The sequence below is a fragment of the Streptomyces sp. ISL-87 genome (assembly GCF_018614095.1).
Lineage (GTDB): Bacteria > Actinomycetota > Actinomycetes > Streptomycetales > Streptomycetaceae > Streptomyces.
Genome location: NZ_JAGGOY010000001.1, coordinates 1 through 102476, shown reverse-complemented (window position 1 = coordinate 102476; position 102476 = coordinate 1). Strand labels below are relative to the sequence as shown.

Annotated in this window: 92 protein-coding genes, 1 tRNA gene and 3 pseudogenes; 42 read left to right on the top strand and 54 right to left on the bottom strand. The window is 71.2% G+C overall.

From position 1 onward, the window contains the following. Nucleotides 1-130: 130 nt before the first annotated feature. Nucleotides 131-226: pseudogene (locus J7I97_RS00480) on the top strand (GNAT family N-acetyltransferase); the annotation flags it as partial. A gap of 138 nt (nucleotides 227-364) precedes the next feature. Then, the gene (locus J7I97_RS00475) at nucleotides 365-619 is read left to right on the top strand and encodes a hypothetical protein (protein ID WP_214930297.1); all 255 of its coding nucleotides are present in this window, start codon (nucleotides 365-367) and stop codon (nucleotides 617-619) included. A gap of 137 nt (nucleotides 620-756) precedes the next feature. Here the strand turns inward: J7I97_RS00475 and dapD are convergent, their stop codons facing one another. Continuing rightward, the gene (gene dapD / locus J7I97_RS00470) at nucleotides 757-1737 is read right to left on the bottom strand and encodes a 2,3,4,5-tetrahydropyridine-2,6-dicarboxylate N-succinyltransferase (RefSeq protein ID WP_214930296.1); all 981 of its coding nucleotides are present in this window, start codon (nucleotides 1735-1737) and stop codon (nucleotides 757-759) included. A 9-nt stretch (nucleotides 1738-1746) separates the two neighbouring features. Further along, nucleotides 1747-3162, bottom strand: a complete 1416-nt coding sequence (locus tag J7I97_RS00465) for an MFS transporter (RefSeq protein WP_251058349.1) — start codon at nucleotides 3160-3162, stop codon at nucleotides 1747-1749. Nucleotides 3163-3243: 81 nt separating this feature from the next. Here J7I97_RS00465 and J7I97_RS00460 point away from each other — a divergent pair, with 81 nt between their 5' ends. Further along, nucleotides 3244-4119, top strand: coding sequence for a winged helix-turn-helix transcriptional regulator (locus tag J7I97_RS00460; RefSeq protein ID WP_214930295.1), 876 nt, complete (start codon nucleotides 3244-3246; stop codon nucleotides 4117-4119). Here the strand turns inward: J7I97_RS00460 and J7I97_RS00455 are convergent. From J7I97_RS00455 to J7I97_RS00405, 11 genes are all read right to left on the bottom strand, one after another. Continuing rightward, nucleotides 4116-4670: a TetR/AcrR family transcriptional regulator gene (locus tag J7I97_RS00455; protein ID WP_214930294.1), complete on the bottom strand. Its 555-nt coding sequence runs from the start codon at nucleotides 4668-4670 to the stop codon at nucleotides 4116-4118. The two genes, J7I97_RS00460 and J7I97_RS00455, sit on opposite strands and share 4 nt — an antisense overlap. Continuing rightward, the gene (locus tag J7I97_RS00450; protein WP_214930293.1) at nucleotides 4670-4990 is read right to left on the bottom strand and encodes a multidrug efflux SMR transporter; all 321 of its coding nucleotides are present in this window, start codon (nucleotides 4988-4990) and stop codon (nucleotides 4670-4672) included. Before J7I97_RS00450 ends, J7I97_RS00455 begins: the two co-directional genes overlap by 1 nt. A 63-nt stretch (nucleotides 4991-5053) precedes the next feature. Next, entirely contained in the window at nucleotides 5054-6361 is a 1308-nt protein-coding gene (locus J7I97_RS00445; RefSeq protein WP_374195425.1) for a DUF3616 domain-containing protein, read from the bottom strand. 303 nt (nucleotides 6362-6664) lie between these two features. Continuing rightward, nucleotides 6665-7009, bottom strand: coding sequence for a metal-sulfur cluster assembly factor (locus J7I97_RS00440; RefSeq protein ID WP_007263433.1), 345 nt, complete (start codon nucleotides 7007-7009; stop codon nucleotides 6665-6667). Continuing rightward, a complete protein-coding gene (gene sufU, locus J7I97_RS00435; RefSeq protein WP_030292254.1) occupies nucleotides 7006-7467 on the bottom strand; it encodes a Fe-S cluster assembly sulfur transfer protein SufU in 462 nt (153 codons plus the stop codon). The genes J7I97_RS00440 and sufU overlap by 4 nt, the downstream gene beginning before the upstream one ends. Nucleotides 7468-7493: 26 nt before the next feature. Next, nucleotides 7494-8750 carry a cysteine desulfurase gene (locus J7I97_RS00430; protein ID WP_214930292.1) on the bottom strand — a complete coding sequence of 419 codons (1257 nt, stop codon included), beginning with the start codon at nucleotides 8748-8750 and terminating at the stop codon, nucleotides 7494-7496. Then, complete coding sequence (sufC, locus tag J7I97_RS00425; protein WP_214930291.1) at nucleotides 8747-9511, bottom strand: Fe-S cluster assembly ATPase SufC; 765 nt, start codon at nucleotides 9509-9511, stop codon at nucleotides 8747-8749. Before sufC ends, J7I97_RS00430 begins: the two co-directional genes overlap by 4 nt. 7 nt (nucleotides 9512-9518) lie before the next feature. Beyond that, nucleotides 9519-9836 (bottom strand): bifunctional 3-phenylpropionate/cinnamic acid dioxygenase ferredoxin subunit, encoded by a 318-nt coding sequence (locus J7I97_RS00420; protein WP_214930290.1) that lies wholly within the window; start codon nucleotides 9834-9836, stop codon nucleotides 9519-9521. Next, nucleotides 9836-11014, bottom strand: coding sequence for a Fe-S cluster assembly protein SufD (sufD, locus tag J7I97_RS00415; RefSeq protein ID WP_214930289.1), 1179 nt, complete (start codon nucleotides 11012-11014; stop codon nucleotides 9836-9838). The genes J7I97_RS00420 and sufD overlap by 1 nt, the downstream gene beginning before the upstream one ends. A 75-nt stretch (nucleotides 11015-11089) precedes the next feature. Then, nucleotides 11090-12505: a Fe-S cluster assembly protein SufB gene (gene sufB, locus J7I97_RS00410; RefSeq protein WP_214930288.1), complete on the bottom strand. Its 1416-nt coding sequence runs from the start codon at nucleotides 12503-12505 to the stop codon at nucleotides 11090-11092. After that, on the bottom strand, nucleotides 12502-13263 hold the full coding sequence (locus J7I97_RS00405; RefSeq protein ID WP_308364231.1) for a MarR family transcriptional regulator: 762 nt from the start codon (nucleotides 13261-13263) through the stop codon (nucleotides 12502-12504). The genes sufB and J7I97_RS00405 overlap by 4 nt, the downstream gene beginning before the upstream one ends. A 211-nt stretch (nucleotides 13264-13474) precedes the next feature. On the opposite strand from J7I97_RS00405, the gene J7I97_RS00400 reads away from it, so the two are divergent. From J7I97_RS00400 to J7I97_RS00385, 4 genes are all read left to right on the top strand, one after another. After that, nucleotides 13475-14401, top strand: coding sequence for an ABC transporter ATP-binding protein (locus tag J7I97_RS00400; RefSeq protein WP_214930287.1), 927 nt, complete (start codon nucleotides 13475-13477; stop codon nucleotides 14399-14401). Further along, on the top strand, nucleotides 14398-15165 hold the full coding sequence (locus J7I97_RS00395) for an ABC transporter permease (RefSeq protein WP_214930286.1): 768 nt from the start codon (nucleotides 14398-14400) through the stop codon (nucleotides 15163-15165). Before J7I97_RS00400 ends, J7I97_RS00395 begins: the two co-directional genes overlap by 4 nt. A 192-nt stretch (nucleotides 15166-15357) precedes the next feature. Further along, nucleotides 15358-16494, top strand: a complete 1137-nt coding sequence (locus J7I97_RS00390; protein ID WP_214930285.1) for a hypothetical protein — start codon at nucleotides 15358-15360, stop codon at nucleotides 16492-16494. 4 nt (nucleotides 16495-16498) lie between these two features. Continuing rightward, on the top strand, nucleotides 16499-17488 hold the full coding sequence (locus J7I97_RS00385; RefSeq protein WP_214930284.1) for a COX15/CtaA family protein: 990 nt from the start codon (nucleotides 16499-16501) through the stop codon (nucleotides 17486-17488). A 53-nt stretch (nucleotides 17489-17541) separates the two neighbouring features. On the opposite strand, the gene J7I97_RS00380 is transcribed toward J7I97_RS00385, so the two are convergent. From J7I97_RS00380 to J7I97_RS00370, 3 genes are all read right to left on the bottom strand, one after another. Then, complete coding sequence (locus J7I97_RS00380; protein ID WP_214930283.1) at nucleotides 17542-18678, bottom strand: amidohydrolase family protein; 1137 nt, start codon at nucleotides 18676-18678, stop codon at nucleotides 17542-17544. A gap of 109 nt (nucleotides 18679-18787) precedes the next feature. Next, nucleotides 18788-19159, bottom strand: coding sequence for a hypothetical protein (locus tag J7I97_RS00375; RefSeq protein ID WP_214930282.1), 372 nt, complete (start codon nucleotides 19157-19159; stop codon nucleotides 18788-18790). Nucleotides 19160-19183: 24 nt separating this feature from the next. Then, nucleotides 19184-20125: a heme o synthase gene (locus J7I97_RS00370; RefSeq protein ID WP_214930281.1), complete on the bottom strand. Its 942-nt coding sequence runs from the start codon at nucleotides 20123-20125 to the stop codon at nucleotides 19184-19186. A 314-nt stretch (nucleotides 20126-20439) separates the two neighbouring features. Here J7I97_RS00370 and tkt point away from each other — a divergent pair, with 314 nt between their 5' ends. The 5 genes from tkt to pgl all read left to right on the top strand — a co-directional run bounded on the left by tkt (nucleotide 20440) and on the right by pgl (nucleotide 27144). Next, the gene (gene tkt / locus J7I97_RS00365; protein WP_214930280.1) at nucleotides 20440-22542 is read left to right on the top strand and encodes a transketolase; all 2103 of its coding nucleotides are present in this window, start codon (nucleotides 20440-20442) and stop codon (nucleotides 22540-22542) included. Nucleotides 22543-22577: 35 nt separating this feature from the next. Next, a complete protein-coding gene (gene tal, locus J7I97_RS00360) occupies nucleotides 22578-23696 on the top strand; it encodes a transaldolase (RefSeq protein ID WP_214930279.1) in 1119 nt (372 codons plus the stop codon). A 5-nt stretch (nucleotides 23697-23701) separates the two neighbouring features. Further along, a complete protein-coding gene (gene zwf / locus J7I97_RS00355) occupies nucleotides 23702-25228 on the top strand; it encodes a glucose-6-phosphate dehydrogenase (RefSeq protein ID WP_214930278.1) in 1527 nt (508 codons plus the stop codon). Then, on the top strand, nucleotides 25225-26247 hold the full coding sequence (opcA, locus tag J7I97_RS00350; RefSeq protein WP_214930277.1) for a glucose-6-phosphate dehydrogenase assembly protein OpcA: 1023 nt from the start codon (nucleotides 25225-25227) through the stop codon (nucleotides 26245-26247). Before zwf ends, opcA begins: the two co-directional genes overlap by 4 nt. 114 nt (nucleotides 26248-26361) lie before the next feature. Beyond that, nucleotides 26362-27144 (top strand): 6-phosphogluconolactonase, encoded by a 783-nt coding sequence (gene pgl, locus J7I97_RS00345; protein WP_214930276.1) that lies wholly within the window; start codon nucleotides 26362-26364, stop codon nucleotides 27142-27144. Nucleotides 27145-27222: 78 nt separating this feature from the next. On the opposite strand, the gene pgi is transcribed toward pgl, so the two are convergent. The 13 genes from pgi to J7I97_RS00280 form a co-directional block, all read right to left on the bottom strand. Then, nucleotides 27223-28875: a glucose-6-phosphate isomerase gene (pgi, locus tag J7I97_RS00340; RefSeq protein ID WP_214930303.1), complete on the bottom strand. Its 1653-nt coding sequence runs from the start codon at nucleotides 28873-28875 to the stop codon at nucleotides 27223-27225. 149 nt (nucleotides 28876-29024) lie between these two features. Further along, entirely contained in the window at nucleotides 29025-29360 is a 336-nt protein-coding gene (locus tag J7I97_RS00335; RefSeq protein WP_007263454.1) for an RNA polymerase-binding protein RbpA, read from the bottom strand. Nucleotides 29361-29566: 206 nt separating this feature from the next. After that, on the bottom strand, nucleotides 29567-29797 hold the full coding sequence (gene secG, locus J7I97_RS00330) for a preprotein translocase subunit SecG (RefSeq protein ID WP_214930302.1): 231 nt from the start codon (nucleotides 29795-29797) through the stop codon (nucleotides 29567-29569). 125 nt (nucleotides 29798-29922) lie between these two features. Further along, on the bottom strand, nucleotides 29923-30699 hold the full coding sequence (gene tpiA / locus J7I97_RS00325; RefSeq protein WP_214930275.1) for a triose-phosphate isomerase: 777 nt from the start codon (nucleotides 30697-30699) through the stop codon (nucleotides 29923-29925). 6 nt (nucleotides 30700-30705) lie between these two features. Further along, nucleotides 30706-31917, bottom strand: a complete 1212-nt coding sequence (gene pgk / locus J7I97_RS00320) for a phosphoglycerate kinase (protein ID WP_214930274.1) — start codon at nucleotides 31915-31917, stop codon at nucleotides 30706-30708. Between the two features lie 136 nt (nucleotides 31918-32053). Next, nucleotides 32054-33058 carry a type I glyceraldehyde-3-phosphate dehydrogenase gene (gene gap / locus J7I97_RS00315; RefSeq protein WP_214930273.1) on the bottom strand — a complete coding sequence of 335 codons (1005 nt, stop codon included), beginning with the start codon at nucleotides 33056-33058 and terminating at the stop codon, nucleotides 32054-32056. Nucleotides 33059-33267: 209 nt separating this feature from the next. Continuing rightward, entirely contained in the window at nucleotides 33268-36222 is a 2955-nt protein-coding gene (locus J7I97_RS00310) for a M14 family metallopeptidase (protein ID WP_214930272.1), read from the bottom strand. Between the two features lie 197 nt (nucleotides 36223-36419). Further along, complete coding sequence (gene whiA / locus J7I97_RS00305; RefSeq protein ID WP_037792880.1) at nucleotides 36420-37415, bottom strand: DNA-binding protein WhiA; 996 nt, start codon at nucleotides 37413-37415, stop codon at nucleotides 36420-36422. Continuing rightward, nucleotides 37406-38461 carry a uridine diphosphate-N-acetylglucosamine-binding protein YvcK gene (gene yvcK, locus J7I97_RS00300; protein WP_214930271.1) on the bottom strand — a complete coding sequence of 352 codons (1056 nt, stop codon included), beginning with the start codon at nucleotides 38459-38461 and terminating at the stop codon, nucleotides 37406-37408. Before yvcK ends, whiA begins: the two co-directional genes overlap by 10 nt. Then, on the bottom strand, nucleotides 38458-39405 hold the full coding sequence (gene rapZ / locus J7I97_RS00295; protein WP_214930270.1) for an RNase adapter RapZ: 948 nt from the start codon (nucleotides 39403-39405) through the stop codon (nucleotides 38458-38460). Before rapZ ends, yvcK begins: the two co-directional genes overlap by 4 nt. Continuing rightward, nucleotides 39402-41435 carry an excinuclease ABC subunit UvrC gene (uvrC, locus tag J7I97_RS00290; RefSeq protein WP_214930269.1) on the bottom strand — a complete coding sequence of 678 codons (2034 nt, stop codon included), beginning with the start codon at nucleotides 41433-41435 and terminating at the stop codon, nucleotides 39402-39404. The genes rapZ and uvrC overlap by 4 nt, the downstream gene beginning before the upstream one ends. A 202-nt stretch (nucleotides 41436-41637) precedes the next feature. Further along, nucleotides 41638-42423, bottom strand: a complete 786-nt coding sequence (locus tag J7I97_RS00285; protein WP_374103612.1) for a hypothetical protein — start codon at nucleotides 42421-42423, stop codon at nucleotides 41638-41640. Further along, nucleotides 42420-43013: a papain-like cysteine protease family protein gene (locus J7I97_RS00280; RefSeq protein ID WP_214930268.1), complete on the bottom strand. Its 594-nt coding sequence runs from the start codon at nucleotides 43011-43013 to the stop codon at nucleotides 42420-42422. The genes J7I97_RS00285 and J7I97_RS00280 overlap by 4 nt, the downstream gene beginning before the upstream one ends. A 252-nt stretch (nucleotides 43014-43265) precedes the next feature. Between J7I97_RS00280 and J7I97_RS00275 the strand changes: the two genes are divergently transcribed. Beyond that, nucleotides 43266-44204 carry a hypothetical protein gene (locus tag J7I97_RS00275; protein ID WP_214930267.1) on the top strand — a complete coding sequence of 313 codons (939 nt, stop codon included), beginning with the start codon at nucleotides 43266-43268 and terminating at the stop codon, nucleotides 44202-44204. 66 nt (nucleotides 44205-44270) lie between these two features. On the opposite strand, the gene J7I97_RS00270 is transcribed toward J7I97_RS00275, so the two are convergent. Continuing rightward, nucleotides 44271-44702 carry a Rieske (2Fe-2S) protein gene (locus J7I97_RS00270; RefSeq protein ID WP_214930266.1) on the bottom strand — a complete coding sequence of 144 codons (432 nt, stop codon included), beginning with the start codon at nucleotides 44700-44702 and terminating at the stop codon, nucleotides 44271-44273. A 117-nt stretch (nucleotides 44703-44819) separates the two neighbouring features. On the opposite strand from J7I97_RS00270, the gene J7I97_RS00265 reads away from it, so the two are divergent. Continuing rightward, a complete protein-coding gene (locus J7I97_RS00265) occupies nucleotides 44820-45698 on the top strand; it encodes a carbohydrate kinase (protein WP_214930265.1) in 879 nt (292 codons plus the stop codon). On the opposite strand, the gene J7I97_RS00260 is transcribed toward J7I97_RS00265, so the two are convergent. Then, nucleotides 45688-46293, bottom strand: a complete 606-nt coding sequence (locus J7I97_RS00260) for a TetR/AcrR family transcriptional regulator (protein ID WP_214930264.1) — start codon at nucleotides 46291-46293, stop codon at nucleotides 45688-45690. The two genes, J7I97_RS00265 and J7I97_RS00260, sit on opposite strands and share 11 nt — an antisense overlap. A gap of 66 nt (nucleotides 46294-46359) precedes the next feature. Here J7I97_RS00260 and J7I97_RS00255 point away from each other — a divergent pair, with 66 nt between their 5' ends. Next, nucleotides 46360-47010, top strand: coding sequence for an NAD(P)-dependent oxidoreductase (locus tag J7I97_RS00255; RefSeq protein WP_214930263.1), 651 nt, complete (start codon nucleotides 46360-46362; stop codon nucleotides 47008-47010). A gap of 158 nt (nucleotides 47011-47168) precedes the next feature. Here the strand turns inward: J7I97_RS00255 and uvrA are convergent, their stop codons facing one another. Further along, nucleotides 47169-50135 carry an excinuclease ABC subunit UvrA gene (gene uvrA, locus J7I97_RS00250; RefSeq protein ID WP_214930262.1) on the bottom strand — a complete coding sequence of 989 codons (2967 nt, stop codon included), beginning with the start codon at nucleotides 50133-50135 and terminating at the stop codon, nucleotides 47169-47171. A gap of 187 nt (nucleotides 50136-50322) precedes the next feature. Here uvrA and J7I97_RS00245 point away from each other — a divergent pair, with 187 nt between their 5' ends. From J7I97_RS00245 to J7I97_RS00235, 3 genes are all read left to right on the top strand, one after another. Continuing rightward, nucleotides 50323-51015, top strand: coding sequence for a maleylpyruvate isomerase family mycothiol-dependent enzyme (locus J7I97_RS00245; RefSeq protein ID WP_214930261.1), 693 nt, complete (start codon nucleotides 50323-50325; stop codon nucleotides 51013-51015). A gap of 9 nt (nucleotides 51016-51024) precedes the next feature. Next, complete coding sequence (locus J7I97_RS00240) at nucleotides 51025-51681, top strand: MBL fold metallo-hydrolase (RefSeq protein ID WP_214930260.1); 657 nt, start codon at nucleotides 51025-51027, stop codon at nucleotides 51679-51681. Nucleotides 51682-51840: 159 nt separating this feature from the next. Next, entirely contained in the window at nucleotides 51841-53166 is a 1326-nt protein-coding gene (locus J7I97_RS00235) for an MFS transporter (RefSeq protein ID WP_214930300.1), read from the top strand. 38 nt (nucleotides 53167-53204) lie between these two features. Here J7I97_RS00235 and J7I97_RS00230 read toward each other — a convergent pair whose 3' ends face one another. From J7I97_RS00230 to uvrB, 4 genes are all read right to left on the bottom strand, one after another. Further along, a complete protein-coding gene (locus tag J7I97_RS00230) occupies nucleotides 53205-54197 on the bottom strand; it encodes a TerC/Alx family metal homeostasis membrane protein (protein WP_214930259.1) in 993 nt (330 codons plus the stop codon). 272 nt (nucleotides 54198-54469) lie between these two features. Continuing rightward, nucleotides 54470-56470, bottom strand: a complete 2001-nt coding sequence (locus tag J7I97_RS00225; RefSeq protein WP_214930258.1) for a TerD family protein — start codon at nucleotides 56468-56470, stop codon at nucleotides 54470-54472. Nucleotides 56471-56550: 80 nt separating this feature from the next. After that, nucleotides 56551-57129 carry a TerD family protein gene (locus tag J7I97_RS00220; protein ID WP_030010820.1) on the bottom strand — a complete coding sequence of 193 codons (579 nt, stop codon included), beginning with the start codon at nucleotides 57127-57129 and terminating at the stop codon, nucleotides 56551-56553. 78 nt (nucleotides 57130-57207) lie between these two features. Continuing rightward, entirely contained in the window at nucleotides 57208-59394 is a 2187-nt protein-coding gene (gene uvrB / locus J7I97_RS00215; RefSeq protein ID WP_214930257.1) for an excinuclease ABC subunit UvrB, read from the bottom strand. Between the two features lie 256 nt (nucleotides 59395-59650). Here uvrB and J7I97_RS00210 point away from each other — a divergent pair, with 256 nt between their 5' ends. From J7I97_RS00210 to J7I97_RS00200, 3 genes are all read left to right on the top strand, one after another. Next, a complete protein-coding gene (locus J7I97_RS00210; RefSeq protein ID WP_214930256.1) occupies nucleotides 59651-60580 on the top strand; it encodes a glycerophosphodiester phosphodiesterase family protein in 930 nt (309 codons plus the stop codon). A gap of 56 nt (nucleotides 60581-60636) precedes the next feature. Continuing rightward, complete coding sequence (locus tag J7I97_RS00205; RefSeq protein ID WP_214930255.1) at nucleotides 60637-61200, top strand: methylated-DNA--[protein]-cysteine S-methyltransferase; 564 nt, start codon at nucleotides 60637-60639, stop codon at nucleotides 61198-61200. A gap of 243 nt (nucleotides 61201-61443) precedes the next feature. After that, nucleotides 61444-62751, top strand: coding sequence for an MFS transporter (locus tag J7I97_RS00200; protein WP_214930254.1), 1308 nt, complete (start codon nucleotides 61444-61446; stop codon nucleotides 62749-62751). 1 nt (nucleotide 62752) lies between these two features. Here J7I97_RS00200 and J7I97_RS00195 read toward each other — a convergent pair whose 3' ends face one another. After that, nucleotides 62753-63130: a cupin domain-containing protein gene (locus J7I97_RS00195; protein ID WP_214930253.1), complete on the bottom strand. Its 378-nt coding sequence runs from the start codon at nucleotides 63128-63130 to the stop codon at nucleotides 62753-62755. Nucleotides 63131-63389: 259 nt separating this feature from the next. On the opposite strand from J7I97_RS00195, the gene J7I97_RS00190 reads away from it, so the two are divergent. Then, nucleotides 63390-64358: a pseudouridine-5'-phosphate glycosidase gene (locus J7I97_RS00190; RefSeq protein ID WP_214930252.1), complete on the top strand. Its 969-nt coding sequence runs from the start codon at nucleotides 63390-63392 to the stop codon at nucleotides 64356-64358. Further along, nucleotides 64355-65257, top strand: a complete 903-nt coding sequence (locus tag J7I97_RS00185; protein ID WP_214930251.1) for a PfkB family carbohydrate kinase — start codon at nucleotides 64355-64357, stop codon at nucleotides 65255-65257. The genes J7I97_RS00190 and J7I97_RS00185 overlap by 4 nt, the downstream gene beginning before the upstream one ends. Here the strand turns inward: J7I97_RS00185 and J7I97_RS00180 are convergent, their stop codons facing one another. Further along, nucleotides 65258-65917 carry a hypothetical protein gene (locus J7I97_RS00180; RefSeq protein WP_214930250.1) on the bottom strand — a complete coding sequence of 220 codons (660 nt, stop codon included), beginning with the start codon at nucleotides 65915-65917 and terminating at the stop codon, nucleotides 65258-65260. It abuts the gene before it with no gap. Nucleotides 65918-66090: 173 nt separating this feature from the next. After that, entirely contained in the window at nucleotides 66091-66729 is a 639-nt protein-coding gene (locus tag J7I97_RS00175) for a uridine kinase (RefSeq protein WP_214930249.1), read from the bottom strand. A gap of 354 nt (nucleotides 66730-67083) precedes the next feature. On the opposite strand from J7I97_RS00175, the pseudogene J7I97_RS00170 reads away from it, so the two are divergent. Beyond that, nucleotides 67084-67653 (top strand): annotated as a pseudogene (locus J7I97_RS00170) (PQQ-binding-like beta-propeller repeat protein); the annotation flags it as partial. A gap of 16 nt (nucleotides 67654-67669) precedes the next feature. Here J7I97_RS00170 and J7I97_RS00165 read toward each other — a convergent pair. Next, entirely contained in the window at nucleotides 67670-68041 is a 372-nt protein-coding gene (locus J7I97_RS00165) for a cupin domain-containing protein (protein ID WP_214930248.1), read from the bottom strand. Between the two features lie 138 nt (nucleotides 68042-68179). On the opposite strand from J7I97_RS00165, the gene J7I97_RS00160 reads away from it, so the two are divergent. Beyond that, nucleotides 68180-68968 carry a DUF2293 domain-containing protein gene (locus tag J7I97_RS00160; RefSeq protein WP_215076615.1) on the top strand — a complete coding sequence of 263 codons (789 nt, stop codon included), beginning with the start codon at nucleotides 68180-68182 and terminating at the stop codon, nucleotides 68966-68968. Here J7I97_RS00160 and J7I97_RS00155 read toward each other — a convergent pair. Then, complete coding sequence (locus J7I97_RS00155; RefSeq protein ID WP_308369140.1) at nucleotides 68961-69656, bottom strand: chaplin; 696 nt, start codon at nucleotides 69654-69656, stop codon at nucleotides 68961-68963. The two genes, J7I97_RS00160 and J7I97_RS00155, sit on opposite strands and share 8 nt — an antisense overlap. Nucleotides 69657-69819: 163 nt before the next feature. Between J7I97_RS00155 and J7I97_RS00150 the strand changes: the two genes are divergently transcribed. Beyond that, nucleotides 69820-70353 (top strand): hypothetical protein, encoded by a 534-nt coding sequence (locus tag J7I97_RS00150; protein ID WP_214930246.1) that lies wholly within the window; start codon nucleotides 69820-69822, stop codon nucleotides 70351-70353. Nucleotides 70354-70389: 36 nt separating this feature from the next. Here the strand turns inward: J7I97_RS00150 and J7I97_RS00145 are convergent, their stop codons facing one another. Then, entirely contained in the window at nucleotides 70390-71598 is a 1209-nt protein-coding gene (locus J7I97_RS00145) for an SWIM zinc finger family protein (RefSeq protein WP_214930245.1), read from the bottom strand. Continuing rightward, complete coding sequence (locus J7I97_RS00140; protein WP_214930244.1) at nucleotides 71595-74444, bottom strand: DEAD/DEAH box helicase; 2850 nt, start codon at nucleotides 74442-74444, stop codon at nucleotides 71595-71597. Before J7I97_RS00140 ends, J7I97_RS00145 begins: the two co-directional genes overlap by 4 nt. A 234-nt stretch (nucleotides 74445-74678) precedes the next feature. Here J7I97_RS00140 and J7I97_RS00135 point away from each other — a divergent pair, with 234 nt between their 5' ends. After that, entirely contained in the window at nucleotides 74679-74939 is a 261-nt protein-coding gene (locus J7I97_RS00135) for a DUF6343 family protein (protein WP_214930243.1), read from the top strand. A 3-nt stretch (nucleotides 74940-74942) separates the two neighbouring features. On the opposite strand, the gene J7I97_RS00130 is transcribed toward J7I97_RS00135, so the two are convergent. The 4 genes from J7I97_RS00130 to rpsA all read right to left on the bottom strand — a co-directional run bounded on the left by J7I97_RS00130 (nucleotide 74943) and on the right by rpsA (nucleotide 78784). After that, a complete protein-coding gene (locus J7I97_RS00130) occupies nucleotides 74943-75350 on the bottom strand; it encodes a tetratricopeptide repeat protein (RefSeq protein WP_214930242.1) in 408 nt (135 codons plus the stop codon). Nucleotides 75351-75416: 66 nt separating this feature from the next. Then, a complete protein-coding gene (gene coaE, locus J7I97_RS00125) occupies nucleotides 75417-76025 on the bottom strand; it encodes a dephospho-CoA kinase (RefSeq protein ID WP_214930241.1) in 609 nt (202 codons plus the stop codon). A gap of 132 nt (nucleotides 76026-76157) precedes the next feature. Further along, nucleotides 76158-77096 (bottom strand): PAC2 family protein, encoded by a 939-nt coding sequence (locus J7I97_RS00120; RefSeq protein ID WP_214930240.1) that lies wholly within the window; start codon nucleotides 77094-77096, stop codon nucleotides 76158-76160. 179 nt (nucleotides 77097-77275) lie between these two features. After that, a complete protein-coding gene (gene rpsA / locus J7I97_RS00115) occupies nucleotides 77276-78784 on the bottom strand; it encodes a 30S ribosomal protein S1 (RefSeq protein WP_214930239.1) in 1509 nt (502 codons plus the stop codon). A 373-nt stretch (nucleotides 78785-79157) separates the two neighbouring features. On the opposite strand from rpsA, the gene J7I97_RS00110 reads away from it, so the two are divergent. Continuing rightward, nucleotides 79158-80027 carry a class I SAM-dependent methyltransferase gene (locus J7I97_RS00110; RefSeq protein WP_214930238.1) on the top strand — a complete coding sequence of 290 codons (870 nt, stop codon included), beginning with the start codon at nucleotides 79158-79160 and terminating at the stop codon, nucleotides 80025-80027. Nucleotides 80028-80030: 3 nt separating this feature from the next. Then, entirely contained in the window at nucleotides 80031-82736 is a 2706-nt protein-coding gene (locus tag J7I97_RS00105; RefSeq protein WP_251058340.1) for an ATP-dependent RNA helicase, read from the top strand. Here J7I97_RS00105 and J7I97_RS00100 read toward each other — a convergent pair. The 3 genes and pseudogenes from J7I97_RS00100 to J7I97_RS00090 all read right to left on the bottom strand — a co-directional run. Then, nucleotides 82726-83709 (bottom strand): DUF3068 domain-containing protein, encoded by a 984-nt coding sequence (locus J7I97_RS00100; protein ID WP_214930237.1) that lies wholly within the window; start codon nucleotides 83707-83709, stop codon nucleotides 82726-82728. The two genes, J7I97_RS00105 and J7I97_RS00100, sit on opposite strands and share 11 nt — an antisense overlap. A gap of 13 nt (nucleotides 83710-83722) precedes the next feature. Beyond that, nucleotides 83723-83863, bottom strand: a complete 141-nt coding sequence (locus tag J7I97_RS00095; RefSeq protein WP_214930236.1) for an SPW_0924 family protein — start codon at nucleotides 83861-83863, stop codon at nucleotides 83723-83725. 88 nt (nucleotides 83864-83951) lie between these two features. Beyond that, nucleotides 83952-85016, bottom strand: a pseudogene (locus J7I97_RS00090) (lytic transglycosylase domain-containing protein); the annotation flags it as partial. A 196-nt stretch (nucleotides 85017-85212) separates the two neighbouring features. Here J7I97_RS00090 and J7I97_RS00085 point away from each other — a divergent pair. Next, nucleotides 85213-86103, top strand: a complete 891-nt coding sequence (locus J7I97_RS00085) for a DUF4184 family protein (RefSeq protein ID WP_214930234.1) — start codon at nucleotides 85213-85215, stop codon at nucleotides 86101-86103. Nucleotides 86104-86130: 27 nt separating this feature from the next. Here the strand turns inward: J7I97_RS00085 and polA are convergent, their stop codons facing one another. Continuing rightward, entirely contained in the window at nucleotides 86131-88851 is a 2721-nt protein-coding gene (gene polA / locus J7I97_RS00080; protein ID WP_214930233.1) for a DNA polymerase I, read from the bottom strand. Nucleotides 88852-89028: 177 nt separating this feature from the next. Here polA and J7I97_RS00075 point away from each other — a divergent pair, with 177 nt between their 5' ends. The 8 genes from J7I97_RS00075 (at nucleotide 89029) to J7I97_RS00040 (ending at nucleotide 98916) form a co-directional block, all read left to right on the top strand. Beyond that, nucleotides 89029-91317: an FdhF/YdeP family oxidoreductase gene (locus J7I97_RS00075; protein ID WP_214930298.1), complete on the top strand. Its 2289-nt coding sequence runs from the start codon at nucleotides 89029-89031 to the stop codon at nucleotides 91315-91317. Between the two features lie 54 nt (nucleotides 91318-91371). Beyond that, nucleotides 91372-91854, top strand: a complete 483-nt coding sequence (locus J7I97_RS00070; RefSeq protein WP_214930232.1) for a PaaI family thioesterase — start codon at nucleotides 91372-91374, stop codon at nucleotides 91852-91854. A 316-nt stretch (nucleotides 91855-92170) separates the two neighbouring features. Continuing rightward, a complete protein-coding gene (locus tag J7I97_RS00065; RefSeq protein ID WP_251058339.1) occupies nucleotides 92171-92572 on the top strand; it encodes a hypothetical protein in 402 nt (133 codons plus the stop codon). Nucleotides 92573-93114: 542 nt separating this feature from the next. Then, nucleotides 93115-94350, top strand: coding sequence for a branched-chain amino acid ABC transporter substrate-binding protein (locus tag J7I97_RS00060; protein ID WP_214930230.1), 1236 nt, complete (start codon nucleotides 93115-93117; stop codon nucleotides 94348-94350). Between the two features lie 105 nt (nucleotides 94351-94455). Continuing rightward, entirely contained in the window at nucleotides 94456-95388 is a 933-nt protein-coding gene (locus J7I97_RS00055; protein ID WP_214930229.1) for a branched-chain amino acid ABC transporter permease, read from the top strand. A 5-nt stretch (nucleotides 95389-95393) separates the two neighbouring features. Further along, nucleotides 95394-97124, top strand: a complete 1731-nt coding sequence (locus J7I97_RS00050) for a branched-chain amino acid ABC transporter permease (RefSeq protein WP_214930228.1) — start codon at nucleotides 95394-95396, stop codon at nucleotides 97122-97124. Nucleotides 97125-97129: 5 nt separating this feature from the next. Then, nucleotides 97130-98203, top strand: coding sequence for an ABC transporter ATP-binding protein (locus J7I97_RS00045; RefSeq protein ID WP_214930227.1), 1074 nt, complete (start codon nucleotides 97130-97132; stop codon nucleotides 98201-98203). Continuing rightward, entirely contained in the window at nucleotides 98200-98916 is a 717-nt protein-coding gene (locus J7I97_RS00040) for an ABC transporter ATP-binding protein (protein WP_214930226.1), read from the top strand. The genes J7I97_RS00045 and J7I97_RS00040 overlap by 4 nt, the downstream gene beginning before the upstream one ends. Nucleotides 98917-98976: 60 nt before the next feature. On the opposite strand, the gene J7I97_RS00035 is transcribed toward J7I97_RS00040, so the two are convergent. Next, nucleotides 98977-99630, bottom strand: a complete 654-nt coding sequence (locus tag J7I97_RS00035; protein WP_214930225.1) for an ANTAR domain-containing response regulator — start codon at nucleotides 99628-99630, stop codon at nucleotides 98977-98979. 93 nt (nucleotides 99631-99723) lie between these two features. Here J7I97_RS00035 and J7I97_RS00030 point away from each other — a divergent pair. The 3 genes from J7I97_RS00030 (at nucleotide 99724) to J7I97_RS00020 (ending at nucleotide 100999) form a co-directional block, all read left to right on the top strand. Then, nucleotides 99724-99806, top strand: a tRNA-Leu gene (locus J7I97_RS00030). 84 nt (nucleotides 99807-99890) lie between these two features. Beyond that, nucleotides 99891-100667, top strand: coding sequence for a helix-turn-helix domain-containing protein (locus tag J7I97_RS00025; RefSeq protein ID WP_214930224.1), 777 nt, complete (start codon nucleotides 99891-99893; stop codon nucleotides 100665-100667). Between the two features lie 80 nt (nucleotides 100668-100747). Next, nucleotides 100748-100999, top strand: a complete 252-nt coding sequence (locus J7I97_RS00020; RefSeq protein ID WP_214930223.1) for an EF-hand domain-containing protein — start codon at nucleotides 100748-100750, stop codon at nucleotides 100997-100999. Between the two features lie 4 nt (nucleotides 101000-101003). Here J7I97_RS00020 and J7I97_RS00015 read toward each other — a convergent pair whose 3' ends face one another. Further along, nucleotides 101004-101588 (bottom strand): TetR/AcrR family transcriptional regulator, encoded by a 585-nt coding sequence (locus J7I97_RS00015; RefSeq protein WP_214930222.1) that lies wholly within the window; start codon nucleotides 101586-101588, stop codon nucleotides 101004-101006. Here J7I97_RS00015 and J7I97_RS00010 point away from each other — a divergent pair. Next, nucleotides 101571-102110: an alpha/beta hydrolase gene (locus tag J7I97_RS00010; RefSeq protein WP_214930221.1), complete on the top strand. Its 540-nt coding sequence runs from the start codon at nucleotides 101571-101573 to the stop codon at nucleotides 102108-102110. The genes J7I97_RS00015 and J7I97_RS00010 overlap by 18 nt on opposite strands. Nucleotides 102111-102284: 174 nt before the next feature. On the opposite strand, the gene J7I97_RS00005 is transcribed toward J7I97_RS00010, so the two are convergent. Further along, the coding region (locus J7I97_RS00005) for a transposase (protein WP_214930220.1) at nucleotides 102285-102476 on the bottom strand (192 nt) is incomplete at its 5' end.

The following is a 102476-nucleotide window of genomic DNA, read 5'->3' as shown; positions in this document are numbered from 1 at the left end:
ATCTACAGCTGGAGTATTAGAGCCTCCCCCCACAGGGCGGCTCTGAAGGGCCACAAAACCTTCATCTCCCACACAGCATCACTTCCAGAAGTTGCCTACAACCAACTCCCTTTCATGTTCAGGACACAAGACCAGCAACAAGCGGCGGACGGACGCGCACCGCTTCTACGAGCGGCTGGGCTTCGCCCGCAGCCACCAGGGCTTCAAGCTGGCGCTGCGGGACTGACTCGGAGCGCCGTCTCGGCGACTTGGGGACTTTCGGCCCTGGCGTGATGCTGGACACATCACCGCCAAATCGGGCGTTTGTGGTGTTGAGTATCTGCCACGCCCGATCTTGTACCGCCCGCGTCCCCTGGAGGACCGCGTGTTCCCCTCCGTCTCCCTGGCCCAGGAAATCGGCCTCGCCGTCCTGCTCGTGGCGGCTCTCGTCTGGGTGATCGGCCTCGGCCACATGCTGTGGGACAGCCGCTTCCACCAGCCGGAGCCCGGCGCGTTCGAGGGCCTCCCGGCCATCCCGGCCCAGCGTGGCGTGGCCTCGCACCCGATGGAGTCGGTGGAGCTGACCGAGGCGGAACAGCAGGCCTTCGCCGGCCTGATCCGCACGATCGCCCTGCACTGACCCGCCGGCCGGGCCCACCGCTCCCGGGCCCGCCGCCGCTGAACAAGGGCACAGAACGCAGGCACAGAACGCAGAACGCCCTCCCGCCCCGAGACCCGGGGTGGGAGGGCGTTTCGGCTGCCGGCGCCCGCGAGGGCTCAGTTGTGGCTGTGCAGGATCTCGTTCAGGCCGCCCCAGACCGCGTTGTTCGGGCGGGCCTCGACGGCGCCGGTGACCGAGTTACGGCGGAAGAGGATGTTGTCGGCGCCCGAGAGCTCCAGGGCCTTGACGATCTCGCCGTCCGGCAGGGTGACGCGGGTGCCCGCGGTCACGTAGAGGCCGGCCTCGACGATGCACTCGTCGCCGAGCGCGATGCCGACGCCCGCCTCGGCGCCGATCAGGGTGCGCTCGCCGATCGAGATGATCTGCTTGCCGCCGCCCGACAGGGTGCCCATGGTGGACGCGCCGCCGCCGATGTCGGAGCCGTCGCCGATCACGACACCCGCGGAGATGCGGCCCTCGATCATCGAGGTGCCGAGGGTGCCGGCATTGAAGTTGACGAAGCCCTCGTGCATGACGGTGGTGCCCTCGGCGAGGTGCGCGCCGAGGCGTACGCGGTCCGCGTCGGCCACGCGGACGCCCTTGGGGGCGACGTAGTCCGTCATCCGGGGGAACTTGTCGATCGAGGTCACCTGGAGGTACAGGCCCTCGGCGCGGGCGTTCAGGCGGACGGTCTCGACCTGGTCGACGGCGACCGGGCCCAGGGAGGTCCAGGCGACGTTGGCCAGCAGGCCGAAGAGGCCGTCAAGGCTCTGGCCGTGCGGCTTGACCAGGCGGTGGCTGAGCAGGTGCAGGCGCAGGTACGCGTCGTGCGCGTCCAGCGGCTTGTCCTCCAGGGAGGAGATCACCGTACGGACGGCCACGACCTCGACGCCGCGGACCGCGTCCTGGCGGATCGCCTTCGCCGCGGCGGCGCCCAGCAGCTCCACGGCCTGTTCGGCGCTGAGGCGCTCGGAGCCGGCCGGGCCGGGCTCGGCGACCAGCTCGGGGGCGGGGAACCAGGTGTCGAGGACGGTGCCGTCGGCGGCGATGGTGGCAAGTCCGGCGGCGACGGCGCCGGTGGTACGCGTAGCAGTCATGTCTGAAACCTAACCGGCGACGACCCGCGGTTGCGAACCGGTCTCATGTGCCGGGCGCGGCTCGTGCAGCGACCCCGGCCCCAGCTCGGCTCCCGGCCCCTGCAGCGACCCCGGCCCCAGCTCGGCTCCCGGCCCCTGCCGCGACCCCGGCCCCAGCTCGGCTCCCGGCCCCTGCCGCGACCCCGGCCCCAGCTCGGCTCCCGGCCCCGGCCGCGGCGCCGGCTCGGCCCCCGGCGCATGTCCCGCCGCGTGTCGCCGCCCGCCTGCGGATACGTAGAGCACCGCCCCGCCCGCGCCCGCCGCGAGCACCGCGCACAGCGGCCACAGCAGCCCGGGGGCGGCCGAGTACAGCGCTCCGCCCAGCGGCGGGCCGAGCACGACCCCGCTGACCGAGATCCCCGCGTACAGGCTCTGGAACCGCCCGATCGCGTGCTCGGGCGCCTGGTCGGCGACGTATGCGGTGGCGGTGGTCTTGTAGAGGATCTCCCCGAGGCTCAGCAGCACCATCATCAGCACGGCGCTCACCACCCCGACCCCGAGCAGCAGGGCCGCGTACCCGGCGCCGACCAGCACCAGCCCGGTCCCGATCACCGGCAGCGGCGGCCGGGCGCGCAGGGCGACGGCCGCCGGGAGCTCCAGCAGCAGGATGACGGCCCCGTTGAGGGCGATCACGAAACCGAAGATCCGGGTGTCGAGCCAGTGGTCGGCGAGGAACACCGGGAAGGCGGAGTACTGCTGGCGGTAGACGACGTCGGTCACCAGGATCGCGCCGAGCAGGACGAGTACGGCGGGACGCGCGCGCAGTTCGCCCCATACGCCGCGGCCCCGACCCCCGTGCAGGGCCGCGGCGGGCTTGCGGGAGGCGCCGCGGGCCGGGACGACCCGGGCGGTCCAGAGGGCGAAGAAGAGGGTGCCGAAGCCGTCGGCGAGGAAGAGCCAGTCGTACGAGAGCCCGGTCGCGACCAGGGCCCCGATCGGCGGGCCGAGGGTGAAGCCCCCGTTGGAGACGCAGCGCACGACGGCGAAGGCCTGGCGGCGGGCCCCTTCGGGGACGGTGACGGCGACCAGCGCGGAGTTGGCGGCGCGGACCACGCCGGAGGCGTACTGAGCCAGCGGCAGGCCTGCGTACAGCAGCGGGGTGGGCAGGAGCGGGAAGGTCATCAGGACGAGGCCGCCGAGGGTCGAGGCGGCGAGCAGCACGCGGCGGTGGCCGAATCGGTCGCCGTACCAGCCGCCGGTGAAGTTCCCGGCGACCAGGCCGATGCCGCCGATGCCGGTGACCAGGCCCGCCTGGGCGGCGTCGAGGCCGCGCGGGCCGGTCAGGTACAGGAAGGTGAAGACGAAGGTGAAGCTGACGACGGCGTTGACGAACACGCCCGCCGCCAGCAGCCACACCACTCGCGGTACGTCCTTGAACCCTTGCAGCACGCCGCCCCCAAGTCAGTTCCTTTTGGGAACGGACTATGTCAGCATGACAGCCTTGGGTCAACGGACAAAGGAGCTCCCATGGCCCAGCGCACACACCTCGGCGATGCGGACTGTGCCATCGCCCAGGCCCTCGACGTGGTGGGCGACTGGTGGACGCTGCTGATCGTGCGCGACTGCGCGCGTGGGCTGCACCGCTTCGACGAGCTCCAGCGCGAGCTGGGCATGTCCCGGAAGGTGCTGGCCGAGCGGCTGAAGCTGCTGGTCGAAGCCGGGGTGCTGACGCGCGAGCCGTACCAGGAACGCCCTGTGCGGCACGAGTACCGGCTGACCCCGCGCGGGCGGGCGCTGCTGCCGGTCCTGGTGGCCCTTCAGGACTGGGGGGACGCCTGGATCCTGGGAGAGGGAGAGATGACGGCGACGACCGACGAGGCCTCGCGGGAGGCGGCCCGCGTGCACGCGCTGCGGGGCACCCGGCTGCCGGAGCTGCTGCTGCCGGACCGTTTCGGGGAACTCCGCGACCCGGTCGCGGACACGGCGTTCACGGTGCTGTACTGCTTCCCGGGCGCGTACGCACGGGCCGAGTCGTACCCGCCCGGCTGGGCCGGAATCCCCGGCGCCAAGGGCTGTACGTTCGAGTCGTGCACGTACCGCGACCAGCTGGCGGAGTTCACGGCGGCGGGGGCGACGGTGCACGGGGTCTCCACGCAGCGGCCCGACGAGCAGCGGGAGTTCGCGGAGCAGGAACGTCTCCGCTTCCCCCTGCTCTCGGACGCGGACCTGTCCCTGACGGCCGCCCTGCGCCTGCCCACGTTCCGTGCGGCGGGGGTGAGCCGGATCAAGCGGCTGACCCTGGTGCTGGACCGGGACCGCACGGTGCGCGAGGTGATCTACCCGATCCAGGACATCGAGGCCGGCGTGGCGACGGCCCTGGCGGCGGTGCGCTCCGCCGGCTAGTGCCGTGACCGAAAAGGTTCACCGGGTCGCAGCACCCGGCCCAGGATGTCGCGGGCGTACGGCTCGTCGTACTCCGTGTCCGTCAGCAGGACTTGCAGGCAGATGCCGTCCATGACGGCGACCAGCGCCCGCGCCGTCACCGGGTCCACCCGCTGCGCCAGCGCCGCCGTCACCGACTCGCACCACTGCGCCGCCACAGGACGCAGCGCCGGGCGGCGCAGGGCCTCCAGGTAGAGCTCGTACTCCAGCTCCGCCCGCCCCCGGTCCGCGGACAGCAGCTCCCCCAGCAGGCGGGCGAGGGACCGCGCGAGGTCGTCCCCCGGGGCGGGCGGCGGCACGGTGAACGCCTCGTTCGCCTGCCGCAGCGCCGCCACCAGCAGGTCGTCCAGCGTCTTGAAGTGGTAAGTGGTCGACCCCAGCGGGACATCCGCCTCCGCCGCCACACTGCGATGGCTCAGCCCCGCGATCCCCTTGGCGCCCACCACCCGGATCGCCGCGTCGATGATCCGCTGCCGCCGCTCGGGGTCGTACCTGCGCACACCCGCCGGCATCAGTGCGCCCCGCCCAGATTCAGCAGGACCACCCCGCCGATCACCAGCGCGATCCCGGCGATCTTCGCGGCGGTGGCCGCCTCCCCCATGAACACCATGCCGATGGCGGCGATGGCGGCGGTGCCGACCCCGGCCCATATCGCGTACGCCATGCCGACGGACATCGACTTCAGGGTCTGCGCGAGCAGCGTGAAGGCGATGACGTATCCCACCAGCGTGATCAGCGAGGGCCACAGCCTCGTGAAGCCCTCGCTGTACTTCATCGCGGTGGTTCCGGCGACCTCGGCGGCGATGGCCGCGGCAAGCAGTACGTAGGGCATGCGTACAACTGTACACAGCGTTGCGTACGACCGTACACATGCCCACCCGGCGACTCCCAGGGGTCAGTTCAGCGTGAACCAGGCCGCCCGGGCCTTCTTCCACTCCGGGTGCGTCAGGTCCTTGGCCGCGATCCCGTCCCCGTACAGGTCGGCGGAACCGCTGTCGGTGACCACCTGCACCCGCGCTCCCGCCTCCGTCAGGTCCGGCACGTCCACGATGGCCTCCCAGCCGCCGGGGTCGGCGGTCGGCAGGTCGGCCCGCTTCACGGGGGCGTGCCCGGCGAACCCGTCCCACTGGTAGAGCGCGTACGGGTCGGAGTTGTCGTCGGCGGCCCAGGAGCCGGCCAGGATCAGGTACTGGTCGGCCGCGTTCTTGCGGATGTCCCGGATCGACAGCCCGCCGAGGTCGAGCTCGATGCCCGCCCCGAAGGTCGCCTTCGCACCGGTGGACAGCACCTTGTCGAAGTTCGTCACCGGCACGATCAGCGCCTTGCCACCCGGCACTGCGGGCGCCAGCGGAGCCCGGAAGCCCAGGTAGGCCGTGGTCGTGGAGCCGGGCGCGAACTCCAGCCCCTCCACGTTGAACCCGTCGATCTGCTTCGGCGCCTCGCCGGCCGCCGTCCCGGCCGCGAAGCCGTAGCGGTTCCCGTTCGCCGTGTCCCAGGCCACCAGGTCGTCGCGGAGCTGCTTGTACGAGCGCCCGTACGCGAGCTGCGTACCCGAGCCGGAACCGCTCACCGTGGTCGTGAACACCGTGTTCCGCGGCACCTTGTACTCACCGTCCTTGTTGTTGCCGAGCGAGCCCGTCCAGAAGATGGTGTCGCCGATCCGGGTCGCCCCCTCGATGTCCACCTCCTTGGTGACCCCGAGCTGCGCGCTGAAGTCCCAGGTCCGCACCGGCGCGGCCGCGCGGGAACGGTCGTACAGGCGCAGCACGTTGTTCTCGTCGTCGGCGACCACGGTGTAGCCGCCGCCGACGTCCACGGCGGCGGAGGTGTCGGAGGCTCCGGTGAAGTACCGCGCGTCGGCGGGGTTCTGCACGGCGGCGGAAGCCGCGTAGTACAGGGTCTTGCTGGCGGTCTTGCCGCCCAGTCCGGTCACCTTGACGGTGAGGTCGGTGTAGCCGCGGCCCCGCGCGGTGACGGCCAGCTGGCGTACCGCAGCGGCGCCGGTGACGCTCACGTCCCCGGTACCGGCGACCGAGGCCTTGCTGGACGCCGAGGCGCTGACGGTCAGCGCCGAGACGTCCGCCCCGCTCTGACCCACGGTCACGTTCACCACCGGGTCCCCGACCGCGCCCACGGCCCCGGTCAGGTACGAGGCCGACAGCGTGATGGTCGGCGTCCCGTACGTGACCGCCTGCGCGGGCATGCTCACGCCGGCGACGACTACCGCCGCGATCCCTGCGATGCCGAGCTGCTTCTTCATCGGTGTCCCCCACGCGTCGTGTGCGGCCCCACGTCGTGACGGCCGTCGAGAAGGTTCGGCCACCGTGGCCAACTCCCGGTGCACGTCATCCGTCCGACGAACGAACACGGCGGGCACCCCGAGACACGGGGCGGGCACCCCGAGACACGGGGAGGCCACCCCAAGGCGCAGGCAGGGCACCCCAAGACGCAGGGAGGGCCCCCGGCACAGTGCCGGAGGCCCTCCCTGAGGTACGCGTACAGCGACTCAGACGTTGAAGCCGAGCGCGCGCAGCTGCTCACGACCGTCGTCCGTGATCTTGTCCGGGCCCCACGGGGGCATCCAGACCCAGTTGATGCGGAGCTCGTTGACGATGCCCTCCGTCGCCGACTTCGCCTGGTCCTCGATGACGTCCGTCAGCGGGCAGGCCGCCGAGGTCAGCGTCATGTCGAGGGTGGCGATGTTCGCGTCGTCGATGTGGATGCCATAGATCAGGCCCAGGTTGACGACGTCGATGCCCAGCTCGGGGTCGACCACGTCGTAGAGGGCCTCGCGGACCTCTTCCTCGGTGGCGGGCTTGATCGACGCCTCGGGCGTCGCGTTCTCGGTCATGCCGTCTTCCTCTCCGCGTCGCCCAGCGCCTGGGCCGTCGCGTCCTTCCACGCCATCCAGCTCAGCAGAGCACACTTCACGCGAGCCGGGTACTTGGAGACGCCGACGAACGCGACCGCGTCCTCCAGCACCTCCTCCATGGCCTCGTCGGGCTCGATCTTGCCCTTGGACTGCATCATCTCCAGGAACACGCCCTGGATCTTCTGCGCCTCGGCCAGCTCCTTGCCGACAAGCAGCTCGTTCAGTACGGACGCGCTGGCCTGGCTGATGGAGCAGCCCTGGCCCTCGTACGAGACATCCGTCAGCGTCTCGCCGTCGTACTTCACGCGCAGCGTGATCTCGTCGCCGCACGTCGGGTTGACGTGGTGCACCTCGGCGTCGCCGTCGCGCAGGCCACGCCCGTGCGGGTGCTTGTAGTGGTCCAGGATCAGTTCCTGGTACATCGAATCCAGCTTCACTGCGTCCTCGTCGCCCTCGTCCGTCGTCAGCCGAAGAAGTTCCGTACGTGCTCCAGCCCGTCGATCAGCGCGTCGACCTCGGCCGGAGAGGAGTACAGGTAGAAAGACGCTCGCGTCGTCGCAGGAATTCCGTACCGCAGGCAGACCGGGCGCGCGCAGTGGTGACCCACGCGGACCGCGATGCCCTGCTCGTCCAGCACCTGGCCGACGTCGTGCGGGTGGATGTCGCCGAGCACGAAGGAGATCGCGGCGCCGCGGTCCTCGGCCGTGGTGGGGCCGATGATCCGCAGGTCGGGGACCTCCAGGAGGCGCTTCACCGCGTATTCGGTGATCGCGTGCTCATGCGCGGCGATCTTGTCCATGCCGATCGCGGTCAGATAGTCCACGGCCGCGCCGAGGCCCACGGCCTGGGCGATCGGGGGCGTACCCGCCTCGAACTTGTGCGGAGCCGGGGCGTACGTCGAGGCGTGCATCGACACGGTCTCGATCATCTCGCCGCCGCCGAGGAACGGAGGCAGGTCTTCCAGGAGCTCCTGGCGGCCCCAGAGCACACCGATGCCGGTCGGGCCGCACATCTTGTGGCCGGTGAAGGCCACGAAGTCGGCGCCGAGCGCCTGCACGTCCAGCGGCATGTGCGGAGCGGCCTGCGAGGCGTCGATCAGCACCAGCGCGCCTACCTCCTGCGCGCGCCGGACGATCGCCTCGACCGGGTTGACCGTGCCCATGATGTTGGAGACCAGGGTGAAGGAGACGATCTTCGTCTTCTCCGTGATGACCTCTTCGATGTTGGACAGGTCGAGCCGGCCGTCGTCGGTCAGGCCGAACCACTTCAGCTTCGCGCCGGTGCGCTGCGAGAGCAGCTGCCACGGCACGATGTTGGAGTGGTGCTCCATCTCCGTGATGGCGATCTCGGTCTCGCGGTCGACCCGGTAGGGCTCGTCCGCCCAGCCGAGCATGTTCGCGACCAGGTTGAGCGACTCAGAGGCGTTCTTCGTGAAGATCACCTCATCGCGGCTCGGCGCGTTGATGAAGGCGGCGACCTTGTCGCGGGCACCCTCGTACAGCGCCGTGGCCTCCTCAGCGAGCACGTGCACGCCGCGGTGGACGTTGGCGTTGTGCTGCTCGTAGTACTCGTTCAGCGCGTCGAGCACCTGGCGCGGCTTCTGCGAGGTCGCCGCGTTGTCCAGGTAAACGATCTTCTTCCCGTCGTGGACCACACGATCCAGAAGGGGGAAGTCCTTGCGGATCGCCTCAATGTCGAGGAGGCCAGGCAGCTGTGTCACGCGGTCGCGCCACCCTTCACGTACTTGTCGTAGCCCTCGGCCTCCAGCTGGTCGGCCAGCTCGGCGCCGCCGGACTCGGCGATCCGACCGTTCGCGAACACGTGAACGAAGTCGGGCTTGATGTAGCGCAGGATGCGCGTGTAGTGGGTGATCAGCAGCGTGCCGACCTCGCCGGTCTCGGCGACACGGTTGACGCCCTCCGAGACGATGCGCAGCGCGTCGACGTCCAGGCCGGAGTCGGTCTCGTCGAGGATCGCGATCTTCGGCTTCAGGAGCTCCAGCTGGAGGATCTCGTGGCGCTTCTTCTCACCGCCGGAGAAGCCCTCGTTCACGTTGCGCTCGGCGAAGGCCGGGTCCATGTGGAGCTGCTCCATCGCGGACTTGACCTCCTTCACCCAGGTGCGCAGCTTCGGGGCCTCGCCGCGGATGGCGGTGGCCGAGGTGCGCAGGAAGTTGGAGACCGAGACGCCGGGGACCTCGACCGGGTACTGCATGGCGAGGAAGACGCCGGCGCGGGCGCGCTCGTCGACGGACATCGCCAGGACGTCTTCGCCGTCGAGGGTCACGGTGCCACGAGTGATGGTGTACTTCGGGTGACCGGCGAGCGAGTACGCGAGCGTGGACTTGCCGGAGCCGTTCGGACCCATGATGGCGTGCGTCTCACCCTGCTTGACGGTGAGGTCGACGCCCTTGAGGATCTCGCGGGCGCCGTGCTCGGCCTCGACGGAGACGTGCAGGTCGTGGATTTCAAGCGTTGCCATGGATACCTCAGGACTCCTGGGTGAGGGAGACGAGCACATCGTCTCCTTCGATCTTTACGGGGTATACGGGTACGGGGCGCGTCGCGGGCAGACCGGACGGCTTGCCGGTGCGCAGGTCGAAGGACGACCCGTGCAGCCAGCACTCGATCTGGCAGTCTTCGACCTCGCCCTCCGAGAGCGAGACGTTCGCGTGCGAGCAGATGTCGTTGATCGCGAACACCTCCCCCTCGGTGGAGACGATGGACACCGGCGTGCCGTCGAGTTCCACCCTCTTGGGGGTGTTCTCCTCCAGCTCGCTCAGCGCGCAGGCCTTGACGTAAGTCATCAGACGGAACCCTGGAGCTCGGTCTCGATCTTGGCGAGCAGGCGCTCCTCGATGTCGTCGACACCGATCTGCTGGACGAGCTCGGCGAAGAAGCCGCGCACGACCAGGCGGCGGGCCTCGTCGGCCGGGATGCCGCGGGCCTGCAGGTAGAAGAGCTGCTCGTCGTCGAAGCGGCCGGTCGCGGAGGCGTGGCCGGCGCCGACGATCTCGCCGGTCTCGATCTCCAGGTTCGGCACCGAGTCGACCCGCGCGCCGTCCGTGAGGACGAGGTTGCGGTTCATCTCGTAGGTGTCGGTGCCCTCGGCGGTCTTCTCGATGAGGACGTCACCGATCCAGACCGCGTGCGCGTCCTGGCCCTGGAGCGCGCCCTTGTAGACCACGTGCGACTTGCAGTGCGGGGCGTCGTGCGTGACCAGGAGGCGGTGCTCCTGGTGCTGGCCGGCGTCCGTGAAGTACAGGCCGAGGAGCTCGGCCTCGCCGCCGGGGCCCGCGTAGCTGACCCGCGGGTGCAGGCGTACGACGTCGCCGCCGAAGGTGACCACGATCGACTTGAAGGTCGCGTCACGGCCGACCAGCGCGTTGTGCTGGGAGCAGTGAACGGCGGTGTCGTCCCAGTCCTGCACGGACACGACGGTGAGCTTGGCGCCGTCGCCGACGAGGAAGTCGACGTTGGCGGCGCGCACGCCGTCACCGGTGTGGTCGATGACGATGACGGCCTCGGCGAAGGCCTGCACGTCGAAGACGGTGTGGCCGAAGGTGGTGCCACCCTCGCCGTGCAGCGAGACGCGCACGGGCTCGGCCAGGACGGCCTCCTTGGGCACGGTGACGACCGTGGCCTTGGCGAAGGACGAGAACGCCTGGGCGGCGATCCGGTCCACCGGGGTACCGGCCTTGCCGATGCGCGCGTCGCCGCGCTCCACCGACTCGACCGTGACGCCCTCGGGCGCGTCGATCTGGGCCTTCATGGTGCCGTTGGCGACCGCGGTGCCGTCGTGCAGACCCTTCAGGCGGGCGAGCGGCGTGAAACGCCACTCCTCCTCGCGGCCGTGGGGCACGGGGAAGTCCGCCACGTCGAAGGACGGGGGCGCGCTCATCCGGGTGGCGACGGTGGACTCGGCGGCCACCGCGATCGCGCCGGCGGTGGTCGAACCCGCCGGAATGTTCTGAGCCTCAGCCATGGCTGTCGTGTTGCTCGCTCTCTTTAAACAATGCTGCCTACGTCAATGTGCTGGGGATGCCGGGCGGGGTCGGGGTCAGCCGACCGAGCCCTCCATCTGCAGCTCGATCAGCCGGTTCAGCTCCAGCGCGTACTCCATCGGCAGCTCACGGGCGATCGGCTCGACGAAGCCGCGCACGATCATGGCCATGGCCTCGAACTCGGTCAGACCGCGGCTCATCAGGTAGAAGAGCTGGTCGTCGGAGACCTTGGAGACGGTCGCCTCGTGGCCCATGGACACGTCGTCCTCGCGGACGTCCACGTAGGGGTACGTGTCCGAGCGGGAGATCGTGTCGACCAGGAGCGCGTCACACAGCACGTTGGACTTCGAGCCGTGGGCACCCTCGCCGATCTCGACCAGGCCGCGGTACGAGGTGCGGCCGCCGCCTCGCGCCACCGACTTGGAGACGATGTTCGAGGAGGTGTTCGGCGCCATGTGGACCATCTTGGAGCCGGCGTCCTGGTGCTGGCCCTCGCCCGCGAAGGCGATGGACAGCGTCTCGCCCTTGGCGTGCTCGCCCATCAGGTAGACGGCCGGGTACTTCATGGTGACCTTGGAACCGATGTTGCCGTCGATCCACTCCATGGTCGCGCCCTCGTACGCCACGGCGCGCTTGGTGACCAGGTTGTAGACGTTGTTCGACCAGTTCTGGATGGTCGTGTAGCGGCAGCGGCCGCCCTTCTTCACGATGATCTCGACCACGGCGCTGTGCAGCGAGTCCGAGGAGTAGATCGGGGCGGTGCAGCCCTCGACGTAGTGGACGTACGCGTCCTCGTCGACGATGATCAGCGTCCGCTCGAACTGGCCCATGTTCTCCGTGTTGATACGGAAGTAGGCCTGGAGCGGGATGTCGACCTTGACGCCCTTGGGGACGTAGATGAACGAGCCGCCCGACCACACGGCGGTGTTCAGCGACGCGAACTTGTTGTCGCCGACCGGGATGACCGTGCCGAAGTACTCCTGGAAGAGCTCCGGGTGCTCCTTGAGCGCGGTGTCCGTGTCGAGGAAGATGACGCCCTGCTCCTCCAGGTCCTCACGGATCTGGTGGTAGACGACCTCGGACTCGTACTGGGCGGCGACACCGGCGACGAGGCGCTGCTTCTCCGCCTCCGGGATGCCGAGCTTGTCGTACGTGTTCTTGATGTCCTCCGGCAGATCCTCCCAGGAAGCGGCCTGCTTCTCGGTGGAACGCACGAAGTACTTGATGTTGTCGAAGTCGATGCCCGAGAGGTCGGAGCCCCAGTTCGGCATGGGCTTCTTGTCGAACAGCTTGAGGCCCTTGAGGCGGAGCTTCAGCATCCACTCGGGCTCGGACTTCTTCGCCGAGATGTCGCGGACGACATCCTCGGACAGACCCCGCTTGGCAGCGGCGCCGGCCGCGTCGGAGTCGGCCCAGCCGTATTCGTAGGTGCCCAGGCCATCGAGCTCAGGGTGAGCAGTCTCCGTGGTCATGCGGGGTTCCTCCCGGCCGTACTTGCAGATGCTGATGTGTCTGTCTGTGTGCCGCTCGCGCTACGCGGAATGAACGTGGTGCACACCCCGTCGCCGTGGGCGATCGTGGCGAGCCGCTGCACATGTGTCCCGAGCAGGCGGGAGAAGACCTCGGTCTCCGCCTCGCAGAGCTGCGGGAACTGCTCGGCGACGTGCGCGACCGGGCAGTGGTGCTGGCAGAGCTGTTCTCCGCTGTGCGGACCGGGAGCGCTCTTCGCCGTAGCAGCGTACCCGTCCGCGGTCAACGCCTTGGCAAGGGCCTCGGTGCGGTCCGCGGGGGCGGCCGCCTCGACGGCTTCCCGGTAGGTCTCCGCCTGTGCGGCCAGTCGCGCCCTGGCGAAGGCGGCCACTGCCGCCTCCCCCTGCTCCCCGCCGCCCGCGGACTGCGCGATCCAGCGCATGGCGTCCGCGGCGAGGAGGTCGTAGGACTGGTCGAAGGCGTCGCGGCCGCAGTCGGTGAGCGCGAAGACCTTGGCGGGCCGGCCCCGGGTGCGCGTGCCGTACACGCGCTGCTCACGGGGTTCGACCACGTCGTCGGTGACGAGCGTGTCGAGATGGCGGCGGACGGCGGCCTGGGTGAGGCCGAGACGCTGGGCGAGGTCGGCGACGGTGGACGGACCGTGGTCCAGGATGGAGCGCGCCACCCGGTTGCGGGTTGACCGCTCCCCGGTCGCGAGTTCCCCCTGGGGGGTCTCGATCAGCCGTTCGCCGTATTTCACAACGCCATTGTTGCGTAATTAGCCGAGCCCCGACAAGCCGTGACCGAGGCCACTCCTGGTGGCTTCCATCACTAAGGGTGACCTAATTTGTGGGCGCGGGTCTACGCAGAGCGCGTCCCCACCAGCCATTCCGGGTCCGCGACGTTCCTCGGCACGGTGAACATCAGAGGCCGGAAAAAGGGGCCTGCCCGCCCTCCGTAGACTCACCCGCATGAGCAACGACCCCGCCGTGGAGATCCGCGGACTGGTGAAGCGGTACGGCCACAAGACAGCGGTGGACGGCCTGGACCTCACCGTCCGCAGAGCCTCGGTCACCGCGGTCCTCGGCCCAAACGGCGCGGGCAAGACCACCACGGTGGAAACCTGCGAGGGCTACCGCCGCCCCGACGCCGGAACCGTGCGTGTCCTCGGCCTCGACCCGGTCGCCCAGGCCGAGGCCCTGCGCCCGCGGATCGGCGTGATGCTCCAGTCCGGGGGGGTCTACTCCGGCGCCCGCGCCGTCGAGATGCTGCGCCACATGGCCAAGCTGTACGCCGACCCGCTCGACGTGGACTCCCTGGTGGAACGCCTCGGACTCGGCGGCTGCGGCCGCACCGCCTACCGCAGGCTCTCCGGCGGGCAGCAGCAGCGTCTCGCCCTGGCCATGGCCGTCGTCGGCCGCCCCGAGCTGGTCTTCCTCGACGAGCCGACGGCCGGGCTGGACCCGCAGGCCCGCCGCGCCACCTGGGACCTGGTACGCGAGCTGCGCGCCGACGGGGTGTCCGTAGTGCTCACCACCCACCACATGGACGAAGCCGAGCAGCTCGCCGACGAGGTCGCCATCGTGGACGCCGGCAAGGTCATCGCCCACGGCACCCCCGAGCAGCTGTGCCGCGGCGGCGCGGAGAACACCCTCCGCTTCACCGGCCGCCCCTCCCTCGACCTCGCCTCGCTGCTGAAGGCACTGCCCGACGGCACCGAGGCCGCCGAGCTCAGCGCGGGCGTCTACCGGGTCACCGGTGACGTCCACCCGCAGCTGCTGGCCACCGTCGCCTCCTGGTGTGCGCAGCACGGGGTGATGCCGGACAGCCTCTCCGTCGAGCGGCACACCCTCGAAGTCGTCTTTCTCGAGCTGACCGGTAAGGAGCTGCGCGCATGAGCGCCGGTACGTTCACCCCCAGGCCGGGGGCCGCGCCCGTGTCCCGCATGATCCTCGCGCAGACGGCGCTGGAGACCCGGATGCTGCTGCGCAACGGTGAGCAGCTGTTGCTCACCGTGGTCATCCCGGCGCTGCTGCTGGTGCTGTTCTCCGCCGTGGACATCGTCGATACGGGCACCGAGAAGTCGGTGGACTTCCTCGCCCCCGGCATCCTGGCCCTCGCCGTGATGTCCACCGCCTTCACCGGCCAGGCCATCGCCACCGGCTTCGACCGCCGCTACGGGGTGCTCAAGCGGCTCGGGGCCTCCCCGCTGCCACGCTGGGCGCTCATGGCCGCCAAGACCCTGTCCGTGCTGGTCACCGAGGCGCTCCAGATCGCCCTGCTGACCGTGATCGCCTTCGCGCTGGGCTGGTCCCCGCACGGGAACCCGCTGTCGGTCGCCGCGCTGATCCTGCTGGGCACGGCCGCCTTCTCCGGGCTCGGGCTGCTGATGGCGGGCACGCTCAAGGCCGAGGCGACGCTGGCCGCCGCCAACCTGGTGTTCCTGCTGCTGCTGGTCGGGGGCGGGGTGATCGTGCCGATGGAGAAGTTCCCGGGCGCGGTGCAGTCCGTACTGGGGCTGCTGCCCATCTCGGCCCTGTCCGACGGGCTGCGCGAGGTGCTCCAGCACGGAGCTGCGCTGCCGTGGGGGGACGCGGCCGTGCTGACCTGCTGGGCGGTACTCGGGCTGGGTGCCGCGGCGCGGCTCTTCCGCTGGGATTGACTCCTCCCCCTTGCGAGGGGATTCCTGGCTCACGCTGCTCGCCCGCCCAGCCGACGGTCGAGACTCACACGATCAAAACCCACCCGGGTTGAGACCCGCCCGGTTGCACGCTGTGACGTTAGCCTTACCCCACTGTCCGTGGGGCTGAGATGACCCTTGACGGAAGCGCACCACAGACGCCGGAGGGCGGACATGGGGCAACGGGAAGCCGTTCTGCGGCTGGACGAACAGTGGGCGAGGATCCGGGCCGGGGCCGCGCACGCGGAGCCCGGGGAGAGCGACCGCCTGCTCGGTGAGCTGATCGGCGCGCTCCGCGAGCCCGCCCGTACCGACGCCGAATGCGCCGCCCGGCTGGGGCTTCGCCTGGGCGACCTCGCCGCGCGCCGGTTCGCGGCCGGGGACCGGGCGGGGGCCCTCTCCGCCATCGAGGAGGGCCTGCGGCACGCGCAGCAGGCGGCCGGGCATGCCCCGGAGTACGCCCGCTGGTACGCCCGGGGTCTGATCAACCAGGGCGTGTGGCTGGCCTGGCCGCTGAGCGACGCGTACCGGCTGCCCCGGCACCCGCTGGGCTTGGCCGCCGAGGAGGGTCCGAGCGCCATGGAGCGGGCCGCCGGCGAGCGCGCCCGTGACGCGACGCGTGCCGCCGTCGCGCTCTGGGAGTCCCTGGACCAGAACGATCCGGTCAACCGGCGGGGCCTCGCGCAGGCCAAGGTCTTCCTCGGGGACCGGCTGGCGGAGCTGGGCTTCGTGGCGGACGCGGTGGCCTGGGCGGTGGACGCGGAGTCCGGCTTCCGGCAGCTGCTGCTCGCGCACCCGGGTTCCGAGGAGGCTATGGAGGCGGAGGACGCCCTCGACCACATCGGCCGCCAGCTGGAACTGCGGCTGCGCTTCCTCGACTTCGACTCCCTGGTCGCGCTGCGCGCCGAGGGGCTGCTGCCCGAACGGCTGCTGCCGCAGGCCGTGGTGGCCGCCCGGATCCGGGGGGTGCCGGTGCCCGGGATCGCCGCCCGGCTCCACCTCGGCGCCGACCAGGTGACCACGATGCTGGACGTGACGTCCTGGCTCGCGGTGTGGCGCATCGACGTACGGGGTGCTGACGGACTGTGGAACGCACTCGAACATCCCTGGCACAGCGCGGCAGAAGTGCGAAATGGTTCAGCGGCGGACGTAGCGGGCGAATTGGCCAAGGGGTTCCAGGAGTCCGCGGACTACCCCGGCGAGGGCGGCTATTGGCGCATCCGCGTCTGGTGGCAGGAGGAGGGCGATCCCGCCGCGGCCGCGTTCCGCCAGATCATCGGCCCCGACTCGGCCGCTGCCACCCCCTCGTGAAACTTTGCACAAAGCGCCGTTTACGATAGTGGCCGTGTCGAACCCCCTCGCATACATCGCCAGCCGCTGGACCCCGTCACCCCGGGCCGTCCAGCGGGCCGCGTTCGCCGCGCTCCTGATGAGCGTGGCCATCGTCGTCACCGGCGGCGCGGTGCGGCTGACCGGATCCGGTCTCGGCTGCGATACCTGGCCCAAGTGCACCGACGACAGCCTCATCGCGACGCCCGCCCAGGGCTTCCACGGCGCCATCGAGTTCGGCAACCGGATGCTGACGTACGTACTGAGCGCCGCCGTTGGCTGGGCCATCATCGCGGCCCGCTCGGCCAAGCCGTGGCGCCATCCGCTGACCAGGCTCGGCTGGCTCCAGTTCGCCATCGTGATGGCCAACGCGGTCCTCGGCGGCATCACCGTCATGACGGGCCTCAACCCGTACAGCGTGGCCGGGCACTTCCTGCTCGCCACCTCGCTGATCACCGTGACCACCGTCACCTGGCAGCGCACCCGCGAGGCCGACACCGCCCCCCGGCCGCGGGTGCCCGGCCCGGTGCGCAAGCTGTCGTGGGCGCTGCTCGCGACGACCTTCGTACTGATCGCGGCGGGCACGGTGGTCACCGGGACCGGTCCGCACGCCGGCGACCGCAGCGAGATCAAGCGGATGCCGCTCGACTGGGCCGGCACCGCCCATGTGCACGCCGTCGCCGCGTGGCTGGCGTGCGCGCTCGCCGTCGCGATGTGGCTGGTGCTGCGGGTGGTGGACGCCCCCGTCGACACCCGGGCGCGCGCCCGGGACCTGCTGATCGTGCTGCTCGCGCAGGGCGCCATCGGCTACGTCCAGTTCTTCACCGAGCTGCCCGAGGCCCTGGTCGCGGCGCACATGCTCGGCTCCTGCCTGGTGTGGATCAGCGTGCTCCGCGTGGCGCTGAGCCTGCGCGAGCGGTCGGCGGACCGGGCGGACATCCCGGCCCAGGGCGACGCGCAGCTCACCTCGGCCTGAGGGCCGCGCCGGGCTGGGGGCGCCTCAGAACCCCCTCAGCCGCGCTACCTCCCTCAGCCGCACTCGTCGAGCCGGTAGACGCGGCGGGCATTGCCCGCCGCGATCATCGCCGCCACCCGTTCCGCGTCCCGCCAGTACCAGGCCCCGTCGGTGACCCAGCCGCCCAGCACCCGGCCCAGCGCCTCCCGGAACGCCAGGGCGCCCACCGCGTGCAGCTCGGGCAGCCGCCGGCCCCCGCTGGAGAACATCAGCTTCCCGAACGGCGCGAGCTCCAGCAGTTCGGCCAGCACCCCGGCCGCCCGCGCCCCGGTGTGCGAAAGGGCCTGCCCGAGATCGGCGTGGACGTGCGGGAACGCCGCGGCCAGCCGCGCCGCGTGCCGGTGGTACGGGTACCCGCCGAGCAGCACCAGCTGTGTCCCCAGCCCCTCGGTGGCCCGTACGAAATCCGTCAGCAGTGCCGGGTCGCCCCGCTCCGGCCGCGCCCCCGCGTCCTCCGCGCCCGTCTCCCCCGCACCGGTGTGCAGCTGGATCGGCAGCCCGGACGCCACCGCGCTCCACAGCAGGTGCCGCAGGAGTACGGGATCCCGTAGGGCCGCCCCCTTGGCCCGCCGGGCCAGCCACCGCCCGGCCGCCCCGCGCACCTCGCCGGGACCGGGCGGCTCGGGCGCGAACGCCAGGGCCGCGGGATATTCCGCGTCGGCGCCGCAGGTGAAGGCCACCGCCCCGGCGGCGGCGTGGTGGACGGCCCCGGCCAGGTTGGCGAGGAAGGCGGCCACGGTCCCGGAGGTGTCCGCGACCTGCTCGGCCAGCAACTCCAGCCGTACGAGCTCGTGCGCCTCGGCGTCCCCGGCGAGGGCCAGCTCCTTGGGCCCCGCGAGGTCGCCGGGTTCCCCGGTGTCGACCAGATAGGCGGCGATCCCGGAGCCGCGCAGCAGCCGTCGGCCGGACTCGACCACGCCGAGCTCGCGCCGCCGGGCCAGATATCGGGCGGGCGCGCAGTGGGGCTCCAGCCCCAGCAGCGGCGGGCACCAGCGGCGCACGGCGAAGCCGGTCTGGGTGTCGAAGAAGGTGGTCCCCGCGGCGGGCGTACCGGCCGCGGGGGTGAGCTGGGCCTCGAAGGTCGCGAGTCCCAGCTCCGTACGGAGCACTCCGTGGCAGTACTGGTCCACCAGGGGCGGCGTTTCGATCATCCGGGCATCCCGTTGCGGACGTGAGGAAGGGGCTTCCACACGTCTTAACGGGTGAGCGGGGTGTGAGGTGTTGCTCGCGCTGTTGACCGAGCGCCGACGGAGGGCTGGTTCAGGCCGCGGGGTTCGCGGTTCCGCCGAGCTGGATGCCCGCCATGCGGGTCCACTCGTAGGGCCCGGTGCGCACGCGGGCCGCCAGGTCCCCGTCGAAGTCCTCGTGGAGGGTGAGCCCGGCCTTCTCCGCGGCCAGCTGCGCGGTCGCGTAGGTCGGGGCCACCAGGTCTCCCCAGGCGCCGTCGGTGCCGACGAGCACGATCCGGGTGCCGGACTGGCCGATGTGCGCCAGCTGTCCCTCGACGCCGCCGTGCTCCTTGGCGAACGCGCCGATCTGCCTGGCCAGCTTCGCTGCCGTGCGGTCCTGCTTCTTGGCCGCGGCGCCTGCGGTGTCCTCGGTGCCTGCGGTGTCTGCCGTGGTGTCTGCCATGAAAGGAATGCTACCGGCGAGTAATCAACGGAGGAAGGGATCCACGGCCACGGCCACGAAGAGGAGCGACACATAGGTGATGGACCAGTGGAACAGCCGCATCTCCTTGAGCTTCGCGCCCGTCACGCCGGCCTTGGCCCGCGCGTTCAGCGCGTGCGCCTCCCACAGCCACCAGCCGCCCGCCACGAGCGCGACCGCGGTGTAGAACCAGCCGGTGTACCCCAGCGGGGTCAGCAGCAGCGAGACCACCACCATCACCCAGCTGTAGAGGACGATCTGGCGCGCCACGACCTTGTTGCCGGCCACGACGGGCAGCATCGGCACGCCGACACGCGCGTAGTCGTCCTTCACCTTCATCGACAGCGGCCAGTAGTGCGGCGGCGTCCAGAAGAAGATGACGAGGAAGAGGATGACCGCGGCCCAGGAGACCTCGTTCTTCACCGCCGACCAGCCGATGAGCACCGGCATGCAGCCCGCGATACCGCCCCAGACGATGTTCTGCGCGGTGCGCCGCTTCAGCAGCATCGTGTAGACCACGACGTAGAAGAGGAGCGCGCCGAGCGCGAGGGCGGCCGACAGCCAGTTGACCAGCAGCCCGAAGAACAGGGTGGAGACCACGGCGAGGGTGATGCCGAAGGCCAGGCATTCGCGCGGGCTGACCATGCCGGTCACCAGCGGCCGCTGCGAAGTCCGGTCCATCAGCGCGTCGATGTCGCGGTCGATGTACATGTTCAGCGCGTTGGCGCCGCCTGCGGACAGGTAGCCGCCGAAGCAGGTCGCGAGGACCAGCCACAGCGAGGGCACACCCTGCTCGGCGAGGAACATCACCGGCACTGTGGTGATCAGCAGAAGTTCGATGATCCGCGGCTTGGTCAAAGCTACGAAAGCCATGACCCGGGCCCCGAACGGCCGGCGACCGGGGCTCGTCCCGAGTACCCCCGCTGGACGGGATTCGACGGCCGTCACGCACACCCCTGAGAGAGAATCCAGCAAGCTTCAGACATGAAAGTCCAGTAAAGGCTTGCGCGTACCACGCCACTGTAGACGTTGCCCATACGTGGCCCCGCGCGGGGGTCGCCTCGCGTTGGGCCGATCGGTGGCCGGGCGGCCGGGCGGCGACAGGTGAGAGGGGCAAAGCCCGTATGAGCACTGGCAAGCAACCTCATGAAGCACGACGCGGACTCGAATAGCCGCACGCCCTCGCGGGGGTAGGCTCGGAATCGCGCCGGTGCACCGTTCGTCACCGGGAAACGACATGTGGAGAGGAGCCCTGACCCACGGTGAGCACCAAGCCGACGACCACAGAGCTCGAGTGGACCGAACTGGACCAGCGGGCCGTCGACACGGCCCGCGTCCTGGCCGCGGACGCGGTCCAGAAGGTCGGAAACGGCCACCCCGGTACGGCGATGAGCCTGGCCCCCGCCGCGTACACCCTGTTCCAGAAGGTGATGCGGCACGACCCGGCGGACCCCGAGTGGGTTGGCCGCGACCGTTTCGTGCTCTCCGCGGGGCACTCGTCCCTGACCCTGTACACCCAGCTCTACCTGGGCGGGTTCGGCCTGGAGCTGGACGACCTCAAGGCGTTCCGCACCTGGGGTTCCAAGACCCCCGGCCACCCGGAGTACGGCCACACGGCCGGCGTGGAGACCACCACCGGCCCGCTCGGCCAGGGCGTCGCCAACGCGGTGGGCATGGCCATGGCCGCCCGCTACGAGCGCGGCCTGTTCGACCCGGAGGCCGCCCCGGGCACCTCCCCGTTCGACCACATGGTCTACGCGATCGCGGGCGACGGCTGCCTCCAGGAGGGCATCTCCCACGAGGCGTCCGCGCTGGCCGGCCACCAGAAGCTCGGCAACCTCGTGCTGCTGTGGGACGACAACCACATCTCCATCGAGGGTGACACCGAGACGGCCGTCTCCGAGGACACCATCAAGCGCTACGAGGCGTACGGCTGGCACGTCCAGCGCGTCGCCCAGCAGAAGAACGGCGACCTCGACCCGAAGGCCCTGTTCGAGGCCCTCCAGGCCGCCAAGGCCGAGACCGGGCGCCCGTCCTTCATCGCGGCCCGCTCGATCATCGCCTGGCCCGCCCCGCACGCCCAGGGCACCGAGGCCTCCCACGGCTCGGCCCTCGGTGACGACGAGGTCGCCGCCACCAAGCGCGTCCTCGGCTTCGACCCGGAGAAGGCCTTCGAGGTCTCCGACGAGGTCATCGCGCACACCCGCAAGGCGCTGGACCGCGGCCGCGAGGCCAAGGCCGCCTGGGAGAAGGACTTCTCCGCCTGGCGCACCGCCAACCCGGAGCGCTCCGCCGAGTTCGACCGCATCAACGCCAACGAGCTGCCCGCCGGCTGGGAGGACAAGCTCCCCGTCTTCGAGCCCGGCAAGGGCGTCGCCACCCGCGCGGCCTCCGGCAAGGTGCTTCAGGCGCTCGGCGCGGTCATCCCGGAGCTGTGGGGCGGCTCGGCCGACCTGGCCGGCTCCAACAACACCACCATCGACAAGAACTCCTCGTTCCTGCCGAAGGGCAACCCGCTGCCGGAGGCCGACCCGTACGGCCGCACCATCCACTTCGGCATCCGCGAGCACGCCATGGCCGCGGCCATGAACGGCATCGCCCTGCACGGCCACACCCGCATCTACGGCGGCACCTTCCTGGTGTTCTCCGACTACATGCGCAACGCCGTCCGCCTCTCCGCGCTGATGCACGTGCCCGTCACCTACGTGTGGACGCACGACTCCATCGGTCTCGGCGAGGACGGCCCGACCCACCAGCCGGTCGAGCACATCGCCTCGCTGCGCGCCATCCCGGGGCTGAACGTGGTCCGCCCGGCCGACGCGAACGAGACCGCCATCGCCTGGCGCGAGATCCTCAAGCGCCACACCAAGGTGTTCGGCAAGGGTGCCCCGCACGGTCTGGCGCTGACCCGCCAGGGCGTGCCGACGTACGAGCGCAACGAGAACGCCGCCAAGGGCGGTTACGTGCTGTTCGAGGCCGAAGGTGGCGACGCCCAGGTCGTCCTCATCGGCACCGGCTCAGAGGTCCAGCTCGCCGTCGCCGCCCGCGAGGCGCTTCAGGCCGAGGGCATCCCGGCCCGCGTGGTCTCGATGCCGTCCGTCGAGTGGTTCGAGGAGCAGGACCAGGCGTACAAGGACAGCGTCCTGCCGCCGTCCGTCAAGGCGCGCGTCGCGGTCGAGGCCGGCATCGGCCTGACCTGGCACCGCTACGTCGGCGACGCCGGCCGGATCGTCTCGCTGGAGCACTTCGGTGCCTCGGCCGACGGCGCCGTGCTGTACCGCGAGTTCGGCCTCACCGGCGAGGCCGTGACCGCCGCCGCCAAGGCCAGCATCGATTCAGTACGCCTCGCCGCCGCCGCGCGCTGACGGCGTCACAAGAACCAGTAGGAGATGCATTCCTCATGACAGACGCACTCAAGCGCCTCTCCGACGAGGGCGTGGCGATCTGGCTGGACGACCTGTCCCGCAAGCGCATCACGTCCGGCAACCTCGCCGAGCTGATCGACCAGCAGCACGTGGTCGGTGTCACCACCAACCCGTCGATCTTCCAGAAGGCGATCAGCAGCGGTGACGGCTACGAGCAGCAGCTCGCCGACCTCGCCGCCCGCAAGGTCACCGTCGACGAGGCCATCCGCATGATCACGACGGCGGACGTCCGCGACGCCGCCGACATCCTGCGGCCGGTCTACGACGCCACCGAGGGCCAGGACGGCCGCGTGTCGATCGAGGTCGACCCGCGCCTGGCGCACAACACCACGGCGACCATCGCCGAGGCCAAGCAGCTCGCATGGCTGGTGGACCGCCCGAACACGCTCATCAAGATCCCGGCGACCAAGGCCGGCCTGCCGGCGATCACCGAGGTCATCGGCAAGGGCATCAGCGTCAACGTCACGCTGATCTTCTCGCTGGAGCGCTACCGCGCGGTCATGGACGCGTACCTGGCAGGTCTGGAGAAGGCGAAGGCCGCGGGCCTGGACCTCTCCAAGATCCACTCGGTCGCCTCCTTCTTCGTGTCCCGCGTGGACTCGGAGATCGACAAGCGCCTGGACGGCATCGGCACCGACGAGGCCAAGGCCCTGAAGGGCAAGGCGGCCCTCGCCAACGCCCGTCTGGCCTACGAGGCCTACGAAGAGGTGTTCGGCAGCGAGCGCTGGGCCGCCCTGGACAAGGCGCAGGCCAACAAGCAGCGTCCGCTGTGGGCCTCGACCGGCGTCAAGGACCCGGCGTACAAGGACACCCTGTACGTGGTGGACCTGGTCGCCCCCGGCACGGTCAACACGATGCCGGAGGCCACCCTGGAGGCCACCGCCGACCACGGCGAGGTCGCAGGCGACACCATTCGCGGCACCTACGAGCAGTCGCGTGACGAGCTCGACGCGGTCGCGAAGCTCGGCATCTCATACGACGATGTCGTTCAGCTGCTTGAGGACGAAGGCGTCGAGAAGTTCGCGGCGTCCTGGAACGACCTTCTGAAGTCGACCGAGGCGGAGCTTTCGCGCCTCGCCCCCACGGAGGCCTGAACACCTTGTCTGTAAACGGAGCGAACCCGCTTCGTGACGCACAGGACCGGCGGCTCCCGCGCATCGCGGGGCCGTCCGGCCTGGTCATTTTCGGCGTTACGGGTGACCTGTCGCGCAAGAAGCTGATGCCTGCCGTCTACGACCTGGCCAACCGCGGTCTTCTCCCGCCGGGCTTCTCGCTCATCGGGTTCGCCCGCCGCGAGTGGGAGCACGAGGACTTCGCCCAGGAGGTGTACGAGGCCGTCAAGGAGCACTCGCGCACGCCGTTCCGTGAGGAGGTCTGGCAGCAGCTGGTGCAGGGCTGCCGGTTCGTGCAGGGCGACTTCGACGACGACGCGGCCTTCGAGACCCTGAAGGCGACGATCGAGGAACTCGACAAGGCCCAGGGCACGGGCGGCAACTTCGCCTTCTACCTGTCGGTCCCGCCGAAGTTCTTCCCCAAGGTGGTCCAGCAGCTCAAGGACCACGGCCTGGCACAGAAGGAGGGCTCCTGGCGGCGCGCCGTCATCGAGAAGCCCTTCGGCCACAACCTGAAGAGCGCCGAGGAGCTCAACAAGGTCGTCCACGAGGTCTTTCCCCGTGATGAGGTCTTCCGGATCGACCACTACCTCGGCAAGGAGACCGTCCAGAACATCCTGGCGCTCCGCTTCGCCAACACGATGTTCGAGCCGATCTGGAACCGCTCGTACGTCGACCACGTGCAGATCACCATGGCCGAGGACATCGGCATCGGCGGCCGGGCCGGCTACTACGACGGCATCGGCGCGGCCCGCGACGTCATCCAGAACCACCTCCTCCAGCTGCTCGCGCTGACGGCGATGGAGGAGCCCGGCACCTTCCACCCCAAGGCGCTGGTGGCCGAGAAGCTCAAGGTGCTGACCGCCGTGGAGCTGCCCGAGGACCTGGGCAAGCACACCGTGCGCGGCCAGTACTCGGCGGCGTGGCAGGGCGGCGAGAAGGTCGTCGGGTACCTCGAAGAGGACGGTATCGACCCCAAGTCGAAGACCGACACCTACGCGGCCATCCGCCTGGAGATCAACAACCGCCGCTGGGCGGGCGTCCCGTTCTACCTGCGGACCGGCAAGCGCCTGGGCCGCCGGGTGACCGAGATCGCGGTGGTCTTCAAGCGGGCCCCGTACCTCCCGTTCGAATCGGGCGCGACCGAGGAGCTGGGGCAGAACGCCCTGGTCATCCGGGTCCAGCCGGACGAGGGCGTGACGGTCCGCTTCGGCTCCAAGGTGCCGGGCACCTCCATGGAGGTCCGGGACGTCACGATGGACTTCGCCTACGGCGAGTCCTTCACCGAGTCCAGCCCCGAGGCGTACGAGCGGCTGATCCTCGACGTGCTCCTCGGCGACGCGAACCTCTTCCCGCGTCACCAGGAAGTCGAACTGTCCTGGAACATCCTCGACCCGATCGAGGAGTACTGGGACAAGCACGGCAAGCCCGCGCAGTACCAGGCGGGCACCTGGGGGCCGGTCGAGGCGGACGAGATGCTCGCACGAGACGGACGGAGCTGGCGCCGGCCATGAAGATCGATCTCACGGAGACCACCTCCAGCAAGATCAACGCCGCGTTGGTGCAGGCGCGCCGGGACATCGGCACACCTGCCATCGGCATGGTCCTCACGCTGGTGATCGTGACCGACGAGGAGAACGCGTACGACGCGCTCAAGTCGGCGAACGACGCCTCCCACGAGCACCCCTCGCGGATCATCGTCGTCGTCAAGCGGGTCAGCCGCTCGCCGCGCAGCCGCCGTGAGGCCCGCCTCGACGCGGAAGTCCGCGTCGGGACGGACTCGGGCACCGGCGAGACGATCGTGCTCCGTCTGCACGGCGAACTGGTCAACCACGCCCAGTCGGTGGTTCTCCCCCTCCTGCTGCCGGACGCGCCGGTCGTCGTGTGGTGGCCGGAGGGTGCTCCGACGGACCTGGCGGGCGATCCGCTGGGTTCGCTGGGGCAGCGCCGGATCACGGACACGTACTCCTGCGAGGACCCGACCGGCAAGCTCGGCTCGCGCGCCGCGGCGTACGCGCCCGGGGACACGGACCTGTCCTGGACCCGGATCACCCCGTGGCGCTCCATGCTGGCGGCGGCGCTGGACCAGCAGGCCCTGCAGGTCGTCTCGGCGATCGTCGAGGGCGAGGACGACAACCCGAGCTGCGAGCTGCTGGCCATGTGGCTGGCGGACCGCCTTCGGGTTCCCGTCCGGCGCACCGTGTCGGCGGGTCCCGGTCTGACGGCGGTCCGGCTGACGACCAAGGACGGCGAGATCGTCCTGGACCGCGCGGACGGGTCGCTGGCCACGCTGTGCATGCCGGGTCAGCCCGACCGTGCGGTGGCGCTCAAGCGCCGCGACACGGCCGAACTGCTGGCGGAGGAGCTGCGCCGGCTGGACCCGGACAACACGTACGAGTCCTCGCTGAAGTTCGGCGTGGCGAAGCTGGAGTCGGCGCAGCCGGCCCCGGCGGTCGATCCGGGCCCGGCCCCCGCAGCCGACGCCCCGGCGAAGGCCACCCCCAAGCCGGCCAAGAAGGCCGCTGCCAAGTAACCCTCAACGCCGGCGAGGCTGGACGGTGCCGCTGCGCGGCACCATCCGGCCCGTCCGGCGTTTTCGCATCCACACCCACAGGATTACTACCGAGAAGGCGGCGAAGCCATGGGAATGACGACTCCTCAGGTCGTCGTCCACCGCGACAAGGAACTGATGGCGCAGGCCGCCGCGGCCCGGCTCATCACAAAGATCGTGGACGCGCAGGCCGCCCGCGGCAGCGCCTCCGTGGTCCTCACCGGCGGCCGCAACGGCAACGGGCTGCTCGCCGCCCTCGCCGCCGCCCCCGCGCGGGACGCGATCGACTGGGCGCGCCTCGACCTCTGGTGGGGTGACGAGCGGTACATCCCCGCCGACGACCCCGAGCGCAACCACACCCAGGCCCGCGAGGCCCTCCTGGACTCCGTCCCGGTGGACCCGGCGCGGGTCCACGTGATGCCGGCCTCGGACGGCCCGTACGGGAACGACGTGGACGCGGCCGCGGCGGCCTACGCGGAGGAGCTCCGCAAGGCCTCCGGCCCCGAGGACCACGGGCCGGTCCCCCAATTCGACGTGCTGATGCTGGGCGTCGGCCCGGACACCCACGTGGCGTCCCTCTTCCCGGAGCACCCGGCGTCCCGCGAGTCGGAGCGCACGGTGGTCGGGGTGCACGGTGCGCCGAAGCCGCCGCCCACCCGGGTCTCGCTGACGTTCCCGGCGATCCGGGCGGCCCGCGAGGTCTGGCTCCTGGCGGCGGGCGAGGACAAGGCCGCCGCGGTGGCCATCGCCCTCGGCGGCGCGGGCAGTGTCCAGGCCCCGGCGGCGGCCGCGTACGGCCGCTCGCGCACGCTGTGGCTGCTGGACCGCGCCGCGGCGGCCAAGCTCCCGACGGCCCTGTACCCCCAGCCCGCTTCCTGAGCGGGTTCCCGGGGCCGAGGTACGCGGGTCCGGGGGCAGCACGCCCCCGGACCCCGTCAGGTCACCGGGCCCGTCAGGTCACCGCCCCCGGAGCTCCCGGTACGTGGCCACCAGCGCGCGCGTCGACGCGTCCAGGCCCTGGACGTCCGCGCCCTCCGTCAGCGCCGGCTCGACCCGCTTGGCGAGGACCTTCCCCAGCTCCACACCCCACTGGTCGAACGAGTCGATGTTCCACACCGCGCCCTGCACGAACACCTTGTGCTCGTACAGCGCGATCAGCTGGCCCAGCACCGAAGGGGTCAGTTCCGGGGCCAGGATCGTGGTCGTCGGGTGGTTCCCGCGGAAGGTCTTGTGCGGGACCAGGGACTCGTCCGCGCCCTCCGCCCGCACCTCGTCCGGCGTCTTGCCGAAGGCCAGGGCCTGCGTCTGCGCGAAGAAGTTCGCCATGAGCAGGTCGTGCTGGGCCTCCAGCTCCGGCGCCAGCTCGGCCACCGGCCGCGCGAAGCCGATGAAGTCCGCGGGGATCATCCGCGTCCCCTGGTGGATCAACTGGTAGTACGCGTGCTGCCCGTTGGTGCCCGGCGTACCCCACACCACCGGACCGGTCTGCCAGTCAACCGGCTTGCCCTCCCGGTCCACGGACTTGCCGTTGGACTCCATGTCCAGCTGCTGCAAGTAGGCCGTGAACCTCGAGAGGTAGTGGCTGTAAGGCAGCACGGCGTGCGACTGCGCGTCGAAGAACCCCCCGTACCAGATGCCCAACAGGCCCATGAGCAGCGGCGCGTTCTCCTGCGGCGGCGCCGTCCGGAAGTGCCGGTCCATCAGCTCGAAGCCGCCCAGCAGTTCCCGGAAGGCGTCGGGGCCGATCGCGATCATCAGCGAGAGCCCGATGGCCGAGTCCATGGAGTAGCGTCCGCCGACCCAGTCCCAGAACCCGAACATGTTGGCCGGATCGATGCCGAAAGCGGTCACCTTCTCCGCGTTGGTCGACAGCGCCACGAAGTGCCGTGCCACGGCCGCCCGGTCTCCGCCGAGGCCGGCCAGCAGCCAGTCGCGCGCCGAGGTGGCGTTGGTGATGGTCTCGATCGTCGTGAAGGTCTTCGACGCGATGATGAACAGCGTCTCGGCCGGGTCCATGTCCCGCACCGCCTCGTGCAGGTCCGCGCCGTCCACGTTGGACACGAAACGCAGCGTCAGACCCCGGTCGGTGAAGGCGCGCAGCGCCTCGTACGCCATCGCCGGGCCCAGATCGGAGCCTCCGATGCCGATGTTGACGACGTTCTTGATGCGCTTGCCGGTGAAGCCGGTCCACTTGCCCGACCTGACCTGCTCGGAGAAGGCCGCCATCTTGTCCAGGACGGCGTGCACGCCGGGGACGACGTTCTCGCCGTCCACCTCGACGACCGCGTCCTTCGGCGCGCGCAGGGCGGTGTGCAGGACCGCCCGGCCCTCGGTCGTGTTGATCTTCTCTCCGCGGAACATGGCCTCGCGCAGTTCGGCGACGCCCGTCGCCGCGGCCAGTTCACGCAGAAGTGTCAGCGTCTCGTCGGTGACCAGGTGCTTCGAGTAGTCGATGTGCAGGTCGCCGACCCGCAGGGTGTAGCCGGTGCCCCGGCCCGGATTCGTCTCGAACAGTTCCCGCAGATGCGTCTGCCCCAACTCGTCCCGGTGCTTGCCGAGTGCGAGCCACTCGGGCGTCCGGTTGAGCCTCGTACGGCCGCCTGCGTTCATCTCGGACATCAACCCACTTCTTCCATCCTGTCGTGCCCCGCCGATGACCAACCTAAGGGATCGGATGCGGGACAACGCACACAAAGAGGCCCGGCCCGCAGGAGAGGATTCCTGCGGGCCGGGCCTTGTTCACACGCTCATTCGGATGTTCAGATCTCGCCGCGGAGTTTGGCGAGCGCCTCCGCGAGGATCGCCTCGCCGTCGGCGTCGGTGCGCCGCTCCCGTACGTACGCCAGGTGCGTCTTGTACGGCTCGGTGCGCGGCGGCGCGGGCGGGTTGTCCCGGTCCTGGCCGGCCGGGAACCCGCAGCGCGGGCAGTCCCAGGTGTCGGGCACCTGAGCGTCGCTGGCGAAGCTCGGCTGCGTCTCGTGCCCGTTAGAGCACCAGAAGGAGATGCGCAGGCGGGGCGCGGACTCGCCGCGCTCGGCCTCACCCATCGGCCCCGCTCCGACCCTGCTTCCACGGATCGCGTTGCCACTTGCCACGGTCGTAACTCCCTGCGTGATGGTGCCGCGGAGCATGCGTGAAATTCCGCTGAGGGCGCCCCAGTCTACGTAAGACCCAACGCACGTCCAGTGACCGGAGGGATCATCCCCGCAGGAGCGGGGAGCAGAGTTGACTCCGCGACAGGGGCGCCGGACTCATGATAGGCCGGGGGGAGCCGACCGGACGGCCGGAATGGCCAGAACCGTCAGTGGCTCGACTTCATGAGGAGGCCGAGCGCCATGATGCACGCGAACCACAGCAGGCCGATCACGACGGTGATGCGGTCCAGGTTGCGCTCCGCGACCGAGGAGCCGCCGACGGACGACTGCATGCCGCCGCCGAACATGTCGGAAAGGCCGCCGCCCTTGCCCTTGTGCATCAGCACGAGCAGCATCAGCAGGGCGCTGAAGACGATCAGGGCGATCGAGAACCCCATAATCACGGCTGATTCCTACTTTCTGGCTTTTCCGGGTGTGCGCGGGGGCCAGTGGCTGGTGGTTCAGCCTCCTGGCCCCCGCAAGGGTACGACGGATCCGTCCTACCGCATACTCACAGCCACTGTCACTGGTCGCGGAACCGGACGATCTTGACGAACTCGTCCACGTCCAGCGCCGCGCCGCCGACCAGGGCGCCGTCGACGTCGGGCTGGGCCATGATCGCCGCGATGTTGCCGGACTTGACCGAGCCGCCGTACTGGATGCGGACCTTGTCGGCCAGCTCCTGGGAGTACAGCTCGGCGAGGCGGCCGCGGATGGCACCGCAGACCTCCTGCGCGTCCTCGGGGGTGGCGACCTCGCCGGTCCCGATCGCCCAGACGGGCTCGTAGGCGATCACGACGGACTCGGCCTGCTCGGCCGGGATGCCCTCGAGGCCGCCGTCGACCTGGTTCAGCGTGTGCTGGACCTGCTGGCCGGCCTTGCGGACGTCCAGGCCCTCGCCGACGCAGAGGATCGGGGTGATCCCGTTCCGGAAGGCGGCCTTGACCTTGGCGTTGCAGATCTCGTCGCTCTCACCGTGGTACTGGCGGCGCTCGCTGTGGCCGACGGCCACGTACGCGCAGCGCAGCTTCGACAGCATCGGGCCGGAGATCTCACCGGTGTACGCGCCGGCGTCGTGCGCCGAGATGTCCTGGGCGCCGTACTTGATCTTCAGCTTGTCGTGTTCCACCAGGGTCTGGACCGAGCGCAGGTCGACGAAGGGCACCAGCACGGCCACCTCGACGGCGTCGTAGTCCTTGTCGGCCAGGGCGAAGGCGAGCTTCTGGGTGTGGGCGATGGCCTCAAGGTGGTTGAGGTTCATCTTCCAGTTGCCCGCCATCAGCGGAGTACGGGTGCTCATTAAGGGTCAGACCTCCAGTGCGGCGAGGCCGGGGAGCGTCTTGCCCTCGAGGTATTCGAGGGAGGCGCCGCCACCGGTCGAGATGTGGCCGAAGGCGTTCTCGTCGAAGCCGAGCGTGCGCACGGCCGCGGCGGAGTCGCCGCCGCCGACCACGGTGAACGCGTCGCTGTCGACGAGGGCCTGCGCGATCGCGCGGGTGCCTCCGGAGTAATCGGGGTGCTCGAAGACGCCCACGGGACCGTTCCAGAACACGGTCTCCGCGTCGGCGATCTTCGAGGCGTACAGCTCACGGGTCTTCGGACCGATGTCCAGACCCTCCTTGTCGGCGGGGATCTTGTCCGCGTCGACGGTGATGTACTCGGCCGGGGTCTTGCCCTTGAGGTCGGGGAAGTCCGCGGAGGCCAGGATGTCGACCGGGAGGACCAGCTCGACGCCGTTGGCCTCGGCGCGCGCCATGTACTCGTTGACGACGTCCACCTGGTCCTTCTGGAGCAGGGAGATGCCGACCTCGTAGCCCTTGGCGTACAGGAAGGTGTACGCCATGCCGCCGCCGATGAGGAGGCGGTCGGCCTTGCCGAGCAGCTGGTCGATGACGGCGAGCTTGTCGGAGACCTTGGCGCCGCCGAGGATGACCACGTAGGGGCGCTTGACCTCGGCGGTCAGCTTCTTCAGGACGCCGACCTCGGTGGCGATGAGGTAGCCGGCCGCGTTCGGGAGGCGCGCGGGCAGGTCGAAGACCGAGGCGTGCTTGCGGTGGACGGCGCCGAAGCCGTCGCCGACGTAGATGTCGGCCAGCTCGGCGAGCTGGTCCGCGAAGGCGCCGCGCTCGGCGTCCTCCTTCGAGGTCTCACCGGCGTTGAAGCGCAGGTTCTCGATGACGGCGACCTGGCCGTCGGCGAGGGCGGCGACGGTCTCCTTGGCGGAGGAGCCGACGGTGTCGGTGGCGAACGCGACGTCGACGCCGAGCAGTTCTCCGAGCCGCCCGGCGGCCGGGGCGAGCGAGAAGGCCGGGTCCGGGGCGCCCTTGGGGCGGCCGAGGTGCGAGGCGACGACCACGCGGGCGCCGGCCTCGGCGAGCTTGGCGATGGTCGGCTGGACGGCGCGGATGCGGCCGTCGTCGGTGATCTCGCCGTTCGCGAGCGGCACGTTCAGGTCGGCGCGGACGAAGACCCGCTTGCCGGACACGCCCTCGGTGAGAAGTTCGTCGATCGTCTTCATGTGTTTCTACTCCTTTTCCCCGTGCAGGGCTTCGGTCCTGCGGGGCGAGAGGGGACGAGGCAAGCAACAGGGCCCGTACAGCGCTCCATCGCGCTGACCGGACCCTGTGCTCACATCGTGGTTCCTGCAGTGGTGCTTAGAGCTGGCCGCCGACGAAGACCGTGAGGTCGACGAGGCGGTTGGAGTAGCCCCACTCGTTGTCGTACCAGCCGACGACCTTGACCTGGTTGCCCTGAGCCATGGTCAGGGAGGAGTCGAAGGTGCAGGAGGCGGGCCAGTTCACGATGTCGGAAGAGACGATCGCGTCCTCGGTGTAGTCGAGGATGCCCTTGAGCTGCCCCTCCGCGGCCTTCTGGAAGGCGGCGTTGATCTCGTCCTTGGAGACCTCGCGGTCGAGCTCCAGGACCAGGTCGGTGACCGAGCCGGTCGGGACCGGGACGCGCATGGCGATGCCGTCCAGCTTGCCCTTGAGCTGCGGGAGGACCAGAGCGGTGGCCTTGGCGGCACCGGTGGAGGTCGGGATGATGTTCTCGGCGGCGGCGCGGGCGCGGCGCAGGTCCGAGTGCGGGAAGTCGAGGATGCGCTGGTCGTTCGTGTACGCGTGGACCGTCGTCATCATGCCCTTGACGATGCCGAAGTTCTCGTCGAGAACCTTGGCCATCGGCGCCACGCAGTTGGTGGTGCAGGAGGCGTTGGAGATGACGTGGTGGTTGGCCGCGTCGTACTTGTCCTGGTTGACGCCCATCACGATGGTGATGTCCTCGTCCTTGGCCGGAGCCGAGATGAGGACCTTCTTCGCGCCCGCCGCGATGTGCTTGGCGGCGTCGGCCTTCTTCGTGAAGATGCCGGTCGACTCGATGACGATGTCGGCGCCCAGCTCGCCCCAGGGGAGGTTCGCGGGGTCGCGCTCGGCAAAGGTCTTGAAGGTGTTGCCGCCGACGGTGATGGTGTCGTCGGTGTGGCTGACCTCGGTCTTGAGGCGGCCCAGGATGGTGTCGTACTTGAGAAGGTGCACCAGGGTGGCGTTGTCAGTCAGGTCGTTGACACCGACGATCTCGATGTCCGCTCCCTGCTCCAGGAGCGCCCGAAAGTAGTTGCGGCCAATTCGGCCAAAACCGTTGATGCCTACGCGGATCGTCACGAACCGATCTCCTCGTTGGTGCGCCGGTAAGTGCGCCGGCGAGCTGTATGGGATGTCCCCGACCGCTTACGACCCTACCTCTCCGTGAGCTTCGGAGTGACATCGGCCGGGGCCTGACACACCCCGAAGCCCCATACCGGACGCTCCGGTACGGGACCTCGGGGTCCTTGTTCCCCGTCACTCAAAGTGAGCGACGGCAGAGCCGCTGATCAGCGGTTTAGCGAACGCAGCGCCTTACTGACGAGTACGGCGCGGTCCGCCGCGGCCGGCACGTGCTCCAGGCCGAAGCCGAGGAGCACGGTGTTACGCGTAGTGACGGACGCATAGGACTTGAACAGCTCCCCGGTCCGCGCCCAATCGCCTGGGACTTCCGGACTTCCGGCAGGTGAACCCTGGGCGGTCCAGGCACCCAGCGACGTCTCGAAGCCCTCCGCGGCCTGCTCGGTGCCGCCCACGGACAGTCGCGCCTCGTCCGCGAAGACACCGCGGCCGCCCGAGCCCGGGTCGGTGACGTACGAGAGCGAGACCTCCACGGACTTGCCGGCGTACGCGCTCAGGTCGAAGGAGACCTGCTTCCAGCCGCCGGAGGAGCCGGTGAAGCTGTTCCAGGAGCCGCTGGTGCCCTGCGCGGTGCAGCCGCCGCTCGCCACCGTGAGGTAGTGGCGCAGGAACGGGTGGCCGTTCACGAAGAACCCGGCCCCGCACTCCTCCGGCACGGTGGCGCTGCTCAGGCCGCCCGCCTCGGGCAGCGTGGTCCAGTCGTCGGCGCCGACGGTGTGGGACTCCAGGACCGCGTGGTCGTAGCCCTCCTCGACGTTCCAGTTGAGGGCCGTCTTGAGCTGCGGCTTGTCGGCGGCGCTGACCCCGGTGAGGTCGATGGTGCGCGTGAGGCGCTTCCAGTCGTCGTCCTCGTGCGCGGCCGAGGCCATCCCGGTGCCGGCGTAGGGGGCGTACGGGTTCACGACCCCGGCGTACTGGCCCGCCTGCGCGCTCTTGAACTGCGGGAACTGCGTGGGGGCGAGGGTCTCGGAGGTCACGGTGTAGGACCCGGGGGCGTTCAGCGGGTTGTCCGCCGCGTCGCCGAGACCGCCCTTGGCCCCGGCCAGGGTGCCCGCGCCGGTGAAGGCGGTGGCCCCGCTGACGCTCGCACGGCCGTAGGCGCCGAGGTAGTACTGGCTGAAGTCGTTGGTCACGGCGCGGCCGACCTGGGCGTTGCCGCCCGCCAGTTCACCGGCCTCGATCAGCTTGCCGCCCTCGTTGAGGAAGTCGCGCACCGCCAGCTGGGTGTCGCCGCCGGGGGTCTTGGCGCCGGTGTAGTGGACGGCCGTGCGGAAGTGGGAGAGCACCCCGAGGTGGTGGGGGACTCCCTGGGTGGCGACGTCCCAGACCGCCGCGGACTTCCCGTTGGCGCGCAGGGCGTCGACGTAGGTCCGGGCGTGCTGGGCCTTGGCGCCCTCCTCGGCGATCACCAGCACGTCCGCGCGCGGCCGCTCGGCCACCGTGTACGTGAAGTGCTCGCTGGAGACCTGTTTGCCCGAGCGGTCGCGGCCGGTGAACCAGACCTCGACCTTGTCGCCGGGCTTGGCGCCGTCGACCTTGGCGCGGTACTCGTCGAACCAGTTGTTGTCGTCGCCGCCGTAGACCTCACCGCCCTTCCAGGCCCTGAGGTCCTCGTCGTGCGTGCGGCCGCCGTTGATGCGGAAGTTGAGCTCCTTGTCCTTCAGCGCCTTGCGGGCCGTGACGGCGACCCTCTGGTCCTCGCCGCGCTCCACGTAGGAGGTGGTGAAGGGGTCCACGGTGAAGTCCGCGGCGCTCAGGCCCACGGAGGACACCGGCCGGTCCGGGTGCTCGGCGCTCTCGGCGACCGAGAGGGCGAAGGGGATGTTCTTGGTGAACTCCGCCTGGATGAGCTTCTCGTCGTCCGGGAAGTTGAAGCCGGAGGGGCAGTCCCCGGCCTTCCAGCGGTCGTTCGGATCGCTGTCCGAGGCGGTCTGGCAGGTGGTCATCTCCGGCGTGAACATCATGACGCCGTTGACGTTGCCCGCGTTCCCGTCGGCCTCGCCGTTGGTGGTGTACAGCTCGGAGGAGACCTGCGGGTAGTAACCGGGGACCGCCGAGTGCTCGGGGGTGCCGGCGAGCGCCTTGTAGGCGACGTCGTCGGGGGTGGGGGTGCCGACCTGCCAGCCCACGCCGTAGAGCAGCAGCTCGGCGGCCGAGTGGTAGTTGATGGCGTACGCGAAGCCGATGCGCTTCTCGAACCGGTCGAGGGCGACGGTCTCGGGCTCGGAGGCGGCGCTGGGGCCGCGGTAGGTCTCGCTCGACGGGTTCGGGGAGGAACCCTCGTTGTCGTAGCCCCACTTGTAGGCGAAGTTGCGGTTGGGGTCGACGCCGTCGACGGCGGTGATCTTGCCGTCCCCGTTGTTGTCGCGCATGTTCTTGCGCCACAGCCTCTGGCCGTCCGGGGCGTGCGTGTAGTCGTACCCGTCGGGGTTGGCGGAGAGCAGGAACCACAGCTCGGTGGTGTCCACCAGCTTGGTGATCCGCGCGTCCTTGCCGTAGTTGTCCAGGGTGTGGTGCATCAGCCGCCGGGTCATCTCGGGGGTGATCCACTCGCGGGCGTGCTGGTTGGACATGTAGAGCACGGACGGCTTGTCGCCGTCTTCGGTCTGCCTGGCGTTCTTGGTGACCTTGAGGGCGAGGATGTCCTTGCCCTGGACGGTCTTTCCGATGGAGACGACCTTGGTGAGGCCCGGGTTGGCCTGGGCGGTCCTGAGGATCTCCTCCTGGAGGCCGCCCTTGCCGCTGTACGGGCGGAAGACCCCGTCGCCGGCGGCCTGGGAGCGGGCCGTCGCTCTGGCGGCGGCCTTGCGCTCGGCGAGCTTGACGCCCTGGGCGGCGAGCTCCTTGGCCTGGTCGCCGGTGAGGAAGAGCTCGACCTTGGCGGTCCCGGTCGCCGGGGCGCGCTCGGAGAGTTCGTGTGAGTCCTGGCCGGCGGCGAGGACGAGCGGAACCTGTTCGCGGGTGATGTCGGCGTCGTAGACCCGTACCTCGTCGGCGCCGGAGGCGGTACCGGCGCCCGGCTGGGCCGCGGCGGGTAGCACGGTGAGTGTGGTTCCGAAGACGAGTGCGCTTGCGGCGAGGATCGATCTCGCGCGGTGCCTCATGTGCCCCCCTGGGCGTCGTCTGCCACGAAAGCGTTGGACGACAGGCTCACGATCAGCCCATGCTCATGTCAATGGGGCGTGCCGAGAAGGGCCTGCACGAGTGATCATGCGGGCCCTTCTCGGCGGTACTGCCGGCCGGCTGCCGGCCTGCTGCCGGCCGACTGCCAACCGACTGCTGGCCAGCTGCCAACCGACTGCTAGCCGGCCATGTTGTCGGCCAGTTCCTCGCTGAGGTCGAGGTTCGACTCGGTGCCCGGGATGCCGAGGTCCTGGGCCCGCTTGTCGGCCATGGCCAGCAGGCGGCGGATCCGGCCGGCGACCGCGTCCTTGGTCAGCGGCGGGTCCGCGAGCGCGCCGAGCTCCTCCAGGGAGGCCTGCTTGTGCTCCATGCGCAGCCGGCCGGCCGCGGCGAGGTGCTCGGGGACCTCCTCGCCGAGGATCTCCAGCGCACGCTGCACACGGGCTCCGGCGGCCACCGCGGCCCGCGCCGAGCGGCGCAGGTTGGCGTCGTCGAAGTTGGCCAGGCGGTTGGCGGTGGCGCGCACCTCGCGCCGCATCCGCCGCTCCTCCCACGCAAGCACCGATTCGTGGGCGCCGAGGCGGGTCAGCAGGGCGCCGATCGCGTCGCCGTCGCGGACCACGACCCGGTCGACTCCGCGCACCTCGCGCGCCTTGGCGGCGATGGAGAGCCGACGGGCGGCGCCCACCAGGGCCAGGGCGGCCTCCGGACCGGGGCAGGTGACCTCCAGCGAGGAGGACCGGCCCGGCTCGGTCAGCGAGCCGTGGGCCAGGAAGGCGCCGCGCCAGGCCGCCTCGGCGTCGCAGGTGGCCCCGGAGACCACCTGCGGGGGAAGACCCCGGATGGGGCGGCCGCGGCCGTCCACGAGGCCGGTCTGGCGGGCCAGCTGGTCACCGCCGGCCACGACCCGGACGACGTACCGGCTGCCGCGGCGCAGTCCGCCGGGCGCCATCACCACCAGGTCCGAGGAGTGGCCGAAGATCTCCAGGATGTCCTTGCGCAGGCGCCGGGCAGCGATCCCGGTGTCCAGCTCCGCCTCGATGACGATGCGGCCGCTCACCAGGTGGAGGCCGCCCGCGAACCGAAGGATCGCCGAGACCTCCGCCTTCCTGCAGCAGGTCCGGGTGACGGGGAGGCGGGAGATCTCATCCTTCACCGCGGGCGTCATCGCCATGGGCCGATCCTTCCATGCATCCGAAAAATACGGTCGTACGCGGCGGCCAGCAGCTCCGGATCGTGCTTCGGAGAGCCGTCCTGTCTGGCGACCGGCGCCAGCTCGACCGCGGCACCGAACCGTTTTGCGGCATCGGCCAGGGACTCGCGGTCGGGCACGGCGGCCTCGTCGGCCAACACCACGTCCAGGGCGAGTTTAGGGGCGTGTCGGGCCAAAACCTCCAAATGACGCTGCGGAGAGAACCCCTCTGTTTCGCCGGGCTGCGGCGCGAGGTTCAGCGAGAGGACCCGTCGGGCCTTCGTCTCGATGAGCGCGTCGAGCAGTTCCGGCACCAGCAGGTGCGGGATCACGGACGAGAACCAGGAGCCGGGGCCGAGCACCACCCAGTCGGCGTCCAGGACCGCGGCGACGGCCTCGGGCACGGCCGGCGGGTCGCTGGGCACCACCTGTACGGAGAGCACCTCGCCGGGGGTGAGGGCCACCGTGGCCTGCCCCCGGACGGTGTCCACGTCCTCCGGGCGCGCCGGATCGTGCCCCTTGACCATGGCCTGGAGCTCCAGTGGCACCGCCGACATCGGCAGTACCCGGCCCTGCGCGCCGAGCAGCTTGCCGACCAGGTCGAGGGCCTGGACGGGGTCGCCGAGCTGTTCCCACAGGGCGACGATCAGCAGATTGCCGACCGCGTGTTCGTGCAGGTCGCCGGCGGACTGGAAGCGGTGCTGGATGACACGGGCCCAGGTCTGGCCCCAGTCGTCGTCCCCGCACAGCGCGGCCAGCGCCTTGCGCAGGTCGCCGGGCGGCAGCACGCCGAGCTCCTCGCGGAGCCGGCCGCTGGAGCCGCCGTCGTCGGCGACGGTGACCACGGCGGTGAGGTCACCGGTGATGCGGCGCAGGGCGGTGAGGGAGGCCGAGAGGCCCTGTCCACCGCCGAGCGCCACCACCTTGGGGGTGGCGCCGCGGCGCCGGCCGGCGCGGCTGCCGCCGTCCTCGCCCCGCCCGGGGGCGAGCCGGCGAAGACGGCGCAGCCGCAGGGTGCGTCCGGTCACTCGCGCCCCATGTCCCGGTGGACGACGACGGTCTCTACTCCCTCGGAGGCGAGGCGGGCGGCGAGCTTCTCGGACATGGCCACACTGCGGTGCTTACCGCCGGTGCAGCCGACCGCGATGGTCACGTAGCGCTTGCCTTCGCGGCGGTAGCCGGTGGCGATGAGCTGAAGCAGCTCGGTGTAGCGGTCGAGGAACTCCTTGGCGCCGGGCTGGCTGAAGACGTAGCCCGACACCTCGGGGTTGAGCCCGGTGAAGGGGCGCAGCTCCGGGACCCAGTGCGGGTTGGGGATGAAGCGGCAGTCGACGACGAGGTCGGCGTCGACGGGAAGGCCGTACTTGTATCCGAAGGACATCACGGTGGCCCGCAGCTCGGGCTCCTCGTCGCCCGCGAACTGGGCGTCCATCTTGGCGCGCAGCTCGTGCACGTTCAGGCTGGAGGTGTCGATCACCAGGTCGGCGTCGCCGCGCAGCTCGCGCAGCAGGTCCCGCTCGGCGGCGATGCCGTCGACGATGCGGCCGTCGCCCTGGAGCGGGTGCGGGCGGCGGACCGACTCGAAGCGGCGGACCAGCGCGTCGTCGGAAGACTCCAGGAAGACGATGCGGCGGGTGACGCCGCGGGCTTCCAGGTCGGCGAGGGACTCGCGCAGCGCGTCGAAGAACTGGCGGCCGCGGACGTCGACGACGACGGCGATGCGCGCCACATTGCCCTGCGAGCGGGCGCCCAGCTCCACCATGGTGGGGATCAGGGCTGGGGGCAGGTTGTCGACGACGAACCAGCCGAGGTCCTCCAGGCACTTGGCCGCCGTGCTGCGGCCGGCTCCTGACATGCCGGAGATGATCACCAGCTCGGGGATGGCCGCCTCGGCGGCCTCGCCGGGCTCCACTGTCGTGGGCGTACTCACCTGTGCTCCGTCTCGGTCGTGCGCGGTCTCGTGCTCGGTCATTGCTCGGTCCCCCGTTCGGACGATGTCCCCCAGCTACCGCTGGGAGGAACCCCCACCCGCGGGGCGGGGGTCTCATCCTCAATGATCTCTCCTGTCGCCGTGTTGACGGCAGGAACGGCGGGGACCGACTGGGCGAGGACCGCGGCCACGGTCTCGGCCGTCTTGCGGCCTATGCCGGGGACCTCGCAGATCTGGTCGATTGTCGCCTGTCTCAGCTTCTTCACCGAACCGAAGTGCTTGATCAGGGCCTGCCTGCGGCTCTCGCCGAGCCCGGGCACCTCGTCCAGCGGGCCGGTCCTGAGCCGCTTGCCGCGCTTGTTGCGCTGGTACTGGATGGCGAAGCGGTGGGCTTCGTCACGGACGCGCTGGAGCAGGTAGAGGCCCTCGCTGCTACGGGGCAGCACGACCGGGTCGTCGTCCCCGGGCAGCCAGACCTCCTCCAGCCGCTTGGCCAGGCCGCATACGGCCACATCGTCGACGCCGAGCTCTTCCAGGGCCCGCTTGGCGGCGGCCACCTGAGGCCGGCCGCCGTCGACCACGACGAGCTGCGGCGGGTACGCGAAGCGCTTCGGGCGCCCGTCATCCTCTTCGGGGCCCTCGCCGTCCTCGGGGGACCACTCCCCCGTCTTCAGCTTCTCCTGGAGGTAGCGGCGGAAGCGCCGGGAGACGACCTCGTGCATGGAGCGGACGTCGTCCTGCCCCTCGAAGGATTTGATCTGGAAGCGCCGGTACTCACTCTTGCGCGCCAGCCCGTCCTCGAAAACGACCATGGACGCGACGACGTCCTCACCCTGGAGGTGCGAGATGTCGAAGCACTCGATGCGCAGCGGGGCACTGTCCAGGTCCAGCGCCTCGGCGATCTCCTCAAGGGCCCGGGAGCGGGTGGTGAGGTCGCTGGCGCGCTTGGTCTTGTGCAGGGCCAGGGACTGCTGGGCGTTGCGGTGGACGGTCTCCATCAGGGCCTTCTTGTCCCCGCGCTGCGGAATGCGCAGGCTCACCTGGGCGCCGCGCCGTTCGGCGAGCCACAGCGCCAGCGCGGCGGCGTCGTCGGGGAGCGCCGGGACGAGCACCTCCTTGGGGACCGCCTCGCCCTTCTCCTCCCCGTACAGCTGCTGGAGGGCGTGCTCGACGAGGCCGGCCGTGTCGACGGCCTCGACCTTGTCGGTGACCCAGCCGCGCTGGCCGCGGACCCGGCCGCCGCGTACGTGGAAGATCTGCACGGCGGCTTCGAGCTCGTCCTCGGCGACCGCGATCAGGTCGGCGTCGGTGGCGTCGGCGAGCACGACCGCGTTCTTCTCCATGGCGCGGCGCAGCGCCCCTATGTCGTCGCGCAGCCGGGCGGCCTTCTCGTACTCCATCTCCTCGGCGGCCTCGTGCATCTCCTTCTCCAGGCGGGAGAGGTAGGTGCCGGTGCGGCCGGCCATGAAGTCGCAGAAGTCCTCGGCCAGTTCGCGGTGCTCCTCGGGGGTGACCCGGCCGACGCAGGGGGCGGAGCACTTGCCGATGTAGCCGAGCAGGCAGGGGCGGCCGATCTGGGCGGAGCGCTTGAACACCCCGGCGGAGCAGGTGCGGACGGGGAAGACCCGGAGCATGAGGTCCACGGTCTCGCGGATGGCCCAGGCGTGCCCGTACGGCCCGAAGTAGCGCACGCCCTTCTTCTTGGGCCCCCGCATGACCTGGACCCGGGGGTACTCCTCATTGAGGGTGACGGCGAGGGAGGGATAACTCTTGTCGTCCCGGTACTTGACGTTGTACCGGGGGTCGAACTCCTTGATCCAGGAGTACTCCAGCTGGAGCGCCTCGACCTCGGTGGAGACGACGGTCCACTCGACGGAGGCGGCCGTGGTCACCATCGTGGCGGTACGGGGGTGCAGGCTCGCGACGTCCTGGAAGTAGTTGGCCAGGCGTTGGCGCAGGCTCTTGGCCTTCCCGACGTAGATCACCCGACGGTGTTCGTCGCGGAACTTGTAGACGCCCGGGGAGTCAGGAATCTGTCCCGGCTTGGGGCGGTAGCTGGAAGGGTCGGCCATGCCATCCACCCTACTTGCGGCCACCGACAACCCGCCCGCACCGGGCTGCCCGGCCTTTCAGCCCCGCCGGCGCTTGAGGCGGGGGTCGGGGGCGGGGCCCGGGTGGGGGTCCCCCGGACGGAGTCCGGGGGAGGTGGAAGGGCGGGAGGGGCATCGCCGCCCGCGGGGCCCGGCCGCCTGGCGGACGGCCGGGCCCGGGTGGCTACACCCGCACCACCCTGCGCCGCCGCACCGCCAGCACTCCGACGGCTCCTACGGCGAGCGTGCCCGCCACCGCACCGGCCCCGAGGGCCGTCGGCCCGTCGGCGGCGGCACCGGCCTCGTAGCCCCCCGCCTTACCGGCCTCCGCATAGGCGGAACCCGGCAGCTTGTCCCCGTACGCCGTGGCGACCCTGGCCCGGTAGGCGGTCAGCGAGGTGCCCCGCTCGCCCACCGCCCGCACCGCGTCCTCGTCCAGCGGCAGCACCCGCGCCCCCTGGGCCACGTACCACGCGTCGATCTGTGGCTCCCGGAACACCGTGCCTCCCGGCAGCTTGGCCGCGCCCAGCTGCGCGTAGCGGAACTCGTCGTCGCCGGTGGCGATGTTCACCACCTCCCACCCCGCCTCCGTCCTGGCGGTCCACAGCGCGGCCTGCTGCCCGTCCGAGGAGACCGCCTTGCTGGCGAGGAACTCCAGGCGGGCCACGGACGCCCCGGCCCGGCCCGCCACGAAGTCCGGCGAGAGGTAGTGGACGGGTATCGCCTCGCCCTCGACGCGCGGCCTGGCGGCGGCCGCCGAGACCTTCCCCTCGCGGGCGAAGAACCGGGAGAGGGTGGCCATGGTCCCGGGCGCGGCGGCGGCCCGCGCGGCCTCCGCCTTGGTCTCGGCGGTGGCCGACTGGGGCTGCGGCACGGGCGCCGCGGAGGCCTGCGGGGCCAGGGCGGCCAGCAGGGCGGTCGCGGCGAGGAAACCGGCGGCGGTGGCGGCACGCATGGTCATGGCGGTCACGCCCCGATCCGGTAGAGGGAGTGGGTCCAGGAGAAGGTGCTGTTGTCCACGTACCAGGCGTGCGAGGCCCAGTTGTAGCGGTCGCTGGAGGGCCAGGGGTCGCCCCAGTAGACCCAGCTGTTGGCGGTGTCGTAGCCGTAGAGGACGTGCATGTGGCCGCCGCCGTTGGACCACTGGATCCGGGTCTCGACCGGGCGGTCGGCGTTGATCTCGCTCTGGACGGTCGAATAGCGGAGCCAGCCGGTGACGTAGGAGCCGGAGTTGATGCCGGCCCAGTCCAGGGCGGTCTGGACGTTGCCGAGCGTGGCCTGGTTGTTGGGGCAGTCGTAGCCCTGCTGGCGGTTGAAGGCGGCGTTGCAGAACTGGTTCTGGGTGTAGTTGCGACCGAACCAAGTGGCGATGGTGTTGCCGCTCGCGGCCCAGCACCAGTTGGTCTTCTGCTGCGCCTGCATGGTGATGTCCAGGCGCTTGTACGACAGGGCGGAATCGGTGCCGGCATCGGCGGCGGTGGCGGTGCCGGTGGGCAGGGCTAAGAGCACGGCGGTGACGACGGCGGCGAGGGAAAGCCGCCGGTTTCGGATGGTGCGCATCGCGTTCCTCCCGTGTGGGGGTCCCCCCGGCGAGGCCAGGGGGAGCATGGGGATGGAGGAGCGCGTCCGGACGCTGAGGGGAGCATCAGGGTGTTGTCGCGATCAGGTCAACACGCTTCAATACGCGGTGACATTGCAGTGTGAACGGTGGGGCCGCGATGTGAACGGCAGCCGTCCTGTCACCTGGGTCCCGGGCGCCACCGGTGGGACCTCCCGTCCCATGGCGCGTGAACGTTCACATGAGGAGTCGCCATGCGGTCGAGCCGGGACAGCACCCGAGAGCTGCTGCAACTGCTGCGTGCCGGGCCCTTCCACGTCGCGCTGCGCGCCGCGCTCGACGCCCGCGGCCTGCCCCTGCACCGCGTGCAGCACCGGCTCGCGGCCCGCGGCATCAAGCTCGGGGTGACCAGCCTCAGCTACTGGCAGCAGGGCGCCCGGCGGCCGCGCCGCCCCGAGTCCCTGAAGGCCGTACGCGCCCTGGAGCAGATCCTGGAGCTGCCCGAGGGCACACTGTTGCGACTGCTGGCACCGGAGGGCGGCGGCGGGCCCGAACCGCTCCGCCCGCCGGCCCGCTCGTACCGGGCGCTGATCAGCGTGGGCGCGGCCGTGGAGGAGCTGCTGGCCGACATGGAACTGCCCTGCGACGGCGGCCTGCACACCGTCGGCCACCACGAGCGGGTGCGCATCGGGGCGGCCGGCGAGCTGCTGGACCGCGCTTCGCAGCACGTCGTACGGGCGCACCGCGACGGGGTCGACCGCTACCTCGCCGTCCACCACGGCGATCCCGGGTGCGACCCGGCCCGGATCCGGGTGCGGGCGGACGAGAACTGCCGGACCGGGCGCGTCCGGTGGCACCGGGAGGCCGGGGTGGTGGTCGCCGAGCTGCTGTTCGACGCCAGGCTGCGCGCGGGGGACACGTACGTCTTCGGCTACGGCTTCGAGGACGGCACGGGCGGCCGCAGCACCGAGTACGTCCGGGGCTTCAGTTACACCGGCGGGCAGTACATGCTCCAGGTCCGCTTCGACGAGGCGGCCCTGCCGGTGCGCTGCCGGCGGTTCAGCCGGAGCCGGCCGGGCGCCCCGCGCAGCGGGCTGGCCGACCTCACCCCGAGCGGGCGCCACCGGGCCGTGCACCTGGTGGAGCCGGGGGTGCGGCGCGGGATCCTGGGGATCGGGTGGGACTGGAACTAGGGGGTGTCCGGCCGATCATGGCCGGGCCTGATCCGCCGGACACCCCCTAGGACCGGCGCCTTCGGGCTAACCCGCGATGAGCTTTCCGCCCTCGGCCTTGACCTGGACGGCGGCCAGCGGGGCGGTGGCCGGGCCGCGCAGCACCTTGCCGGTGGTGACGTCGAAGCGGCTGCCGTGGCAGGGGCAGTTGCCCTCACCCTTGTCGATCTTGTCCAGGACGCAGCCGGCGTGCGTGCACTTGGCGCTGAACGCCTTGTACTGGCCCTCCGCCGGGCAGCTGACGACCACCCGCTGCTCCCGGAACAGCTTCGCGCCGCCGACCGGGACATCGGCCACGGCACCCAGCTCAACCGGCGCGTCCGGCACCGCCGGGGCGGCCGCGCCCCTGGCGGGCTCGGGGGAGCAGGCCGCGAGGGTCAGACCGGTTCCGGCGGCCCCGGCGAGCGCGGCGGCGCCCTTGAGCACGGTACGGCGGGCGGCGGACTGCGACGCGGACATGCGGTTCTCCTGGATCATGGGCGGGAGCGGGGCGGGCGGCCCACCCGACGTCTGGGCGGAGCCGGGGGACGGAGCCCACCCGACGATACCGCCGCCCGATGGGGTACCTTCCCCCGCGTGATCGTCGTCGGTGGAGAAGCCCTGATCGACCTGGTGCCGCTGGCGCAGCCGCCGGGCGCGCTGCTGCCCCGGCCGGGCGGCGGACCGTACAACACGGCGCTCGCGCTGGGCCGGCTCGGCGCGGAGGTCGCCTTCTGCTCCCGGGTCTCCACGGACGGCCTCGGCGAGAGCCTCCTTTCCGGGCTGCGGGCGGCGGGCGTGGACCTGTCGCTGGTCCAGCGCGGGCCGGAGCCGACCACGCTCGCCGTGCCCTCGCTGGCCCCGGACGGTTCGGCGGCGTACGGCTTCTACGTCGAGGGCACGGCGGACCGGCTGTTCACCCTGCCGCCAGCACTGCCGGACGGCGTACGCGCCCTCGCGCTCGGCACCTGCTCCCTTCTGCTGGAGCCGGGGGCGAGCGCCTACGAGGCCCTGCTGCGCCGGGAGTCACAGCGCGGGCTGCTGACCCTGCTCGACCCCAACATCCGGCCGGCCCTGATAGCGGACCCGGCGTTGTACCGGGCCCGGTTCCTGGGCTGGCTGCCGTACGTCTCCGTGCTCAAGCTGTCCGAGGAGGACGCGGCCTGGCTGGGCGGGCGGGTGAGCGACTGGCTGGCGGCGGGACCGTCGGCGGTGGTGCTCACCCGGGGAGCGGGGGGTCTGACGGTGTGGACCCGGGAGGGCGCGGAGCACTCGGCGCCCTCGCACCGGATCTCGGTGGTGGACACGATCGGCGCGGGCGACACGGTCAACGCGGCGCTGCTGCACCGGCTGTCGGGGATGGCGGGACAGCCCGTGGACTGGCCCGGCGTCCTGGCCTACGCCGCCCACGCGGCCGCGCTGACGTGCACCCGGGCCGGCGCGGAGCCCCCGTACGCGGCCGAGCTCAGCGGATAGCGGCCCAGAGGGTCCTGGCGACGGCCGGGGCGAACTCCTCGACGGGCTGGACCACTTCCTCGCCGGAGAAGTGCAGGAAGAACGCCCGCTGGAAGCAGGCGCCGAGCAGCAGGGAGGCGGCGGCCCGGGGGTCGGCGTCGGGGCGGAGCCGGCCGCGGTCGAGCTCGCGGCGCAGATGGTCGCTCACCGCCTCCAGTACGACGTGCGGGCCGATGCCGATCTCCCGCACGCCCTCCCGGTGGCGGGCGAGCAGGGCGGGCTCCGCGAAGAGCGAGGCGGCCATGGGCATGGCGTCGGCGTAGAACAGCGCGGCGTGCCGGGCGACGACGGTCAGCCCCTCCTCGACCGGGCGCTCGCCCGGATCCGCGGTCAGCGCGGCCATCAGGGGGCCCGCGTTGGGGGTGCGCTCCATCAGCACGCGCACGAACAGCTCTTCCTTGTTCGCAAAATGTTTGTAGAGCGCGGCCTCCGAGCAGCCGGCCTCGCGGGCGATGGCCTTGGTGGTCGTGTTGGCGAGGCCGATGGTGCGCATGAGGCCCTCGGCGGCGTCCAGCAGTCGCTCGGGGGTGGGCCTGCTTGACTTTGGGGTGAGCATTCACTCACCCTAGTGGAAAACGTGGTGAGTAAACACTCACCCACCCCTCCGGTTCGGGAGCTGCGGATGAAACTCACGGTGTTCGGAGCCACGGGCGGCGTCGGCCGCGAGGTCGTCCGGCAGGCGCTGGAGGCGGGTCACGAAGTGACCGCGGTCGTCCGCGACCCGGCCCGGCTGGGCGTGCCGGAGCACCAGCGCCTCCATGTGGCGGTGGTGGCCGACCTGACGGACCCGGACGCACTGGTGCCCGTACTGACGGGCCGGGAGGCGGTGATCTCGGCCCTGGGTTCGGCCAACAATAAGCAGGCCCGGCTCAGCCCGGTCACCAGTCCGGCGGTACGGTCCATCCTCGTGGCGATGGACCTGGCGGGAGTGAGCCGTCTGTCGGCGGTGAGCGCGGCCCCGGTCGGCCCGGATGTGCCGGGGGACGGCGTGGTGGCCCGGAAGATCTTCCTCCCCCTGCTGCGGCGGGTGCTGCGCGACCTGTACGCGGACCTGGCGGTCATGGAGGCGCTGATCAGGGCGAGCCGGACGCAGTGGACGGTGATCCGCCCGCCCAAGCTGTTGAACAAGCCGCGCACCGGGACGTACCGGCGCGCGATCGACGCCAATGTCCCGGCCGGGCGGTTCATCGCCCGTGCGGACGTCGCGGACGCGCTGCTGACGTCCCTGAGCGACCCGTCGACGACGGGCCACGCGGTGGGCGTGGCCGCCTGACCCTGCGGGGCTTGCGGCCGGCCCAGGTGCGGGTGCCTGCGGGGCTGGTCCCCTACCCGCCCTTCGCCCGTTCCCCGGGCCCTGCCCGGACCCGCGCCTCAAACGCCGGCGGGGCTGTTTCCAGCCCCGCCGGCGTTTGTCACCGTCACCGGCAGCGGCTACGCCTTGCGGGACCGCGTTGCCGTCTTCTTGGCCGGGGCCGCAGCCTTCTTCGCCGCCACCGTCTTCCTGGCGGCAGCCTTCCTGGCCGGGGCGGCGGCGGTCGGCCCGGCGTCGGAGACCCGCTCCGCCCCCAGGATGTCCCGCAGGAACTTGCCCGTGTGGCTCGCGCCCACCGACGCGACCTGCTCCGGGGTGCCCTCGGCGACGACGAGGCCTCCCCCGTATCCGCCCTCGGGCCCCATGTCGATGACCCAGTCCGCGGTCTTGATGACGTCCAGGTTGTGCTCGATGACGATCACCGAGTTCCCCTTGTCCACCAGCCCCGACAGCACCTTGATCAGCTTCGAGATGTCCTCGAAGTGCAGACCCGTGGTCGGCTCGTCCAGGACGTAGACCGTCCGCCCCGTCGAACGCTTCTGCAGCTCGGAGGCGAGCTTCACGCGCTGCGCCTCACCACCCGACAGCGTGGGCGCCGACTGGCCGAGCCGGACGTATCCCAGCCCCACCTCGTTCAGCGTCCGCAGGTGCCTGGCGATCGTCGGCACCGCCTCGAAGAAGTCCAGCGCCTCCTCGATCGGCATGTTCAGGACTTCCGCGATGGACTTGCCCTTGTAGTGGACCTCCAGCGTCTCCCGGTTGTACCGGGCGCCGTGGCACACCTCGCACGGGACGTACACGTCCGGCAGGAAGTTCATCTCGATCTTGATCGTGCCGTCGCCGGAGCAGTTCTCGCACCTGCCGCCCTTCACGTTGAAGGAGAAGCGGCCCGGCAGATAGCCGCGCACCTTCGCCTCCATCGTCTCCGCGAACAGCCTGCGCACGTGGTCGAAGACACCCGTGTACGTCGCCGGATTCGACCTCGGCGTCCGCCCGATCGGCGACTGGTCGACATGCACGACCTTGTCGACCAGGTCGTCCCCGTCCACCCGCGTGTGCCGGCCCGGCACCGACCGGGCGCCGTTCAGCTCGCGCGCCAAGTGCGTGTAGAGGATGTCGTTGACCAGCGTGGACTTGCCCGATCCGGACACGCCCGTCACCGCGGTGAGCACACCCAGCGGGAAGGACACGTCGATGTCCTGCAGGTTGTTCTCCTTGGCGCCGTGGACCGTCAGCCTCCGGTCCCCGTTCACGGGGCGCCGTACATCCGGCACCGTGATGGACCGCTTGCCGGACAGGTACTGCCCCGTCACCGACTCGGTGTTCTTCAGCAGCTCCTTCAGCGAACCGCTGTGCACCACCTTGCCGCCGTGCTCGCCGGCGCCCGGGCCGATGTCCACGACCCAGTCGGCCACCTTGATGGTGTCCTCGTCGTGCTCGACGACGATCAGGGTGTTGCCCATGTCCCGCAGCCGCACCAGCGTCTCGATCAGCCGGTGGTTGTCCCGCTGGTGCAGGCCGATGGAGGGCTCGTCCAGTACGTACAGCACGCCGACCAGGCCGGAGCCGATCTGCGTGGCCAGCCGGATGCGCTGGGCCTCGCCGCCCGAGAGGGTGCCGGCGGCGCGGTTCAGCGAGAGGTAGTCCAGGCCGACGTCCACGAGGAAGCGGAGCCGCTCGTTGACCTCCTTCAGGACCCGCTCGGCGATCTTCTTGTCGCGGGCGTCCAGCTTCATCCGGCCCAGGAAGTCGGCGCACTCGCTGATCGACATCGCGGCGACCTCGGCGATGGACTTCTCCATCACCGTGACCGCGAGCACGATCGGCTTGAGCCGGGAGCCCTCACAGGTGGGGCAGGGCACCTCGCGCATGTAGCCCTCGAAGCGCTCCCGGCTCGCGTCGCTCTCGGACTCCGCGTGCCGCCGCTTGACGAACGGCACGGCGCCCTCGAAGGCCGTCGTGTACGCCCGCTCGCGCCCGTACCGGTTGCGGTAGCGGACCTCGATCTGCGTCTTGTGCCCGTACAGCAGGGCCTTCTTCGCGCGCGCCGGCAGCCCGGCCCACGGGATGTCCGTCCGGAAGCCCAGCTCGCCGGCGAGCGCGCCGATCAGACGCTGGAAGTAGTCCTTGGTGTGGCCGAGCGACCACGGCGAGACCGCGCCCTCGTCCAGGGACCTGTCCTCGTCGGGAATGATCAGTTCCGGGTCTACCTCCATGCGCGTACCGATACCGGTGCACTCGGGGCAGGCGCCGAAGGGCGAGTTGAAGGAGAAGGAGCGCGGCTCCAGCTCCTCGAAGGACAGGTCGTCGTACGGGCAGTAGAGGTGCTCGGAGTACATCCGCTCACGCTCGGGGTCGTCCTCGGCGAGGTCGACGAAGTCCAGGATCACCATGCCGCCGGAGAGGCCGAGCGCGGTCTCCACCGAGTCCGTGAGCCGGCGCTTGGCGCTGTCCTTGACGGTGAGGCGGTCGATGACCACCTCGATGGTGTGCTTCTCCTGCTTCTTCAGCGTGGGCGGCTCGGAGAGCTGGACGGTCTCCCCGTCCACCCGCGCCCGGCTGTATCCCTTGGTCTGGAGGTCGGAGAAGAGGTCGACGAACTCGCCCTTGCGCTCGCGCACCAGCGGCGAGAGCACCTGGAAGCGGCTGCCCTCGGGGAGCGCGAGCACCTTGTCGACGATCGCCTGCGGCGACTGCCGCGAGATCGGGCGGCGGCACTCGGGGCAGTGCGGCTTGCCGATGCGCGCGAAGAGGAGGCGGAGGTAGTCGTAGACCTCGGTGATGGTGCCCACGGTGGAGCGCGGGTTGCGCGAGGTGGACTTCTGGTCGATCGAGACGGCCGGGGAGAGGCCCTCGATGAAGTCGACATCGGGCTTGTCCATCTGCCCGAGGAACTGGCGGGCGTACGACGAGAGCGACTCGACGTAGCGGCGCTGGCCCTCGGCGAAGATCGTGTCGAAGGCCAGGGAGGACTTGCCCGACCCGGAGAGTCCGGTGAAGACGATGAGTGAGTCGCGGGGCAGGTCGAGCGAGACATTCTTGAGGTTGTGCTCGCGAGCGCCACGAACGATGAGACGGTCGGTCACGCCGGTCCGCACCTTTCTTGAGAGAGCGGGGGCACGGGCCCTTGTCCCAGGGTATGGGGGGCGCCTCTGCGATGGGGATGGAGAGTGGACTTCCGAGCGTATAGCACGCGCATTCGATTTACGGCACACCCGAGACCGCTTCACCCGATCGTGTGGCCGGGGCCTTGTGCGCACTAGGCTCGGACCCATGACTGATCATGTGCACGACCTGCGATCTGTACGTGAAGCCACCGACCGACTGCTCACCGCGGTCGCGAAAGTGGACAACGCCACCCTGGCCGAGGAGTCACACCTCCCCGGCTGGACCCGCGGGCACATCCTGGCCCACCTGGCGCGCAACGCGGACGCCCTCGTCAACGTCTTCGAGGGCCGGCCCATGTACGAGAGCGCCGCCGCCCGCGACGCGGACATCGAGCGCGACGCCCCGCGCCCGCTGGAGGTCCAGCTCGCCGACGTACGCGAGACCAGCGAGCGCTTCCTGGCCCAGGGCGAGGTGGACCAGGACTGGTCCCGCACCGTGGAGCTGCGCAACGGCGTCACCGACCTCGCCTCGAACGTGCCGTTCCGCCGGCTCGTCGAGGTGGAGCTGCACCACGTCGACCTGAACATCGGCTACACGCTCGGCGACCTCCCCGAGGAGTTCGCCCGCCGCGAGATCGCCTTCCTCGCCGACCGCTGGGCCGGGCGTCCGGAAGTACCGCCGGTCACGCTGAGGACGCATCACGACGACAGCGTCTGGAAGACCGGTTCGACCGAGGGTGACCCCGTGACCCTCAGCGGGCCGCTGAGCGAGCTCCTGGGCTGGCTGGCGGGCCGCGAGCTCAAGGGAGCCCACCTGTCCGTCGAAGGCGGCCCCCTGCCCGCCCTCCCCCCGCTCTAGGATCAAGCCATGACGTACAGCGGAGCGGTCAAGGTCGGCGGTCCTGCCGACGTGCATGAACTCGCGGACCTGATGATTTCCAAGGTCGCGGTGGGCTCGATGAACAACAACGCCTACCTGCTGCGCTGCCGGGCCACCGGCGAGCAGCTGCTGATCGACGCGGCCGCCGAGGCGGCAACGCTGCTGAGCCTGATCGGCGACGACGGCATCGCGTCCGTCGTCACCACCCACCGGCACGGCGACCACTGGGGCGCGCTCCAGGCCGTGGTCGAGGCGACCGGCGCGCGGACCTACGCGGGCGCCTACGACGCCGAGGGCATCCCGGTGGCGACCGACGTCCCCGTCGCGGACGGGGACACGATCCAGGTCGGACGGGTCACCCTGACCGCCCGCCACCTGGTCGGGCACACCCCCGGCTCGATCGCCCTGATCTACGACGACCCGCACGGGCACCCGCACGTGTTCACCGGTGACTGCCTCTTCCCGGGCGGTGTCGGCAACACCTCGGGCGACTCGAAGGCCTTCGTCCAGCTCATCGACGATGTCCAGCACAAGCTCTTCGAGCAGCTGCCGGACGAGGCCTGGGTCTACCCGGGCCACGGCAACGACACCACGCTCGGCGCCGAGCGGCCGTATCTGGCCGAGTGGCGCGAGCGCGGCTGGTAGTCCCGGTCGGTCCCGGTCAACTCCGCGAAGGAGTGCACTCCTTCCGGTCGTTGACGGCCGAACGCACGTCCTGAGGTTGTGGGGCGGGGTAATTGCTGCACCATGCAACAAGACCCCTCCCCCTCCTCCCCCGTGAACTCCCCTGTGCACTCCCCCTCGATGCTGCGGCTCGCCTCGGCCTCGCTCGCCGGCACCGCCATCGAGTTCTACGACTTCTTCGTCTACGGCACGGCCGCCGCCCTGGTGCTCGGCCCGCTCTTCTTCCCGTCCTTCTCCCCGCTCGCGGGAACACTCGCCGCCTTCGGCACCTTCGGCGTCGGCTTCCTCGCCCGCCCCCTGGGCTCGGCCCTCTTCGGCCACATCGGCGACCGCTACGGGCGGCGCCCGGTGCTGCTCGCCTCGCTGCTGCTCACCGGCCTGGCCACGGTGGCGGTGGGCTGCGTGCCCTCGTACGCCACGCTCGGCATCGCCGCCCCCGTCCTGCTGCTCCTGCTGCGGTTCCTCCAGGGGCTCGGCCTCGGCGGCGAGTGGGGCGGCGCGGTGCTGCTGACCGCCGAGCACGCCCCGGAGGAGCGGCGCGGGCTGTGGTCGAGCTTCCCCCAGATCGGCCCGTCGGTGGGCTTCCTGCTGGCCAACGGGCCGATGCTGGCGCTGTCCGCCACCCTCACCGACGCGCAGTTCACGTCCTGGGGCTGGCGGGTTCCGTTCTGGGCGGCCGGGCTGCTGGCGCTGGCCGGGCTGTGGCTGCGGCGATCGGTCGAGGAGACCCCTGAGTTCCGCGCGCTCGCCGAGACCGGCCGGCGCTCGGAGGCACCGCTGACCGAGGTGTTCCGCGGGCACTGGCGGCTGCTCCTGCTGACCGGCGGAGCCCTCGCGGTCGGGTACGCCGTCTTCTACGCGGCCACCACCTGGTCCCTCGCGTACGCGACGGAACATCTGAACGTGGGCCGCACCGCGATGCTGGCCTGCATCATGACGGCGGTGGCGGTCATGGGCCTGGTGACCCCTCTGATGGCGGTGCTCGGCGACCGCTGGGGCCGGCGGCCCCTGTGCCTGGCCGGCGCCGCGGCCTGCGCCCTGTGGATGTTCCCCTTCGTGGCGCTGCTGCGCACGGCGGACCCGCTGCTGATGACGCTGGGCTGCCTCGGCGGACTGCTGGGCATGATCACGATGTTCGCGGTGGTGGGCGCGTACCTCCCGGAGCTGTACGCCCCGCGGATCCGCTGCACGGGCGCGGCCGTCGGGTACAACCTCGGCGGGGTGCTGGGCGGGGCGCTGACTCCGATCGTGGCGACGGCGCTGGCGGACGGCTCCGGCCCGCCGTGGCGTGTCGCGGTGTACCTGACGGCGATCGCCCTGGTCAGCCTGGGCTGCTTCGCCCTGCTGCCGGAGACGAATCCGATGGTCGTCCGGGCGCGCGGCGCGAGCGCGAGCCCCGGTACGGGTACGGGAACGGGGGCGGCCGAAGCGGCCGCCCCCGCGTAGCCCCGCAGGACCCTCGCGTACGGCGCGTCCTACGTGTCCTACGCGTCGATGCTCGCCGGGCGGGCGGCGGTCTCGGCCGCCGCCTGCTTCTTCGAGGCCATAAGGCTCGTGATGGTGGTGATCACCAGGACGCCGCAGATGACACCCAGGGAGACCGGGATGGAGATCTGCGGGACGTGCACCCCCGACTCGTGCAGGGCGTGCAGCACCAGCTTGACGCCGATGAACCCCAGGATGACGGACAGGCCGTAGCTGAGGTGGACCAGCTTCTTGAGCAGGCCGCCGATGAGGAAGTACAGCTGGCGCAGGCCCATCAGGGCGAAGGCGTTGGCGGTGAAGACGATGTACGGGTCCTGGGTGAGGCCGAAGATCGCCGGGATCGAGTCCAGGGCGAACAGCACGTCGGTGGTTCCGATGGCGAGCATGACGACCATCAGCGGGGTCAGGACGCGCTTGCCGTTGTTCCGGATGAAGAGCTTGGTGCCGTGGTACCTGTCGGCGACGCCGAACTTCTTCTCGATCGACTTGAGGAGGCGGTTCTCCTCGAACTCGTCCTCGCCGTCGGCCCCTTCGTCCTTGCGGGCCTCCTGGATCAGCTTCCACGCGGTGTAGATCAGGAACGCGCCGAAGATGAAGAAGACCCAGGCGAACGTGGTGATGATCGCGGCGCCGGCCGCGATGAAGATCGCGCGGAGCACGAGGGCGATCAGCACACCCACGAGCAGCACGCGCTGCTGGAGGTGGGAGGGCACCGAGAACTTCGCCATGATCAGGACGAAGACGAAGAGGTTGTCCACGCTCAGGGACTTCTCGGTGATGAAGCCGGCGAAGAACTCCTGGGAGGCCTGGCCGTTGCCGAAGAACAGCAGGCCGAGGCCGAAGAGCGCGGCGAGGACGATCCAGACGACCGTCCAGATGCCGGCTTCCTTCATGGAAACGTCATGGGGCTTGCGGCCGATGAGGAAATCGGCGCCGATGAGGATGCCCAGACCGAGAACGGTCAGCACCCAGAGGGTCAACGAAACATCCATTACTTGCAGCCTCCGGCAGATGGCTCAGCACATCGTCAGCGTCATCGCTGCCGGAGGTCTCTTCCACCCGGACGGCCTGGAGGCCGGGGGCCGGCGCCCCGGGACCGATCACGGTCCGTATTGACGGGTACGCCGAAGCAGGAATGCAGGAGTACTCCCCTCCGCGCTCATCAGGGTACCCGCGAAGGCCGGATTGGGTAAAGGGAATCCCAAAGAATGGTCAGCGACAGGTCACCAACTGGTCATCGACCGGTCTGTGACCCACCCCCCGGTCACGGCCGGGTGCCGCCCCGGGCCGCCGTGATCCGCTCCAGCGCCTGGTCGAGGACCTGGCTGCCCTGCGGGGGCAGGTCCGGCTCGAAGGTCCAGGCATGGCCGACCCAGGGATCGGCGAGGTGGTTGTCCGGGACCGGCGAGAGCCGCATCAGCGAGCGCCACAGCGGGTCGAGCAGCGGCCCGTACGCCGAGGCCTCGTCACGGTCCGCGACCATCAGCAGGTGCACGCCGACCGACGGTCCCTCGTCGGCGAGATACCGCAGCTGGGTGACGGCACGGTCGTCGAACCCGTGCGGGAAGTCGTGCACGAGCAGCAGCTGCTCGGCCGTGTCCACATCCGGCGGCAGGTCCTCCGGGGCCCCGGCGCGCAGCGCCATCTGTACGAGGTCCACCCGCCGGGTCAGCTCGGCCAGCGTCCGGGTGACCCCGGCGGCCCCGGCGGCGGGCGGCCCGGCCAGTACCCCGGACCGGACGAGCGGGGCCAGCGAGGCGCCCCCGGCGCCGGCCGCGTCGATGACGCGCACGGAGAACCGGTCGCCGGGGTGGACCGCGAGCAGCCGGACGGCATGCGCGACGGCCATGTCCATGGCGGCCCGGCGCAGCCGGTCGGTGTCCATGGCCATGGCGGCCTCGGAGCCGGTGCGGCCGTTGTCGATCCAGAGGCCGCGCTCCAGCGGGACCCGCATCAGCATCGGGATGCGCAGCCCGGGCCGCTCGGGCAGGTGCAGGTCCCCCAGGCGCAGGGCCAGCGGATTCTCCTCGGGCAGACCGGTCGACGGGCCGCCGTGCCAGACGGGGTTGTCCCAGCGGGCGTACGCGGCCGGCAGCGCGGGCTCGACCACCTCGGACTCGGCGACCAGCTGGGCGAGGTCCCGGTCGAGGACGGCCTGGGCCTGGGCGACGAGCTCGTCACGGCGGGCCCTGGCGGTGTCACGGGCGGCGTCGCCGGAGCCCCCGAGCCGGTTGCGGGGGTCGGACAGGGCCTCGTCGAGCTCGCGGTCCATCCGGGAGTCGGCGAAGTCGACGGCGCTGCGGTAGGCGGCGACCGTGCGGGCCAGGTCCTCGAACATGCCCCAGACCTGGTTGTACAGCCGCTCCTCCAGGGACCAGCCGCTGGCGTCCCCGGCGACGGGGCGCGGCGGCTCGCCGGGCTGCGCGGGCTCGGCGGGACGCGGGGCCGGCTCGGGCGGCTCGGTGCTTGCCCGGCGGCGGCGCGGGTGTGCGTAGTTCACGGTGGGCGGGCCACCGGCGCTGTCGGCGGGCGCCGGGCCCGGCGTACCGGCGTACGGGACCCCCGACACGGGGATCGGAGCCGGCGGCTCCGGCGCGGGCGGGGCGGGGACGGCCGGTGCGCCCGGGTCGCTGCCCGGGGCGCCGTCCTGCGGCGCCCGCAGGCCCCGCGGCACCGTGGGGGCGGTCCCGGTCGGCATGGCCGCGCGGGTGATGTCGCCCGGGGCCGCCACGTCCAGGGCAGCCGCGGCCAGCTCGGTGGCCGCGGAGGCGGCCAGCCCCGCGTCCGCCAGCAGGGCGCCGAGCCCGTCGGCGTACCCCTGGCCCACCGCGCGGACCTTCCACGCGCCCTGGCGCCGGTACAGCTCCACGGCCACGACAGCGGTCTCGGACTCCAGCCCGGTCAGCGTGTACCCGACGAGCTCGGCGCCCTCCGGTTCGGCCACCGCCACGTAGGACGCGGGGACCGCGCCGAAGCGCTCCGGGCCGCCGGGCGGCAGGACGAGGACCACGCCGACCCGGTGCACGGCCGGTCCGACCGCGTCGAGGTCGACGGCGATCCGGTGCTGACCGGCCACCGCCCCCGGCACCTCCAGCCCCGGCAGGGCCCGGGCACCGGGGTGGGCCACCGCTCCAGGACCCGCCAGCCGGCCCTCGTCGTCGGCGGTGGAGGCCAGGGCCAGCACGGGCGTGCCCGCCGAAACCCTGATCTCCACCCGGCTCTGGGACAGGGGGTGGTTCTGCCCCCGGACCAGTTCGGCCGTCATCGTGCAGCCCTCCCCCGTGCCCTTGTGCTGTTGTTCCGTGCTTCTTACAGGTGCGTTGCTACTTACAGGCGCGTTGCGTCTTACAGGTGCGGCAGGATCGCCGGCATCAGGTCCTGGAAGGTCCGGCCGTTGGCCGGGTTGCCGAGGGCCGTCATCTGCCAGCCGGCGCCGGAGCGGGACACCTTCGCCATGATCTGCGCGGTGTACTGGCCGCCGCCGTCCAGGGTGTAGCGGGCCAGCTCCTGGCCGTTGGTCTCGTCGACGATGCGGCAGAACGCGTTCTGCACCTCCTGGAACGTCTGGCCGGTGAACGAGTTCACCGTGAAGACGATCTGGTCGATGTGCACCGGCACGCGCTGGAGGTCGACGAGGATCGCCTCGTCGTCCCCGCCCTGCCCGACACCGCCGACGAGGTTGTCACCGGTGTGCCGGACCGAGCCGTCGTCGCTCTGGAGGTGCCGGAAGAACACGACGTCCACGGGCTGCTTGTCGGCGAAGAGAACCGCCGACGCGTCCAGGTCGATCTCCCGGGTCCGCGAGCCGAACAGCCCACGCCGCTTCGCCGCCTGCCAGCCGAGGCCCATCCGGACCGCGGTCAGCGTGCCCCCGTCCGCCTTCTGCAGACTGATGGCCTGACCCTTGGTCATGTTGACCGTCACGCGCTGTCCCCTCTCCATAGCCACCCTCAGGCAGCGTGTGCCTGTGGCTGTGGCCCCACACTACTGACCGCCTCCTGGTCAGGCGAGGCCCGCTTCCCTCATCTGCCGAAGCTCCTTCTTCAACTCGCTCACCTCGTCCCGGATCCGGGCCGCGACCTCGAATTGCAGCTCGGCCGCGGCGCCCCGCATCCGTTCGGTCATCTGCTCGATCAGCGCGGCCAGTTCCTCGGCCGGCCGGTCCGTGAGCACCTCGACGGCCTTGGCACCCTTGGCCCCCTTGGCGGCCTTGGCGCCCCTGCCGCCCGCCTTGCCGTGGGCCGCCGCGCCGTGGGCCGCCGTGCCGCCGAGGCCGAGGGCGGGCACCGGCGCCTTGGCGCCCTTGCCGTCCTTCCCCTGCCGGTACCCGGTCCCGAGCAGCTCCTCGGTGTCCAGCTCCTCGCGGGCGATGGTGGCGACGATGTCGTTGATCTTCTTGCGCAGCGGCTGCGGGTCGATCCCGTTGGCCGTGTTGTACGCGATCTGCTTCTCCCGGCGCCGGTTGGTCTCGTCGATGGCCTTCTCCATCGCCGGGGTCATCTTGTCCGCGTACATGTGGACCTGGCCGGAGACGTTGCGCGCCGCGCGGCCGATGGTCTGGATCAGGGAGGTCCCGGAGCGCAGGAAGCCCTCCTTGTCGGCGTCGAGGATCGCCACCAGCGACACCTCGGGCAGGTCGAGGCCCTCGCGCAGCAGGTTGATGCCGACCAGGACGTCGTACTCGCCCGCCCGCAGCTCGCGCAGCAGCTCGATGCGGCGCAGGGTGTCCACGTCGCTGTGCAGGTAGCGGACCTGGATGCCGAGCTCCAGGAAGTAGTCCGTGAGGTCCTCGGCCATCTTCTTGGTCAGGGTGGTGACCAGGACCCGCTCGTCCTTCTCGGTGCGCTGCCGGATCTCGTGCACCAGGTCGTCGATCTGACCCTCGGTCGGCTTGACCACCACTTCGGGGTCGATGAGGCCGGTGGGGCGGATGATCTGCTCGACGAAGCCCTTGCCGCGCGAGAGCTCGTACTTTCCGGGGGTGGCCGACAGGTAGACGGTCTGACCGATCCGCTCCTGGAACTCCTCCCACTTCAGCGGCCGGTTGTCGAGCGCCGACGGCAGCCGGAAGCCGTGGTCGACCAGGGTCCGCTTGCGCGAGGCGTCGCCCTCGTACATCGCGCCGATCTGCGGGACGGTGACGTGCGACTCGTCGATGACTAGGAGGAAGTCCTCGGGGAAGTAGTCGATGAGGGTGTTGGGCGCGGAGCCCCGCTCACGGTCGTCCATGTGCAGCGAGTAGTTCTCGATACCGGAGCAGGAGCCGATCTGACGCATCATCTCCAGGTCGTACGTGGTGCGCATGCGCAGCCGCTGCGCCTCCAGCATCTTGCCCTGCTTCTCCAGCTCGGCCAGGCGTTCGGCGAGCTCGGCCTCGATGCCGCGGACCGCCTTCTCCATGCGCTCGGGGCCGGCGACGTAGTGGCTGGCGGGGAAGACGTACAGCTCGCGGTCCTCGCTGATGACCTCGCCGGTCAGCGGGTGCAGGGTGGAGAGGGCCTCGATCTCGTCGCCGAACATCTCGATGCGGACGGCCAGTTCCTCGTAGACGGGGAAGATCTCGATGGTGTCGCCGCGCACCCGGAAGGTGCCCCGGGTGAAGGCCACGTCGTTGCGGGTGTACTGGATGTCGACGAAGCGGCGCAGCAGCTGGTCCCGGTCGATCTCCTCGCCGACCTTGAGGGAGACCATCCGGTCGACGTACTCCTGCGGGGTGCCGAGGCCGTAGATGCAGGACACGGAGGCGACGACGATGACGTCGCGCCGGGTCAGCAGCGAGTTGGTCGCGGAGTGGCGCAGCCGCTCCACCTCCTCGTTGACCGAGGAGTCCTTCTCGATGTACGTGTCCGACTGCGGAACGTAGGCCTCGGGCTGGTAGTAGTCGTAGTACGAGACGAAGTACTCGACGGCGTTGTTCGGCAGGAGCTCGCGGAACTCGTTGGCCAGCTGGGCGGCGAGGGTTTTGTTCGGCGCCATCACCAGGGTGGGGCGCTGGAGCTTCTCGATCATCCAGGCCGTGGTGGCCGACTTGCCTGTGCCGGTCGCGCCCAGCAGGACGACGTCCTTCTCACCTGCACGGATGCGCTTCTCCAGCTCGGCGATGGCCGTCGGCTGGTCGCCGCTGGGCTGGTAGGAGCTGACGACCTCGAAAGGCGCCACCGTGCGTTCGATCTTCGATACGGGCCGCATGACTCAACCGTACGACCCCCCACTGACACGCACGTCTCCTCGCGCGCCCTCGCGGGGCTCCGGCGGCTCCCGCTGGTCCGGGGGGCGGGGCGAATTTCCTCCTTTCCGGTCCGTTTGTCGTAGTTCGGTGGCGTCTCGGTGATCTTCAACCGCATGATCGCCGTATAGGTCCCGCTGTGAACCGCATCGCCACAACGTCTGTCGTTCCGCCCCCGTCTGACGCAGGAACAGGGTTCCCGACCCGAGGAGAACGCACATGTACGTCCGACCCGCCGCCGCGGCCGCCGCCGCGTTCCTGGGATTCACCCTCACCGTGCTGGGCGGGACGGCCTCCTCGGCCGCCACCGGTCCCGCCTCCGGTCCCGCCACCGGTCCTGGCGCCGGTTCTGGCGCCCTCCCCTGGCTCTCGACCCCCGTCGTGTACGCCCACCGGGGGGCTTCGGCGTACGCGCCGGAGAACACGCTCGAATCGATCGACCTCGCGATGCGGCTCGGTTTCGACTGGGTCGAGAACGACGTCCAGCGCACCAAGGACGGCGAGCTGGTGGTGATCCACGACGACACCCTGTCCCGTACGACCGATGTCGAGCAGGTCTTCCCGAACCGCTCGCCCTGGCGGGTCAAGGACTTCACGGCGGCGGAGATCGCCCGGCTGGACGCGGGCAGCTGGTTCGACGAGGAGTTCACGGGCGCGCGGGTGCCGACCCTGCGGCAGTACCTCGCCCGGGTACAGATGAACCGGCAGCGGCTGCTCCTGGAGATCAAGAAGCCCGAGCTCTACCCGGGGATCGAGGAGCAGACCCTCGACGTGCTGGACGCGGCCGGCTGGCTCGATGAGCGGCACGTGGCGCGCAGGCTGGTGGTGCAGAGCTTCAGCGCCGACTCCGTCCGCGTCGTACACAGCCTGCGCCCGGACCTGGTGACGGCCTTCCTGGGTACGCCCACGGTGGCCGATCTGCCGCGGTACGCAGCCTTCACCGACCGGATCAACCCGTGGCACACCACGATCTCGGCCGACTGGGTGGCGGCGGTGCACCGCACTTCGGGCGCCCACGGCAAGGCCATGGAGGTGGACACCTGGATCGTGGACGACCCGGCGACCGCCCGGAAGGTGCAGGACATGGGGGTGGACGGCATCATTTCCAACGCCCCCGATGTCGTACGGGAGGCGGTTGGCGGGTTCTGACCACCGCGGGCCGGCACGGGAGCGGCCCTGTCAGCGGTGAGCCGTACCGTGGACGGGTGGACAGCACCGAGCGGCCCCGCGGGCCGCATCTCGAATGGACCGTCGTCGCCAGCGATGTCGGTCCCCTGCTCCTGGCCGCGACCCCCGAGGGTCTGGTCCGGGTCGAGTTCCATGCCGGGCCCGACCGGGTCGAGAGGATGATCGGCTCGCTGATCTCCCGGCTCGGCGCCGACGCGTGGCGTCCGGCCCCGGGCGAGGAGGTGCTGCTGGCCGAGCCGATACGCCAGCTGGCCGCGTACTTCGCCGGCTCCCTGAAGCGTTTCGACCTGCCCCTGGACTGGCGGCTCAGCTCCGGCTTCAACCGCCAGGTGCTGCTGGAGCTGGACCGCTCCGTGCCGTACGGGGCGGTCGTCGGGTACGGGGAGCTGGCCGCCCGCGTCGGGCAGCCGGGCGCCGCCCAGGCGGTGGGCAATGCCATGGGGTCGAATCCGCTGCCGCTGGTGGTGGCCTGCCACCGGGTCGTGGAGAACAACGGCGGCATCGGGGGCTTCGGCGGTGGGGTGGAGACCAAGCGGATCCTGCTGGCGCTGGAGGGCGTACTGCCGCAGCCGCTGTTCTGACCGGGGCCTGTTCTGACCGGGGCCTGTTCTGACCGGGGCCTGTTCTGACCGGGGCCTGTTCTGACCAGCGCCTGTTCTGGCCAGCGCCTTCCCGAGCGCCGGGAGGGGCGGGGCGGGTGGGGGCTGTTATACGGTTCCGCCGCGCGGTAAGGGGTGCGAAACTGCCGCGGTGACTACTCCTGCCGCCCCCGGCATCGCCGCGCCCGTACGCCGCTCCCCGCACCCGCGACGGGGAGGTACGGCGTGAGCGCCGCGCCCGGCACCGACCGCCCGGCGCCACCGCTCGACCTGGCGGAACTGCCCCGGCTCCAGCGGCGCATCTCCGGGGTGCTGATCGCCAGCCAGATGCTGGGCGGCCTCGGCGTGCCCATCAGCATCGCCCTGGCCCCCGTGCTGGCGACCCAGGTCAGCGGCACCGAGTCGCTGTCCGGCTTCGCCTCCACCGCCGCGGTGATCGGCACCGCCCTGCTCTCGCTGCCCCTGGCCGCGCTGATGACCGCGCGGGGGCGCCGGCCCGGACTGGTCCTGGCGTACGCGATCGGCGCGGCCGGCGCGGCCACCGTCGTACTCGCCGCCGCGATCAAGAGCTTCCCGCTGCTGATGCTCGGCATGGCCGCCTTCGGAGCCGCCTCCTCCGCCAACCTCCAGGCCCGGTTCGCCGCCGCCGACCTGGCCGCCCCGGACCGCCGGGCCCGGGCGATCTCCGTCGTCGTGTGGGCCTCCACGCTCGGCGCGGTGCTCGGCCCGAACCTCTCCGCCCCGGCCAGCCGCAGTTTCGCCGGCACCTCGATACCCGAGACGGCGGGCCCCTTCGTGTGGGCCGGCGCCGTCTTCCTGCTCACGGGCGCGCTGATCGCCGTACTCCTGCGGCCGGACCCGCTGCTGACGGCCCGGGCGCTGGCCGGGCCCGAGGAGCAGACCCGCGCGGGCCGCTCGCTGCGCGCCGGGCTGGCCGCCGTCAAGGCCGCCCCGCGGGCCCGGCTCGCCCTGGTCACCGTCGCGGTGTCACACACCACGATGGTCTCGATCATGGTGATGACCCCGGTCGACCTGGGCCACCACGGCGCCGGGCTGGAACTCGTCGGCCTGGTGATCAGCGGCCACATCGCGGGCATGTTCGCCTTCTCGCCGGTCATGGGGTGGCTCGCGGACCGGCTGGGCCGCCTGTCGGTGATCGGGCTGGCGGCCGGGCTGCTGTCGGTCGCCGCCCTGCTCGCCGGGACGGCCGGGCCGAACCACGGCCAGAGCGCCCTCGGTCTGTTCCTGCTGGGCCTCGGCTGGTCGGCCGGCATGGTCTCCGGCTCGGCGCTGCTCACCGACTCGGTGCCGCAGGCCGCGCGGGCCGCCGTCCAGGGCCTGAGCGACCTCACGATGAACACGGCCGCGGGCCTGGGCGGCGCCGCCGCCGGCCTGGTCATGTCCCAGGCGGGCTACGGCTGGCTCAACGCGATCGGCGCCACGCTGCTGCTGCCGATGGCGGCGCTCGCCCTGTTCACCGCGCGCCGGCACCCCGTCCCCGCGAAGGCGGCCGGCGAGGCGCTCAGCGGCTGAGTCAGTAGCTGATGTGGTAGGCCTTGCGGAGCGTTTCGTGCACGGTCCAGGTGGTCTTGTCGCCCTCCCGCAGCACACACGCCGATCCGGGACCCACCTCCAGGGTCGCGCCGCCCTCGACCTCGATGGTGGCGCGGCCGCTGACCACGACGAACAGCTCGTTGGCCTCGGTGTCGGTGACCACGCCGGGGGTGATCTGCCAGATCCCGCGGATCTGCGAGCCGTCCCCGGCCTCCCACAGCACCTTGCCGGTCACGACGGGCTCGCCGGAGACGATCTGCGCGGGATCGAGCTCCTCCGCCTCCAGTTCGGCATCCGGGATGTCCGGTACGGAGACGGCGAAGGATGCGGGGGCTGCGCTGTGATCACTGGTGCTCATGGCGCGCCAGCCTAATCCGGGGGCCGCGCGCGGCGGGGCGGTCAGACCGTCCAGCGCGGGCCCGGCGGACGAGTCACCCTGTCCAGCGGAGCAGGCCGCCGGGGCGCGGCACCCTACGGGTTTCGGCCAGAGCGGCGCGTACGTCCTGGGCCGTCAGCGGGTGCGGGGAGGGCGCCGGGTGAACGCTGGTCGGACAGGTTCGCGCCGGAGTGTGGGGGAGCGCGTTTGGGGGCGCGAATCCCGTGCCATGGATGGGGACATGCCACAGCACAGAGCATCCGCGTCCCTGTCCGCATCCGCATCCGCATCCGCGTCCGGCGGGTTGGTCCTGTCAGAAGAGGTCCACGAGGCGGTCGCCCGGCGGCGGCCCGTCGTGGCCCTGGAGTCCACGATCCTCGCGCACGGCCTGCCGCGCCCCCGCAATCTGGCGGTGGGCCTGGAGCTGGAGGCGCTGGTCCGGTCGGAGGGGGCCGTTCCGGCGACGATCGCCGTCGTGGACGGGGTGGCGTACGCCGGCCTCGACAAGGAGCAGCTGGAGCGGATCGCGGGCGGCGAGGGCGTGCGCAAGCTCGGGCACCGGGATCTGGCCCCCGCGCTCGCGACGGGCGCGACCGGGGCGACGACGGTGTCCGCGACGGCCTTCCTGGCCGCGCGGGCCGGCCTGCGGGTCTTCGCCACGGGCGGGCTGGGCGGCGTACACCGCGAGTGGGCCCAGACGCAGGACGAGTCGGCGGACCTGTCGCTGCTGGCGCGGACGCGGATCACGGTGGTGTGCGCGGGGGTGAAGTCGATCCTGGACGTGCCGGCCACCCTCCAGCGGCTGGAGACGCTGGGGGTGGGCGTGCTCGGCTACGGGACGGAACGTTTCCCCGGGTTCTACCTGGCCAGCTCGGGCGAGCCGGTGGACTGGACCGTGCACCGGCCGGAGGAGGTTGCGGCGGTGATGGCCGCTCAGGACGGGTTGGGCGGCGTCGAGTCGGCGCTGCTGGTGGCCAATCCGGTGGCCGAGGCGGAGCAGTTGGATCCGGAGCTGCACGACCGGGTCCTGGCCGAGGCCCTCGCGGAGTGCCGGGAGCGGGGGATCACGGGGCAGGCGGTGACTCCGTTCCTGCTGGGGTTCCTGGTACGGGCCACCGGCGGTGCCTCGCTGGAGGCCAACCTGGCGGCGGTACGGGGCAACGTGCGTCTCGGGGCCCGGATCGCGGGGGCCTGGGCGGCCCGGCCGTGACCGCGCCGCCCGGAGCGCTGCTGGTCGTCGGGGACGTGGTGACGGATGTGGTGGCGGTGCACCCGGAGCCCCTGACTCCGGCCACCGACACGGCCGCCCGGATCCGCACCCTGCCCGGCGGCTCCGGGGCCAACGCGGCCTGCTGGGCCGCGCACGCCGGGGCGGCGGAGGTACGCCTCCTCGCGCGGGTGGGCGCCGAGACGGTGCGCTGGCACGAGCGGGCGCTGGTGGACGCCGGGGTGCGGCCGCGGCTGGTGGTCGACCCGGCCGAGCCGACCGCGACAGTGGTGGCGCTGGTCGGCAAGGACGCGGAGCGGACCTTCTTGACCGACAGCGCGGCCGCGTTGCGGATCGCCCCCGCCGACTGGGCGCCGTCCCTGCTGGACGGGGTCGCCCATCTGCACCTCTCCGGGTACCTGTTCTTCGCGGACTGCAGCCGGGAGCTGGCCCTCGTCGCGCTGCGGGCGGCGCGGGCGCGGGGGGTGCCGGTGAGCGTGGACCCGGCCTCGGCGGGATTCCTGGCGAAGCTGGGGCCTCGGCGCTTCCTCGATGCCGTGGCGGGCATCGGCGTACTGCTGCCCAATGAGGACGAAGCCCGGCTGCTGGCCGGGCTGCCGGAGCCGGCCGGGGCGGCCCGGGCGGCGGCGGAGCTGAGCCGGCGGGTGCCGCTGGTGGTGGTCACCCGGGGCGCGGCCGGGGCGCTGGTGGCCGAGGCGGGGCGGGTCACCGCGGAGGTCGCGGCGGAACCGGCGGAGGCGGTGGACTCCACGGGCGCGGGTGACGCGTTCACCGGCGGTTTCCTCGCGGCGCGGCTGGCGGGCGCGGACCCGGTGGAGGCCGCCCGGGCCGGGTGCCGGACGGCCGCGGCGGCCGTCACCCGGCTGGGCGGCCGGCCCTAGCTACGGCGTGTATTCCTGGTCGAGCGTGTCGATCACGCCCTTGGCGCCCAAGTGGTAGCGGAACACGAGGCCCTTGTCCGGGTGGGCGATCAGCCATTCGGTGAGCTCATGGAGCGTGATCGGCTTGCTCACCGTGCCCGGGAGGATCGGGGTGATGGCCGTGATCTTGGCGTCTTCGGCGATCGGGATGAAGGTTTCCGTGCCGACGGTCTTGAAGGTGGCGGTGCTCAGGCCGGGGGTGGCGCAGGTCCAGTTGCCGTGCTTGACGATGAGGCTGTGGAAGCCGCCCTCCGGGGTGTAGCGGTAGACGGCGACCTCGTCCGGCGAGATCGGCATCTTGTCGCCGCAGGCGGGTCCGGGAGCCGGCGGCTTCGGCTTGGCGGCCGGGGTGGTCGCCGGGGTCTTGGCGGGCGTCTTCGCGGTCGCGGTCGGCGCCGCGCCGCCCGCCGGGGTGGCCGGGGCCGAGGGGGCCGAGGGGGCCGCCGGGGTCGCCGAGGCGGCCGGGGTCGCGCTGGGCTTCGTACCAGCGGCTCCCTCGCCGTCGTCGCCGTTGTCCCCGTTGCAGCCCGTGAGGGCCAGGGCTGCGCACAGGGCGAGCGCGGCCAGCGCCTGCCCCCGGAACCTTCTCGCGCCGCGAACCGTTGTGCCGTGTACGCGCATTGCCGTCTCCCTCTGCCAAGGCGCCACCGGGGCCGCCGGTGGCCGCCGTGAAGCGTGGCCTCACCGTAGAGCGCAGGTATCGGCCGGGACGATGGCCCGATTCCGTTCGTCGCCCGGCCGGGATCGCACTGTTGCCGTTCCCGGACGTCCGTGACCGGCCCGGGGCGCGGCGGTCAGCCGGGGAGGCCCGTCCAGGCGGGGTGGCGGGGGTCATCCGCCCGGACCACCGTGTCGGCCTGGGCCGCCGGGTCGGTCTCGGCCTCGTAGCGCGCGAAGGCGGGCAGGGTCCAGCGCGCGGACTCCTCGGTGCGGCGGGCCAGGGCCGCCGGGGAGAGCCGGATGTGCACGCTGAGGTCGAAGGGGAACCAGTGGCCCAGCAGCAGCGGGTCGTGCACGATCAGCACACCGCCCGGCGGGAGTTCGGTGTACGGGCTGCGGGTGGCCCGGTCGGTCACCGGGTCCCAGAGGTCGGGAAGCACCCGTCCGCTGCCGCCGATGTCCGTCGGGCCGAAGACCTCCCGCCAGAGCGCGGCCGTGTCGTACCAGCCGCCGAGGTACGCGTCCACGTCCTCGCGGCCGAACTCGAAGCGGAGCGAGGCCGGCCGCAGGAACCCCTCGGCCGGGACAACCAGTGCCGAACTGCCGTGCAGGCGCAGCGCGTCCGCGAGGTGTCCGGCGAGCACGCCGGTGCCGGCGGCGGGCGCGCCGTCGATGCCCACCCGCAGCCAGGCATCCGGCGCCGCGCCCGCTTCGTCGAGGTGGCCGGCGAGCCGCTCGGCCATCCGCTGCCATGTGATCGCTTCCAGCTGCACGAGCCCATTGTCAGTATTGGCCCTTAGCGGTTTTTCACGAGGGATCACCGGCGGAAAGAGAGCCGGCGGCCCGGCCTTTGGGGCGTACGGGCACCGGTCATCGAGCTGTGCACACAGCGGGGCGGTTCACGCGATGGGGTGATTGTCGGGTTGTTCGGTTGCTCGGGGCAGCGCCCTGCTCGCCAACATTGCTGGTGCGATCTGGGACGCCGTACTCGGTGTCGGCGTGCGGGGCCCCTGTTACAGCGGAGTGATGATTCAGGGCCTCCCCGTCGCTTTTGGCCGAGTTCACATGGCCAGGTCGTGAGGGACCCCGCCCGGCCGGGACCGAAACACGGACACGATCCGTGTCGCCACGCGGCTGCGAAAGCGGGCAACCAGTGCGCCCAAGACCGTTCGGGGCGCGCCGGTAGGCAGGCTCACCTGTTCGCCGGCGATCTCGCCTCCTCGGTGTACTGCTTCGACGCGGACGGGCGGCGGCTGTGGAAGCTGGGCACCGGCAGCGGGTCCGCGCTGTCGATGCAGTACCTGGACGAGCGGCTGTACCTGGTCACCACGGACGGTTCCCTGGTGTGTGTGGACGCGAGCGAGGCGGCGATCGCCGCGGCCCAGCAGGGTTCGGTGCCGACCGCGGTGGATGTGAAGTCGGCGGCGGCCCTGCCGGTGTTCACCCCGGCCGCGTCGGCGGCCGCGGTGTCGACGGTCTCGGTGGCCGCGGCTCCTGCGGGCGGCATCGTCGTGGAGTGCGTCCATCAGGGCGGCCGGATGCGCGTACAGGTGGTCTCCGGCGGCTACGAGCCCTCGTGGAACGTGCAGTTCCCGCGCGGGATACGGGAGCCCGGCGCCCGGTACGTGGTGGACGGGCTGCATGCGGCCTCGGGGGGCTTCTACCGGGTGTGCGGGGAGATACGCCGCCTCGTATGAGGGCGTGGGTGACGGTTCACGGAGCGCGCCCCGGGCAGGCGCACGCCGCGGCGCCGGGCGGGGCCGGGGTGGGTATGGAGAAGGGGGCGCCCTCGGGGAGCGCGTCGCAGGTCACGTACAGCACGACCGGTTCGGTGCCGAGGTTGCGGCCGAGGTGGATGTGCCGGATGCCCTCGGGTTCGACAAAGCTGGTCCCGGTCCGGTGCACCTCGACGGTGTTGTCGTGCAGGATCCGCGTCAGCGTCCCGGACTTCACGACCGCCATGAGCTGTACGCGGTGGTAGTGCCAGCCGGTGCAGCCGCCGGGTTCTATGACGATCTCCCGGCCCTCCAGGTCCGCGGGCTCCGCTGCCCGCGGGCGCCGGGCCGTCGCCTGCCGTCCACCCATGTGTTCCTCCTCCACGGGCCGGCCGAGCCCCGCTTGACACGTTAGGAGGACATCCTGACGTCCAGCGAGACATGGTGAAAGCCCAACAACCCATCTCCACAAGGTGATATACGGTCCGGCCGGCGGTATCACACCGGTATGAGTCTCGTGGTGTTCGAGTCGCTGAAGCAGATCTACTGCGCGGAGTGCCGGCGGGGACCGATCCGGCACGTCGTCCGGGAGGCCGGTGTGCCCCGCTGCCTGGACTGCGCCGACCTGGGGCACCTGGTCTACCTGCCGCGCGGCGATGCGGCGCTCACCCGCCGGGCCCGCGAGGCCAGTTCGCTGTCGGCCATCGTGGTCCGCCTCCACAAGCGCCGCCGCCGCTATGAGCGCCAGGGACTCCTGGTCGAGGACACCGCCCTGGCCCGCGCCGAGCGCGCGTGCCTCGCGGACGCCGACGCGCGGGCCCGCCGCCGGGAGCGCGACCGGCTGCGCCGCGCCGCCGAGGACATTCGGTTCACGGCTGCCTTCGCCGCCGAGATACGGCGGCTGTTCCCCGGGTGTCCGGCCGACCGCGCCCTGGCGATCGCCGCCCACGCCTCGGCCCGAGGCAGCGGACGGGTGGGCCGCACCGCGGCCGGCCGGGCCCTCGACGAGCTGGCGGTGTCGATGGCCGTCCGGGCGGCCGTGCGGCACATCGACACCGAGTACGACGCCCTTCTGATGTCGGGCCTCCCCCGGTTCGCGGCCCGGGCCCGGCTGGCCGCGCGGATCGACGCGATCCTGGACGGCTGGCGCACGGGGGCAGGGGCCCGGGCGGAGGCTGTTGAGTTGGAGGTCGTGAGGACGGATGCCGTAGAGGCGGAGACGGCCGAGCCGGATGCCGTTGAGGCGAATGACCTCGGGGCGGAGGCCCTTGAGGCGGAGGCCCTTGAGGCTAGTTGAGGCGGAAGCGGCGGTAGAGCAGCGCTCCGCCGAGCAGCAGCGCCCCGCCGCCGGGCAGCAGGTAACCGACGGCGTCGGCCCCCGTGTGGGCGAGTGCGGAGGTGTGACCGGGCGGGGCCGACGGGACCGACGGGACCGACGGGACCGACGGGGCCGGAAGGATCACGGGCTGCTCGACGGCCGGCGGCTGGGCCGGCTCGGCTCCACTGGGCTTCTCCCCGTTGACGGAGGTGTTGCCGCTGGAGCCGTTGCCGACGCCGACGACGCTCACCGCGTTGCCGCTGACGTTCAGCGGCACGTCGACGGGGAGCTGGATCCCGTTGCCGGACAGCAGCCCGGGCGAATCCTTTCCGCGCCCCTCGGCACTGGCCCCGCCGCCGTTGCCCGTACCGTTCCCCCCGCCGGGTTTCGACGGATGTGAACTCTGGGACGGATCGGAGGGCCCGGTCCCCGCATCCCCGTGCCCGCCGCCCGGCTCGGCGTTGACGCACCGGTTCCCCGCAGCCGGGTTGAGGAGCCCGATCACACTCACGGTGTTGCCGCACACGTTCACCGGCGTGTGCACCGGCAGCTGCACCAGATTCCCCGAGAGCAGACCCGGGGAGCGCTCGGCCGACCCGCCCGCGTCCGCATCGGCGTAGGCGAGGCCGCTCACACCCGCGACGGCCAGTCCACCTCCCGCAACCACCGCCGCGATCAAGCCATTCCGACGACTGTGACGCATCAGCTTTTCCTGCCTTCCGGAGGGTTCACGGGTCGTGCACCCGTACCGGAAACAACGCGGTAAGCCCATTCGGGTTATAGAACCGGTAGGCATTTCACTCCATCGTGTACTGGGTAGTGCCTACTTCATGACTGTTCGCCCGCTGCTCCTCCTCGATGTGGACGGCCCCCTCAACCCCTTCCGCTCCCGCCTCGCCGGAATGCGCGGGTACACGAGCCACCGCATGCGCCCGGCGGTCTGGATGTCCTACCGCTCCCCTGATTCCCGCAGCGCCCGGCGCGGTCTGCGCGTCCGTCTCCACCCCGCCCACGGCCCCCGGCTGCTGGCGCTCCCCTTCGAACTCGCCTGGGCCACCACCTGGATGCACGAGGCCAACACGATGATCGCCCCGCACATCGGACTTCCCGGTGATCTTCCTGTCATCGAGTGGCCGGAACTCTTCGCCCGCGATCCCAGCGGTCTCTCCTGGAAGACCCGAACCCTCCTCGACTGGGCGGCCGGGCGCCCCTTCGCCTGGGTCGACGACATGATCAACACCCGCGACCGCGCCTGGGTCCACGCCCATCACCCCGCCCCGGCGCTGCTCCTGCGCATCCACCCCCGCCACGGTCTGCGCGCCCGCGACTTCACCACCCTGAACTCCTGGGCGCAATCGCTCTGAACCCGGCCTCCGCGTGGACGGACGCACCCGAGGGCATCACCTGCGGCCGAGCGCCGCCACCGGGTCCGCGGACGGGGCGCCGCTGGGCCACCAGTCGTTGTCGTCCAGGCGGGACTCGTACGCGTACCAGAGACCCTCGCGGCTCAGGCGCAGCTGGCGGTTGAAGGCGGTCAGGCGGTTGCGGTCGGGGCGGAACGAACCCTGGCCGGCGGCGAGGAGGAGCGGGCGGGCCCGGTCGAACGGGCCGGCCGGGGGGTCCCAGGGCTCCTCGAGGGTGGCCAGGGCGGGCAGACCGCCCTGGCGCCAGGCCGCGGCGGCCCGGGCCAGGTCCGTGGTCGTTCGGCCGGTGGCGCGGGCCAGGTCGCGGTAGAGGGTACGGGCCGAGCCGGTGAGCCCGGCCGTGGGGTGCGCGGAGGCCAGCCGGACGGCGTCCTGCCAGAGGTTGAGCCCGGCGATGGGGTCCGCGCCGGTGGTGAGCAGGGCGAAGGCGCGCGCGGCGGCGTCGGTGGCGAGCTGGTCCAGGGCCAGGGGGTCGGGGGCCGCGGGATCGGCCGGGTAGGCGGGCGGGAGTCCCACGGCGGCCGGCCCGGCGAGCGGGGCAGGCAGCGGGGGCAGGACGGTGCGGGCCAGCGCCGCGCGGGCCGGAACTCCGGGGAAGTCCGGGGCCGCGTCGGGCTGTTCGCGCGCGGCATGAGCGGCATTGCGGCGGGCGAGCTCATCGAGCAGTTCCCGCTCGCCCCGGCCGCGCAGGAGCAGCAGGACGAACGGGTCCTCATCGAGCAGCCGGGCCGCCCGGTAGCAAAGGGCCGCGGCGTGCTTGCACGGCGGACGCGCGACGTCGGGGCACGAGCAGCGCGGCACGAGTTCGCCCGCGCCGGGCAGGACACTCCCGGCCAGGGACTGCGGAACCTCCCGCTCCAGCAGCGCGGCGAGGGCACCGGGGTCGGCCGCCACCCCTTCCAGGAGTTCGGCCCACTCTGCGTCCGGGAAGGCGTTGAGGGCCAGCTCGGTGCGGTAGGGGCGGGGCCTGCTGCCCCGCACGTACGCCACGATCCGCCCGGGGGTGATCGTCACGGCGTCGACATGGCCTTCCTCGGCGTACGTACGGCCGCGCGCCAGGCGCGCCGAATCGCGGGAGCGCTCCTCCAGGGCGGCCACCCAGGCCCGGCCCCACCAGGTGGCGGCCTCCACCCCCGCGGGCACGGTCTCGAAGGTGCGGCGGCGGTCGTCCCTCGCGGTGATCATGCGGGCCTCCGCAGGGAGACGAGGTCGGCCAGCTCGCGGTCGCTCAGCTCGGTCAACGCGGACTCGCCGGAGCCGAGGACGGCATCGGCCAGGGCCCGCTTCGTCTCCAGCATCTCGGCGATCCGGTCCTCGACCGTGCCCTCGGCGATGATGCGGTGGACCTGCACGGGCTGGGTCTGGCCGATCCGGTAGGCGCGGTCCGTCGCCTGCTCCTCGACGGCCGGGTTCCACCACCGGTCGAAGTGGATCACATGGCCGGCCCGGGTCAGGTTCAGTCCCGTACCGGCCGCCTTCAGGGACAGCAGGAACACGGGGACCTCGCCCGCCTGGAACCGGTCGACGAGCTCCTCCCGGTGCGCCACCGGGGTCCCGCCGTGCAGGAATTGGGTGGCGATGCCCCGCGCGGCCAGATGCCGCTCGATGAGCCGCCCCATCGTCACGTACTGGGTGAACACCAGCACCGAGCCGCCCTCGGCGAGGATCGTGTCCAGCAGTTCGTCGAGCAGCGCGAGCTTGCCCGAGCGGTGCGCGATGCGGGGCTGTTCCTCTTTCAGGTACTGCGCCGGGTGGTTGCAGATCTGCTTGAGCGAGGCGAGCAGCTTCATGATCATGCCGCGCCGCTCGATGCCCTCGCTCGCCTCGATCACGGCCATCGCCTCATCCACCGCCGCCTGGTAGAGCGAGACCTGCTCGCGTGTCAGCGACACCGGATGGTCGGTTTCCGTCTTCGGCGGCAGCTCGGGCGCGATACCGGGATCGGACTTCTTGCGGCGCAGCAGGAACGGCCGGACGAGCGCGGCCAGCCGGGCCACCGCCGCCTCATTGCCGCCGTCCTCCTCCTGCTGGTGCTCCACCGGGCGGGCGTGGCGGGCCCGGAAAGCGGTGAGCGGCCCCAGCAGGCCGGGCGTGGTCCAGTCGAGCAGCGCCCACAGCTCGGACAGGTTGTTCTCCACCGGGGTACCGGTCAGCGCCACCCTGGCCGGCGCGGGGATCGTGCGCAGTGCCTTCGCCGTCGCCGAAACCGGGTTCTTGACGTGCTGGGCCTCATCGGCGACGACCATGCCCCAGCTCTGCTCGGCCAGCCGGGGCGCGCTCGCGCGCATCGTCCCGTACGTGGTGAGCACGAAGCCCCCGGCCAGCCCGTCAAGGCTGCGGCCGCCTCCGTGGAAGCGGCGCACCGCGACCCCGGGGGCGAACTTCTCGATCTCCCGCTGCCAGTTGCCCAGCAGGGACGCGGGGCAGACTACGAGCGTCGGCTCGGGGCGCTCCCGGTGCAGGTGCAGCGCGATCAGGGTGACCGTCTTGCCGAGGCCCATGTCATCGGCGAGGCAGCCGCCGAGGCCGAGCGAGGTCATCAGGTCCAGCCAGGCCAGGCCGCGGGCCTGGTAGTCGCGCAGGGTGGCCTTCAGCCCGGCGGGCTGCGGCAGCGGGGCCAGCTCGCCCGTCAGCCGCTCCCTGAGAGCGGCCAGCGCCCCCACCGGAACCGCCGCCACCGGTTCCCCGTCGACCTCTGCCGTCCCGGTGAGTACGGTGGCCAGCGCGTCGACCGGGTCCAGCAGCCCCAGCTCCCGCTTGCGCGCCTTGCGCACCAGCTCAGGATCGACCCGCACCCACTGGTCGCGCAGCCGCACCACTGGCCGGTGGGCCTGCGCGAGCGCGTCCATCTCGCCCGGGGTGAGCCGGTCGCCGCCCAGCGCCAGCTCCCAGGAGAAGGCGAAGAGGTGCTGCGCGTCGAAGAAGGCGGTGCCGTCGGTGGCGGAACCGGGCGCGGTGGAGCGTACGACGGCGGTCGCGGACAGCGTACGGGCCAACTCGCGCGGCCAGTGGACCAGGACCCCGGCGGCCGCCAGCCTGGTCGCGGCCACGCCCAGCAGGTCTTCCAACTCCGGATCCGAGAGAGCCAGCACATCGGGGACCGGCTGATCGAGCAGACGCAGCAGCGGCGGCCAGACGCGGGCGGCCCGGCGCAGCGCGAGCACGGCATCGATCCGGGCGCGCGGCCCGAAGCCGGCGCCGGCCGCTCCCGCCCACAGCATGCCGGCATCGGTGACCAGGGTCGGATCGGCGAGGCTGTGCACCTGAACGACAGCGGCGCCGGCCCGGCGGGTGTCCGTTTCCTCCGCGCCCTCGGCCGCTCCCTCGGCCTCGTCGAAGAGGCGGAATGAGGACAGGTCGAGCCGGAGCGAGATCCCCACGCCGGTGTCGGCGCCGGCCGCGACCTGCGCGGCCCAGTCCTGTATGCCGGACACCTGTTGCGGCTCCTGCGCCGCGAACGGCCGCCCGGCGGCCACGGGCGCGGCCGGGGTCCGGGGCAGGCTGTCGGCGACGGCGTCGAGGAACGCCCGTACCAGGGCCTCCGGTTCGGGCAGCTGAAGCGGGCGGCGACCGGCGAGGGGCGTCGCGTACCCCTCGCAGGGCAGGGCGGCGGCCACCGCCCGCAGGTACCCGATGTCCTCGGCGTCGAGCGGCCCGGCACGCCAGGCGTCGACGCCGCCGGGGGTGAGCCCGGGGAGCAGCCGGCCGCGGGCCACGAGTGTGAGCGCCTGCGTGGCGGCGGTGCCCCAGGCGCGGGCGGCGGGATGCGCGGCGGGGCTGCGGGACGCACGGACGAGCAGCGGCAGCGCGGCCGCGACGGGCAGTGCCACTGCGGGTACGGTCCGGGTAGAGACCCCGTCCCCGTGCGGCCGCGCGACCTGGAGGGCCTGCGGAGTCCCGCCCTCCGGCGCCTCGGGAAGCGGCTCCCCGTCGGGACACCAGAAGGCGACGCGCCCTTCGCGCGGCACCGCGCCGGGCAGGAACACGGCGGCCCGGCGCAGCAGGCCATCCGACGGCGACTGCGCTGTCACGGCGTCCCCCCTCCCGGTCCCTCGGCTCCGCCACGGTCAAGGCGAATGTTCCGCCCCCGAGTCTAGGCGCGCCCACTGACAACCCCGCTGAGCTGCGCGTATACCCCGGCCGGGGCCGCGGCACGAGCGCCGGGCACACACGGCGTGCACACCTCGATCCCGGACCGGCCGTGAACAGGCTCAAGCCCTGATCCGCGCAGGTGGGACCATGGACATTGAAGCGAGGCGATGGCCATGCGTTCCGGAAACGAGCCGGTGACCGCCCGCAGTCCGCTGCGGCTGCGGTTCTGGCTGAGCGTGTGGGGGCTGATCTGGGCCGCCGCCGGGGCGGCCGCGTTCTCGCTGGCCGGCCGTCCCGGGTGGGCGGCCGCCTGCGGCGTGGTCGCGCTGCTGGCGGCGGTGGACCTGGCCGTGGTGCTCCACCACATCCACCAGGGCCCGCACTACCAGCCCGGTCCGGACGTCCCCCCGTACGAGCCGCCGCGCGACCGGTAGGGCTCAGTTCTCGAAGCGGGCGGCCGCCAGATAGTCCGGTTGCGGGTCGAGGGCCGCGGCGAGCCTGAAGTGCTTGCGGGCCTGCTCGGGCCGCCCGGCCCGCTCGTGGGTGCGGGCCAGCGCGAAGTGCGCGAACGCGTTGTCCGGCTCCCGCTCCAGCACCAGCTCGAACTCAAGCTCCGCCGGACGGAGTTGGGCGGCGGCGAAGAAGGCCCGGGCACGCAGCAGCCGGGCGGCCGTGTTCTCCGGATGGGCGGCTATCACCGAGTCGAGAAGCTGGACGGCGCCGCGCGGATCTCGTGCGGCGAGCAGTTGCTCGGCGGCCCGGTAGTCGATGACATGAGTCTCCGGGCTCGCGGCCCCGGACGAGCCGGACGACGGGCCCTGCGGCGGTGGCGTGGTGTCGGACACGATCTGTTCCTTCCCTCTACGGGCGCGTTCAACGCCCGCCTCCGCGCCGTCTATTCCATGAACACGTCAGGCCCCGGCAGTGGCCGCCCGCTCCGTGAGCCGCTCCCACACCTTGCGCACCTGCGGCTCCAGCGCCTCCAGCGGCCCGTCGTTGTCGATCACGAGCGTGGCCACCGCCAGCCGCTGCTCCCGCGTCGCCTGCGCCGCCATCCGGGCCCGCGCCTCCTCCTCGGCCATCCCGCGCAGCGCGGTCAGCCGGGCCAGCTGCGTCTCGGGCGCCGCGTCCACGACGACCACCAGGTCGTACAGCGGTGCCAGGCCGTTCTCGGCGAGCAGCGGTACGTCGTGCACCACGATCGCGTCGGGCCCCGCGGCCGCCTCCAGCTCGGCGGACCGGGCCCCGACCAGCGGGTGCACGATCGCGTTGAGGGTCTGGAGCTTCGCCGGGTCCGAAAACACGACGGACCCCAGCTTGGGCCGGTTCAGGGACCCCTGCGGCGTCAGCACGGACTCCCCGAAGGCCGCCACGATGGCCGCGAGCCCGGGCGTACCGGGCTTCACGACCTCCCGCGCGATGCGGTCGGCGTCCACGATGACCGCCCCGTACCCCGCGAGCAGCCGCGAGACCTCGCTCTTACCCGCGCCGATTCCGCCTGTCAGGCCCACTTTCAGCATGCCCGCAGACTAGACCCCGCGCCCTGGCCGCCGTACAGCCCCCCAACCAGCCGGGAACCAGCCAGACGGGAACCAACCGGCCGGGAACCAGCCCACGCCAACCAGCCCGGCGGGAACCCAGCCCGGCGGGAATCAGCCCTCGCCCTCGCGCTCCGCCAGGAACCGCTCGAACTCGCGGCCGATCTCATCCGCCGACGGGATCTCCGCCGGCTCGGCGATCATGTTCCCCCGGGTCTCCGCGCCGGCCGCCGCGTCGTACTGGTGCTCCAGCCCCTGGACCAGGCTGACCAGCTCCTCGTCGCCCTCCCGGATCTGGCGGTCGATCTCCGTCTGCGTGCGGTGCGCCTCGGTGCGCAGGGCGTGCGCCACGGCTGGCAGAACCAGCCCCGTCGCCGCCGTGATCGCCTCCAGGACCGTCAGCGCCGCGTCCGGGTACGCGGAGCGCGCCACGTAGTGCGGTACATGCGCGGCGACGCCCAGCACATCGTGCCCCGCCTGCCCGAGGCGGAACTCGACCAGCGACTCCGCGCTGCCGGGCACCTGCGCCTCGTCGAACGGGCTGCGGTGGCCGGGCATGAGGTCGGTCCGGTTGCCGTGCGGGGTGATGCCGACGGGCCGGGTGTGCGGGACGCCCATCGGGATGCCGTGGAAGTTCACCGAGAGCCGGACGCCGAGGCGCTCCACGATCTGCCGGACGGCGACGGAGAAGCGCTCCCACTCCACGTCCGGCTCCGGGCCGGACAGCAGCAGGAAGGGCGCGCCGGTGGCGTCCTGGACGAGGCGCACCTCCAGCCGGGGCTCTTCGAATTCGGTCCAGTGGTCGCGCTGGAACGTGAGCAGCGGGCGGCGGGCCCGGTAGTCCACGAGCCGGTCCGCGTCGAAGCTGGCCACGAGCTGGTGGGGCAGGGTGTCGAGCAGGCGCTCGACGATCTGCTCGCCGGCCTCACCCGCGTCGATGTACCCCTCGAAGTGGTACAGCATGACCAGCCCGGCCGAGTCCTGGGCGAGCGCCAGATCGGCCACCGCCAGGCCCTTGGCGTCCCATTCGTACAAACCCTGTGGATCAAGCACCGTCACCACTCCTCCTCGCCGCGTTCCCTGGGAAGAACGCCCAAGGAGGCGCCACCATTCCCCAGTTGGCCCCCGCAGTTGGCCGCTTCACGGGAACGTAACAGCAGTAAGGCCCGCCCCCCTGAGGGGACGGGCCTTACCTTTCAGCTCATTTCACACCGGGGTGTGATGCGCTGCGATCAGCTCTGGCCGCCGGCCAGCTTCTCGCGGAGCGCGGCGAGGGCCTCGTCGGACGCCAGGGCGCCAGAGGTCTCCTCGGACTCCGAGGAGTACGAGCCACCGGAGACGCCCGCACCGGCGTTGCCACCGGCGGCCGGGGCGGCAGCGCCCTCGGCAGCGGCGGCCTCGTCGGCCTCGCGGCTCTTGATGACCTGCGCCTGGTGCTGCTCGAAGCGCGTCTGCGCCTCGGCGTACTGGCGCTCCCACGTCTCGCGCTGGGAGTCGAAGCCCTCGAGCCAGTCGTTGGTCTCGGGGTCGAAGCCCTCGGGGTAGATGTAGTTGCCCTGGTCGTCGTAAGACGCGGCCATGCCGTACAGGGTCGGGTCGAACTCGACCGACGCCGCGTCGGCACCGAAGGACTCGTTGGCCTGCTTCAGCGACAGCGAGATCCGGCGACGCTCAAGGTCGATGTCGATGACCTTGACGAAGATCTCGTCGTTGACCTGGACGACCTGCTCCGGGATCTCCACGTGGCGCTCGGCCAGCTCGGAGATGTGGACCAGACCCTCGATGCCCTCGTCCACGCGGACGAACGCACCGAACGGAACCAGCTTGGTGACCTTACCCGGGACGACCTGACCGATCTGGTGGGTCCGGGCGAACTGCTGCCACGGGTCCTCCTGCGTCGCCTTCAGCGACAGGGAGACACGCTCGCGGTCCATGTCAACGTCGAGAACCTCGACGGTGACCTCCTGGCCGACCTCGACAACCTCGGACGGGTGGTCGATGTGCTTCCAGGACAGCTCGGAGACGTGCACGAGACCGTCGACGCCACCCAGGTCCACGAAGGCACCGAAGTTGACGATCGAGGAGACGACGCCGGAGCGGACCTGACCCTTCTGCAGGGTGGTGAGGAACGTCTGGCGAACCTCGGACTGGGTCTGCTCGAGCCAGGCGCGGCGGGACAGGACCACGTTGTTGCGGTTCTTGTCCAGCTCGATGATCTTCGCCTCGAGCTCCTTGCCCACGTAGGGCTGGAGGTCGCGGACGCGACGCATCTCGACGAGAGAGGCCGGCAGGAAGCCGCGGAGGCCGATGTCGAGGATGAGACCACCCTTGACGACCTCGATGACGGTACCGGTGACGATGCCGTCTTCTTCCTTGATCTTCTCGATGGTGCCCCAGGCACGCTCGTACTGAGCGCGCTTCTTCGAGAGGATCAGGCGGCCTTCCTTGTCCTCCTTCTGGAGAACCAGGGCCTCGATCTCGTCGCCGACCTTGACGACCTCGTTCGGGTCGACGTCGTGCTTGATCGAGAGCTCGCGGCTCGGGATGACGCCTTCGGTCTTGTAACCGATGTCGAGGAGAACCTCGTCCCGGTCAACCTTGACGATGACGCCGTCGACGATGTCGCCATCGTTGAAGTACTTGATCGTCTCGTCGATCGCCGCGAGGAACGCGTCCGCGTCGCCGATGTCGTTGACCGCTACCTGCGGAGTGGTGGCGGTGGTCTCGGTGCTGCTCGTCATGTGGGAAAGGGCTCCGGTTACGGACAGAAAGTCGTAGGTACTGCTACGCCGGGAGCCCTTATCGGCATCCACCGAAGACCGGACAGCCAAGGAGGCCCCCGATCCGCAAACGAGCGGCGGGGCCTCGAAAACCGAGGGGACATCAACAGATGCAAGCGCAGCCTGCTAGGTCTGAGGAGCACAGGCTCGCAGCGCAACTTGTAGCATACGGGGGCAGCCGGACAGGGTCAATGCGCGAAGGCGCACAGCCCGGGCGGATCGCCGCATAACCGGCACGATTCGTGGGCGGGAAGGCCTCAATGAGCCCTTCTGCCGACTTCCGCAGTCCTTCGAAGACACTCGAAGGCATTCGCAGACTACGACGACGGGCCCCATGAACCAAGAGGACTACGCCCCCCAAGACGCGTACGACGCCGAAAGCGCCGCCCCCGCGGACGGGGACACCGGCGCGGACGACGCCGAGGCCACGCGGCGTGACGCCGGGGAAGCGGAGAGCAGCCGGGCGAGCCGCGGCTGGTGGGACCGCAACGCCGACGAGTACCAGAGCGAGCACGGCGCCTTCCTCGGCGACGACCGCTTCGTCTGGGGGCCCGAGGGGCTGGACGAGGCGGAGGCCGCGCTGCTCGGCCCGGCGGCCTCCCTCAAGAACAAGCACATCCTGGAGATCGGCGCCGGCGCCGCCCAGTGCTCGCGCTGGCTCGCCGCCCAGGGCGCCCTCCCGGTGGCCCTGGACCTCTCCCACCGCCAGCTCCAGCACGCCCTGCGCATCGGCGACGGCATCCCCCTGGTCGAGGCGGACGCCGGGAGGCTCCCCTTCCGCGACGGCTCCTTCGACCTCGCCTGCTCCGCGTACGGGGCCGTCCCCTTCGTCGCCGACCCGGTGAACGTCATGCGCGAGGTGCACCGCGTGCTGCGCCCCGGTGGGCGCTGGGTCTTCTCCGTCACCCACCCCATCCGCTGGGCCTTCCCCGACGAGCCGGGCCCGGAGGGGCTGTCCGTCGCCGCCTCCTACTTCGACCGGACCCCGTACGTCGAGCAGGACGAGCAGGGCCACGCGGTGTACGTGGAGCACCACCGCACCATCGGCGACCGGGTCCGGGAGGTGGTCGCGGGCGGATTCCGGCTGGTGGACCTGGTCGAGCCGGAGTGGCCCGCCTGGAACAGCCAGGAGTGGGGCGGCTGGTCCCCGCTGCGCGGCAACCTGATCCCCGGCACCGCGATCTTCGTGTGCGAGAGGGACTGACCCTTGTCCATTCGTACCGCCGCCCTCGACTCCCTTCCTGTACGGGAAGCCCTGCCCGCGCTGGTCTCCGCGCTGGACGGCCACGGCACCGCGGTGCTGTGCGCCCCGCCCGGCACGGGCAAGACCACGCTGGTGCCGCTGGTTCTGGCGGGGCTGGTGGGCGGCGGGCCGCGGCGCCGGGTCGTGGTGGCCGAGCCCCGGCGGATCGCCGCCCGGGCGGCGGCGCGGCGGATGGCCTGGCTGCTGGGCGAGGCCGTGGGCGCCACGGTCGGGTTCACGGTGCGCGGGGAGCGGGTGGTGGGGCCGGCCATGGCGGTGGAGGTGGTCACCACGGGCGTCCTGCTCCAGCGGCTCCAGCGGGACCAGGAGCTGGCCGGGGTCGACCTGGTCGTCCTGGACGAGTGCCACGAGCGGCACCTGGACGCCGACACCGTGGCCGCGTTCCTCCTGGACGTACGGGAAACCCTGCGCCCGGAGCTGCGGCTGGTGGCGGCTTCGGCGACGACGGACGCGGCCGGGTGGGCGCGGATCCTCGGCGGCGCGCCGGTGGTGGAGGCCGCGGGGATCTCGTACCCGGTGGAGACGGTCTGGGCCCCTCCGGCCAGGCCGGTGCGGCCGCCGCACGGGATGCGGGTTGACCCGGCGCAGCTGACGCATGTGGCCTCGGTGGTGCGGCGGGCGCTGGCGGAACGTTCCGGCGATGTCCTGTGCTTCCTGCCCGGCGTCGGGGAGCTCGCCCGGGTCGCCGGGCAGCTGGGCGGGGTGGACGCGGAGGTGCTCCAGGTCCACGGCCGGGCCCCGGCTGCGGTCCAGGACGCGGCGCTGGCCGCCTCGCCGCACCGCCGGGTGATCCTTTCCACCGCCGTCGCGGAGTCGAGCCTGACCGTGCCCGGGGTACGGGTGGTCGTGGACTCCGGGCTCGCCCGGGAGCCCCGGGTCGATCACGCGCGGGGGCTGGGCGCGCTGGCGACCGTACGGGCGTCCCGCGCGGCGGGGCGCCAGCGGGCGGGGCGGGCGGGGCGTGAGGCGCCGGGGGCGGTGTACCGGTGCTGGTCGGAGGCCGAGGACGGGCGGCTCCCCGCCTTTCCGTCCCCGGAGATCCGGATCGCGGACCTGGCGCAGTTCGCGCTCCAGGCCGCCTGCTGGGGTGACCCCGACGCGGGCGGGCTGGCGCTGCTGGATCCGCCGCCGGCCGGCGCGATGGCCGCGGCGCGGGAGGTCCTGCTGGCCGTGGGCGCGGTGTCCCCGGAGGGGCGGCCTACCCCACGGGGGCTGCGGATGTCCCGGCTGGGCCTGCATCCGCGACTGGCCCGCGCCCTGCTGGACGGAGCCGCCGCCGTGGGCCCCCGCCGGGCCGCGGAGCTGGTCGCCCTGCTGAGCGAGGAGCCGCCGCGGGAGTACGGGGACGACCTGGCGGCCGCGTGGCGCCGCGCCCGCGCGGGCGGCGACGGCTACTCCCCCCGCTGGCGCGCGGAAACCCGCCGCCTGGAGCGCGCCGCCACCGCCGAATCCCCTGCGGGGCCACCCCTCGCCCCGACGCACCCAGCCCCACCGGCACACCCAGCCCCACCGGCGTTTGAGGCGCGGGGGTCCGGGGGCAGCGCCCCCGGCAACGGACCCGCACCCGAGCCGGGGGCACAGCCCCGCCAGGCGCACCCGGCCCCACCGGCACACCCAGCCCCGCCGGCGTTTGAGGCGCGGGGGTTCAGGGAGCAGGGCCCCTTGGGCGATGACGGCGCTGCCGGGCTCGTCGCGGCGCTGGCGTTCCCCGAGCGGGTCGCGAAAGCGAAGGGCGAGGGAGCCTTCCTCATGGCGTCCGGAACAGCGGCAGGGCTCGGCGACGGCTCAGGGCTGCGCAGCGCGCCCTGGCTGGCCATCGCCGTCGCCGACCGGCCCCCGCACTCCGCCTCCGCCCGCATCCGGCTGGCGGCGGTCGTCGACGAGGACACCGCCCGGGCCGCCGCCGGGCACCTGCTGAGCGCCGGGGAAGAGGTGCGCTGGGAGGGCGGGGATCTCGTCGCCCGCGCAGCGGAACGGCTCGGGGCGATCGAGCTCTCCGCACGGCCCTTGCGCAATCCCGACCCGGCGCTCGTACGGGCCGCCCTGCTCGACGGGCTGCGCAGCGACGGGCTCGGGCTGCTGCGCTGGTCCCCGGACGCACAGGGGCTCCGCGCCCGGCTCGGCTTCCTGCACCGCACGCTCGGCGCGCCCTGGCCCGACGTACAGGACGACCACGCACTGCTGGCCCGCGCCGACGACTGGCTGGAGCCCGAGCTGTCCAGGGCCCGCCGCCGCTCCGACCTCGCGCGGATCGACGCCGGGCAGGCTCTGAACCGGCTGCTGCCCTGGGCCACCGGCGAGGCCGCCCGTCTCGACGAGCTGGCCCCGGAGCGGATCGAGGTGCCCAGCGGATCCCGGATCCGGGTGGACTACTCCGCCGAGCACGGGCAGCCCGTACTAGCCGTGAAGCTTCAGGAGCTGTTCGGGCTGGCCGAGACCCCCCGGGTGGCCGGAGTGCCCGTGCTCGTGCACCTGCTGTCTCCGGCCGGGCGCCCCGCCGCCGTCACCGCCGACCTCGCCTCCTTCTGGCAGGGCGGCTACCGCGCCGTCCGCGCCGAGCTGCGCGGCCGCTACCCCAAGCACCCCTGGCCGGAGGACCCGGCCACCGCCGAGCCCACCCGGCACACCAACGCCCGCCTCAGGCGCTGAGCGGCGCGCCGCCCTCCCCGTCGCCGCGCCGGCCACGCGCCTCCAGCCACAGCGCGAGCCCGAAGAGCCCGAGCCCGCCGGCGGCGAGGCCGATCGGTGCGTAGGTGTGCAGCGCGAGGACCTTCATGCGGTTCGACCTGACCAGGTCGAGGGTGTACTTACCGTAGTCCGCGCGCATCGTCACGTGCCCGGCGAAGACGGTGAGCTTGCCGTCGGGTGCGCCCGCCGCGATTCCGCCGCGCATCTCCTGCTGGATGTCCTGCTCGGCGTTGACGGGCGCGCCGGTCACCGGGTCGACCCAGAACATCGCCTTGACCGAGTACCAGAGGCTGGTGCCGGTCGTCTGCTCGAACGTCGCCGGGTCGATGCCCTCGATCGGCATCTTCTTCGGCAGGGAGACCTTCGTCCAGGGGACCGTCTGCTCGAAGTAGTAGACGTCCATGCCCTTGAACGTGCGCGGGCCGACGTAGTGGATCGGCGAGGACGTACGGGTCTGCGCGTCGAAGTAGAGGTAGTCGCGCGGCTCGGTGAAGAACGGCCACTTGAACTCGATGCCCTCGCGCTTGACCGGGTCCCCGTCGACCATCTCGCCGGTGGCGTGCACCGGGTCCTGGGTGTGCGCGTCGAAGATGTAGCGCTCGGGTATCTGGGAGACCGTCTTCCCGTCCGGACCGATGATGTGGGTCAGCGTGTCCCAGACGACCACGTCCTTGCCGGCGCTCGCCTCGATCTCCTTCGACGCCTCGACGTTGCCCTTCAGGGTCTGGACGATCGTGACCTTGTCGACCTGCTTGGGCTGCATGCCGGCGGTGTAGTCGAGGAGGGTCGCGTCCTTGGCCTCCAGGACCATCTCCTGGTACTGGCTCGGCGGGATCTTCGCGAGCCGGGGGTACGCGTACCAGCGCAGGAGCGGTGCGAGGGCGCCGAGGAACACGGCAACGGCAAGCAGGACGAGGCTCGCTGTACGTCTCATGGCCGGGCCTCCTCTACTTTCCGGGCGCGGGGGGCGCGGTGGTGAGCAGGGGCTTGGGCGAGGTCTTGCCTTCTGGCGCCCCGAGCGCCGTGATGGCGAGCACGAGAAGCACCGCGAGGACGAGCCCGCTGGCGGCGGCGAGGATTGCGCGCATGCCGGCCTCCGGAATCTGATTGGGCGTCAGGGCGGAGGCACCGTAGCAATGCGGGAGTGAGAAAAGAACCGTTTGACTAGTGGGTTTCGGTCTGGCTCGGGCCGGGGGGCGGTGTGGGTGCCGGGGACGGTGGGGGTGTGGGGGACACCGTCGGCGTCGCGGACGGTGTCGTGGTACGCGTCGCGGTCGGGCTCGGCGTCGGCTTGGGAGTTGGCTGCGGCTTCGGCTTCGGCTTGGGAGTCGGCTTCGGTTTGGGGGCCGTCGTCGGTTCGCCCGGGCCCGCGCCGTCCGGTACCTCGTGCGTCCCCCTCAGGTAGGACGTGAACCAGGACCGCACCGTCCGCAGGTACTCCCCGGACTGGTTGTACGACAGCACGGCCCGGTCCAGGTCCACGCTCACCCGCAGGTCCCGGTTGCCCGCGCACAGGTAGCGCCCGGCGGCGAGGGCCGCGTCGTGCACGTTGTTCGGGTTGCGCCGGCCGTCACCGTCCGCGTCCTGGCCCCACACCGCCCACGTGGACGGGATGAACTGCATCGGCCCGACGGCCCGGTCGTACACCGCGTCGCCGTCGTAGGCCCCGCCGTCCGTGTCCCGGATGTTCGCGAAGCCGTTGCCGTCGAGTACGGGCCCCAGGATCGGCCGCAGTGTCGTGCCGGCGGCGTCCACCCGGCCACCGCGTGCCTGCCCGGACTCGACCTTGCCGATCGCGGCGAGCAGCTGCCAGCGCAGCCCGCACCCGGGGTCGCTCTCCCCCACCGTCTCCTCCGCCCGCCGGTACGCGGCCAGCACGCTCGCCGGTATCCCCTGCGCGCCCTCCCCGCCGCCCATGGCCACGGGCTCGTTGCGCCCCACCGGCACCGGCACCGCCGCCGGCACCGGCACCGGCTCGGTCTGCGGCGCCTCCTCGGGCAGCAGTACCGCCGGCGGCTCGGGGCTCACCAGGGGCGGGAGTTCGGTGAAGTAGGCGGAGTCCCCGCCGGCTCCGGCGGGCGAAGGCGAGGACGGCGGCGCGGCCTGCCCGCCGCCTTCCCCGGCCGCGGATATCCGGTCCCCCGCCGGGCCCTGGGAGGCGGTCACCGCGGCGACCACGAGCGCGGCGATCAGGGCGGCCGTCCCGCCCCTGCGCAACCTCTGTCCGAATCGAGCCGCCATGAGCCGGGCCCCCTCCCCCTCGACGTCCGCGTGACCCTACGTCAGCTCCCTTCACACTGCACGGATCGCGGCCCGGAATTCATCACTTCCCCCCGCCCTGCGCAGCTCACGCATACTGTCCGGACCGTTCGGGGCGCAAAGGCCCGAAGTAAGGGCCCGCTCGGACGAGCCCTTGCCCAAGACCCGGAGAGGTGCCATGCCGTTCACTCTCAGCCATGCGGCCGCCGTACTGCCGGCCGTCCGCCGGACCGGCCGCGCCCGGGGACCGCTGGTCGCCTCGGCGCTCGTCCTGGGCTCCTTCGCGCCCGACACCTTCTACTTCCTGGACGCGGTCGTCGAGGGTGTCATGCGGTACGGCGCCTTCACACACTCGATCCCGGGAGTGCTCACCGCGGACGCCGCGCTGACCGCCGCCCTCGCGGCGTGGTGGCTGCTGCTGCGCGAACCGCTGATCGCGCTTCTGCCGCGCGGACAGCGGGGCAGGGTCCACGCCTTCGTCCGGGGCGAGCACTGGCGCGAGCGCCGTCAACTGTCTTCGCTCGCAGTCTGGTTCTACCTCTCGGCGGTCGTCGGCTCCCTCACGCACGTCGTGTGGGACAGCTTCACGCACCTGGACCGGTGGGGCACGAACGCGCTGCCCGGGCTCGGGGAGCCGCTCGCCTTCGGCCTGCCCCTCTACACGTATCTGCAGTACGGCAGTTCGGCGCTCGCGGCCTGCGCCCTGCTCTGGTTCACGGTGACCGGCCTGCGCCGGCTGCCCGCCTCGCCCGTCCCCGCGTCCGTGCCGGTGCTCGGGCGCGGCGAACTCTGGTGCGCGGTCGCTCTGCTGGTGGTGTGCGTGGCGGCAGGGGTCACGATGCGCGTGGTCCGCCTCTTCACGTTCTTCGACCGGATCCGCACCCCGCTCGACATCATCCCGACCGTCTGCTTCGGCGCGGGCGGCGGCCTCGCCGTGGCGCTGCTGCTGTACGGGGTCCTCGTACGCCTCCTTCACCGAAGCGACCGCCCCGACCGCCCCGGCCGCCGCGACCGGGCCCACGCGGACGGCGCCGACGGCGAAACGCGGACGCCCGTCCCCACCGCATAGCGGGGACGGGCGTGCGGTGAGCTGTGCTCAGTGCGCGGCGGACTCCCAGTCGGAGCCGACGCCGACGGACACGTCCAGCGGGGCCCGCAGATCGACGGCGGCGGCCATCTCTCGGCGCACCAGCTCCTCCGCCTTCTTCCGCTCGCCCGGGGCGATCTCCAGCACGATTTCGTCGTGGACCTGGAGCAGCATCCGCGACTTCAGCCCCGCCTCGGTGATCGCCTTGTCCACGCGCAGCATCGCGACCTTGACGATGTCGGCGGCGGTGCCCTGGATCGGCGCGTTCAGCGCCATCCGCTCGGCGGCCTCGCGGCGCAGCCGGTTGTCGCTGTTGAGGTCGGGCAGGTACCGCCGGCGGCCGAGCACCGTCTCGGTGTAGCCGGTGGCCCTGGCCTCCTCGACCACGCGCTGGAGGTAGTCCCGTACTCCGCCGAACCGCTCGAAGAACGTCTCCATCAGGCCGCGCGCCTCGCCCGGCTCGATGTTCAGCTGCTGGGCGAGACCGAAGGCGGACAGCCCGTACGCCAGACCGTACGACATCGCCTTGATCTTGCGCCGCATCTCGGCGTCGACGGCGGACCGTTCGACCCCGAACACCTGGGAGGCGACGGTGGTGTGCAGGTCCTCGCCGGACAGGAACGCCTCGATCAGGCCCTCGTCCTCGGAGAGGTGGGCCATGACGCGCAACTCGATCTGGCTGTAGTCGGCGGTCATCAGGGACTCGTAGCCCTCGCCGACGACGAAGCCGCGGCGGATCGCCCGGCCCTCGTCGGTGCGCACCGGCACGTTCTGCAGGTTCGGGTCGGTGGAGGACAGGCGTCCGGTCGCGGCGACGGTCTGGCTGAAGCTGGTGTGCACCCGGCCGTCGGCGGCGATCGTCTTGACCAGGCCCTCGACGGTGACGCGCAGCTTGGCCTGCTCCCGGTGGCGGAGCATGATCACCGGCAGTTCGTGGTCCGTCTGCGTGGCCAGCCAGGCCAGCGCGTCCGCGTCCGTGGTGTAGCCGGTCTTGGTCTTCTTCGTCTTCGGCAGGTCGAGCTCGCCGAAGAACACCTCCTGGAGCTGCTTGGGCGAGCCGAGGTTGAACTCGTGGCCGACCGCCGCGTGCGCCTCCTTCACCGCCTGCTGCACCGCTCCGGCGAACTGCTGCTCCATGGCCTCCAGGTGGTCGCGGTCGGCGGCGATGCCGGCCCGCTCCATCCGCGCCAGCAGCTCGGAGGTGGGCAGTTCCATGTCGTGCAGCAGCTCGGCGGCGCCCACCTCGGCGAGCTTGCCGGTGAAGGCCTCGCCGAGGTCCAGCACCGCGCGGGCCTGCGCCATCAGCGCCTCCGCCTCGGCCGCGTCGTCGGCGCCGAAGGCCAGCTGACCGTCGGCCGCGGGGGCCGCCAGCTCCCTGTGCAGGTACTCCATGGACAGCGCGTCGAGCGCGAAGGAGCGGCGGCCCGGCTTGACCAGGTAGGCGGCGAGCGCAGTGTCCATGGAGACGCCGGCCAGGGTCCAGCCGTGCTCCGGGAAGACCCGCATCAGGCCCTTGGCGTTGTGCACGACCTTGGGCTTGGCCTCATCGGCGGCCCAGGCCGCGAAGGCCCGCTCGTCCGCCTCGTCCAGCTCGGCCGGCTCGAACCAGGCGGCGGCCCCGCCGGCCGCGGCCAGCGCGATCTCGCTGACATTGCCCTGGCCCAGCGCCCAGCTGTCGACGGTGGAGACGCCCAGCGGACCGCCCGCGTGGCTCTCCAGCCACGGCGCCAGCTCGCCCGCGCCCAGCACCGTCGCGTCCAGCTCCACGCCGGCCACCGGGGCCGGGACCTCCTCCTCGGCCGCGCCCGGGTCCACGGCCAGCAGCCGCTCACGCAGCGAGGGGTTGCGGATCTCCAGGACGTCGAGGACACCCTTGACGGCCGAGCGGTCGTACGGCGCCCGGACCAGGTCGGCCGGGCTCTTGGACAGCTCCACGTCCTTGACCATCTCGGTCAGGACCCGGTTGAGCTTCACGGCCTCCAGGTGGTCCCGGAAGTTCTGCCCGGCCTTGCCCTTGACCTCCTCGGCACGCTCCACCAGCTCCGCGAACGACCCGAACTGCGTAATCCACTTGGCGGCGGTCTTCTCGCCGACGCCCGGGATGCCCGGCAGGTTGTCGGACGGGTCGCCGCGCAGCGCCGCGAAGTCCGGGTACTGCTGCGGGGTGAGACCGTACTTCTCCTCCACCTTCTCCGGGGTGAACCGGGTCAGCTCGGAGACACCCTTCGTCGGGTACAGCACGGTGGTGTGCTCGGACACCAGCTGGAAGGAGTCACGGTCGCCGGTGACGATCAGCACATCGAAGCCGAGCGCCTCCGCCTGCGTGGCCAGCGTCGCGATCACGTCGTCGGCCTCGAAGCCGTCGACCGCGAACCGGGGCACGCTCATCGCGTCGAGCAGCTCGCCGATCAGCTCGACCTGCCCCTTGAACTCGTCGGGGGTCTTGGAGCGGTTCGCCTTGTACTCGGGGAACTCCGTGGAGCGCCACGTCTTGCGGGACACGTCGAACGCCACCGCGAAGTGCGTGGGCGCCTCGTCGCGCAGCGTGTTCGCCAGCATCGACGCGAAGCCGTAGATGGCGTTGGTCGGCTGGCCGCTCGCGGTCGTGAAGTTCTCCGCGGGCAGCGCGAAGAACGCCCGGTACGCCAGGGAGTGCCCGTCCATGAGCATCAGGCGGGGGCGGGCCGCTGCGGTCGTCTGGTCGGTCTTCTTCGATGCTGAATCTGCCACGCCCCCGATCCTAGGCGGCCCCACTGACAATTACGGACCGGCCAAATCCGGCGTCGGCGATGTCCGCGGGGCGTGACAGGATCGGAGGTGTACGCACACACACGCACACATGCACACATGCACACGCAGTCGCGCGGCAACGAGGCCGCACTGCTCGCAAGCTCGAAGGGGAGCGCCATGGCCGCCAAGCCGCCCGCAGGTGATCCGGTACAGGACGCGCCGCAGGTCGCGCCCCCCAAGCACGCGGCCGCCGGCCTGCCCGCGATCGGGCACACCCTGAAGGTCGCGCAGCAGCAGATGGGCCTGGCCCGTACCGCCCGCACCCTCCTCAAGGTCAACCAGAAGAACGGCTTCGACTGCCCGGGCTGCGCCTGGCCCGAGGGCGACAAGCGGCACACCGCCGAATTCTGCGAGAACGGCGCCAAGGCCGTCGCGGAGGAGGCCACGCTGCGCCGGGTCACCCCGGAGTTCTTCGCCGCCCACCCGCTCGACGACCTCGCCGGCCGCTCCGGGTACTGGCTGGGCCAGCAGGGCCGGATCACCGAACCGATGTACCTCGCCGAGGGCGCCGACCGGTACGAGGCCGTCACCTGGCAGCGCGCCTTCGAGATCATCGCGCAGGAGCTGACCGCCCTCGGCTCCCCCGACGAGGCCCTCTTCTACACCTCGGGCCGCACCAGCAACGAGGCCGCGTTCCTCTTCCAGCTCTTCGCCCGCGAGTTCGGCACCAACAACCTGCCCGACTGCTCCAACATGTGCCACGAGTCCTCGGGCTCCGCGCTGAACGAGACCATCGGCATCGGCAAGGGCAGCGTCTCCCTCGAAGACCTCCACCAGGCCGACCTGATCATCGTCGCCGGGCAGAACCCCGGCACCAACCACCCGCGCATGCTCTCCGCCCTGGAACAGGCCAAGTCCGCCGGCGCGAAGATCATCTCGGTGAATCCGCTGCCCGAGGCCGGCATGGAGCGGTTCAAGAACCCGCAGACCCCCCTCGGCATGGTCAAGGGCACCGCCCTCAACGACCTGTTCCTGCAGATCCGCATCGGCGGCGACCAGGCCCTCTTCCGCCTCCTCAACAAGCTGGTCATCGAGGCCGGCGGCGCCACCGACGAGGAGTTCATCCGCGAGCACACCCACGGATACGAGGAGTTCGCGGCCGCCGCCAAGGAAGCCGACTGGGCCGAAACCCTCACCGCGACCGGCCTGACCCGCCCCGAGATCGAACGCGCCCTGGCCATGATCCTGGCCTCCGAGCGCACCATCGTCTGCTGGGCCATGGGCCTCACCCAGCACAAGCACGCCGTCGCCACCATCCGCGAGGTCGTCAACCTCCTGCTGCTGCGCGGCAACATCGGCCGCCCCGGCGCCGGCGTCTGCCCCGTCCGCGGCCACTCCAACGTCCAGGGCGACCGCACCATGGGGATCTTCGAGCGCCCGGCGCCCGCCTTCCTCGACGCCCTCGACAAGGAATTCGGCATCACCTCGCCCCGCGAGCACGGCTACGACGTGGTCCGCTCCATCCAGGCCCTGCGCGACGGCGAGGCCAAGGTCCTCTTCGCCATGGGCGGCAACTTCGTCGGCGCCACCCCCGACACCGAGGTCACCGAGGCCGCGATCCGCCGGGCCTCCCTGACCGTGCACGTCTCCACCAAGCTCAACCGCTCCCACGCGGTCACCGGCCGGCGCGCCCTGATCCTGCCCACCCTCGGCCGCACCGACAAGGACGTGCAGGCCTCGGCTCTCGGTAAAAAGGGCACAGCACAGTTCGTGACCGTCGAGGACTCCATGGGCATGGTCCACGCCTCCCGCGGCAACCTCGCCCCCGCCTCCCCGCACCTGCTCTCCGAGCCCGCGATCGTGGCCCGCCTGGCCCGCGCCGTCCTCGGCAAGGCCTCCGCCACCCCGTGGGAGGAGTTCGAGCGCGACTACTCCGCCATCCGCGACCGGATCTCCCGCGTGATCCCCGGCTTCGAGGACTTCAACACCCGCGTGGCCCGCCCCGGCGGATTCCAGCTCCCGCACGCCCCGCGCGACGAGCGCCGCTTCCCCACCAAGACCGGCAAGGCGAACTTCACCGCCGCGCCCGTCGAGTACCCCAAGGTCCCCGAGGGGCGGCTCCTCCTGCAGACCCTGCGCAGCCACGACCAGTACAACACCACGATCTACGGCCTCGACGACCGCTACCGCGGGATCACCGGCGGCCGCCGCGTCGTCATGGTCAACCCGCTCGACGCGGCGGAGCTGGGGCTGGCCGACGGCGCGTACACCGACCTGGTCAGCGAGTGGAAGGACGGCGTGGAGCGGCGCGCCCCCGGCTTCCGCGTCGTGCACTACCCGACCGCGCGCGGCTGCGCCGCCGCCTACTACCCGGAGACCAACGTGCTGGTCCCCCTCGACTCCACCGCCGACACCAGCAATACCCCGGCGAGCAAGTCCGTCGTCGTGCGCTTCGAACCGGCCTGATAGAACGACCTCAGGACAAGATGGTTAACGAGCGTTGACGAACGGAGCCGGCCCATGGGCGAGCAGCACGCAGTGAAGTTCCCGCAGGAGGTCCTCGACGAGTACGCGGCCCTGGGCATCGACCTGCCCGCGCTGTTCTCGGCGGGCGACCTCGGCGAACGGATGGACATCCGCATCCTGGAGGCCTCGGCCGAGCGGGTCGTCGGCACCATGCCGGTCAAGGGCAACACCCAGCCCTACGGCCTGCTGCACGGCGGGGCCTCCGCCGTCCTGGCCGAAACCCTCGGTTCCATCGGCGCGATGATGCACGGCGGCATAAACAAGATCGCCGTCGGCGTGGACCTGAACTGCACCCACCACCGGGGCGCCCGCTCCGGCCTGGTCACCGGCGTCGCCACCCCCGTACACCGGGGCCGCTCCACCGCCACCTTCGACATCGTGATCAGCGACGAGCAGGACAAGCGCGTCTGCAGCGCCCGCCTGACCTGCCTGCTGCGCGACGTCGACCCGGCCGCGGGGAGCGCCGCGCAGGCCTGAGCCCCGGCCTGCCGGCCTTCACCGGCCCGAGTCCAGGCCCCCGTGCGCCCCCGCAGGCCCGGATCCCCCCATCAGGCGGGGTCCGGGCCTGCGCGGTTCCAGACCTGCGCCCGCTGCCAGACCTGCCGCGCTCCAGATCTGTGCCGCTGCCAGACCTGCCCCGCTCCAGATCTGTGCCCGTTCCAGACCTGCGCCAGCTCCAGACCTGCGCCCGTTCCGGACCCGGACGGACCGGCAACCGCCCGGAATCCGCCAGTCCGGACACTTTCCGCCCAGGGCTGTTGTGTCACCGATGGTGACGGCCTACCGTCCCCTCATGGGGACCACGCCACGCACTGCGGGCCGGTACGGCGCCGCCGCCCTCCTCGCGGCGCTCGCCTTGTCCGGATGCGCCCCTTCCGCCCCCCAAGCCGCGCCCACTGCCCCAACCCCCGCACCCAGCCCGTCCTCTCCGGCACAGATCTGTACAAGTCTGGTGTCCTACTGGGCCAAGGAGACGCTCAAGGGCACCAAATGGTCCGGTCTCGACTGGGAGCAGAAGGGCCTCTCCAACGAGCAGTACGAGATCCACGAGGAAGCGGTCGCCGCCGGCCGCGCCGAGGAGCGAACTGCCGGACGGGACAAGGCACTTGAGCTGATCGACCGGTTCGTGGCGCAGCGCTGCGCCGAGCGGAACGGCGCCACCTGGAGCTCCGAGAACTGGCGTCCGCCGACCTGACCCGGGTGACCGGATTCCCGCGCACGCTGTCCGGCTTCCGGGCACCTGGCTCGTATGGCCGAATCGCAGGTCGCGGGCCCTTTGGGCTCTGAACAAAGATCGACTCAAGCCAAGTGGATCAAGGAGTTCCATTACGCTCCGTAATGCCCACGCCCTACGTAATCCCCTCTTTTCCCCTGCGGAATGCCACGCGCCGGATCCTTTCGGACACACCCTGCGACATTCGGCCCGATTTGATCAATGACAGGACCATGAGGCCCTCAAGCCCCTTAGAGGAACGGGGAATTCTCAGCATGTGGTCACCCCCCGGCGTCACCAAAAGCCCGATCTGTCCGTACTAAGGCCACACATTCTTGGCCTCGGCATAACAAGAGCGTCACATCCTCCTTTCCCCGCTCCCCGCATTCGCCACCTCGGGCCTAGAGTCACGGCCAGTCACCGCGCCGCAGGGCGCAACCCAGCACGGCCGTGGACCTCCCAGTGCGGCCCGGCGACCAATCGGCACCTCAGATGAGGGGGCCGCGCCAGGGAAAGGAAGAATCGTGCGACACCGTTCTTTGCTCGTCCTCACCACCGTGATCACCACGGGAGCACTGACCCTCACCGCCTGCGGATCGCGCGATGAGGCGAAGACCGGGGACAAGTCCGACGGCGCGAAGACCGTCGTCGTCATCGGCGTGGACGCCCCCCTCACCGGCTCGCTCTCGGCGCTCGGTCAGGGCATCAAGAACTCCGTCGACCTCGCGGCCAAAACGGCCAACAAGAACAACGAGGTCCCGGGCATCGAGTTCAAGGTCGAAGGCCTTGACGACCAGGCCGTTCCCGCCTCCGGCCAGGCCAACGCCACCAAGCTCGTCGGCAACAAGGACGTCATCGGCGTCGTCGGCCCGCTGAACTCCGGCGTCTCCCAGTCCATGCAGGGCGTCTTCGCCTCCGCCAACCTGGCGCAGGTCTCCCCCGCCAACACCAACCCCTCGCTCAGCCAGGGCGACAACTGGGGCAAGGGCGAGTTCAAGCGCCCCTTCAAGACCTACTTCCGCACCGCCGCCACCGACGTGGTCCAGGGCAAGTTCGCCGCCCAGTACCTCTTCAAGGACGCCGGCAAGAAGAAGGTCTTCGTCGTCGACGACAAGCAGACCTACGGCGCCGGCCTCGCCGCGATCTTCTCCGACGAGTTCAAGAAGCTCGGCGGCGAGATCGCCGGCACCGACCACGTCACCGTGAAGGAGACCGACTTCTCCTCCACCGCCGACAAGGTCAAGTCCACCGGCGCCGACTCCGTCTACTTCGGCGGCCAGTACCCCGAGGGCGGCCTCCTCGCCGACCAGATCAAGAAGGCCGGCGCCAACGTCCCGCTCATGGGCGGCGACGGCATCCAGGACCCCGCCTTCATCACCGCCTCCGGCGAGGCCAACGAGGGCGACCTCTCCACCTCCATCGGCTACCCCGTCGAGAAGCTCGACACCGCCAAGAAGTTCATCGAGGACTACAAGGCCGGTGGCTACAAGGACCCGTACGCGGCCTACGGCGGCTACTCCTACGACGCCGGCTGGGCCGTCATCCAGGCCGTCAAGACCGTCGTCGCCGCCAACGGTGGCAAGCTCCCCACCGACGCCCGCGCCAAGGTCGTCGAGGCCCTCAACAAGGTCTCCTTCGAAGGTGTGACCGGCAAGGTCGCCTTCGACGAGTACGGCGACACCACCAACAAGCAGCTCACGGTCTACAAGGTCGAGGGCGGCAAGTGGGTCGACGTCAAGAGCGACACCTTCAACCAGTAGTCGCCCCGCTCCACCTGATCCACACCAAATGAACCAGCCCGCGCGAGGGCGCAAACAGCGCCCTCGCGCGGAGTCACATCCGACACGCTCATCGGAGGCCCTGCGGTGCACGAACTGCCGCAACAGCTGGCCAACGGCCTTGCCCTCGGTGCCCTTTATGGCCTCGTCGCCATCGGGTACACCATGGTCTACGGCATCGTCCAGCTCATCAACTTCGCCCACGGCGAGATATTCATGATCGGGGGCTTCGGCGCCCTCACCACCTACATGGCGCTCCCCAGCGGAACGTCCCTCCTGGTGGCGATCCCGCTCATGATTGTCGGTGGCGCAATCGCCTCCGTAGCCGTCGCAACCGCCGCAGAACGCTTTGCGTACCGCCCACTGCGCAGCGCCCCCCGCCTCGCGCCGCTGATCACCGCAATCGGCCTCTCGATCGCGCTCCAGCAGATCATCTGGGCCTGGTACCCCAACGCCAAGGACAAGCGCAGCTTCCCCGAGTTCACCGGCGAAGCGTTCAAGATCACCGAGAACCTGCAGATCCAGCGCGCCGACGCCTTCGTCCTCGTCGTCGCCCCCATGTGCATGCTCGCCCTCGGCCTCTTCGTCTCCAAGAGCCGCAGCGGCCGCGCCATGCAGGCCACCGCGCAGGACCCCGACACCGCCAAGCTGATGGGCATCAACACCGACCGCATCATCACCCTGGCCTTCGCCATCGGTGCCGCGTTCGCCGCCGTCGCCGCCGTCTGCTACGGACTCGACCGAGGCCAGATCGGCTTCGAAATGGGCTTCATCCTCGGCCTCAAGGCCTTCACCGCAGCCGTCCTCGGCGGCATCGGCAACATCTACGGCGCCATGGTCGGCGGCATCGTCCTCGGCCTCGCCGAAGCCCTCTCGATCGCCTACATCGAGCACATCCCCGGCATGCAGCAGCTCGGCGGCGGAGCCTGGTCCAACGTCTGGGCCTTCGTACTCCTCATCGTCGTCCTACTCGTACGACCACAAGGCCTACTCGGCGAACGCGTCGCGGATCGGGCGTGAGAACCATGACCAACGAAGCCACCACCGTGGAAACCCTCGCGGCCACCAACACCGCCGGGCCCTCCCGCACCGCCCTGCTCTACACGATCATCGGCGGCAGCCTCATCGCCGTCATCAGCACCTTCTTCGCCTGGACCTACACCACAGCGTTCCCCGGCGACCTCACCATCTACGGCAACCCCGCCCCCCTCCAGCTCCTCACGCTGGTCGGCGCCGTCCTCACCGCCCTGTACGCGCTCTCCGCCCTCGGCATCAAGGGCCTCGGCTGGCTCACCCCCGCCGGCGCACGCAAGGCGCTGTGGCTCCTCGCCCTCGGCACCTTCGCCACCACCCTCTACACCGCGGGCTCCATCGCCTGGGTCCTCGGCGGAGTCGTCCACCTCGAACCCGGCGCAGCCATCGCCGTCGTCGGAGCAGCCATCCCGGCCCTCGCCGCGTACAAGCTCCCCGACGACACCCGCAAGGCCGCACCCGCGAAGAAGCTGCCCTCCTGGGCCGAAATCCTGATCATCACCGCCGTCTTCGCCGTCGGCCTCTACGTGATCACCTTCGGCATCGACACCGACGACAAGGAACCGCAGCTCTTCACCGCGTACCTGATCCTCGTCGCGTTCGCCACCACCGCGATCATGAAGTCCGGCCTCTCCGAGCGCCTCTCCGCGATCACCGCGAACAACCGGCAGATCACCGTCATCGCCGGGTTCGTCGCAGCACTCGCCTTCCCGCTCACCCAGCAGGGCGGCGACACCTACACCCTGATCGCGGTCAACATCCTCATCTTCGCGACCGTCGCACTCGGCCTCAACGTCGTCGTCGGCCTCGCCGGCCTCCTCGACCTCGGCTACGTCGCCTTCCTCGGCGTCGGCGCCTACACCGCGGCCCTCGTCTCCGGAAGCGCATCCTCCGCCTTCCACGTGCACTTCCCCTTCTGGGCCGCAGTCCTCGCCGGCGCCCTCGCCTCACTGATCTTCGGCGTCGTCATCGGCGCACCCACCCTGCGCCTGCGCGGCGACTACCTCGCCATCGTCACCCTCGGCTTCGGAGAAATCTTCCGCATCGCCATGGGCAACCTCGACGGCACCTCAGGACCCAAGATCACCAACGGGCCCAACGGCGTCACCAACATCCCCGACCTCGAACTCTTCGGCTGGAACTTCGGCCAGGCCCACACCGTCGCAGGCATCGAACTCGGCGCCTACGCCAACTACTACCTGCTCATGCTGCTCGCGATGGCCCTCGTCGTCATCGTCTTCAGCCGCGCAGGCAGCAGCCGCATCGGACGCGCCTGGGTCGCCATCCGCGAAGACGAGACCGCCGCCACCGCCATGGGCATCAACGGCTTCCGCGTCAAGCTCATCGCCTTCGCCCTCGGCGCCACCCTCGCCGGCCTCGCCGGCACCGTCCAAGCACACGTCCAGCACACCGTGGTCCCCGAGATGTACCAGTTCGCCGGCCCCGTGCCCCCGAACTCCGCATTCCTCCTCGCCGCCGTCATCCTCGGCGGCATGGGAACCATCCGCGGACCCCTGCTCGGCGCCGCACTCCTCTTCCTCATCCCCGCCAAGCTGTCATTCCTCCAGGACTACCAGCTCCTCGGCTTCGGCATCGCCCTCATCCTCCTCATGCGCTTCCGCCCCGAAGGCCTCATCGCCAACAAGCGCGCGCAGCTGGAGTACCACGACGACACCGCTGACCAGGCCCCCACGGACCTGGCCACCGCCAAGGCTGGTGCGTGAACAACATGACGACCACCACCGAAAACACCACCCCCGCCGCCGCCACCCCGGCCGGCGAAACCGTCCTCGAAGCCAGCGGCGTCACCATGCGCTTCGGCGGCCTCACCGCCGTCCGCTCCGTCGACCTCAAAGTCAACGCAGGCGAAATCGTCGGCCTCATCGGCCCCAACGGCGCCGGCAAGACCACCTTCTTCAACTGCCTCACCGGGCTGTACATCCCCACCGAGGGAACCGTCGCCTACAAGGGCACCGTCCTGCCGCCCAAGCCCCACCTCGTCACCAAGGCCGGCATCGCCCGCACCTTCCAGAACATCCGCCTCTTCTCCAACATGACGGTCCTGGAAAACGTCCTCGTCGGACGCCACACCCGGACCAAGGAAGGCCTCTGGTCGGCCCTCCTGCGCGGCCCCGGCTTCAAGCGCGCCGAAGCCGCCTCCGAAGCCCGCGCCATGGAACTCCTCGAGTTCATCGGCCTGCAGCACAAGGCCGGACACCTCGCCAAGAACCTCCCCTACGGCGAACAGCGCAAGCTCGAAATCGCCCGCGCCCTCGCGAGCGACCCCGGCCTGCTGCTCCTCGACGAGCCCACCGCCGGCATGAACCCGCAGGAAACCCGCGCGGCCGAAGAACTCATCTTCGCCATCCGCGACATGGGCATCGCCGTACTCGTCATCGAGCACGACATGCGCTTCATCTTCAACCTCTGCGACCGCGTCGCCTGCCTCGTCCAGGGCGAAAAGCTCATCGAAGGCACCGCAGCCGAAGTCCAGGGCGACGACCGCGTCATCGCCGCCTACCTCGGCGAACCCTTCGAAGGCGACCCGGGCGCCGCCGAGGTCGCCGAAGTGGAAGCCGCCGAAGCCGCCGCGGAAACCACCGCGGACGACACGGCCGAGGCCACTGCCGAAGCCCCGGTCGAGGCCACCGTCGAAGCCACCACGGACAACACCCCCGAGGCGGCCGAAGCCACAGCCGAGGCCACCCCGGAGGCGGCCGAAGCCACAGCCGAAGCCACCCCGGACGAAGACAGCACCACCGGCACCACCGGCACCACCAGCACGGAAGGAGACGCCAAGTGACCGCACTGCTCGAGGTCAACGACCTCAAGGTCGCCTACGGCAAGATCGAAGCCGTCAAGGGAATCTCCTTCAGCGTCGAAGAAGGCCAGATCGTCACCCTCGTCGGCACCAACGGCGCCGGCAAGACGACCACCCTGCGCACCCTCTCCGGGCTCCTCAAGCCCGCCGGGGGCACCATCACCTTCGACGGCAAGCCCCTCGCCCAGGTACCCGCCCACAAGATCGTCTCCCTGGGCCTCGCCCACTCCCCCGAGGGACGCCACATCTTCCCCCGGCTGACGATCGCCGAAAACCTCCAGCTCGGCGCCTTCCTGCGCTCCGACAAAGAGGGCATCGAGAAGGACATCCAGCGCGCCTACGACCTCTTCCCCATCCTGGGCGAACGTCGCAAGCAGGCCGCCGGCACCCTCTCAGGCGGCGAACAGCAGATGCTCGCCATGGGCCGCGCGCTCATGTCCCAGCCCAAGCTGCTCATGCTGGACGAGCCCTCCATGGGCCTCTCCCCGCTCATGATGCAGAAGATCATGGCGACCATCGCCGAGCTCAAGGCCACGGGCACCACCATCCTGCTCGTCGAGCAGAACGCCCAGGCCGCGCTCTCGCTGGCCGACCAGGCCCACGTGATGGAGATCGGCAAGATCGTGCTCTCCGGCAGCGGCCAGGAACTCCTCCACAACGAGGACGTCCGCAAGGCCTACCTCGGCGAGGACTGACAAAAATCGTGTGAGGCCCGCCTCCCCTCGGGGGGAGGCGGGCCTCACGCATGTCCGCGCCTACTGGGCGGCGTTCTGCTTCTTCTCCTCGGCGTCCTCGATGACCGCCTCGGCGACCTGCTGCATGGACATACGGCGGTCCATGGAGGTCTTCTGGATCCACCGGAACGCGGCCGGCTCACTCAGCCCGTACTGCGTCTGCAGAATGCTCTTGGCCCGGTCGACGAGCTTGCGGGTCTCCAGCCGGAGGGAAAGGTCGGCGACCTCCTTCTCCAGCGCCTTCAGCTCGGCGAAGCGGGACACCGCCATCTCGATGGCCGGCACGACATCGCTCTTGCTGAACGGCTTCACCAGGTACGCCATGGCACCGGCGTCGCGGGCGCGCTCGACGAGGTCGCGCTGCGAGAAAGCGGTCAGCATCAGCACGGGGGCGATGGACTCCTCCGCGATCTTCTCGGCGGCGGAGATCCCGTCCAGGACGGGCATCTTCACATCGAGGATGACGAGGTCCGGGCGGTGCTCGCGGGCCAGCTCGACGGCCGTCTGGCCGTCCCCGGCCTCACCGACGACGGAGTACCCCTCCTCCTCCAGCATCTCTTTCAGGTCCAGGCGGATGAGCGCCTCGTCCTCGGCGATGACGACGCGGGTCGTCAGCGGCGGAACGTGCGACTGGTCGGCGTCGGGCGTGGGCGTCGACTCGTGCTCGGCGGTCACGGGTGGCTCCTCGTTGCGGGGCTGTGCTGCTTGGATGAGCCTACCTAGCAGCGCTGCCGCATGGTCACCCGGTACACTCCGACATGCGACCCAGCCGGGTTGGTGGAATGGCATACACGGATGTCTCAAACACATCTGCCCGTGAGGGCTTGCGGGTTCGAGTCCCGCACCCGGCACTGTCCGAAAAGCGGACGTTCACCTTCGCGTGAACGTTCGCTTTTTGCTACGCAAGGCCATCACGCATCACACACAGTAGCGACATGGAGTTTCACAGCCTCGAAGTGCGCCAGGCGGCCCTCTCCCTACTGCGCGACGGTACGCGGAACGCGGACGTGGCCCGGCGCCTGAACGTGCCACTCGGCACGATCGGCTACTGGAAGCACGTGGACCGCGCGAAACGCGGAGAATGCCCCGGAGCCCACAATCCGGATTGCCCACGCTGCGACGGCAGCACCTTGGACACGCAGGCTTACGCCTATCTGCTCGGCTTGTATCTGGGCGACGGCCACATAAGTCAGTACTCGCGCCACCGCGTCCCGAACCTCATGATCACCTGCGATGACAAATGGCCCGGTCTTATGGACTCCGCCGAACAAGCGATGCAGCGCGTGTTCCCGTTCAACCAGGTATGTCGGGTGCGCAAGGTTGGCTGCCACAACGTCAAGGTGTACTCGAAGCACCTTGAATGCTTGTTCCCGCAGCATGGGCCGGGCAGGAAGCACGAGCGGCCCATCACCCTCGAAGGCTGGCAGCAGGTGATCGTCGACGTGTACCCCTGGGAGTTCCTCCGGGGGCTGATCCACTCCGACGGGTGTCGGATCACCAACTGGACCGTGCGGAACGGGAAGCGGTACGAGTACCCCCGGTACTTCTTCACCAACAAGTCGGACGACATCCGGAAGCTGTGTACGGACACGCTCACCAAGGTCGGCATCCAGTGGACGATCCTGGCCAGGGGCAGCGATCCGTTCAACGTCTCCGTCGCCCGGAAGGGCTCCGTGGCGCTCATGGACGCCCATATCGGGCCGAAGCACTGACCGGGCCTTGATCGTCCTGCTGCGACCGTAGGCCCTAGAGTCGAGTTGAGGTCGAGGCACGCGATGAAGGGGACTGTGTGATGAGTGAGAAGGCCCGGAAGCTGTTCGACGCGCTGGATCTGAACGAGGACGGTCAGCTGACCCGCGTCGAGGTGATCACGGCTCTGCGGTCGAAGGGGCCGACGCTCGCTGCCCAGGGGGTTCTGCCGTTCTGGGCCGTGGGGGACGTAGACGCGTCGTCGGCGTTGTTCGATGCGGCGGACGCGAACGGCGACGAGGTTCTGACGTTCGAGGAGTTCGCGGCTGTCGTCGACCGGCGGTTCGGCTGGTAGTCCGTCATGCGTGGCGCGTGAGGCCGCCCAGGATGGTGGTGACGTGGGCTTCGGCGTCGGCCGGGTCGAGGGGGGCGTGGGCGATCAGGAGGCGGTACCAGAAGGGGCCGAAGACCAGGTCTGTGGCGTGGTCGAGGTCGGTGTCGGCCGGGATCTCCTCGCGGGTGATGGCGCGGGTGAGGAGGGTCGTGACGAGTTCGCGGCGGGTGTGTACCCAGGCGCGGAAGGGTTCGGCGAAGGCGGGGTCGAGCTGGGCTTCGGCCATGAGGCCGGTGAGGGCTTTGGTGCGGACGGGGTCGCCGCCGATGCGGTAGAGGTCCGTGACGAAGGCGGTGAGGTCGCCGGGGAGGGTGCCGGTGTCGGGCTGGGGGACGCGGGTGGCCGTTTCGTGGGCGTAGGCGTCCATGACGAGGGCGGGTTTGGATTTCCACCAGCGGTAGACGGTGCTCTTGGCGACGTTGGCGCGTTTGGCGACCCCTTCGATGGTGAGGGCGCCGTAGCCGTGTTCCACGAGGAGGGCGGCGGTTGCTTCGAGGACGGAGTGGTGGGCGTCCTCGCGCACGGGTACGGCATGAGCGGTGGGGAGCACTGGTACCCCTCCGTGGCCGAGGAGCTTGCCGCCGAGGGGCATGAGGTGCGGGTGCCGGACTTCCCGGAGCCGTTCGCGCCGGACGCGGGCGCATGGCTGAAGGAGCTGCGGGCCGAGACGGAGGGAGCGCGGGCCGGCGAGACCGTGCTGGTGGGTCACAGTCTGGGCGGGATGAATGTGCTGCGGCTTCTGGAGGAGCACGACACCGTGGCCGAGGGGGCCTTCGCGGGGGTGGTGTTCGTGGCGTCGATGAATGCCGATGTGGGGTATGAGGCGTTGGCGCCGTTCTTCTCGCCGGGCTTCGACTGGGCGAGGATCCGTGGTGCGGCGCGGGAGTTCCGGGTGCTGCATGCGGCCGATGACCCGGTGACCGGGGGGAGGACCCCGGAGCACATCATGCGGTTTGTGACGGAGCTGGGGGCGGCGGCGCGGGTGACCGCGTCGGGCGGGCACTTCCCGAGTACGGGTGGGAGCCAGCTGGAGCTGCCCGACGCGGTGCGTCTTATACGTGAGGTGCTGTAGCGGCGGCGGCTAGGAGCGTGGGTCAGTAACGGGCGAGTGGCCGGGCGGTCGGGGTCGGCGGAATCGGTCACGGTTGCCCGGCCGGTGTCGGCTGGCCCGAGGCTGGGGTCTCCTGGTCCCCGGGCTGGGGTCTCCTGGTCCCCGGGATGGGTGAGGGGCCCACGACCGTGCCGTTCAGCCGGTCGCTGCTGTGAGTCCGGTGGTCCTGGCGTGTCGGAAGATCTTGCGGAAGTTGTGGCAGGCGGCCAGCAGCCGCCATTCGCCGCGGGCGCCGTCTTCGCCGCGCAGGAGGAGTTGGCGGCCGTTCTGGCAGGTCATGATCTGTCCGAAGACGGGTTCGACGATGGCTTTGCGGCGGCTGTAGGG

Coding starts and splice junctions, on each gene's coding strand:
- J7I97_RS00445 (WP_374195425.1), bottom strand. CDS start 6,361: ATGCCCGCGCAGGCGGTCACGTACGGGACGCCGACCATCACGCTGTCG.
- J7I97_RS00440 (WP_007263433.1), bottom strand. CDS start 7,009: ATGACCGAGAACGCGACGCCCGAGGCGTCGATCAAGCCCGCCACCGAG.
- J7I97_RS00420 (WP_214930290.1), bottom strand. CDS start 9,836: ATGACTTACGTCAAGGCCTGCGCGCTGAGCGAGCTGGAGGAGAACACC.
- dapD (WP_214930296.1), bottom strand. CDS start 1,737: ATGACTGCTACGCGTACCACCGGCGCCGTCGCCGCCGGACTTGCCACC.
- whiA (WP_037792880.1), bottom strand. CDS start 37,415: ATGGCGATGACGCCCGCGGTGAAGGATGAGATCTCCCGCCTCCCCGTC.
- J7I97_RS00240 (WP_214930260.1), top strand. CDS start 51,025: ATGACGTACAGCGGAGCGGTCAAGGTCGGCGGTCCTGCCGACGTGCAT.
- J7I97_RS00270 (WP_214930266.1), bottom strand. CDS start 44,702: ATGTCCGCGTCGCAGTCCGCCGCCCGCCGTACCGTGCTCAAGGGCGCC.
- J7I97_RS00160 (WP_215076615.1), top strand. CDS start 68,180: ATGAGTCTCGTGGTGTTCGAGTCGCTGAAGCAGATCTACTGCGCGGAG.
- J7I97_RS00010 (WP_214930221.1), top strand. CDS start 101,571: ATGAGCGGTGGGGAGCACTGGTACCCCTCCGTGGCCGAGGAGCTTGCC.
- J7I97_RS00390 (WP_214930285.1), top strand. CDS start 15,358: ATGGGGCAACGGGAAGCCGTTCTGCGGCTGGACGAACAGTGGGCGAGG.
- J7I97_RS00065 (WP_251058339.1), top strand. CDS start 92,171: ATGGGGACCACGCCACGCACTGCGGGCCGGTACGGCGCCGCCGCCCTC.
- pgk (WP_214930274.1), bottom strand. CDS start 31,917: ATGAAGACGATCGACGAACTTCTCACCGAGGGCGTGTCCGGCAAGCGG.
- J7I97_RS00210 (WP_214930256.1), top strand. CDS start 59,651: ATGTACGTCCGACCCGCCGCCGCGGCCGCCGCCGCGTTCCTGGGATTC.
- J7I97_RS00095 (WP_214930236.1), bottom strand. CDS start 83,863: ATGCGCGCAATCCTCGCCGCCGCCAGCGGGCTCGTCCTCGCGGTGCTT.
- J7I97_RS00110 (WP_214930238.1), top strand. CDS start 79,158: ATGAACCAAGAGGACTACGCCCCCCAAGACGCGTACGACGCCGAAAGC.
- J7I97_RS00195 (WP_214930253.1), bottom strand. CDS start 63,130: ATGAGCACCAGTGATCACAGCGCAGCCCCCGCATCCTTCGCCGTCTCC.
- J7I97_RS00085 (WP_214930234.1), top strand. CDS start 85,213: ATGCCGTTCACTCTCAGCCATGCGGCCGCCGTACTGCCGGCCGTCCGC.
- J7I97_RS00145 (WP_214930245.1), bottom strand. CDS start 71,598: ATGATCACCGCGAGGGACGACCGCCGCCGCACCTTCGAGACCGTGCCC.
- J7I97_RS00395 (WP_214930286.1), top strand. CDS start 14,398: ATGAGCGCCGGTACGTTCACCCCCAGGCCGGGGGCCGCGCCCGTGTCC.
- J7I97_RS00450 (WP_214930293.1), bottom strand. CDS start 4,990: ATGCCCTACGTACTGCTTGCCGCGGCCATCGCCGCCGAGGTCGCCGGA.
- tpiA (WP_214930275.1), bottom strand. CDS start 30,699: ATGAGCACCCGTACTCCGCTGATGGCGGGCAACTGGAAGATGAACCTC.
- J7I97_RS00310 (WP_214930272.1), bottom strand. CDS start 36,222: ATGAGGCACCGCGCGAGATCGATCCTCGCCGCAAGCGCACTCGTCTTC.
- uvrB (WP_214930257.1), bottom strand. CDS start 59,394: ATGCGGCCCGTATCGAAGATCGAACGCACGGTGGCGCCTTTCGAGGTC.
- J7I97_RS00070 (WP_214930232.1), top strand. CDS start 91,372: ATGGGCGAGCAGCACGCAGTGAAGTTCCCGCAGGAGGTCCTCGACGAG.
- pgi (WP_214930303.1), bottom strand. CDS start 28,875: ATGAACGCAGGCGGCCGTACGAGGCTCAACCGGACGCCCGAGTGGCTC.
- opcA (WP_214930277.1), top strand. CDS start 25,225: ATGAAGATCGATCTCACGGAGACCACCTCCAGCAAGATCAACGCCGCG.
- rpsA (WP_214930239.1), bottom strand. CDS start 78,784: ATGACGAGCAGCACCGAGACCACCGCCACCACTCCGCAGGTAGCGGTC.
- J7I97_RS00225 (WP_214930258.1), bottom strand. CDS start 56,470: ATGACGGCCGAACTGGTCCGGGGGCAGAACCACCCCCTGTCCCAGAGC.
- J7I97_RS00260 (WP_214930264.1), bottom strand. CDS start 46,293: ATGCTCACCCCAAAGTCAAGCAGGCCCACCCCCGAGCGACTGCTGGAC.
- secG (WP_214930302.1), bottom strand. CDS start 29,797: ATGGGGTTCTCGATCGCCCTGATCGTCTTCAGCGCCCTGCTGATGCTG.
- sufB (WP_214930288.1), bottom strand. CDS start 12,505: ATGACCACGGAGACTGCTCACCCTGAGCTCGATGGCCTGGGCACCTAC.
- J7I97_RS00235 (WP_214930300.1), top strand. CDS start 51,841: ATGCTGCGGCTCGCCTCGGCCTCGCTCGCCGGCACCGCCATCGAGTTC.
- J7I97_RS00230 (WP_214930259.1), bottom strand. CDS start 54,197: ATGGATGTTTCGTTGACCCTCTGGGTGCTGACCGTTCTCGGTCTGGGC.
- coaE (WP_214930241.1), bottom strand. CDS start 76,025: ATGCTGAAAGTGGGCCTGACAGGCGGAATCGGCGCGGGTAAGAGCGAG.
- J7I97_RS00180 (WP_214930250.1), bottom strand. CDS start 65,917: ATGCGCGTACACGGCACAACGGTTCGCGGCGCGAGAAGGTTCCGGGGG.
- tal (WP_214930279.1), top strand. CDS start 22,578: ATGACAGACGCACTCAAGCGCCTCTCCGACGAGGGCGTGGCGATCTGG.
- J7I97_RS00150 (WP_214930246.1), top strand. CDS start 69,820: ATGACTGTTCGCCCGCTGCTCCTCCTCGATGTGGACGGCCCCCTCAAC.
- J7I97_RS00280 (WP_214930268.1), bottom strand. CDS start 43,013: ATGCGCACCATCCGAAACCGGCGGCTTTCCCTCGCCGCCGTCGTCACC.
- J7I97_RS00380 (WP_214930283.1), bottom strand. CDS start 18,678: ATGATCGAAACGCCGCCCCTGGTGGACCAGTACTGCCACGGAGTGCTC.
- J7I97_RS00245 (WP_214930261.1), top strand. CDS start 50,323: ATGACTGATCATGTGCACGACCTGCGATCTGTACGTGAAGCCACCGAC.
- J7I97_RS00460 (WP_214930295.1), top strand. CDS start 3,244: ATGGCCCAGCGCACACACCTCGGCGATGCGGACTGTGCCATCGCCCAG.
- uvrC (WP_214930269.1), bottom strand. CDS start 41,435: ATGGCCGACCCTTCCAGCTACCGCCCCAAGCCGGGACAGATTCCTGAC.
- J7I97_RS00020 (WP_214930223.1), top strand. CDS start 100,748: ATGAGTGAGAAGGCCCGGAAGCTGTTCGACGCGCTGGATCTGAACGAG.
- J7I97_RS00275 (WP_214930267.1), top strand. CDS start 43,266: ATGCGGTCGAGCCGGGACAGCACCCGAGAGCTGCTGCAACTGCTGCGT.
- J7I97_RS00255 (WP_214930263.1), top strand. CDS start 46,360: ATGAAACTCACGGTGTTCGGAGCCACGGGCGGCGTCGGCCGCGAGGTC.
- J7I97_RS00455 (WP_214930294.1), bottom strand. CDS start 4,670: ATGCCGGCGGGTGTGCGCAGGTACGACCCCGAGCGGCGGCAGCGGATC.
- J7I97_RS00025 (WP_214930224.1), top strand. CDS start 99,891: ATGGAGTTTCACAGCCTCGAAGTGCGCCAGGCGGCCCTCTCCCTACTG.
- J7I97_RS00045 (WP_214930227.1), top strand. CDS start 97,130: ATGACGACCACCACCGAAAACACCACCCCCGCCGCCGCCACCCCGGCC.
- sufD (WP_214930289.1), bottom strand. CDS start 11,014: ATGGCTGAGGCTCAGAACATTCCGGCGGGTTCGACCACCGCCGGCGCG.
- J7I97_RS00135 (WP_214930243.1), top strand. CDS start 74,679: ATGCGTTCCGGAAACGAGCCGGTGACCGCCCGCAGTCCGCTGCGGCTG.
- J7I97_RS00375 (WP_214930282.1), bottom strand. CDS start 19,159: ATGGCAGACACCACGGCAGACACCGCAGGCACCGAGGACACCGCAGGC.
- J7I97_RS00400 (WP_214930287.1), top strand. CDS start 13,475: ATGAGCAACGACCCCGCCGTGGAGATCCGCGGACTGGTGAAGCGGTAC.
- sufC (WP_214930291.1), bottom strand. CDS start 9,511: ATGGCAACGCTTGAAATCCACGACCTGCACGTCTCCGTCGAGGCCGAG.
- J7I97_RS00050 (WP_214930228.1), top strand. CDS start 95,394: ATGACCAACGAAGCCACCACCGTGGAAACCCTCGCGGCCACCAACACC.
- J7I97_RS00075 (WP_214930298.1), top strand. CDS start 89,029: ATGGCCGCCAAGCCGCCCGCAGGTGATCCGGTACAGGACGCGCCGCAG.
- J7I97_RS00165 (WP_214930248.1), bottom strand. CDS start 68,041: ATGGGTGGACGGCAGGCGACGGCCCGGCGCCCGCGGGCAGCGGAGCCC.
- pgl (WP_214930276.1), top strand. CDS start 26,362: ATGACGACTCCTCAGGTCGTCGTCCACCGCGACAAGGAACTGATGGCG.
- rapZ (WP_214930270.1), bottom strand. CDS start 39,405: ATGACCGAGCACGAGACCGCGCACGACCGAGACGGAGCACAGGTGAGT.
- J7I97_RS00100 (WP_214930237.1), bottom strand. CDS start 83,709: ATGAGACGTACAGCGAGCCTCGTCCTGCTTGCCGTTGCCGTGTTCCTC.
- J7I97_RS00190 (WP_214930252.1), top strand. CDS start 63,390: ATGCCACAGCACAGAGCATCCGCGTCCCTGTCCGCATCCGCATCCGCA.